The following is a 115,343-nucleotide window of genomic DNA, read 5'->3' as shown; positions in this document are numbered from 1 at the left end:
TCAGGATGTCCGCGGCCATCAGCACCGGGTAGCTGTACAGGCCCATGGTGATGCCGGCGTCCGGGTCTTCACCGGTCTCGACGTTTTTGTCCACCGAAGCCTTGTAGGCGTGGGCGCGATTGAGCAGGCCCTTGGCGGCAACGCAGGTCAGCAGCCAGGTCAGTTCGGGGATTTCCGGGATGTCAGACTGGCGATAGAAGGTCACGCGGTCCACATCCAGGCCACCGGCCAGCCAGGTCGCGGCGATTTCCAGTCGGGAGCGCTGGATGCGCAGCGGGTCATCGCACTTGATCAGGGCGTGGTAGTCGGCCAGGAAGTAGAACGAATCGGCATTGCTGTCACGGCTGGCGACGATCGCCGGGCGGATGGCGCCGGCGTAGTTGCCCAGGTGCGGCGTGCCGGTGGTGGTGATGCCGGTGAGGATACGGGTACGAGTCGTCATGGGTAATCGCTTGTCAGACTGCAATCAATTCGAGAGACGCGGCAGGATCAGATCCTTGAGATCGGTCAGCTTGCCATGAAAAAAGTGTCCGCATTCTGCCACTTTCAGCAGCTCATGGGGGCGTTCGAGCTTGTCGGACCATTCGTAAACCAGCTGCGGATCGATCACTTCGTCGGTTTCCGGCTGGATCAGGGTCAGTTCGCCCTGTTGCGGCAGCTGATCCTGATCGCCGAGGCGCATGACCGCCGGCGCGACCATGAACAGGTGCTTGAGCTGTTCGCCCTTCGCTTCCAGACGTCCACCGAGACTTGCTGCAACAAATCCGCCGAAGGAGAAACCGAACAGGGTCAGTGGCAACTCCGGGTGTTTGGCCCTGAACCAATCAGCCACAGCCTGGGCATCATCGACTTCGCCGGTGCCCATGTCGTGGGTGCCTTCGCTGGCGCCGACACCACGGTAGTTGAAACGCAGGGTGATCAAACCGGCATCACGCGCAGTGCGCTGCAGGGTCGAGACCACTTTGTTGAGCATGGTGCCGCCCTGCACCGGGTTCGGATGGCAGATCAGTGCCAGGCCGCGAGGCTGCTCGTTGTCCAGGTACAGTGCTTCCAGTTGACCCACCGGGCCATCAATCACTACAGGGGTTTCACGCATAAGCAAGGAAGGAACTCCGTGACCTCGGATCAGGTCGACTCGTCTAGCAAATTGTCTGTGGCTGTCTATTGCGAGTGAATCGCGGTATACAGCGCAGGTTCGAGCCGTTAACGTAAAGCAAAGCCGTTTATAGAGGAAGGACTCGTGGAACACTCGCTCTTAGTTTGGTTGTTACCGACTCTTGCCCTGGTTGTGGGTGTCGCCATTGGGTTCCTGATCGCTCGCGTTGCACCGAACGCCGCGCCCAGCCGCACGCAGCGTCAGCTGGACGATATTCAGGAACGTTTCGACAGTTATCAGAACGAGGTGGTGACCCACTTCAACAGCACCGCGACACTGGTCAAGAAACTGACTCAGAGCTATCAGGAAGTGCAGGACCATCTCGCCGAGGGCGCCAACCGCCTGGCCCTGGACGAACAGACCCGCCAACGCCTGCTGGCCTCCCTGCACGCCGATGCGACGCAGGCACCCCGTGAGCGCCTGACGCCACCGCGCGATCAGGAGCCGCCGCGCGACTACGCACCGAAAGCCCCGAACTCGCCGGGCATGCTTGATGAGCATTATGGCCTGAAGAAGTAAGCAGGTTTCGCGCGATACAAAAAGCCCCCGGACGTGATTGCCCGGGGGCTTTTTTGTTTTGGACGACTCAATTGAGGCAGGTAGGAGCTGTCGAGTGCAACGAGGCTACGATCCTTTGATTCTAAGAAGCAAGATCAAAAGATCGCAGCCTGCGGCAGCTCCTACAGGTGACCGTTATGGCGGGGGTTAGCCAAGCACCTCACTGGCCACCTGATCAATCGCATCCTTGGTGATACCAACAATCAGCTCCGCTTCAGCCTCCGTCAGTACCAGCGGCGGGGCAAAGCCGAGAATATCGCCATGGGGCATCGCCCGGGCGATCATGCCGCGTTCCAGGCAGGCCGCCGAGACTTTCGGGCCGACCTTCAGTGCCGCATCGAACGGTGTGCGTTGTTCGCGATCAGCCATGAACTCAACCGCTGCGAGCATCCCGTCGCCGCGCACCTCGCCCACCAGTGGATGCCCTTCCAGGGTTTCACGCAGCCGACGATTGAGATAGCCGCCGACCTTCTCGGCATTGGCCGTGAGGTTTTCCCGCTCCAGGATATCGAGGTTGGCCAGCGCCGCAGCAGCACAGATCGGGTGTCCGGAATAAGTCCAGCCATGGCCCATGGCACCTTGGGATTCGGAGGCCTTTTCGATGACATCCCAAACCTTTTCGCCGACGATCACTGCCGACAATGGTGCATAGGCACTGGTCAGGCCTTTGGCGGTGGTAATCAGGTCCGGGCGCATGCCGTAGCGTTGGCTGCCCATCTTCGAGCCGAGGCGACCAAAAGCGCAGACCACTTCGTCGGCGATCAGCAACACATCGTATTTATTCAGCACGGCTTGAATCGCAGCCCAGTAACCCGCTGGCGGCACGATGATGCCGCCCGTCCCCATCAACGGCTCGCCAATAAACGCCGCCACGGTGTCGGGGCCTTCGGCGAGGATCATTTTCTCCAACTCGTCGGCGCAGTAGCGCACGAACGCGGCCTCATCCATGCCGGTCGGCGCCTTGCGGTACCAGTGGGGGCACACAGTGTGCTTGATGCCTTCGGCCGGCAGGTCGAAATGTTGATGGAAACTTGGCAGGCCGGTCAGGCTACCGGTCATGATGCCCGAGCCGTGATAACCGCGATCGCGGGAGATGATTTTCTTTTTCTGTGGACGACCCAGTACGTTGTTGTAGTAGCGAACCAGTTTGATCTGGGTTTCGTTGGCGTCGGAGCCTGAGAGGCCGTAGTAGACCTTCTTCATGCCTTGCGGCGCCCAGTCGATTATGCGGCTCGATAGCTCGATGATCGCTTCGGTCGAATGCCCCATGTAGGTATGGTAATAAGCCAGTTCCTTGGCCTGCTTATAGATGGCATCGGCGACTTCGGTGCGTCCATAGCCGATGTTCACGCAGTACAGGCCAGCGAAGGCGTCGATGAATTCGCGGCCTTCGTGGTCGCGAATGCGGATGCCCGATGCGCCCTTGATGATGCGCCCCTTGAGTGCCCCGCTGGCGTGGTCATGGGCATGGGTCGAAGGGTGCATGAAATGCGCACGGTCTTGCTCGAACAGGGTATCGAATTCTTGGCTCATGGTAGATCTCCTCAGAACTGGCCTTGATGGTGCAGGCAGAAGTATTTGGTTTCGACAAAGGCTTCGAAGCCCTCGGTGCCGCCTTCACGGCCCAGCCCCGAGGCCTTCATGCCACCGAACGGGATCGGATGGCCGGTGAACTTGACGCCGTTGACCGCGACCATCGCGTGGTCGAGACGACGAATCAGCGGGTAGATCAGGTCCAGGCGATTGGAACAAATGTAGGCGGCCAGACCGTATTCGGTGTCGTTGGCCATTTCGACGGCATGATCGAGGCTGTCGAACGGCATCACCCCGGCAATCGGCGCGAAGTTCTCTTCGCGGTAGATGCGCATTTGCGGCGTGACGTCGGCCAGCACCGTCGGCTGATAGAACAGACCGCCGAGCGCATGGGCTTCGCCCCCCACCAGTCGTTGCGCCCCTTGTTGCAAGGCATCGGCCACACGCTCGGCGGTGACATCGAAGGCGGCCTGATGCATCAACGGGCCGATATCGACGTTCTGCTCACGATCGCCCAGCATTGCCGGGCCGACCCGCAGTTCACGCACCGCCGAAGCAAAACCCTTGAGAAATTCCGGGTAGATCGAACGGTCGACCATGATGCGGTTGGCCGCGCAGCAATCCTGGCCGGAGGTCTGAAACTTGGCGGCGACCGCGACCTTTACCGCCAGCCCGAGATCGGCATCGGCGCAGACAATGAACGGTGCGTTGCCACCCAGTTCCAGCGAGACCTTCTTCACATCCGCAGCCGCCGCTTGCAGCACCAACTTACCCACGCGGGTCGAGCCGGTGAAACTCACCGAGCGCACGCGACTGTCCTGCACCAGGGTTTGCATGGCCATTTGCGGCTCGCCCAGCACCACGTTGAACACGCCGGCCGGGAAACCCGCTTCCTCCGCCAGTTGCGCCAGGGCAAACGCCGAGTACGGTGTTTCATGGGCGGGCTTGATCACCACGGTACAACCGGCCGCCAAGGCGGCCGCCGCTTTGCGGGTGATCATGGCCGAGGGGAAATTCCACGGGGTCAGCAGCGCACAGACACCCACCGGTTCCTTGAGCGTGCCCAGGTGCGCACCGGGTATGTGGCTGGGAATGTTCTGCCCGTAAAGGCGCCGCGCCTCCTCGGCGAACCAGGGAATGAAGCTGGCCGCATAGGCGATTTCACCGCGGGACTCGGCCAGGGACTTGCCCTGCTCCAGGCTGAGAATCCTCGCCAGGTCTTCCTGATGCTCAAGAATCAGTGCCGCCCAGCGTCGCAGAATCAACCCGCGTGCCTCCAGGCTTTGTTCGCGCCAGCCGGTAAACGCGCGGTGGGCGGCATCGATGGCCGCGACAATTTGCGGCTGATCGAGCATCGGCACATGGCCGATGAGTTTTTGATCGGCCGGGTTATGCACGGCGATACTGTGACCGCTGTCGCTGTGGACCCAATGGCCATCAACGTAGCAAAGTGCCTTGAACAGCAGTGGATGTTTGTAGGTCATGGCGTTCACTCCAATCCGTGTGCGTGGAACCATGCTAGGGCAGCAAGACCTCGGGGATTTGGCGTTTGAACGGGGTGCGGCAGGTGGTTTTTTCTGATTGAGCGGGGGTAAATCGGGGATTTTTGCGGTGTGAATACTGCTCACGATGGTGGGACATCAGTCAGTGCAGGGTTGAATGCAAGGATGCTATCGCGAGCAGGCTCGCTCCCACAGGGAATAGCGGTGTTTTCAAAGCTCCTGCGCCACTTCAGCGGGCAAGGCGCCGCCGGTCTTGATGGTCTTGGTGACGATGTAGGTGAAGTAGCGTTCGATGCCCAGGTCGTCGAGCAACAACTGGTCGATGAAGCGCTGGTAATGGTCAATGTCCGGTGCCTGGATCATCGCCATGTAATCGACGCCACCACCGGTGGCGTAACAGAAAGCCACTTCGGCAGCCTCGTTCATGCGCTGTTCGAAACGCCGCATGTCCTGCGCGGTGTGTCGGGCCAAGGTGATTTCCACCAGCACCTGTTGGCTTTTGAACACCGCGTTCCAGTCGATCTGTGCCCGGTAGCCCTTGATCAAGCCCAGGCTTTCGAGTTTGCGCACCCGCTCCCACGCAGGTGTTACCGACAGGTTGATCGCCTCGGCCAGGCTCGATTTGGTGATACGCCCGTCTTCAGCGAGGATTCTCAGGATTTTCAGGTCATAGCGATCGAGTTTGTGCATGGGTGACGATCTCGTGAATATTTAGGAGACCCTGTGGGAGCGGACTTGCTCGCTCCCACAGGGATTGATGTCAGGTCAACACATCCGCGATCACTGCCACAGTGTCACCACACCGCACCAGTCCCGGAAAATGCCGCGCCGCCAGCAGACCGCTGCGAGCCGCACGGTATTCCATCGGGGCAACGCCGCTGCGGGTGACATCGTAGACACGGGCAATCACTTCACCTTGCTCCACGCTGTCCCCCAGATCACGGCACATTTCCAGCAGACCGTCGTGCTCGCTGGCGATGAAGCAATCGCCGTCGGGCATGTCGAGCATGATCGACGGTGCGAGCCGCACCTCACCGCCAAGGATCCCGGCATGCACCAGCAGATTGCGCACCCCACGCTCGGCAATCGCCACGCTGCGCGCCGTGGAAGAGCCACCGCCGCCCAGTTCGGTGGTGACGAAGACTTTGCCCTGGCGTTCAGCGGCGGTGTCGTACATCGCCCCGGCGTCGAGTTCCAGCATGCGCATGCTGTACGGCGCATTGAAGGCACGCATCCCGGCCTCGCATTGCGCCTGCTGCTGTTTATCCGGCAGCACATGACAAGCAGCGAACGGCAGGAAATCCAGGGTGCGACCGCCGGAGTGAATATCCAGCACGATGTCGGCCAATGGCAGCAAGGTACCCGTGAAGTAATCGGCGATTTTCTCAGTCACCGTGCCGTCCGGTTTGCCGGGAAAACTGCGATTGAGATTGCCCTTGTCGATCGGAGACGTGCGCCGTCCGGCATGGAACGCCGGGGTGTTCATGAACGGTACGATGATTACCCGCCCACTGACCTCGTCGGCACTCAGCCCCTGGGCCAGTTTGCTCAGCGCTACCGGCCCTTCGTATTCGTCGCCATGGTTGCCACCGGTGAGCAGCGCGGTCGGCCCCTCACCGCGTTGAATCACCGTAAGCGGAATCATCACCGCCCCCCAGGCCGAGTCGTCCCGGGAATACGGCAGTTTGAGAAAACCGTGCTGCACGCCTTCACGGGTGAAATCCACCGTGGCGCTGATCGGGTTGTCCGGCAATTCGCTCATGGTTCAATCCTTCACGAACAGTTGGCGTGGCACGTTGCACAGGGTTTCGACGCCGGTTTCGGTGATCAGAATGCTCTCGGTGATCTCCAGCCCCCAATCGTCCATCCACAGGCCCGGCATGAAGTGGAAGGTCATGCCCGGTTGCAACACGCTGGTGTCGCCGGGACGCAGGCTCATGGTGCGCTCGCCCCAATCCGGTGGATAACTGATGCCGATCGGGTAGCCGCAACGGCTGTCCTTGTGGATGCCGAATTTCTCCAGCACCTTGAAGAACGCCACCGCGATGTCGCCGGTGGTGTTGCCCGGTTTGGCCGCTTCAAGCCCGGCGGCGATGCCTTCGACCACGGCTTTTTCACCGTCGAGAAAATGCTGCGGCGGCTTGCCCAGGTAAATGGTGCGCGACAACGGGCAGTGGTAACGCTTGTAGCAACCGGCGATTTCAAAGAAGGTGCCGGCGCCCTTTTCGAACGGCGTATCGTCCCAGGTCAGGTGCGGCGCGCTGGCATCGGCACCGGTCGGCAACAGAGGCACGATGGCCGGGTAATCACCGCCATGACCGTCGGCGCCGAGGATGCCGCTGCTATAGATCTCGGCCACCAATTCATTCTTGCGCATGCCCGGTTCGATCCGTTCGAGGATGCGCCCGTGCATCTTTTCGACGATGCGCGCGGCGATGCGCATGTAGGCGATTTCCTGGGGCGACTTGATCGCCCGCTGCCAGTTCACCAGGCCGACCGCGTCCACCAAAGTGGCGTTCGGCAAGTTGTTTTTCAGCGACAGGTAAGCGGCGGCGCTGAAGTAATAGTTGTCCATTTCCACGCCGATGATCAGCGCGTCCCAACCGCGGGCGCTGATAACTTCCCGCGACAGGTAATCCATCGGGTGCCGCTCCCGGGACTGCACGTAGATGTCCGGATAACCGACGATATTTTCCTGCTGCATGAACACCGTGCGCCTGGCGCCGTTGGCATCCTGCCCGCGACCGAACCACACGGGCTCGCCGTCGAGCGCCAGCAGCACGCATTGATGGACGTAAAACGACCAACCGTCATAGCCGGTCAGCCAGGCCATGTTCGACGGATCGGTGACCAGCAACAGCTCGATGCCCTGCGTCTGCATGGCCGCTCGAACCTTGGCCAGACGTTGGGCATATTCCCCCCGTTCGAACGGGAGATTGACGACTATCTGAGACATGCACCTGCCCTCTGATAAATGACACGCGGATGAAAAAACCGGTTAACTGCCGAACTGAAACCCCTTGCCTGCCGAACGCGCGCGCTCGAATGCCAGGTTGGCCATGGCCGTGTCCTGGGCACCGGTGCCGGTGAGGTCGCACAGGGTGATTTGCTTTTCATCTGTGCGACCGGGACGCTGCCCGGCCAGCACCTGCCCCAACTCTGCGAAGTCGGTCTCATCGCTGACGACGCCAGCTACAAGGGCGTGATGCAATTCGCCGAGGATGCGGGTCTGGCTCAAGCGATCCGCCACGTAGCAATGGACCTGTGCCAGCGCACTGGGGGCAATTTCGTTTTTGTGCTCGGCATCCGAACCCATGGCCGTGATGTGCAGGCCGGGCTGCAAATGCCGCGCGTCAATCAACGGCTCACGGCTCGGCGTGCAGGTGATGGCGATGTCCACGCCATCCATGGCCTCGTCGATACTTGCGCACGGCCTGACCGCCAGCCCGCTGTCACGCGCCAGCTCGACACTGAAGGCTTCGGCCTTGGCATAGTCCCGGGCCCAAACCCGTACGCTGTCGACCGGCCGTACCAGCCGCAAGGCCTGAAGTTGCAACGCCGCCTGCTCGCCGGCGCCGATCAGCGCCACACTGCGGCTGTCGACCCGCGACAATGCTCGCGCGGCCACCGCACCGGCCGCGGCCGTGCGCACGGCCGTCAGGTAGCCGTTATCCAGCAGCAAGGCATCGAGCAAACCGGTGCGTGCCGACAGCAGCATCATCATGCCGTTGAGGCTTGGCAGGCCCAGTTTCGGGTTGTCGAAAAATCCCGGGCTGACCTTGATCGCGAAGCGCTCCAATCCGGGCAGATACGCCGTCTTCACGTCCACTTCGCCATTATGCTCGGGGATGTCCAGACGCAGGATCGGCGGCATGGCCACGGCGGCGGTGGCCAGCAGCACGAAGGCTTGCTCGATGGCTTCGATACTCGGCAGATCAAGGGCCACGCAGGCTCGCAGATCCGCTTCGCTCAACAGGGTGATTTCACTCATCAACGCGGCACTCCAGTCTGATTTTTGATTGAGTTCACGCATCCGCACCAGCCAGCACACGCAGATGCTGATCGACGTCGACATTGCGACCGCTGACCACCACCACGATCGGTCCACGCGGTTCGATCAAGCCATCAAGCAAAGCGCCAATCCCCACCGCCGCCGCGCCTTCGAGCACCAGGCGCTCTTCGCGATAGGCATGGCGCAAGGCATGGGCAATGGAGGCTTCGCTGAGCAGATGCAGGTGGTCACAGGTGTCGCGGGTCATGTTGAAGGTGTAACGGTTATCCAGGCCGATGCCGCCGCCGAGGGAATCGGCGAGGGTCGGCAGCTCTTCGACTTCCACTGGACGTCCGGCGGCCAGGCTGGCATGCATGGCCGCACCGCGCTGCATGCTGATGCCATGAGTGACGATCTGCGCATTGGCGCTTTTGAGTGCCAGCGCCACGCCGGCAAACAGACCGCCGCCGGACAACGGCACCAGCACTTGGGCGACATCCGGCAGTTGTTCAAGGATCTCCAGCCCCAGCGTGCCCTGCCCGGCGATGATCGCCGGATGATCGAACGGCGGCAGCAGCATCGCGCCATGTTCATAGGCAATCCGCTCGGCCTCACGCTGGGCATCATCCTGGGACTGGCCGACGATGCGGACTTCGGCGCCAAGATCGCGAATGGCCTGCACCTTGTTGCCCGGCACCAGATGCGACAGGCAAATCGTCGCCTTCACGCCTTGCCGGGACGCGGCATGGGCCAGCGCCCGCCCATGATTGCCGGTCGACGCGGCGACGACGCCACACGCCTTTTGCTCGGCATTGAGTTGTGCCACGGCATTGCTCGCGCCGCGCAACTTGAAGCTGCCGGTGATTTGCTGGGATTCGAGCTTGAGGTAAACCGGTACGCCCAATTGCCGGGACAGGCTGGGCGAATGCTCCATGGGCGTGCACCGGACCAGCGATTGAATACGTTGGCGGGCGAGGTAGATATCGTTTAGCAGCAGCACTGACATGACCGCGTCCCAAGTGAGGTGTTGGGCGCAGTCTAAAAGGGCTGGATTGTCGCAATGAATGTACTAGGGCAATTTAATCGACAAACTTTCTGGCACCGATCGCCCGCTCAAAAATCATGGATCTGCGGGTACTGACCGAAGATTTCACGCATGCCCATCAGCGCATCGCGCATTTCCTCGTCGCTGCATTCGGCACCGACACACACCCGGACTGCCCGGGGCCTGGGCGTGCCACGCACCGTAAACGGGTCGGGCGAAGTGACCGCAATGTGCTTGTGGCGCAGCGCCCGCACCAGGCTGTCGACTTCCCAATGAGGGGGAATGCCGATCCAGGCATTCAATGCATAGGGATGCTGGCCGAGCAGGTACTCGTCCAGGTACTCGCTGACCATCGCCTGCCGACCGGACAAGAGTCTGCGTTGCAAATCCACCAGGGTGTCGGCGCGCCCATCGCGAATCCAGCGCGTGGCAATCTCCGCGACCATGGGCGTTGCCATCCAGCTGTTGACCCGCAAAATACTTTCGGTACGCAACGCCAGCCGCTTTGGCATCACCAGATATCCGACGCGCAAACCGGTGAGCACCGATTTGGTCATGCTGGTGCAATAGAACGACAATTCCGGCAAATAGTGGCTGATCGGCGGCGCCCGGCGCTCGTCCAGCAGAGGGCCGTACACATCGTCTTCGATAATGTGCACGCCAAAACGCCTGGCGATCTCGGCAATTTCCCGTCGACGGCTGTCCGGCATCAGGCTGGTGGTCGGGTTGTTCAGGTTTGGCGTACAGACCAGCGCGGTGATGCGCTCGTTGCTGCACATGTCCTCGAAATGCTCGGGGTCGATGCCATGCCGGTCCATCTCCAGACCCTTGAGGGTAAACCCGAGCACCTGGGAATTACCGATGACGCCGTGGTCGGTCAACCCTTCGCAAAGCACCACATCATCCGGGCCGGCAAGGGATGCCAAGGCCAGAAAAATGGCGTGGGCAGCACCGTTGGTGATCAGGATGTCGTCGCGCTCGACCCGCAGGCCTTGCCGCGCGATCCAGTGCATCGCCGCCTCACGGTGCGACTCGAAACCGGCAATCGGGCGAAACGCATGAATCCAGGGCTGATCCTCTTCGGTGCTGAGTTCGCGACAGGTTTCGCGCCAGAACTGGTCATGCTCACGGGTGTGCATGATCCGTGTGATGGAAAAATCCACCAGCGCCCGTTCGGGGCTGTCGAGAATATAAGTGGCTACCCGATCGCTCATTCTTCGCGAGACAAAACTGCCGCGCCCGACCTCGCACCGCACCAGGCCCTGGCGCTCGAGCTCCTTGTAGGCATTGGTGACGGTTTGCACACTGATGCCCATGGCATCGGCGACATTACGTTGCGGTGGCAACCGCTGATCATTGGCCAGCACACCCTGCTCGATATCGTCGGCAATCGCCTGGACCAGGATCTTGTATTTCGACTCGCCGCTGCGGGCGATTTCCAGTGCTGCCTTCCACTTGTCCATCGGCGCCGAACCCACGTGTTTGCCAGTGCCGACAGCATCCCGCGAGAATCCATGCAAAGCAATTGTCCTAGTGCAATGCAATCCTGCGCAGTGCTTTTGTATGCTCGGTACAAGGTCGATGCCCAGGCTGCTGAACCAGCCACCAACAACAATCAATCGATCTGTACCGGAACTGTCTCCCCGCGCTTCGGCTCAACAGGTGGACCAGCCCTCGTACGCTTTGCTCTTGTCACACTGCCTCCTACCACAGAGCCGTCAAAGACGGGTCCACAAGAAACAGGAGATTTTATCGATGAGCAATTCCATTTCCCGCACTCCCCATGTCTTGCGCCACCTGTTCGTCGCTTGCGCGATATTCGGCCTGGCCACCAGCGCCTACGCCACAACACTGGAAACCATCACCAAGAACAGCAGCATCCGCATCGGTTATGCGAACGAAACCCCGTTCGCCTTCACTGAAACCGACGGCAGGGTCACCGGTGAATCACCGGAAATCGCCAAGGTCATCTTCGAAAAAATGGGCATCAAGCAAGTCGACGGTGTGCTGACCGAATGGGGCTCGTTGATCCCCGGCCTGCGCGCCGGACGTTTCGACGTGATTGCCGCGGGCATGTACATCACCCCCGAGCGCTGCAAGCAGGTCATCTTCACCGACCCGCAGTACCAGTTGCCCGACGCACTCCTGACCGCCAAAGGCAATCCGAAGAGTCTGCACAGCTATGAAGACATCGCCAAAAACCCGGATGTGAAACTGGCGATCATGGCCGGCACGGTCAACCTGAAATACGCGCGGGATTCTGGCGTGAAGGATGCGCAGATCCTCCAGGTACCGGACACCACCGCGCAGTTGCAAGCCGTGCGCGCCGGGCGTGCCGATGCGGCCGTCGGCACCCAGCTGACCATGAAAGGCCTGGCCAGCAAAGGTGGTGACAAGGTCGAAGCGGTCACCGAGTTCAAGGATGACCCTTCGCACACCGGTTATGGCGCCCTCGCCTTCCGCCCGGAAGACAAGGACCTGCGTGACGCCGTCAATGCCGAACTGAAAAAGTGGCTGGGCTCCGAAGAACATCTCAAGACGGTTGCCCCTTTCGGCTTCGACAAATCCAACGTGACAAGCAAAACGGCTGCCGAGCTCTGCGCTCAATAGTCGAAACGGGCATGGCGCCCTGGCGCGATGCCTATTTCCCTGCTGACTCCGGATGTTGAACCACGCAGGTGTGAACAATGGGTGAATTACTTCCGCTTTTGATACAAGGCGCCTGGGTGACGCTCCAGGTGACCTTCTTCGGCTCGCTGCTGGCGATCGTCGCCGCCATTCTGGCAGCACTCGGGCGCATGTCGCCGTGGCGAGCGGTGAGTTGGTTTTCCGTCGCCTACATTGAAGTGTTCCGCGGCACGTCGTTGCTGGTGCAATTGTTCTGGCTGTTTTTCGTCTTGCCGCTGCCACCGTTCAATCTCGAACTGAGCCCCTACAGCGTGGCCATTGTCGGCCTCGGCTTGCACATCGGTGCTTACGGCGCGGAGGTGATGCGTGGTGCGATCAGCTCCGTTGCCAAAGGGCAGTACGAAGCGGCGACTGCATTGAACTTCAGCGGCTACAAGCGCTTTCGGCGAATCATTTTGCCCCAGGCGTTGCTGGCGGCCATTCCACCGGGCACCAACCTGTTGATCGAATTGCTGAAAAATACTTCGCTGGTCTCGCTGATCACCCTGTCGGACCTCAGCTTCCGGGCCCGGCAACTGGATCAGGCCACTTTCCAGACCCTGGAAATATTCAGCCTGGCGCTGGTGATGTACTTCGTTCTGGCTCAAGCGATCAACCTCGGCATGCGCAGCGTTGAGCGACGCTTGGCTCGCGGCCGGATGCGTGGAGGTCTGTCATGACCCTGTTCGACTGGACATATGCCTGGCAGATCCTGCCCGATTTGCTCCGGGCATCGCTGAACACCGTGGGCATTACCCTGCTCGGTTTCCTGATCGCCATTGTGCTGGGATTGTTTCTGGCCATCGGCCGACGCAGTCGCCTGCTCTGGTTATCGTGGCCGACCGCCGGGGTGATCGAATTCATTCGCAGCACGCCGCTGCTGATCCAGGTGTATTTCCTCTACTACGTGCTGCCCAATTACGGCGTGAGCATGACGGCCATGCAGGTGGGGGTGATCGGCATCGGCGTGCATTATGCCTGCTACATCGCCGAGGTTTACCGCGGTGGCCTCGACGCCGTGCCACGGGCGCAGTGGGAGGCCGTTACGGCGCTGAACATCGCGCCGTACAGCGCCTACCGCAACATCATCCTGCCCCAGGCCCTGCGGCCGATCCTGCCGCCACTGGGCAACTACCTGGTGGCCATGCTCAAGGACACGCCGGTGCTGTCGGCCATCACCGTGGTCGAGATCATGCAGCAAGCCAAGAACATTGGTTCCGAGAACTTCCGTTATCTGGAGCCGATCACCATGGTCGGTCTGTTTTTCCTCGCCCTGAGCATCGCCTTGGCTTATCTGGTACGGCGCCTTGAACTGCGTCTGGAGCTACGCTAATGACTTCTCCCATCTCGACCTCCAACGACCTTTCCCGGTGCGGCAACCTGACATCGCTGCGTCCGCAAGAGGCCCATGCCATGCCTGAATCGAAACCGCTCAAGCCGATTGTCAGCTTTCAGGACGTCACCAAGAGCTACGGCAACTTCACGGTGCTCGACCACTTGAACCTGGATGTCACTCCAGGCGAAAAAGTCGCGATCATCGGCCCCAGCGGCTCGGGGAAATCCACGCTACTGAGAGTGTTGATGACGCTTGAGGGCATTGATGACGGACTGATCCGCATCGAGGATGATTTGTTGACGCACATGCCCAATCGCAACGGCGTGCTGGTGCCTGCCAACGACAGGCATATCCGTCGCGTTCGCGGCAAGATCGGCATGGTGTTCCAGAGCTTCAACCTGTTTCCGCACATGACGGCCTTGCAAAACGTCATTGAGGCGCCAGTGCAAGTGCTGGGCATGAAGCCGGCCGAAGCACGCGAACGAGCAGCGGACCTTTTGGAACTGGTGGGTCTGGGCAGCAAGCTGGGGCATTACCCTTCGCAGCTGTCCGGTGGGCAGCAACAACGGGTTGCCATTGCCCGGGCGTTGGCCATGCGCCCCAAAGTCATGCTCTTTGACGAAGTGACCTCTGCGCTCGATCCGGAACTGTGCGGCGAAGTGCTCAACGTCATCCGCAAGCTCGGCGCCGAACACAACCTGACCATGCTGATGGTCACGCACCAGATGGGGTTTGCCCGGGAGTTCGCCGATCGTGTGTGTTTTTTCTACAAGGGTCAGATTCACGAGCAGGGCACACCGGCGCAGATTTTCGAACATCCACAGCAGGAACGGACCTGCGCGTTTCTCAGCGCAGTGAAAGAAGCCAACTAAAAAACAATGTGGGAGCGGCACCGCCGCTCCCACAGTTTTGTTTTGCGGTGTTATGGGTATTGCTGAACGGTACCCTGCTGTTGCTGACCACCATACTGCTGGCCTGGAATCGCCTTGAGGTTGACCTCTACACGGCGGTTCTGTGCACGGCCATTGACGTCAGCGTTGCTCGCAACCGGACTATCCGGGCCGGCGCCGCGAGCGCTCAGGTTGGCACCGCTGACACCTTGCGAGGTCAGGTAGGTTGCCACGCTCTGGGCACGACGCTGGGACAGGTCCATGTTGTGCTGGCGGCTGCCAGTGCTGTCGGTATAGCCGACGATCTCGATCTGGTTCTGGTTGAACTCTTTCAGTGAGCCCGCCAGATTGTTCAGCGGCTGATAGAAGCCTGGAGCAATGTTCGCCGAATCGGTTGCGAACGTGATGTTGCCCGGCATGATCAGCTTGATCTGGTCGCCCTGGCGCTGCACTTCAACACCGGTGTTGGCCATGCTGGCGCGCAGCTTTTTCTCTTGCTGATCGGCGTAGTAGCCGTAGCCGGCGGCGGAAGCACCAACCACCGCAGCACCGATCAGTGCACCCTTGCCACGGTTATCGTGGTTGATCGCAGCACCGGCCAGCGCGCCGGCCAGAGCACCGAGGCCACCGTATTTCGCAGTCTTGCTCATGCCTTCGGAGCCGCTATCCGTCTGGCCCTGAGCCTGGCCCTGACCGCCGTATGGGTTAGGCGAGGCACAACCGGACAAAACGGCCACAGCCGTAGCGAGAATAATCAAACGACGCGTGGTGAACATGTAAAGCTCCTACTTTTTTTGCATTCTGTGGTGCAACGGACCAAGGCATCAGCCTTTGCGGGCGTTGGATCACTTCCTGGAATAAAAATTCCGCTCGTTACAAATCAGGCCCGTACAAACGGGTTTTCGCGCATTTCATCGCCCAGACGGGTATCCGGACCATGCCCGGCCACCACTATCGCCTCCTCGTCGAGGGTGTACAAACGCTGCTTGATCGAACGCACGATGGTGGCCTGGTCGCCGCCCCACAAATCCGTGCGCCCTACCCCACGCTTGAACAACGTATCACCGGCAATCAGCAGCTTGGCCTCGGAAAACCAGAAGCTCATGGAGCCCGGCGTATGACCTGGCGTGTGCAGCGCCACGCCACAACCGCAGGCCAGTTCTTCATCATCGGCCAGCCAGCGATCCGGGGACGGCACCGGGGTATAAGGAACGCCGAACATCTGGCACTGCATTTCCAGGTTGTCCCACAGAAACTGGTCTTCCTTGTGCAGATGCAGGGTCGCGCCGGTTTTCTCCTTGAGTTGGCCGGAAGCCAGGAAATGATCGAGGTGCGCATGGGTGTGAATGATGCTGACCACTTTCAGCCCCAGGGCATCGAGACGCGCCAGGATCAGTTCATGATTGCCACCCGGATCGACGACGATGGCCTTTTTCGTTACCGGATCGCCGATGATCGTGCAGTTGCACTGCAAAGGCCCGACGGGGAAGGTTTCGCGGATGAGCGCAGGTTTGACAGCGTCCATGGGTGTTCCTGAAAAAAATGGATGGCCTATTTTGGCACAGCCCGCCGACATCGCCGATGCCGTCCGCCGCTTATCACCTGCCTGATTGCAGAATCCACCTACATCATTGAAGGAAACGTCTGATTTAACTCCCGTACCGCCTAGCCTAGCGTCCTCGCCCCTGCAATCAACACAAGGGCTGAATCATGGGAAGAGGAACAGCTAACGGGTTAGGTCAAGGATTGCACGGCGACCTGACCACAACAGGAGCCATGTGTATCAGTAGCTTGCCCTGTGCGACGCATGGAGGGCGCGCTGTGCTAAGACTCGGGGACAAGACCACTGCGTGTAAGAAATGCGGAAAAGACGGCGTTATTGTTGACAGCCTACCCGCTATGAAATGGCATGGGGTTCCAACTGTACTCGACGGTGCAGAAGTTCACTGCGGCTGCCCACCAGGTACCAATCGACTGATTGCTCCTGCACCTTCGACTCGCACTACACGCACCGGACACGTTCAAGGTATTGCTCATCCTACAAGGCATTCAGACCAGCCATCGACGACAGAATCTCTACAAAGTGATCAGATACTAGCTAAGAGGAAAACACGACCTGTCGTTTGCAACGACCCTGACATGATGGAAGAGGTAGCGAGCTACATTGCCGAGGAAATGAACCGCAATATTACTCATCCGTCCGTGGTGAAGATGAAGAGCCTCAACAATTTTGACGCTGATGCTGAACAAAAGAGGTTCAGAAAACTACCTTGGTACGCACGCCTTTCCCCACCCAACTTCAAAGCAATTGAGTCAGGAAACAAGGTGGCGGCTATGGCTCTTTGGGCAGAGCGTGTAGGTCAGAACAGACCCTGGGATCACAAGGTCACGATAGGGCTACAGTTTGGCGGACCTTGGCAGAAGCAAGGCATGTTCGACTACTTCTACGACATATGGTCAAACGTGCACTATGGGTACGTAGGGATGGCGGGAGGACTTTCCGAAAGTCTCCTTTTGGATGGAGCTGGAGTCGAACAAATTGCCTCAGATTCCATCCGTAAAATACAAAAATGGGATAAAAGACCGGGTCCACGTCGGTCGGAGGACATCGAAGGGATGCGAGCGTGGGACGACATCGGAGACAGGGTATCTATCAGCATTGGCATCAAACTTTACAGACTTCAACCGAACGGCGGGATAACCGTGAAGATGCTGATGGATGAAATCTTAGGCTTACCACGCAGAAGCTGGGGGGATGGTATTCGTGAGCATATCTGTAAGTAAGCCCCATTCCAGGAATACATGGTGCGGCTTGGTCATTCTACTGCTCGCACCCATCCTCTTTTGGTACTTCGCCGCACCTCAGGTGAACTTCTACTTTTCTGAAAAAGGCCAAGGGCGCCTAGGCTACATCCTGAATGTTCAGCACGAGATCTCAAAGGGTGAACTTTACCCCGGTGAAGTGACTGGAGGCCCTGGTCATATCTTCCTTGACGCGAAATTTTTTATGGAATTTTACTGGAGAAACGGAGGTAAATCACACTGCATACGGATCAAACCGAAATGGCCAAACACAGATATCTACATTGGGCCAGACGGAGAAATTGAGAGTCGCACCGAGAGTGGCCGCATTGAACAGTGCGGGGCGCTCCCGGGCTGATTGCAGCCAATGTTTTCAAACCTGGCCCGTTTTTTTTTCACAACTCCCCTCCTGCAACACAGAACCACTGATACCAGCCCCCCCACAATAGAAGATCTGCAGCACGCTACACCAACACCCCCAATTCCTTGGCCCGTGCCACGGCCTGTGTACGCCGCTCGACCCCGAGCTTGCTGTTGATGTGACTGGCGTGGGTCTTGACCGTGTGCAGGGAAATAAACAGTTGATCGCTGATTTCCTGGTTCGAACAGCCTTGGGCGATCAATCGCAGGACCGCCATTTCCCGGGTGCTGAGTTGTTCCGCGGTCGCGCAGGATTCCGGCCCGGAACGGGCAGCCAATGCCGGCAGTTTCTCACTGAGGCTCAGGGAAACTGGGGTTTGTGGACAGTTTTGAAGCTGCCCACGCAGCCAGTCCGGGTGCTCGGCCAACAAGCCCTCAAAGGGTTGCAGCCCCCCTCCGCCGGCAGCGTCCAGCGCCTGGGCCAGCGCCCTGCGTGCTTCCGGTTCCCGGCCGCTGCCCAGCAACAACGCCACTTTCTGGGTGAGCGCCATGGCACTGAGCATCTGACGACCGCTTTGCTGGCCATGTTCAAGCAGCGCATTCAAACGCCCTTCGGCCAGCATCGGCTGGCCCTGGATGACGTCGAGCAAGGCTTGTTGCAATTCGATATGCAACGGCAGTTGCGGGTGGAACTCCGGTGGTGCCGCCCCGTTTTCGCCGTTATAGGTCTGCCCCAGGCGCGCTAGCCAGGCTTCGGCCAGATCGGTGCGCCCCTGGGCCAGCCAGAGTTCACATTTGACCAGGGTGATCATGGCCAGGTAGTAGATCGGTGGTACGTCCCAGATGTGCATGAGGCGTTCGGCTTCGGCAAGTTCGGCAAAGGCCTTGGCGAACTCGCCGCTGCTGCCTTCCAGCCTGGCAATCACGCAGTGACCGATCAGCACGCTGATATCACGGCAGGCCCGCGCCTCGCTCAAACCGGCCTGCAATCGCAAGCGCGCCACTTGCGGCTGCATGCGCAGTGCCAGTAAAAAGCCTTCGTACAAGGTCAGCCGGGCGCGAACCGCATACAGCCGTTGCGCAGGCAAGCTCTGCAGGCGCTGCATTCCCTGACGGACCTCCTCCAGCGCCCGACAGATTTCCCCGCGCGCTTGCAGCACCCGGGCGCGGTCGTAGTGCGCCAGTGCTTCGAACAGGGGGTTGCCGACCCGTTGCGCCAGCTCCAGCGATTCGCGGTTAAGCCCTCGTGCCCGCCACAAATCACCGTCGGCAATGGCCAGGTTGGACAGGGTCGAGAGGCACATCAGGCGCTGACCGTAACGCTTGGGTGGAAGGCTTTCCAACGCTTCGCCGCAGTACCGCAGCGTCAGTTCGCGGTTGCCGCGCCCACGGGCAATAATGCCGCTCAATGCCAGCCATTGGGCCAGCATGGACTTCTGGGCGGTGGCCGACGGAGCGGGCAGGAAGCGGCTCAAATGGCTGGCCAGTTCTTCCGCGGCATCCAGTTGGCATGCCATCCCCAGCGCCCAGCTATAGAGCACAATCAGTCGCGGCGTGCTGATCAGCAAGCTGTCAGGCAAGTCCATTTTCCAGCGCAGCAACATGCCGACATTCTGCTCGGCCAGCAGTTGCTCTTCGGAGAGGTTCTGTACCAGGTTCGCCGCGACGTCCAGGTGACCGGCGCGCAAGGCCTGCTCCACGGCCTCATCGAGCAGCCCCTGGGCATTGAACCAGCGGCAGGCACGCAGGTGCAGGCTGGCGGCCGGCACCATCGACTGGGAAGTCGGGCGCGTGCGCAACAGATCGGAAAACAGGTGGTGGTAACGATACCAGTGGCCGTGCTCGTCCAGCGGCACCAGGAACACTTGGTGGGCGAGCAGGAAACGCAGGATCTCTGCGCTGTCATGTGCGTCGCGAACGGCGTCGCACAGTTCGCTGCAAAAACGTTCCTGGGGCGCCGTGTCATAGAGGAACGACTGGACTTCGGCGGGCAGGCAATCGATGACCTCTTCGAGCAGGTAATCGCGGATCAGCCCTTCCCCGCCGTGCAACGATTGCGGCAGCGCGCCATCGGTGCCCGCCTCCGAGGCGGCCAGCAGCCAGAAACGCAACCCCGCGACCCAACCTTCACTGCGCTCGATCAGGTTCTCCAGTGCCTCACCGCGCAGGGAACTGCTGTGCCGGTCGAGCAGGCTCAAGGCCTCGTCGTGGGTCAGGCGCAGATCCTGTTCATGCAACTCAAGCAGTTGCCGCGATAGCCGCAGCCGCGCCAGATGCCAGTCGGGACGCTGGCGACTGGTGACCATCACCAGCAAACCATCGGGTAGATGATTGAGGAAAAATTGCAGGCAACGGTCGAGTACCGGCCCTTGGGCCAGATGGTAATCATCCAGCACCAACAGCAATGGCGTCGCGGTGGACAGGTGCTCGGCCAATTCGTCGAGCAGGCCGTCCAGCCATTCTTCGAATGCGAAAGGCTGATGGCGCTGGCGCATTTTCAACAACCCGAGCGATTGCCTGCCCAGGTGCGGGAAGTAGTCCTGGAGACCTTCCAGCAGGCGCTCGAGAAAACGCCCCGGGTCACTGTCTCGCGGGCTCAAGCCCAGCCAGAGACTTTGCCAGTGCGCCGGCAACCCCTGACAAAACTCCACCGCCAACGAACTCTTGCCGAACCCTGCCGGTGCGCTGACGAGCAATAACCTGCCACCGAGCCCGGCACTCAGGCGCTCGCACAAGCGTGGACGCAGCACATGACCGTCGGGCAACGGCGGGCGGAAGAAGCGCCCGTCGAGTGTCGCGACAGCAACGTTTGCAGAACCTGGGAGTGTAGACAAATCAGTCATAGCCGGCTCTTGTTTGAATTGCGGGTGGCGGCGTTGCAGATGTCCGCAGACTAGCCGTAAACGGATAGGGAATGAAGGTAATTGCTACAAATGGCTACAAAAAGTCTGCACGCAAAAAAAAACGCCCCGAACCAGTCGGGGCGTTTCAGAGGGTGCGGCCTCTACTCAGTTCACCTTAGCGAACACCATCCTGGCGCAAGGCGGCCGGGGTGAAATCGCTGGTGGTGGCAGTGAAGCCGAAGTCATAAGCCGACTTCTCTTCGTTTTTCATGCCCAGCGCCAGGTAACGACCCGATTGCAGGTCGTACAGGGCTTCAAGGGCATACCACGGCACTTGCTTGTCGTAGTAGTTCTCGGCATGGGCCTCACCTACACGCCACAGCTGGCCACGACCGTCGTAATGGTCGATCACCGCTGCTTGCCAGGTATCTTCGTCGATGTAGAAATCACGCTTGGCGTAGATGTGACGCTGACCTTCCTTCAGGGTTGCAACCACATGCCACACACGACGCAACTCGTAACGCGCCAGGTCCTGGTTGATGTGACCGGCCTTGATGATGTCGGTGTACTTGAGCTTCGGATCGTCGAGCTTGTAGGCATCGGAGCCGATGTACATCTCTTTCTTGCCTTCAAGCTTCCAGTCGTAACGATCCGGTGCACCGTTGAACATGTCCAGGTTGTCGGAAGTACGCAGGCCGTCGGCCGCAGTACCCGGGCCGTCATAGGACACTTGCGGCGCACGGCGCACACGACGCTGACCGGCGTTGTAGACCCACGCCGAGCGCGGTTCCTTCACCTGGTCGAGGGTCTCGTGCACCAGCAGCACACCACCGGCCAGTCGTGCCGGGGCAGTCACTTTCTGTTTGAAGTAGAACAGGATGTTGCCCGGGTTCGCCGGATCGTAGTCCTTCATCTTGTCGCGGAACACGAACTGGTCCTGGAAGTACACCAGGCTGAACGAGCCGTTCGGTTGTGGCGTGGCCTGGGTTACCAGGCGGGTCACGCTACCACCGCGATAACGGGTGATGTGGTTCCAGATGACTTCAACGCCGCTTTTCGGAATCGGGAACGGAATGGCGGTTTCAAAGTTCTCCAGGCCGTTACCGCCGGACACCAGTTTGGTGTTGGTGGCGTTCTTCTTGATGGCGGCGAACACCTCATCCGGCACGGTGGCACCGCGATGGGACGGATAGACCGGCATCTTGAAGGTTTCCGGGTAGCGCTTGAACATCGCGTACTGGCCCGGGGCGAGCTTGTCCTTGTACTGGTCGACGTTCTGCGCCGTGATGGTGAACAGCGGTTTTTCGCTGGCGAACGGATTGGACAGGAAACCTTTGCTGTCGACCGTACCGGCGTTCTTCGCCATCGGCTTCCAGGCCGGGATCGAACCGTCGGCGTTACCCGCCATTTCGGCACCCATCGGGGTCAGGCTCTTGCCCAGTTTGTCGGCCTCGGCCTGGGGAACCGCTGCGATGACGCTGGTCGCCAGCAGCGAAAGACCCAGAACACCGGCGTGGAACAGACTTTTTGTTATTTTCATTTATGCGTTCGTCCTGAAAATACTGTGCTTAGAAGTTCACGCCGAGGCTGAGCGCAACGAAGTCGCGGTCATCCACGGTGGTGTACCTGCCGTCGAAGAAGTTGGTGTAAGCCAGGCTCGCGGTGTAGGTGTTCTGGTACTCGGCATCGACACCCAGGCTCACCGCCTTGCGGCCTTCCTCGAAGTTGCCGCCAGGGCCAGGGGAGTAACCGCTCACGTCATGGGACCAGGCAACGTTCGGCTTGAGGTTCACACCGGCAAACACGTCGTTGTATTCCCAGATGGCACGACCGCGATAGCCCCACGAAGTCGCCGTGGTGAAGCCTTCGTCGGTGCAGTTGCGGCTGCGGTTGTTGGTCGGCGTACCCGCGCCGGCACCGTTGATGGTGCTGGTGTTGAGCGCCACGCAGGTATCAAGCGCGCCAGAGGCAGGCAACTCACCCGGACCGTAGACCGGATCGCGGCCATAACGAACGTCGGAAGTGCTTTCCAGGCCGCCAACGTGGGTCACGCCCACTTCGCCCACCAGGGTCAGACGGCTGGCGCCCATGACCTGGTCGAAGAAGTGCGTCAGGGTGGTCTGGAACTGGGTGATTTCCTTGCGACGATACCCGTGCAGGTCCTGACCTGGCACGCCGGTAAGCAGCGATGCATTGGTCAACGGGTTGTTCGGGTTGTTATTGCCTATAGGACGGACACCGGAGAACAGGATGTCGGTGGAGTTGAGCTGCACCGGAGCGTTCGGACGATAGCTGATCTCACCGCTCCACGCCGTACCGGTAGGCAGGGTGGTGGAGAAGCTCAGGCCATACAGGCGAATGTCTTCCGGGTATTCGATGAAGTACTGCGAATTACCCGCTACCAACAATGGCGCCAGCGCGGCGAACGGGCCCGGGAGCCCCGCTGCCGTGTTGTAGACCGACTGCGGCGCACCGGTGGCGCTGAAGATCGGCGCACGGCTGTGGTAGTTCATGAAGTAGGCGCCGAACTCGGTGTCCAGCGGGTCGAACATGTATTTGAAGGACGCGCCCCACTGACCGCTGTCACGGGCATCGCGATCAGGGCCACGACGCACCAGAACACCCTCGTTGTTGACGTCGACGCCGTTGGCGGCCAACGGCCCCAAGGCAATGGCCGGAATTTGCGAGCGCTTGGCCAGTACGCGCAGGTTGTCGTTGCAGCCGTCGGCAACGATGTCCGGCTGAGAGAAGAACGTGCCGCAGTTGTCGACGACGGTCTGGTCCCATTCAATTTGGTAGAACGCTTCGGCCGAGAGGTTTTCGGTCAGGCTCTGGGACACATAGAACATGTTGACCGGGATCAGGCCTTCCTTGATCTCGGCACCCGGACGACGGAACGCGGACACGTCGATCGGGTTGATCGAGTTGATGCCACCGCCGATGAAGGTACTTTCACCCCAGCTCACGACCTGCTTGCCCAGACGCACGGAGCCTGGTTGATCGGCAATGGCGTAGTTGTGGTAGACGAAGGCGTCGAGGATCTGGCCGCCGGCAGACTTGGCGCCTTCCTTGCGGCCCTCGTCGCTGATGTCCTTGAACGGACGGCTTTCGTCCTTCAGTTCAAAGTCGTACCAGTATTTGCCACGGACGAAAACACCGGTATCGCCGTATTTCAGTTCAAGGTCATGGATGCCCTTGAAGATCTTCGAGAAGGTTTCCCCGCTCTTGAAGTTCAGGTGACCGTCATCAGAAGTCTGGGACAGACCCTTGCCGCCATTGTTGACACCGATGAGGTTCTTGTTGGCACTTTCGGTAGACCAACTGGCACCGATCGACAGGGATGAGTCGAATTGACCTTCGATTTCACCGACGTTGAAACTGACGCCGAATGCTGGCCCGGCGAGCGTAGAGGCAAGACTGACAGCCAGGGGCAGTTTCGCCCGGCGCCAGAACTGGTTAACTGATGTCATCGACGCTACTCCATGTGCATTTTATTTTTATGGCAAGAGCACTTCTAAAAACGTTGTGGATAACCGGGAGCCATGGCATCCCAAAGTCATTCCAAAGTTGCATCGCCCCTGTTCGTGCGGTTGCCCCGTTCTTAAAAATCCTTGAGCGGACTATAGCCAGCAGGTAGTAGCGCTTGATCCCTCTAAAGTGTGATTTGCAGTTGCCAGCCACTCTGGAACAGTCCTTTCGCCAGTCCGACACCCGTCGGCACGGCAAGGATGGCTGAAAATTTCGATTTGACAAGCCAAGCGCTTGCTTGGTGGGGCTGGCGTGCCCTTTCGGGCACGCCGGGAGACGCTTAAAGCGTCGAGAGGAAGGTGCTGTTGGTGGCCTGCCATTCGCTGATATCGACGCGAATGCGCTTCTTGTCGAGTTTGCCGACGCTGGTCTTGGGAATTTCAGTAACAAGGGCGATCTGGCTCGGAATCGCCCACTTGCTCAAGTGTCCCAGCTCCACAAACGGCTTGAGGTGTTCCTTGAGTTCCCGTGCCCCGATTGCATGCCCTTCACGCAGCACCAGCAGGGCAAACGGCCGCTCGCCCCACTGCGGATCGGGGATCCCCACCACTGCTACTTCACGTACCGCCGCATGACGACTGATCAGGTCTTCCAGGTCCAGGGAGGAGACCCATTCGCCACCGGTCTTGATCACGTCCTTGATCCGGTCACGAATGTCGATCACACCCATGCTGTCCAGGGTCGCCACGTCACCGGTGTGCAGCCAGCCTCCGGCCCAGAGCTCGGCGCCCTTCTGCGGCTCATTGAAATAACCCTCGGTCAGCCATGGCGCGCGTAGTACCAGTTCGCCCTGGGTCTCGCCATCTGCGGGCAGGAAGTTGCCCTCGGTGTCGACGATCGCCGCCTCCACCAGTGGCCCCGGCACGCCGGCCTTGATCCGGTAAGTGGTGCGTTCGTCTTCGGTACCGGCCATCAATTCGTCGTTGAGGTGCGCGCACGACACCAGCGGCCCGGTTTCCGACATGCCATAGGCGGCGGTCAACTGAATGCCTTTGGCCTTGGCAGCCTCGTACAAGGTGCGATTCAGGGCGCTGCCGCCGATGACGATTTTCCAGCCGCCGAAGTCGACGTCCTGCGCGGCCTTGGCATTGAGGACCATCTGCAAAATGGTCGGTACGCAATGGGAGAACGTGACTTTCTCCTTGCGCCACAACTCCACCAGGTACTCCGGGTCATAGCGGCCGGGATACACCTGCTTGAGCCCGAGCATGGTCGCCACATACGGCAAGCCCCAGGCGTGCACGTGGAACATCGGGGTGATCGGCATGTACACGTCGTTGGTGCCCAGCAGGCGCACGCTATCGATCGCGCCCATGATGGTTGACACGCCCATGGTGTGCAGCACCAGTTGCCGGTGGGTGAAGTACACGCCCTTGGGATTGCCGGTGGTACCAGTGGTATAGAACGTGGTCGCGACCGAGTTTTCGTCGAAATCCTGGAAGTCGTACTGCGGGCTCGCCGCGGCCAGCAGCTGTTCGTATTCGCCGACGAGGTTCGGCAGGTCTGCGGTTTTTTCCGGCAGGTCAGTCAGCAGCAGGGTTTTGTCGACCGTGGTCAGTTGCCCCTCGATGGCCTTGTAGAGGCCGACGAACTCGCTGTTGACCAGCACAAAGCGGTCCTCGGCGTGGTTCATGGTGTAGAGGATCTGTTCCGGCGACAGGCGCACGTTGATGGTGTGGATCACCGCACCGATCATCGGGATGGCGAACATGCATTCCAGGTAGCGATGGCTGTCCCAGTCCATCACACCCACGGCATCCCCGGGCTTGACCCCGGCCGCTGTCAGCACGTTGGCCAGGCGGGCCACCCGTTCGATCAGGGTCGGGTAGCTATAGCGCAACTTGTCGCGGTAAATGATCTCGCGGGTTTTCTCATAACGGGCACCGGACATCAGCAGCCGTTTGATCAACAGCGGGTACTGGTAAGCGCCTTCGGCCGGGGGGATAACGCGAGTCTGCAACATAATAATCCCTTTAATCTGACTGCACGGTCGTGACTGAAAGTACGCACTGTAGTGCCCTTGAAGGTCAGCCAAATCAGCCAAAGGAATGATTTGCAGAACCGCATGAATACTAGCGTTGCGCCAGCTCTCACAGAAGTTTGGTGATTGCAGTTGGATCCGGTGTAGGAGCTGCCGCAGGCTGCGATCTTTAGGCGATTCCAATAATGCTGAAGATCAAAAGATCGCAGCCTGCGGCAGCTCCTACGGAATCAATGCATCTCGGTAAAAGCCAGCTTCACGCCAATTGCAATCAGCACCGCGCCCATGGTCCGGTCAAACCAGTGACCCATGCGGGCGAAACCGGCGCGTACGCGCTGCTGGCTGAACAGCATCGCCACCAGGCAGAACCAGATCGCTGTCGCCACCGCCAGGTAAACCCCGTAACCGGCCTGCACGGCCAGTGGCGTTTGCGGATTGATGACCACAGTGAACAGCGACAGGAAGAACAGGGTGGCTTTCGGGTTGAGACCATTGGTGACGAAACCCGAAGTGAAGGCACCACGGGCGGTGCGCTCCCCGGCTTCCTTGTGCAGATCGTCCGCCACAGGCTTGGCCGGCTGCGCGCGCAACGCCTTGTAACCGATGTACAGCAGGTAAGCGGCGGCCGCCCATTTCAAGGCATTGAACAGCACGATCGACTGGGACACGATCAGGCCGATCCCCAACAGTGAGTAACCCACGTGCAGGAAAATCGCCGTCCCCACACCCAGCGCGGTCCAGGTGCCAGCGCGGCGACCGTGGGTAACACTTTCGCGCACCACCACGGCAAAGTCCGGGCCGGGGCTGGCCACGGCCAGCAGGTGAATCAGGGCAACGGTCAAGAACTCGGTCCAGTACATGGGGGCTCCTTCAGGCCAAGCGTAACTATTTATTTCATCTGGTAGGCTCGGCAGATTACGCCTTCAGTTCAATGCACAAAAGGTACAGTTGATGACGAACACTCGCCGCGCCGTTTTCCTCGACCACCCGTCCCTGGACCTTGGCGACCTTGACCTCAACCCACTGCGCAGTTGTTTCAGCGAATTGCAGCTGTTCGCCCAGACCTTGCCCGATCAAGTCATCGAACACCTCAAGGGCGCCACCGTCGCCATCAGCAACAAGATCCTGATCGATGCCGCCGCCATGGCGGCCAGCCCTGATCTCAAGCTGATCCTGATCACCGCCACCGGCACCAACAATGTCGACCTCGCCGCCGCCCGCTCTCACGGGATCACCGTGTGCAACTGCCAGGGTTACGGCACGCCATCGGTGGCGCAGCACACGATCATGCTGCTGCTCAACCTGGCCACGCGCCTGGCCGATTATCAAAAAGCCGTCGGCGAAGGCCGCTGGCAGCAGGCCAGACAGTTCTGTTTGCTGGATTACCCGATCGTCGAACTCGAAGGCAAAACCCTTGGCCTGCTGGGTCATGGCGAATTGGGCGGCGCGGTCGCACGACTGGCTGAAGCCTTCGGCATGCGCGTTCTGCTGGGGCAAATTCCCGGACGCCCTGCCCGGCCGGACCGCTTGCCACTGGATGAACTGTTACCGCAAATCGACGCACTGACTCTGCACTGCCCGCTCAACGAGCACACCCGCCACTTCATCGGCGCCCGCGAACTGGCCTCAATGAAAGCCGGCGCGTTCGTGGTCAACACCGCACGCGGCGGATTGATTGATGAACAGGCGCTGGCCGACGCCTTGCGCAACGGCCATCTGGGGGGCGCCGCCACTGACGTGCTGAGCGTGGAGCCTCCCGTCACTGGCAATCCACTGCTGGCCCATGACATCCCGCGCCTGATCGTCACTCCTCACAACGCCTGGGGCAGCCGCGAAGCGCGCCAGAGAATCGTTGGTCAAGTCACCGAAAACGCACTGGGATACTTCAGCGGTAAGGCGCTGCGGGTCGTCAGTTGATAAACTGCGGCACTTTTTTCCACGGGAGCAGTTATGGATCCGCGCAGTGAAGTACTGCTTCGTCAGGCCGAGTTATTCCAGGGTTCGGTGTTGTTGGCCGGGTTGCCCGCCGACGACTTGCTGGGCCGTCTGCCCAAAGCGCATGGCTGGTGCTGGCACGCCGGCGATCAGGCCGCGCTGGACGCCCGCTTCGCCGAGCGCAGCCATTTTGGCGTGAATGCACCCGAGCGCGAGTTCGATACAGCGGTGGTGTTTCTGCCCAAGGCCAAGGACTTGACCGACTACATCCTCAACGCCCTCGCCTCGCGGCTGGCCGGCCGCGAGCTGTACCTGGTCGGCGAGAAAAAAAGCGGCATCGAAGGTGCCGCCAAACAACTCAACCCGTTCGGCAAGCCACGTAAGCTCGACAGCGCGCGCCACTGCCAGCTCTGGCTGGTCACCGTGGCCAACGCGCCTGAAGCCAAACCGTTGGAAAGCCTGGCGCAGACCTACGAACTGCCGCTGGCCGAAGGCCCGTTGAAAGTCATCAGCCTGCCGGGGGTGTTCAGCCATGGTCGCCTCGATCGCGGCAGCGCGCTGCTGCTGGAGCATCTGGACAAACTGCCCGGCGGTCACTTGCTCGATTTCGGTTGCGGCGCCGGGGTTCTGGGGGCGGCGGTGAAGCGTCGTTACCCGCATAACCAGGTCACGTTGCTGGACGTGGATGCCTTTGCCGCTGCCAGCAGTCGCTTGACCCTGGCTGCCAATGGTCTGGAAGCCGAAGTGATTACCGGCGACGGAATCGATGCCGCACCGATGGGGTTGAGTGCGATCCTGAGCAATCCGCCGTTCCATGTCGGCGTGCACACCGATTATTTCGCAACGGAAAACCTGCTGCGAAAAGCAGCCAAACATCTGAAAAACGGCGGCGAACTGCGCTTGGTGGCGAACAGTTTCCTGAAGTATCAACCGCTGATCGAAGAGCATCTTGGCGTGTGTGCGATCAAGGCCGAAGGACAGGGCTTCCGGATCTATCGAGCCAAACGCGGTTGAAATTCTTTTGATAATGAAGGCTTGCCGAATGGTTTTTGCCTAGGCAGAATCCGCTCCGTCCTAGGGGAGTAGTCTCCCACGAGCGCCACGCTCGTCCGGCATGCGTCAACATACTTGGTCCTCAGACCATGGCGCATGCGACCCAAGCATCCACTTCAGATGGATTGCAGGGTTTGACAAGACCTATGACACGAACACCTTACCCGGGGCGGGAAGGCTGTACGTGTCATAGCCGTGTCGACCCGCCCCTTAGGAAAACCCCTGATGCTGGATTCACTACTCGTACCTACCGCAATCGTTGCCTTGGCCGAAATCGGCGACAAGACGCAACTGCTCGCGCTCATTCTCGCTGCCCGTTTCCGCAAGCCCTGGCCGATCATTGCCGGTATCGTCGCCGCGACCCTGGCCAACCACGCGGCCGCCGGTGCGGTAGGCGCCTGGGTCGGCAGTTTCTTCTCGGATACGATGCTGCACTGGATCCTCGCCGCGAGCTTCGCCGCCACGGCGCTATGGACCCTGGTTCCGGACAAGATGGATGACGACGAGGCCAGCACCGCCCGCAAGTTCGGGCCGTTCCTGACCACGCTGATCGCGTTCTTCCTGGCGGAAATCGGCGACAAGACGCAGATCGCGACCGTGATGCTGGCTGCGCAATATCCGGAGTTGTGGCTGGTGATCATCGGCACCACCCTTGGCATGCTGATTGCCAACGTGCCCGTGGTATTGGCCGGTAACTTTGCCGCTGACAAGCTGCCATTGACCCTGATCCGTCGACTGGCGGCGTCGGCGTTCTTCATCCTGGCGATTGTCGCGGTGTACAAGGCGATGCAGAGCAGCGGGTGGGTTTGACGCGATAGAGTCTATAGACCGCGTTATCGTTCTTCGTCGGAACGCTGCCCGGAGCAAGCCCGCTCCCACATTGGGTCTCCAGTGCACACAAAGTTTGCAGTCAATGGAGGTTTATTGTGGGAGCGGGCTTGCTCGCGAAGAGGCCAGCAGCCTCACCACATGACTATCAGGACTTCCTGGCTTGCTCGTAAAGCGGCATGACCTTCGGAATCGCCGCCTGCAACGCCGCAATACGGCTCGACGATGCCGGGTGAGTGCTCATGAACTCAGGTGGCGAACCTTCCGAGACTTTGCTCATCTTGTTCCACAGGGTGATCGCGGCATTCGGGTTGTAACCGGCGCGGGCGGCCAGTTCCAGGCCGATCAGGTCCGCCTCGTTTTCATTGGCGCGGCTGTTGGGCAGGGTCATGCCGTAGTTGGCCACGGTATCGGCCAGGGCCAGGCTGTCCTGCCCCAATCCCAACAAGGCACCGGCGCCCTGCTTGGCCATTTCCATGCCGTACGCCTTGGACATCGCTTCACGACCGTGCTCGCGCAGGGCGTGGGCGATTTCATGGCCCATGATCGCGGCGATTTCATCGTCGGTCAGTTTCAGTTTATCGATCAGGCCGGTGTAAAAGATGATCTTGCCGCCAGGACCGCAGTTGGCGTTGAGTTCATCGCTCTTGATCAGGTTGACTTCCCACTTCCACTGGGCCGCGTCCGGACGGAAGTTCGGCGCCTGGGCAATCAGCCGGTCGGCAATCGCCTGAACCCGCCGGGCTTCATTGCTGGTCTTGTCCAGCACACCTTTGCTGGACGCCTCGCCCACTGTCTTCTGATAGGACTGGGCGTACATCTGGTCGACTTCTTGCGCAGACAACATGCTGAACATGTACTGCTTGCGCTCCACCCCCACGGCACCGCCACTGGTGGTATTGACCGACTGGCAACCGCTGAGCAAAAGCGCTGCGCCCAGTGCACTGACAACCAAAATCTTGTTCATCAAAAAACTCCCTGAAAACATGCCGAGTATCCTAGGCGTGGAAATGTATCGACGCCAGATACAATGGACGTAAGACGCGCAATTCGGACAAAGCTCTCATCGCCGTAGAAAAAATTCACATACGGCGACAACCCGCAGCCCATCACGCCACGCCTTGATTCAATTAAGACATCCAGCACGCAAAAACAGTCATTTCAACTGCCCACGCTCATACCCGCCCGCTCAAGCAGGTGGCCGAGATCGATCAGGTGGCCAATGAAGTGGGCGGTGATGCGGATGAGTCGAGCGCGGCCGGTAGCGGCGCCTGACTAACCGGGAGTGAGGCACTCCGGCCCATTGAGCTTCGGATCATTCACCATGTTGGCCAGCACCCGCTCGCGCAATGCGGCGGGTTCACTGGCCAGCAAGGCTTGCAGTGCATGCAACGGCGTCTCGGGATCCAGCCACGCAGCCTGCCCCGCCTCATCAAGAATCAACGGTCGCCGCTGGCTTGCCGCCGGCTGGGTAATCACGGCGGTACTCAGCCACACCTGCTCCTGTACCGGATACGCCTCCCAGATTGCCGCAAAAAATAATGACGAGCCCTCCCCCGGTGTCAGCCAGTACGGGCGCTTTCGCGTTGTGCCGCGCCATTCGTAAAAACCATTGGCCGGCAACAGGCAGCGGCGCTCGCGCAAGGCCTGGCGAAACATGGGCTGTTCGGCAACCGTTTCGGCACGGGCGTGGGCCGGGGTGCGGGACAGATCGGTCAACCAGGGTGGCGTCAGGCCCCAGCGGGCGCGGGCCAGCGAGCGCTGGCCGTCAGGCTCGGCCCGCAGCATCAACACCGAATCATTGGGGGAAATGTTCCACTGCGCCTGCTGGTCGGCGGGAAAACCGGGCAGTGCCGCGAAGGCAGGGTTCCAGCGAAACAGGGCATAACGTCCACACATGGGGCAACACGACTCTTGATCAAACGAACGCCAGCCTAACAGACCAGCGTGCCGGGAAAGCTGTCCGGTTCATCGCCAGACAGCGGCAGCGCGGCATTGTACGCGGTGATCAGCTCGCGGGCGTATTCGGCCTGGTCGTTCTCGACCGACAGCCCGAGCAGGCCATAGATCGGCAACTCGCCGCTGCCCCCGAGCAAATCACGGCCCATCAGATGCGCTTCGATGCCCTCGCTGGCGAGCATGCCTTGCAGCAATTCGCCTTCCATCAGGTTTTCCGGGTCGTAGATGCGCTGCATACACGCTCCTCACTCGTTTTCGCTGAACACTTCGAGATGCCATTCCCCTTCATGAACCTGCAACACGAAGGTTATCGGCCGGCAGCACACCTGACAGTCTTCAATATAGGTCTGATCACCACCGGACAAGTCCAGCGTCGTCTCGACTTCCTCACCACAATACGGACATTCATATCGCGTAGTTTCCAGCATCGCGGTCTCCCAGGTGACTTGTGCGTATAATCGCCGGTCTATTTGCAGGGCTATTTTTGTCTGGCTACTTTTTCAGACCGTACCCCGCCGGTTTTCGATCAAAACCTTTACTTACCCTAGCCGTTTCTAACAAGAGAGCATGATGGGCGAATTCGATGCCATCCGACCTTACGACGACAGCGAAGTCCCGGCAGTGCTGGCACGACTGCTAGGCGACAAGGCGTTTCTAGATATCCTCACCCACTTCCGCTTCCCGCGTTTCGCCGGCGCTTTAGGCTGGGCACTCAAACCTCTTATAGCCCATCGGCTGCGCCGTGAGTTTGCCGGCATAACCTCCGTGGCCACGTTACAGGACAAAGTCGAGCATTACGTCGACCATACCATCGAGCGCGCCACCGACGGTGTTACCTATACCGGGGTGGAGCAATTCAAGTCCGGCAGCGCCTACCTGTTCATCGCCAACCACCGCGACATCGTGATGGACCCGGCCTTCGTCAACTACGCCGTGTACCATGCCGGCCTGCCGACCCCGCGCATCGCCATTGGCGACAACCTGCTGCAAAAGCCTTTCGTCAGCGACCTGATGCGTCTGAACAAGAGCTTCATCGTGCACCGCTCGATCAGCGGACGCCGGGAGAAAATGGCGGCTTATCAACTATTGTCGGCATACATCAACCATTCGATCCGCAACGATTGCGCCTCGATCTGGATTGCCCAGGCCGAAGGCCGCGCCAAGGACGGTGACGACCGTACCGAATCGGCGATCCTCAAGATGTTCCACATGAGCCGCAAGGACGAGCCGTTCGGTGAAGTCATCCAGTCGCTGAACCTGACCCCGGTGTCGATCAGCTACGAGTACGACCCGTGCGACCAGGCCAAGGCCCGCGAGCTTTTCATCCGCGCCAGCACCGGCAGCTACACCAAGGTGCCGGGCGAGGATGACGTGAGCATCGCCAAGGGCATCACCGGCTACAAGGGCCGGGTGCATGTGAACTTTGCCGCGCCGATCACCGAACTGTTCGAAGACACCAAGCAATTGGCGGTCGAGATGGACAGGCAAATCCTCAGCGGATACCGCTTGTTCCCGGTGCACTACCTGGCTTATGCACAGTGGAAGGACGCCGATCCGCAGTTGCAGGTACCGAAAGCCGCTGAAGTGTTCCCGACCGAGGAACTGACCAAGGCCCAGGAAGAATGGCAACGCCGCCTGGACGCCTGCCCTGAAGAGCATCGTCCATTCCTGGTGCTTCAATATGCAATGCCGGTACGCAATCAGTACCGGGTGAAGGCCGGATTGCCGCTGTAAGCGGTATCGGCTGGATGTGAAAACGGCGCCCTCGAGGCGCCGCTTTTGTATCTGTTCACCACAGTTTTGCGGTTACTCAAACCTGAGTGCTGATCCACGACACCAGCAGCGCCATCCCCATGCAGGCAAAACCGAAGATGTAGAAAAACCGGTTCATGCGCAAGGTCGCCCAGTCCAGCGTGGGCTCTGCGTTGGGACTGCTCTGGCGCTGCGCCTGCAAACTGGCCATCGCACGCAGTTCGCGACGACGGGTGGCGTGCAGCAACCAGCCACCCGGGAAGGCAAAGAGCAAGGCCAGCAGATTGATCAATTTGGCGGGATGGGCGGTAAACAGCGTCATCAAGTGCAGCGACATCACGAACCTCAAGTAAAACAGGTGGCAGGTGCCGGGCCGGCGACCGCGGCGCGGATTCTACCGAAAGCCTGCGCAGCTGCCCTCGTTTTCCGACAAATAACGAAGCTTTTGATCAATGGCTGTCCTGAGTCACGGCTTCGTCATCTGTATCGGCGAACATGCGCACCTCGAAACCGACACGGATCACGTCATGCTCCACGCCGAAAACCAGGATCGTCTTTACCTCATCACCCCCAGCGAAGAACAGCAAGCCCTCGTCGGCAGCCTCGCCTTCAATGTTCAAGACCGCCATTGGCTGGTGTATTGCGCACTCGGTGGCCACCAGCATGCCGATTTACCGGAGGCGGATTTGCTGACGGGCGTGAGCGTGCTGGACTTTTACTCGCAAGCGGCCTGACGATCTCTTCCTGTAGGAGCTGCCGCAGGCTGCGATCTTTTGATTTTGATCTTCGGCGGCTCCAAACCTTAAAAACAAGATCAAAAGATCGCAGCCTGCGGCAGCTCCTACATGGCTCGCATTACTCGCCGAGAACCTGACCCACGGTCGGGTCCTTGAACAGGCGGGTCAACGCATCACTGAGCACATCGCTGACCAGCTTGGTGTTGGTTTCCTGGTTAGGCGCCATACCGAAGCGCTGGTCCAGGGACGCACCGTAACGGCCGCTGTAGCGACGGTTGGCGTTTTGCACATCGGAGCGGAAAGTCGCGCCGATGGTCGCTTCGGTCACGTACATGCCTTCTTTAGGCGACTGATACTTCAGCTCGGCGAGGGTCACGGTGATTTGCGGTGCATTCGCCGCATTGGCGGTCGGGGTGAAGCCCAACAGGCGCACGGCAGCTTCGGCCTGAGCCTGCAGTTTCGGCAGGATCTGCGCGCCCTGCACGGTGATCGCGCTGGTCTCCGGGTACAGGCCACCACGGGTGCCGAGGGTTGGCGACGGACGTCCGTCCACCACACGCACCACAACAGGCTGACCGTGGCCGACGGGCGCCAGTTGAGCCGTCAACTTGGGTTCCGGGTTCAGTTGTTGCGGGCTGTGGGCGCAGCCAACCAGGGTCAAACTGGTCACAGTGATCAAACCGAACAACAGGCGTTGCAACATGCTCTTCTCTCCAGAATCAGGCACAAACAGGCCGGCAGTATAGCGGTGCGCCACTGCGGGGAACCAGCACCGCACAGTGTTTGATGATATCTCTGACAAACCCTTGCTCATGCGGTTCCTGTCACACAGATGTCACCCCCCATACACTTGCACGTAATGGCCTGCAGGCAACCTTCTCGGCAGTCACCCAAACGGTATTTTGCCATGCGCCATCTGATCTCTCTGTTCGCGCCACGCCCACTGCATCGCTGCTTCGCCCTGCTCGACCGCAACGGCCGCTGCCAGGCCTTCAGGCAGTGCAGCCTCCAGCCCATGGGCGATGGCTGGGTTGAAATCGAAGAGATCCGCCTGAACTGGCTGAATCAGCCACTGCCTGCCGGTGCCCGCGTCGTTTCCCGGCAGCACCGGCCACGCTCGCGTGCACAACATCTGATGACGACCTGACCAAACACCTAATAAAAGTCATTAAACACGACCATTTCCCTGCGTTTCTTAGATACAATCTCCCCCCGATTATAAGGACGTCTCCTGATCGGGCCTCGCAGCATCGTCAATGCGCTTGTATTGACACCCCGAACCGCCCACAGAGAGCCGCCCACACAGATCGAGTGAAGCTGGCGCGCTTGCTGTTTTGTTGAGCAAAACCTCCACTTTTCGCGAATCTGCAGAGCTGTCATTACGCTCGGTCACTGAGCTGTTTGCCCGTTTTGCCTGCCCTGTATCCCATGGCGGCAATCCATCCGGGCACGGTGCCAGGCTGGGACAGCCCTTTTTTGAGGTTCACGTCTTCAAAAGAGCGTGAAAAAAACGGGTTTTCACAACTTCACAAGAGTGTGGCGAGCAAATGAATAGTTTTGCGTCTGAACATGCACCATTAGCGTCTACAACAGCCCAACGACACAGGACCGAGTATTCCTCGAACACCGGAGCCTGAAGCCTGTCCGCTACGGATTTGGTTGCACAAACGGATGTATCGACCATAAGTCGAATTGCCTCCCGCGCGCCGAAATGAGTTCATATGGCTCATAGGCCCGGCAGGTAGCGTCCGTCGAAGTTGCGATAAATTGCGAAGATTCGGACATGGCGATACTGCCATGAGATCCAGGGGCATCACTGACTCGCCCCGGAACGCCTGGCAGCCATGCCGACAATTTGGTGCTGCAGATTTTGGAGACGCGTTAAATGGCGCATAACGAAGCAGTCGACGTAGTACTGGTTGGGGCCGGCATCATGAGTGCCACCCTTGCAGTACTGCTCAAAGAGCTCGACCCCGCGATCAAGCTGGAAGTCGTCGAGCTGATGGATTCCGGTGCCGCGGAGAGTTCCAACCCGTGGAACAACGCCGGTACCGGTCACGCCGGGCTGTGTGAGCTCAACTACACGCCGCAGGCCGCCGATGGCACCGTCGACATCAAGAAAGCCGTGCACATCAACACCCAGTTCGAGGTGTCGAAGCAGTTCTGGTCGTACCTGACCAAAAAAGGCACGTTCGGCTCGTGCAAATCGTTTATCAGCCCGGTGCCTCACCTGAGTTTCGTGCAGGGCGACAGCGGCGTGTCCTTCCTCAAGGAGCGCTTCAAGGTGCTGAGCAAGCACCACGCCTTTTCGGACATGGAGTACACCGAAGACAAGGCCAAGATGGCCGAGTGGATGCCGCTGATGATGCCTGGCCGCGATCCTGGCGAAACCCTCGCCGCGACCCGCGTGATCAATGGCACCGACGTCAACTTCGGCGCCCTGACCAACCAGTTGCTCAAGCACCTGACCAGCGCACCCGATGCCCAGGTCAAGTACTGCAAGCGCGTGACCGGCCTCAAGCGCAGCAACGGCGGCTGGACCGTGAGCATCAAGGACGTCAACAGCGGCAACACCCGTGAAGTCGATGCCAAATTCGTCTTCCTCGGCGCGGGCGGTGCGGCACTGCCGCTGCTGCAAGCCTCGGGCATCGAAGAGAGCAAAGGCTTCGGCGGCTTCCCGATCAGCGGCCAGTGGCTGCGTTGCGACAACCCGGAAGTGGTCAAGCACCACCAGGCCAAGGTCTACAGCCAGGCTGCCGTAGGTTCGCCGCCAATGTCCGTGCCGCACCTGGACACCCGCGTGGTCGAAGGCAAAAAGTCCCTGCTGTTCGGACCTTATGCCGGTTTCACCACCAAGTTCCTCAAGCACGGCTCCTTCATGGACCTGCCGATGTCGGTTCGCGCCGGCAACATCGGGCCGATGCTTTCCGTGGCAAAAAACAACATGGACCTGACCAAGTACCTGGTCAGCGAAGTGATGCAGTCGATGGAGCAGCGCCTGGAGTCCCTGCGCCGCTTCTACCCTGAGGCGAAAGCTGAAGACTGGCGCCTGGAAGTGGCCGGCCAACGAGTGCAGATCATCAAGAAAGACCCGAAAAAAGGCGGCATCCTGCAATTCGGTACCGAACTGGTCGCGGCCAAGGACGGTTCCCTGGCGGCACTGCTCGGCGCTTCGCCAGGTGCCTCGGTGACCGTTTCGATCATGCTTGAGCTGATCGAAAAATGCTTCCCGGGCAAAGCCAAGGGCGAATGGGCCAGCAAACTGGCAGAAATCTTCCCGGCCCGGGAAAAGGTCCTGGAAACCGACGCTGCGCTGTATCGAAAGATCAATACGCAGAACAACGTGGCCCTGGAACTGGTTGAAGCCAGCAGCGAGACCGAAAGCTACGCTTGATTCGGCCTTATAAAAAACGCCCCGTTCTCACTGAGAGCGGGGCGTTTTTTTATGCCTTTATAAGATCGCAGCCTTCGGCAGCTCCTACAGGAGGTACGCCGTTCCAAAGTAGGAGCTGCCGAAGGCTGCGATCTTTTGATCTTTAACCGCGAGCTTTTTCGATCAGCTCGATGTAATCCGGCGCGTTGCGCTGATCCTTGATCAGGGCAACGAAGTCATTTCCGTGCTCATCCTTGCCATTCACGTCGTAACCCGCTTCGACGAAGAACGTCAGGAAACGCGCGAAATCGTCGATGCGCAGGCCACGGTAAGCCTTGACCAGTTTGTGCAGGGACGGAGAAGTCGCGTCGACCGGTTCGAAATCGAGAAACAATTTGATCTGCTCATCGCCGATCTCGTCACCAATCACTTGTTTTTTATCTTTACGCATTGCCGACTCCAGCTCGCAGACATTTCACGGGGCGGGCAGTTTACCCCTGCGCAGGCACAAGGCTCAACGCGGACGAGTACTGCCGGTGTGCAGATCGGCCCAGACATGGCCATTGGCATAGCTGAGAAACTGGCAATACACCGTGTCGTTGCGCAACAAGTCGATCACCACCCGGTATTGCGCCAGCGGGTAATAGAGGGTCAGGGTCTTGCTCGCCTCGTCGTAAACCGGCTTCTTCAGGCTTTTGCTTTCACCATCGAAGTTGATCAGCACCTGACTGATGGTGGCACCCTTGTTGAGGGATTTGCCCTTGAGACGAATCATTAATGGGGACGTGACCGGAATCGGCTGTTGATTGGATTGACGCTGAGCACCGACCACCACCGAATAATCGGTGACCTGCATCAGTTGCTGCTGTTCGGGATCACTGTCACGCAGGGTCAAGTCATCGGGCGGCAGGAACTGCGCATGCATGGGCGCCGGCGCGGCGGCCAGGGGCAGGCTGAGGGTCAGCAACAGGGCTGTGCAGCAGCGGATCGAACGGCTCATGGCAGGCTCCGGAATCGGGGCCGAGCACTCTAGCATGGGCTGAAGGAAGTGGTTCAAGTGCACAGAAACCCCTGTGGGAGCGGGCTTGCTCGCGAAAGCGGTGTGTCAGCTAATTTGATGTCGGCTGACACGCCCTCTTCGCGAGCAAGCCCGCTCCCACAGGGGCAAAGATCAGTCGAACTGCGCGCGCATCCAGGCCTGATACTCGGCAACACCAGGCTCGCCTTCGCGTGGCGCCCAATGCGCCAGCTCACCCTCACCGACCGGGCGATAAGGTCCGGCCTTGCATTCGAACATCAGGCTGTCGGCCTCGAGCACCACCAAACCGTGGAACACACCGGTTGGCAGGTCCACGCCAACACAGTCGCCACCGGCCTGGAGCACGGTCTTGCTGAGCACCGCGCCGGTCTCGTCAAAGATCAACACACCCAGCCGCCCCTTGAGAACCAACAGGGTTTCGGCCTTGTTGGCGCCCAAATGCCGGTGAGGCGGGATATACGTGGACGGCTGCAACCCCACCGCCATGCGATGGCAGGCGTCTTCCATCTGATGGAAGTTGTGATGCTGGCGCCCACGAGGACTGGCCGCGGCTTTCCCGGCCAGCTCGGCGAACAGGGTCTGATCCAGAAAGCGAGGCGTATCCATGTCTTACATTCCTTTAACGGCGAAAATCCCGTTGGCGTTACGCCAGTAGCCTTTGTAGTCCATGCCGTAACCGAAGATGTAGCGATCGATGCACGGCAGGCCGACGAAGTCGGCCTTGAGGTCCGGACGGGCCTTGCGGTCGTGGTCTTTGTCGATCAGCACGGCGGTGTGCACTTTGCGGGCACCGGCGTGTTTGCAGAAGTCGATGATCGCGCCCAGGGTGTGACCTTCGTCGAGGATGTCGTCGATGATCAGCACGTCACGGTCGATGAAGGAAACTTCCGGCTTGGCTTTCCAGAACAGGTCGCCGCCGCTGGTTTCGTTGCGATAGCGGGTGGCGTGCAGGTAGGACGCTTCCAGCGGGAAGTGCAGGTAGGTCAGCAGCTTGCCGGAGAAAATCAGCCCGCCGTTCATCACGCAGAACACCACCGGGTTGCTGTCCGCCAGTTGATCGTTGATTTGCGCACCGACGCGGGCGATGGCCGCCTCGACTTCAGCTTCGGTGTACAGGCAGTCAGCCTCTCGCATGATTTGACGGATATGCTCGAGATCAGCGGACATGGCGCTCTCCAAGGTTTTGGGGGGAGGGACGGATTCGGAAAAGCGGGCAAAGGTACGCATCAAGCGAGGCCAGATCAAGCGTTTGTGGACTAACGTACTGTATGTCTATAGGACAACACCCTCGGATAGATTAATCTAGGCCGGTTTTTTTGCCCGCCGCCGGAGCCTTTCCCCATGCCCATCCATGAGATCCGCCACCCGCTGATCCGTCATAAACTTGGCCTGATGCGCCGCGCAGACATCAGCACCAAGAATTTCCGTGAGCTCGCTCAGGAAGTCGGCGCCTTGCTGACCTATGAAGCCACCAAAGACCTGCCGCTGGAGTCCTACGATATCGAAGGCTGGTGCGGCACGGTGTCGGTCGAGAAAATCGCCGGCAAGAAGATTACTGTCGTGCCGATCCTGCGTGCCGGCATCGGCATGCTTGAGGGCGTGCTCAGCCTGATCCCGGGGGCCAAGGTCAGCGCCGTCGGCGTTGCCCGCAACGAAGAAACCCTGCAGGCCCACACCTACCTGGAAAAGCTGGTTCCGGAAATCAACGAACGCCTGGCGATGATCATCGACCCGATGCTCGCCACCGGCAGCTCCATGGTTGCCACCATCGACTTGCTGAAAAAGGCCGGCTGCCGCGACATCCGCGCCATGGTGCTGGTTGCCGCCCCGGAAGGCATCGCCGCCGTAGAGAAAGCTCACCCGGACGTGATCATCTACACCGCTTCCATTGATCAGAAACTGAACGAACACGGTTACATCATCCCTGGACTGGGCGATGCCGGTGACAAGATCTTCGGCACCAAGCAGAAGGACGCGTGACCATGCAGCAAGAGTTCAACGATCCGCTCTGGCGCACGGTGCTGTCGGGTGCACAGATGCTGTTCGTGGCCTTCGGCGCCCTGGTGTTGATGCCGCTGATTACCGGACTCGACCCGAACGTGGCGCTGTTCACGGCCGGCCTGGGGACGATCCTGTTCCAGATCGTCACCGGGCGTCAGGTGCCAGTGTTCCTGGCATCGAGCTTTGCCTTCATCACCCCGATCATTCTCGCCAAGGGCCAATTCGGCCTGGCCGCGACCATGGGCGGCGTGATGGCGGCAGGTTTCGTCTACACCTTCCTCGGCCTCGCGGTGAAGATCAAAGGCACCGGTTTCATCGACCGCTTGCTGCCGCCGGTGGTAATCGGTCCGGTGATTATTTCGATCGGCCTGGCCATGGCGCCGATTGCCGCCAACATGGCCATGGGCAAGGCCGGCGATGGCAGTGAATTGATTCATTACCAGACGGCAATGATGATTTCGATGCCCGCACTGCTGACCACACTGATCGTCGCGGTATTCGGCAAGGGCATCTTCCGCCTGGTGCCGATCATCTCCGGCGTACTGGTGGGCTTTGGCATGGCGTTCTACTTCGGTGTGGTCGATACCGCGAAGATTGCGGCGGCACCCTGGTTCGCCATCCCGCACTTCACCGCGCCGGAGTTCAACTGGCAGGCGATTCTGTTCATCGTTCCCGTGGCCCTGGCCCCGGCCATCGAACACATCGGCGGCGTGATTGCCGTGGGTAGCGTGACCGGTCGCGATTACCTGAAGAAGCCCGGCCTGCACCGCACCCTGCTCGGCGATGGCATTGCCACCACGGCGGCCGGTCTGTTCGGCGGTCCGCCCAACACCACCTACGCCGAAGTGACCGGCGCGGTGATGCTGACCAAGAACTACAACCCGAAAATCATGACCTGGGCGGCGATCTTCGCCATCAGCCTGGCGTTCATCGGCAAGTTCGGCGCACTGCTGCAAAGCATTCCGGTGCCGGTGATGGGCGGGATTCTGTGCCTGTTGTTCGGTTCGATCGCGGCGGTGGGGATGAACACGCTGATCCGCCACAAGATCGATCTGGGCGAGGCGCGCAATCTGGTGATTGTGTCGGTGACCCTGGTTTTCGGGATCGGCGGCGTGCTGATCGGCACCGGCACCGGGCCGGACGATTTCGGCCTCAAGGGCATCGCGCTGTGCGCGGTGGTGGCGATTGGCTTGAACCTGATCCTGCCGGGCAATGACAGCTGGAAGCACAAGAAAGCGGATGAGCCGCTGATCTAAGCAGGTTCGGATTCTTCGCTGACTGAAAGACCCTCTTCGCGAGCAAGCCCGCTCCCACATTTGGAATGCATTCCACCTGTGGGAGCGGGCTTGCTCGCGAAGCTTTTAAAGCGCCAACGGCGCTCGCTCGCACAATGTACTCAATGCCCGAGCCCAATGCGGGTCATCGTTGAGGCACGGCACCAGCACCAGGTCCTCTCCCCCCGCTGCGCGGAATTGCTCCTTGCCGCGATCACCGATTTCTTCCAGGGTCTCGATGCAATCGGCAACGAACGCCGGGCACATCACCAGAATCTTTTTCACGCCGCTTTTGGCCAACTCATCCAGGCGCGCCTCGGTATAGGGTTCAATCCATTTGGCGCGTCCCAGGCGCGACTGGAACGACACCGACCACTTGCCCTCAGGCAACCCCATGCGCTTGGCAAACTCTGCCGCCGTACGCAGGCACTGGGCGCGATAACAGGTGGCGACCACCGCCGGCGACGCTCTGGCGCAGCAATCACCGCCACCCTCGAAGCAGTGACCGGGGTTGAGTTTCTTCAGATGCCGTTCCGGCAAGCCGTGAAAGCTCATCAGCAAGTGATCGAAATCCTGCTCCAGATAGGGCCGGGTCGTGGCCACCAACGCATCGAGGTATTCCGGTTGGTCGTAGAACGGCTGGAGCACCGACAACTGCACGTCGAGATTTTTCTCGCGCACCACGCGCCTGGCCTCCTCGATGACCGTCGTCGTGGTGCTGTCGGCGAACTGTGGATAAAGCGGGGCCAGGGTGATTCGCTTGTGTCCCGCCGCGGCCAGGCGCACCAGCGTCGATTCAATCGACGGCTCGCCGTAACGCATCGCCAATTCGACCGGACCGTGCTGCCATTGACTGATCATCGCTTGTTGCAGGCGACGGCTGAGCACCACCAGCGGCGAGCCCTCGTCCCACCAGATCGAGGCATAGGCATGGGCCGACTGCTCGGGACGCTTGATCAGGATCAGCGACACCAACAGCCGTCGAACCGGCCATGGCAGGTCGATCACGTACGGGTCCATCAGAAATTGATTGAGGTAGCTGCGCACATCCGCCACCGAGGTGGAGGCAGGTGAACCCAGGTTGACCAGAAGCAACGCGTGATCGGTCATGCAACGTCCTATTTCAAAGGCGACTGGACAGGTCGTCCAAAGCCGCGCGCAAATCCGTGAACTTAAAAGTGAAACCAGCCTGTAACAAACGCACCGGAGTGGCGCGCTGGCCACCCAGCAATAACAGCGACAACTCGCCCAACCCCACCTTCAATACGAAGGCCGGCATCGGCATGAACGTCGGGCGATGCAATACGCTGCCCAGCGCCTCGGCAAACTCGCGGTTGCGCACCGGTTTGGGCGCGCACGCATTATAGGGACCGCTGGCCTCGTTGCGATGCAGAAGAAAATCAATCAGGGCGATTTGATCGTCGATATGAATCCACGGCATCCACTGCCGGCCGTTGCCTATCGGCCCTCCCAGGCCCAGTTTGAACGGCAGTAACAGCCGCGACAAAAAGCCGCCCTGCGCCGACAGCACCAACCCGGTTCGAATGAGGATGACGCGAATGCCCAACGCCTCAGCCCGCTGTGCGGTCTCTTCCCAGGCGATGCATAACTGGCTGGCGAAATCATCGATGACCGGTGGCGACTCTTCGGTCAACTCACGTTCGCCACCATCGCCATACCAACCAACAGCGGAACCGGAGATCAGCACCCGAGGTTTCTGTTCGCGGCTTTCCAGCCAGGCCAGCAGGGTTTCGGTCAGCGAGATGCGACTGCTCCACAACAGGGCTTTGCGTTTGTGCGTCCAGGGCCGGGCGGCAATCGGCGCACCGGCAAGATTGATAATCCCATCGACAGGTTCCTGCCCGAGATCCTCCAAACGGGCAATTCCACGCACTTGGGCACCACATATTTTCGCGACATTTTCAGGTTGGCGACTCCAGACTGTCAGGCGATGACCTTGGCCCAACCAGTGCCGGCAGAGCTGACGTCCTATCAAACCAGTACCGCCGGTCAGCAATATGTGCATGACTTCTTCCTCGCGTGGCGTTTTACCTTGTCCATTAGTCTATTTTTATAAGCAGGGATCTTTGGTATCGAGCAGGCTCTATGTTTAACAATAGGCCAAGCTGTCAGATCGAGAACGCTAAAAGTTATACCAAAAAACAATATTGTACAGGTTTGAACCCCAGCGTAGTCTGTACAGAAAGGTAAACGAGGCCCCTATGACTGTACCTATCGCAATCATCGGCACCGGCATTGCCGGACTCTCCGCCGCCCAGGCCCTGACGGACCTCGGGTACGTGGTTCAACTATTCGATAAAAGCCGCGGCAGCGGCGGGCGCATGTCGAGCAAGCGCAGCGATGCGGGTGCCCTGGACATGGGCGCGCAGTATTTCACTGCCCGCGACCGGCGTTTTGTCAACGAAGTCCAGCGCTGGCAAGCCAAAGGCTGGGTCGCCGAGTGGACGCCGCAGCTGTATACCTACCATGGCGGCCAGCTCAACCTGTCGCCGGACGAGCAGACCCGCTGGGTCGGCACACCCCGCATGAGCGCCATCACCCGCGCGCTGCTCGGTGACCTGGAAGTGCATTTCGCCTGCCGGATCACCGAGGTCTATCGCGGTGAAGAACACTGGCACCTGCAGGACGCCGAAGGCTTCACCCACGGACCGTTCAGCCACGTGGTCATCGCCACGCCGGCCCCTCAGGCCACAGCTTTGCTGGCATCGGCGCCGAAACTGGCCGGGGCCGCCGCCGGGGTGAAAATGGACCCGACCTGGGCCATCGCCCTGGCCTTCGAAACGCCGCTGGAAACGCCCATGGAAGGCTGCTTCGTACAGGACAGCCCACTCGACTGGCTGGCCCGAAACCGCAGCAAACCCGGACGCGACAACACACTCGACACCTGGGTGCTGCACGCCACCAGCGCCTGGAGTCGCCAGCACATCGACCTGTCCAAGGAAGCGGTGATCGAGCAGTTGCACGGTGCCTTCGCCGAACTGCTGCACGACTCCATGCCCGCGCCGAGCTTCAGCCTCGCCCACCGCTGGCTCTACGCCCGCCCCGCCAGCAGTCACGAATGGGGTACCCTGGCCGATGCCGACCTGGGGCTGTATGCCTGTGGCGATTGGTGCCTGTCCGGACGCGTCGAAGGAGCCTGGCTCAGCGGTCAGGAAGCCGCCCGCCGCCTGCATGAGCACCTGCAATGATCGTAGGAGCTGCCGAAGGCTGCGATCTTTTGATCTGACCTTCACATAAAGATCGCAGCCTTCGGCAGCTCCTACGGGGCCATTGCACCGCCAAAAACCTATACAAAAAATTTGACTTGTATAACTTCGAATCTATGATGAAGTTATCTTGTACAGACACGAATGTTTGTACAGGTTCAGATTCGAGGTGCTCCGATGCTCCACTCCCCCGCCAAACCGAAAATCGCCATCAGCGCCTGCCTGATGGGCCTCGATGTGCGCTACAACGGCGGGCACAAAGAGTCGCGGCTGTGCAGCCGCACCCTCACTGACTACTTCGATTTCATCCCGGTCTGCCCGGAAGTGGCCATCGGCCTGGGTGTACCGCGCCAACCGATTCGACTGGTGGGCAGTGCGGATCAACCCGAAGCCGTGGGCACCCTCGATCACAAGCTTAACGTGACGCAACCACTGGACACCTACGGCCGGGACATGGCAGCGCAGTTGGGGGATATCTGCGGCTATATTTTCATGCAAAATTCCCCGTCCTGCGGGCTGGAGCGGGTCAAGGTCTACCACGCCAACGGCGCACGGGCGGACAGAGACGGGCGCGGGATCTATGCCCGGGCCTTCTGTCTGCGGCACCCGGACTTGCCGGTGGAGGAAGACGGCCGGCTCAACGATCCGGTGCTACGGGAAAACTTCCTCACCCGGGTTTTCGCCTACAGCGCCTGGCAGCAACTGCGCCAGGAGGGCATGACCCGGCGTGGTCTCACGGACTTTCACTCGCGCTACAAATACCTGCTGATGGCCCACAACCCGGTGCAGTACAAAACCCTGGGCCACCTGCTGGGCAACATGGGCAAAAGCGATCCGCAGGAACTGGCCCCCCGCTATTTCAGCGAACTGATGGCGGCACTGAAAAAATGCGCCACGCGCCGCACTCACACCAACGTCCTGCAACACCTCAGTGGCTACCTGAAACAGGCCATCAGCGGCGAAGACAAGCAGGAAGTGCAGCACGTGATCAACCAGTACCGCTTGGGTATCGTGCCGCTGGTGGTGCCGCTGACGCTGCTCAAGCATCACTTTCGCCAACACCCCGATCCGTACATCGCACAGCAGGTTTACCTGCAACCGCACCCGGAAAACCTCAGCCTGCGAAACGCCATCTGATGAAAAAAGGACTCGACACCAGCGCCCGCGAAGACCTCGGCGATGACTTTAAAAAGGCGCTGGACGCAGGCTGGCTGCCGATCCGTGAAGTGGCGCGGCAAACCGGGGTCAATGCCGTGACCTTGCGCGCCTGGGAGCGGCGCTACGGTCTGATCGTGCCGCTGCGCACGCCCAAGGGCCATCGGTTGTTCTCGGCCGACCACGTACAACGCATCCAGACCATCCTCACCTGGCTCAACCGTGGCGTTGCCGTCAGCCAGGTCAAGCCATTGCTCGACACGCCTCAAGCCTTCAGCGAGTCCGTCGACAACGATTGGCACGCCTTGCTGCAAACGTTACTGCTGGCGATCAGCCGATTGCAGGAGCGTGCCCTGGACGACAGCGTCAATCAGGCGATGGCGCTGTATCCGCCGCGAACCCTGTGCGAGCAATTGCTGATGCCCTTGCTGGCCGCTCTGGAGCAACGCTGGCAAGGCCAGTTCGGGGCGCAGATGGAGCGGGGCTTTTTTTGTGCCTGGCTGCGCAGCAAGTTCGGTGCGCGCATCTACCATAACAACCGTCAGTTACGCACCGCGCCGTTGCTGCTGGTCAACCATTCGGACCTGCCCATGGAACCGCACCTGTGGCTCACGGCTTGGCTGGTCAGCAGTGCGGATTGCCCGGTGGAGGTCTTCGACTGGCCGCTGCCTGTCGGCGAACTGGCATTGGCGGTCGGACTACTGCAACCCCGTGGGGTTCTGCTGTACTCAAGCAAAGCCCTGAATCCGGCGCAACTGCCGAAACTTTTCAAAGGCGTCAGTTGCCCAAAAATGATTGCCGGACCAACGGTATGCATCCACCACGCCGAGTTGTCTGCAAGTACTGCCGAGATCGCTGATTTGTACCTGGCCGAAGATCCGTTGTCGGCACATCAGGCACTCGTTCAGCGAGGACTGATTTAAATGGATCCCGTGGATAACAAAATGCAATTGATCTGGCTGCGCAGCGACTTGCGCCTGCATGACAACACCGCCCTCTCGGCCGCCGCGGCTCGCGGCCCGTGCGTGGCGGTGTATCTGCTGAGTCCGGAACAATGGCTGGTACACGATGATGCGCCCTGCAAAGTGGACTTCTGGCTGCGTAACCTGCGCGAAATGAGCCGCGAGCTGGGTCAACTGAACATTCCCCTGCTGATCCGCCAGGCTCCCCGCTGGGATGACGTGCCCAGCGTATTGCTGAACCTGTGCCGAGAGTGGCAGGTCGACGCGTTGCACCTCAACGAGGAATACGGCATCCACGAGTCCCGTCGCGATGCAGCGGTCGCCCGGACGCTACAGGCCGAAGGCATCGAAGTTCACCGCTACCTCGATCAATTGCTGTTCAGGCCCGGGAGCGTGCTGACCCGCACCGGCACTTACTTCCAGGTCTTCAGCCAGTTCCGCAAAGTCTGCTACGAGCGCCTGCACCACTCGCTGCCCAGCCTGGTAGGGGCGCCGCACAAACAAGCGCCGCTGAACATTGCCAGCGATGCGATCCCCTTGAGGGTCGACGGTTTCGCAACACCTGCTGATAACCTGCGCAACCTGTGGCCGGCGGGAGAAGCCGCAGCCCGGCATCGCCTCGACAGCTTTAGCGATGCACAAATCGAGCACTATCAAAGCGAACGGGATTTCCCGGCGAAGCCCGGTACCAGTCAGCTCTCGGCCTATCTCGCCGCCGGGGTGATTTCTGTACGCCAATGCCTGCACGCGGCCTTGAACAGCAATCAAGGTGAATTCGAAAGCGGCAAGACCGGCGCCGTCACCTGGATCAACGAACTGCTGTGGCGCGAGTTTTACAAACACATCCTGGTGGGTTACCCACGGGTTTCCCGGCACCGCGCGTTTCGTCCGGAAACCGAAGCCCTGGCCTGGCGCAACGCCCCAGAAGAATTGGCCGCCTGGCAACAGGCGCGTACCGGCTTGCCGATCATCGATGCCGCCATGCGCCAACTGCTGGCAACCGGCTGGATGCACAACCGCCTGCGCATGGTGGTGGCGATGTTCCTGACCAAAAACCTGCTGATCGACTGGCGCGAAGGCGAACGCTTTTTCATGCGTCACCTGATTGACGGCGACCTGGCGGCGAACAATGGTGGCTGGCAGTGGAGTTCGTCCACCGGCACCGACTCGGCGCCTTACTTCCGGATTTTCAACCCGTTGAGCCAGTCGGAAAAATTCGACCCCGAAGGCGTGTTCATCAAGCAGTGGTTGCCGGAACTGGCCGGGCTGAACAAAAAGGACGTGCACAACCCCGCCAATCTCGGCGGCCTTTTCGGTGTTGTGGATTACCCCCCACCGATCGTCGACTTGAGCGCTTCCCGTACGCGTGCGTTGACGGTATTCAAAAACCTGCCCTTGCGGCAGTATGCCGCCGTTGGATCATGAATTATCGCCTCCGGGATGACTTCGATGCCGGGGCTTTGCATGATGGACATTTACCCGTATTGGGCCGGGCAATTGCCCGGCTGAAAAGGAGATTGGGATGAGTCGTACGCTCGCACGACGATACTGGCTGACCGGTGCCAGCAGTGGCATTGGTGCCGCCCTGGCCGAAGAAATCCTCAAAACCGGTGCGCACCTGGCCGTCAGTTCGCGCACCGTGGCACCACTGAAAGACTTGTCGCTCCGTTACCCGGGGCAGGTGCTGGTGGTCGCCGGAGACCTGACCAACAGCCAGACCGTGCGCGAGATCGGCGAGCAGATTGCCGAAGACTGGGGCTCGCTGGACACCGTGATACTCAACGCCGGTACCTGCGAGTACGTGGATGCCAAGCAGTTCGATGCGTCGATTGTCGAGCACGTGGTGCGTACCAACCTGTTGGCCAGCAGTTATTGCATCGAGGCCGCCCTGCCTTTGCTGCGGGCCGGTACCGCACCGCATATGATCGCCATGGCCAGCACGGTGACTTACCTGCCACTGCCCAAGGCAGAAGCCTGCGGCACCTCAAAGGCCGGGCTGCGTTACCTGTTCGAGTCCCTGCGCATCGACCTGGCCCCGGAAGGCATAGAACTCACGGTGATCAGCCCCGGGTTTGTCGAGACGCCGCTGACAGCGAAAAACGACTCCTCCATGGCTTTGAGCTGGCCGGTGGAGAAAGCCGCGCGGCACATCTTCGAAAAACTCAAGGACCGCCCGCTGGAAATCGCTTTCCCGGCGGCGTTCATGGGCGCCCTCTGGCCACTCGCCAAACGGCCGGACCAAGTGAAACTGGAAATCGGCAAGCGCATGATACGCAGCCAGCCGCCGATCAAGGATCAACCCTGAAAATCGCCATTATCGGCATCGGTATCCCGGACGTTCCGATACTTGAGCGTCCGTCCGACCTTTCACACAGCACCCGGTGACTGCCTTACACTGCGCACCATGAAAACCATCCCCCATACGCAAATCGCGGAACCCGCAGTCACCTGCTCGACCTGCGCGGCCTGCTGCTGCCAGCTCGAAGTCATGCTGATCACCGATACGGGCGTGCCTGAACGGTTCATCGATACCGATGACTGGGGTGGGGAAGTGATGCTGCGCCTGGATGACGGCTGGTGTGCCGCGCTGGATCGCAACACGATGATGTGCACTATCTACGAAAAACGCCCGCTGATCTGCCGGGAGTTCGAGATGGGCGCACCGGAGTGCATCGAAGAGCGCCAGGGGATTTCGACGGCGTATCGCTAGTTTGAAGTTGTCCCAATACCAATGTGGGAGCGGGCTTGCCCGGAGCAAGCCCGCTCCTACATTTAGTACAGCGTTGCGCCTTACAACGGCATCGTGTAATGCAATGCGTAACTTTCTACACCATCGTTCGGAGTGGTGATCCCGGCATTGGAATAGTGCGTCGCGCGGACCCCGACTTCATGCCCGCCGGCAAAGCGCAAACCGAAACCAAAGCGGTCTTCAAACTGGAAGGCGCTGCCCAGATCGTTGTTTTCGACTTCGGTGCTGGCAAAGGCTGCCACGCCAACCCCAAACTCGATGTAGGGTTTGACGTTCTGGCCGGAAAATTCATAAACAAGCACAGGCGAGAACGACAGGCTGTGGTTACTGGATGTCTTGTCACCTTCCCAATAGGTGTAGGCGCCGTCCCAATAACCGGTCAGACGACCCACGTCACTCTGACACCAGCTCTGGTCCCAATCGAATTGCATCCCCAATCGATAGGTCATGGTCGACTCGCCGGTTTGCCCCACGGCAAACTCCACACCTGCCGCCTGCGCGGTAAAAGTGTGCCCCAAAAGTGCGGCCGCAATCGCGGCCAAGCAGAATAGTCGCTTCACTTGAAACTTCCTTTTGCGAACGATTTCGTATGGTTTTTTTGTTGCCAAGCCCTGCAAAACTATAGAAGTCAGCGATTTATCAGAAGTTCACCCGACTCTTCGTATTCCCCCCGGACAGCCTTCTACCTGCTGAAGCTTCGCACAACGCCAGCCGTATTCCACAATATCGGCAAGATATTTCTGAAATGTAGCGGATCGGCGCTGGTCCAGAACTGTGCCTCACGGGCCGGCCCATCGGCGAGCAGCTCGCCTTCGGCCAGCAGACGCTGAAGTTGCCGCGCGACGGCGGCGCCGGTGTCGATCAGGCTGATGTCCTCGGGGATCATCTGCCGCAGCATCGGCTTGAGAAAGGGGTAGTGGGTGCAGCCGAGAATCAGGGTGTCCGCGCCGGCAGCCAACAGTGGCCGAACATATCCAGCCAACAGCTGACGCAACTCCGGGCTGCGCAGGTCGCCGTTTTCAATCAGCTCCACCAGCCCGGGGCAGGGCTGGGTGATCACTTTCACGTCCGTGGCGAAGCGGTCGAGCAACGCGGCGAACTTGGCGCTCTGCAAGGTACCGGTGGTGGCCAGCACCCCCACCACGCCGGAGCGGGTTGCGGCGGCGGCCGGCTTGACTGCCGGCTCCATGCCGACGATGGGCCATTCTGGATAGTCGCGACGCAAGTCGGCGACACCGGCAACCGTCGCCGTGTTACACGCCAGCACCAAGGCCTTGGCGCCCTGTTGCCGAAAGAAGTCGGCCATCACGCTGCAACGCTGCCGGATAAATTCCGGGGTTTTCTCGCCGTAGGGAACATTCCCGCAGTCGGCGACGTACAGCAGAGATTCATTAGGCAGCAAACGCTGGATCTCGGCCAGTACCGAGAGCCCGCCGACACCGGAGTCGAACACGCCAATCGGCGCTTCACGCATGTTTCGACCCACAGACACTGCAGCCCGGATCGCGCTTGACCCGCAATTCACGGAAGCGCGTGCCCAAGGCATCGATCAACAGCAGGCGCCCCACTAGCGGCTCGCCGAATCCGGCCAGCAACTTCAGCGCTTCAAGCGCTTGCAGACTGCCGACCAGCCCCACCAGCGGACCGACCACGCCGGCCTCGCTACAGGTTAATTCGGCTTCGCTGCCGTGCCCGTATAAACAGTGGTAGCACGGACTCTCCGGTCGACGCGGATCGAACACCGACAGTTGCCCTTCGAGGCGAATCGCCGCACCGCTGACCAGCGGTTTGCCGGCCGCCACGCAAGCGGCATTGACCGCTTCACGGGTGGAAAAATTGTCGGAACAATCGAGGACCAGATCCACCCCACCCACCACGGCGGCCAGGGAGTCCTCATCCAGCGCAGCGCGATGGGCGATCAGTTGAATCTCGGGATTGATCGCGCCCAGGCGCTTGAGCGCCGAATCGACCTTGGTCATGCCGACGCTGTCGGTGTCGTGAATGATCTGGCGTTGCAGGTTGGTCAGGTCGACCGTGTCGAAGTCCGCCAGGTGCAACTCGCCCACCCCGGCGGCCGCCAGATACAGCGCCACGGGCGCGCCAAGGCCGCCAAGGCCGACGATCAATACGCGGCTTTGCTTGAGCCGCAACTGGCCGTCGATATCGATGTGTTGCAGCAGAATCTGCCGGCTGTAACGCAGCAACTCCTGATCATTCAGCACGGCAGGCGCCCCAGACTGATGCGTTGGTGACCGCCCAGATCGGTGCGGCTGTGGACTTCTTCAAAACCCCGGGTCAGCAGCAAATCGCGGACCGCCTCGGCCTGATCATAGCCGTGTTCGAGCATCAGCCAACCGCCGGCATCCAGATGGTCCGGTGCCTGGGCGACGATCAGGCGCAGATCGTCGAGCCCGTCGATACCCGCCACCAGGGCGCTGGCCGGTTCGAAGCGCACATCGCCCTCGACCAGATGCGGATCGGCCGCTGAGATGTAGGGCGGATTGCTGATGATCAGTTGAAAGCGCTGACCGTCCAGAGCGCTGAACCAATGGCTGCTCAGCACGGTGGCGTTACCCAGATGCAGGCGCTGGCGATTGCGTTCGGCCAGGGCCACGGCCTCCAGCACGCGATCCACGGCGGTGACATTCCATGCCGGGCGTTCGCTGGCCAGGGCCAGGGCGATGGCGCCGCTGCCGGTGCCGAGGTCGAGTACCCTGGCCGGTGTGGCCGGCAACAGTTCCAGCGCGGCTTCCACCAACAACTCGGTGTCGGGGCGTGGGATCAGCGTGTGCGGTGCCACTTCCAGGTCCAGTTTCCAGAAACCCTGCTGGCCAAGAATATAGGCCACCGGCTCACCGCTGCGGCGGCGTTGCAAGTATTCGGCAAACGTCAGCGCCGCTTCGCTCGGTACGATGCGCTCCGGCCAGGTGTGCAAAAAACTGCGGGACTTGCCCAACGCCGCCGCCAGTAGCAGTTCGGCATCCAGACGCGCCGTCGGCGAGTCGGGTAAATCGGCGGCGCGCAACAAACTGGCAATGATCGTCATTTACTCACCTATCGCTGCCAGTTGATCGGCCTGGTACTCGGCCAGCAACGGCTCGATCACCGCCTCGACACCGCCGGCGAGGATCTCGTCGAGGGAATACAAGGTCAGGTTGACCCGGTGGTCGGTGACCCGGCCCTGGGCAAAATTGTAGGTGCGGATGCGCTCGGAGCGATCACCGGAGCCGACCAGCAACTTGCGCTCGCTGGCGATGGCGTTGGCCGCAGCGGAGGTCTGCTGATCGTTCAGCTTGGCCGACAACCAGGACATCGCCCGGGCGCGGTTCTTGTGCTGTGAACGTTCCTCCTGGCACTCGACGACGATGCCGGACGGCAAGTGCGTGATACGGATCGCCGAGTCGGTCTTGTTGACGTGCTGGCCACCGGCGCCGGAGGAGCGATAGGTATCGACGCGCAGGTCGGCCGGGTTGATCTCGATGGCCTCCTGTTCGTCCGGCTCGGGCAATACCGCCACGGTGCAGGCCGACGTGTGGATGCGGCCCTGGGATTCCGTCGCCGGAACCCGCTGCACGCGGTGCGCGCCGGATTCGAACTTCAGCTTGCCGTAGACGTTGTCGCCCTCGACCCGGGCAATCACCTCTTTATAGCCGCCGTGTTCACCCTCGTTTTCCGAGAGGATCTCCACCCGCCAGCCACGACGCTCGGCGTAACGCGAATACATGCGGAACAGGTCGCCGGAGAAAATCGCCGCCTCGTCACCGCCGGTACCGGCACGGATCTCGAGGAACACATTGCGCCCGTCGTTCGGGTCCTTGGGCAGCAGCATGCGTTGCAGGTCGGCTTCGAGCGTGACCAGGCGTTCCTTGGCCTCGCGGACTTCTTCCACGGCCATTTCACGCATGTCCGGGTCGCTGTCCTTGAGCAGTGCCTGGGCGCCTTCGAGGTCGTCCTGCACTTTCAGCAGCTGTTTATAGGCGCCCACGATCGGTTCAACTTCCGCGTACTCCTTGGAATAGGTGCGGAACTTGTTTTGATCGGAAATGACCTCGCCGTCGCCCAGCAGGGCAGTCAATTCCTCGAAACGGTCCTGGAGGATATCCAGCTTATTGAGCAGTGACGCTTTCATTGCGGTTTTTTATCCGAAAAGCTATCCGATGAGCCCTCACCGAGGGCAAAGAGTTCCTGGGCCATCGCCAGCGCATCCAGGCGACCTTCGGCAGAGAGCTTTTTCAACTGCACGCTCGGTGCATGCAACAGTTTGTTGGTCAGCCCGCGAGCCAGTTGCACCAGCACCTCTTCGGCACTGCTGCCGTTGGCCAGCATGCGCTGGGCCTTTTGCAATTCTTCGTCGCGCAGGCGTTCGCTCTGTTGACGATAGGCCTTGAGCACGTCCACCGCCGCCAACTCACGCAGGCGGACCATGAAGTCTTCGGCGCCGATCGAGACCATCTCTTCGGCGGCCTGGGCTGCGCCCTGACGACTCTTGAGGTTCTCGGCAACCACTTCGTGGAGATCGTCGACGCTATACAGGTAAACGTCGTCCAGCTCGCCGACTTCTGGCTCGATGTCGCGGGGAACAGCGATATCCACCATGAAGATCGGTTTGTGCTTGCGCAGTTTCAAGGCGCTTTCCACTGCACCCTTGCCCAGGATCGGCAACTGGCTGGCGGTGGAACTGATGACGATGTCGCTGCGCACCAGCTCTGCCGGAATATCCGACAACAACACCGCATGAGCACCGAACTGTTCGGCCAGGATGCTTGCGCGCTCCAGGGTACGGTTGGCGACCACAATGCGCTTTACACCCAGGTCATGCAGATGGCGGGCGACCAGGGTGATGGTCTCGCCGGCACCGATCAGCAAGGCCTGGCTGCGTTGCAGGTCGCTGAAAATCTGCTTGGCCAGGCTCACCGCGGCAAACGCCACCGATACCGGGTTCTCGCCGATAGCCGTGTCGGTGCGCACCTGCTTGGCCGCATTGAACGTGGCCTGGAACAGCCTCCCGAGCAACGGCCCGATGGTCCCGGCCTCGCGAGCCACGGCATAGGCCGACTTCATCTGGCCGAGAATCTGCGGTTCGCCCAACACCAGCGAGTCGAGCCCGGAAGCGACCCGCATCATGTGACGAACTGCCGCATCATCTTCATGCACATAGGCGCTTTCGCGCAGCTCGTCGTAGCTCAAATGATGATATTCGGCCAGCCAGCGCAGCACGACGTCTGCCGACAGGTGATCCTGTTCTATATAGAGTTCACTGCGATTGCAGGTGGAGAGGATCGCAGCTTCGCGGCTGTCGGTGAGTCGGCAGAGCTGCTGCAAGGCCTCAACCAGCTGCTCAGGGGTAAAAGCCACGCGCTCGCGGACGTCTACTGAAGCAGTCTTGTGGTTAATACCGAGTGCAAGGAAGGCCATTCAAAGTCGCTGATTGTGACGTGAAGCCGACAATTGTCCTACTTCGACGGAATCAGAACAACTACTCGATATCTATCGTGCCAGTAGACGACGCCGACGTTGCGAGCGGTTCTCGTTTAAAGGATCCCCAGGAGTCTTCTATCGGGCTGGCAGGTAAATTGCCGGGCCGGTTATGTTTGGCCGAAAGCTTGTGTCATGATGATCCGACCGCAGGTTAGTCGTCCTCCTCCTATATGAATAGATCTTCCGCGTTGCTCCTCGCTCTTGCCTTCCTCAGCGGCTGCCAGGCCTTGGCCCCCGTGTCGTCGGACGGTGCGCCACCGGTTGAAGACAGCACCCCGGCCCCTGAAAAGCCCAAGGTCTACAGCTCATTCAGCGAGGAAACCATTTTCAGCCTGTTGAGTGCCGAACTGGCGGGCCAGCGCAATCGTTTCGACATTGCCTTGGACAACTATGTGACCCAGGCCATCAACACCCAGGATCCGGGCATCTCCGAGCGCGCATTTCGTATCGCCGAATATCTGGGCGCCGATCAGGCAGCCCTGGACACTGCGCTGATCTGGGCCAGGAACGCCCCCGACGACCTCGAAGCGCAACGCGCCGCTGCCGTGCAGCTGGCACGCACCGGTCGTTATGACGACTCCATGGTCTATATGGAGAAAGTCCTGCAAGGCAAGGGCGACACCCATTTCGACTTCCTTGCGCTGTCCGCGGCCGACACCGACCAGGACACCCGCAACGGCTTGATGAAAAGTTTCGACCGTTTGTTGCAACGTCATCCGGACAACAGCCAGCTGATTTTCGGCAAGGCCTTGCTGATGCAACAGGACGGCGACACCAAAGGCGCGTTGAAGTTGCTGGAAGACAATCCGCCGGACGACGGTGAAATCGCGCCGATCCTGCTGCGCGCACGCCTGCTGCAAACCCTCGATCGCGGTGACGAGGCCTTGCCGCTGCTGCAAAAAAGCATCAAGAAGTACCCGGACGACAAACGCCTGCGCCTGACTTACGCGCGGATGCTGGTTGAACAGGACCGCATGGACGACGCCAAGGCCGAGTTCTCGAGCCTGGTCCAGCAATACCCGGAAGACGACGAACTGCGTTACTCCCTGGCACTGGTCTGCCTGGAAGCCAAGGCCTGGAACGAGGCCAAGGGTTATCTTGAAGACCTGATCGCCCGGGAAAGCCATGTCGACTCGGCACACCTGAACCTCGGCCGCATCGCCGAAGAACAGAACGACCCGCAAGGCGCGCTGATCGAATACGCCAAGGTTGGTCCGGGCAGCGACTACCTGCCGGCGCAATTGCGCCAGGCCGACATTCTGATCGACAACGGCAAGACCGCCGAAGCCCAACGCAAACTGGCGGCCGAGCGCGACGAGCAGCCCGATTACGCGATCCAGTTGTACCTGATCGAAGTCGAAACCCTGTCCGCCAACAATCAGGGCGACAAGGCCTGGAACGTTCTGCAACAAGCCTTGCAGCAATATCCGGACGATTTGAACCTGCTCTACACCCGCGCCATGCAGGCGGAAAAACGCAATGACCTGGCGCAGATGGAAAAAGACCTGCGCACGATCATCAAGCGCGACCCGGACAATGCCATGGCGTTGAACGCCCTCGGCTACACCCTGTCCGACCGCACCACGCGCTACGCCGAAGCCAAGGCCCTGATCGAACAGGCGCACCGGATCAGCCCGGAAGACCCGGCGGTGCTCGACAGCCTTGGCTGGGTGAATTACCGCATGGGCAATCTCGACGAAGCCGAGCGCCTGCTGCGCCAGGCCCTGGAACGCTTCCCCGACCAGGAAGTCGCTGCGCACCTGGGCGAAGTCCTGTGGGCCAATGGCAAACAGCGTGAAGCGAAACAAGTCTGGGGCAAGTTCCTCAAGGAACAACCCGACAGCCCGACCCTGCGCGGCACCATCAAACGCCTGACCGGATCAGAGACTCTTTAAGATTATGTTTTTGCGCCATTTCATCGTTTTCAGTTTTATCGCCCTGCTCGCCGGCTGCGCAGGCCTGGGTCCCCGCGAATCGGTCGAGGGTCATGGCAACGCCGCCCAATGGCGCGAGCACAAACAGCAACTGACCGGCCTCGATGGCTGGCAGATCGACGGCAAGATCGGCATCCGCGCCCCGAAAGACTCGGGCAGTGGCACGCTGTTCTGGTTGCAGCGCCAGGATTACTACGACATTCGCCTGTCCGGACCACTGGGCCGCGGTGCCGCTCGCCTGACCGGACGTCCGGGCAAGGTGTCGCTGGAAGTCGCCAACCAGGGACGCTACGACGCGCCGAACCCGGAAGTGCTGCTCGAAGAACAGCTGGGCTGGAAATTGCCGGTGTCCAACCTGGCCTGGTGGGTGCGCGGGCTCCCGGCTCCCGACAGCAAAAGTCGCCTGACCCTGGACGGCGACAGCCGCCTGGCCAGCCTGGAACAGGATGGCTGGAAGGTCGACTACACCGCCTACACCGAGCAAAACGGTTACTGGTTGCCCGAGCGTATCAAGCTCAGCGGCACCGACCTTGATGTCACGCTGGTGATCAAGGTCTGGCAACCGCGCAAACTGGGGCAATGACATGCCGGACAATCGCCTGACGCTGCCCTCGCCGGCCAAACTCAATCTGATGCTGCACATTCTGGGTCGCCGCGAAGACGGCTACCACGAACTGCAGACAATGTTTCAGTTTCTCGATTACGGCGACGAAATCACCTATGCCCTGCGCGATGACGGTGTCATTCAATTGCACACCGAATTCCCGGGCGTCCCCCACGACAGCAACCTGATCGTGAAGGCTGCCAGAAAACTTCAGGAGCAATCCGCTTGCCCGCTGGGCGTCGATATCTGGATCGACAAGATCCTTCCAATGGGCGGCGGCATCGGTGGCGGCAGCTCGAATGCCGCAACGACTTTGCTTGGTTTGAATCATCTGTGGCAATTGGGCTGGGATGAAGATCGCCTTGCCGGGCTGGGGTTGACGCTGGGCGCCGACGTCCCGGTTTTCGTACGTGGCCACGCGGCTTTCGCCGAGGGCGTGGGGGAGAAACTGACCCCTGTCGACCCGGAAGAACCGTGGTATCTGGTGCTGGTGCCGCAAGTCTCTGTAAGTACGGCAGAAATTTTTTCAGATCCGTTGTTGACACGTAACACTCCTCCCATTAAAGTGCGCCCCGTTCCCAAGGGAAACAGTCGTAATGACTGCTTGCCGGTGGTAACAAGGCGTTATCCAGAGGTACGTAACGCTTTGAATTTGTTAGGTAAATTTACCGAAGCAAAACTCACCGGAACTGGAAGTTGTGTGTTTGGGGGCTTCCCAAGCAAAGCTGAAGCTGATAAAGTCTCGGCCCTTCTTACAGAGACCCTTACAGGGTTTGTAGCAAAAGGAAGCAACGTTTCGATGTTGCATCGCAAGCTGCAAAGTCTGCTCTAAAGGAACCGATTACTGGGTAATCGTTGCAACAGATACAGGGGCGTCGCCAAGCGGTAAGGCAGCAGGTTTTGATCCTGCCATGCGTTGGTTCGAATCCAGCCGCCCCTGCCATTTTCCTATACTCATCCAGGTTACCCTCAGCCTTCAGGTACTGCGCGTGTCCAAGATGATGGTCTTTACGGGGAACGCTAACCCCGATCTGGCTCGGCGTGTTGTACGTCAGCTGCATATCCCTCTCGGTGACATCTCTGTCGGTAAATTCTCCGACGGCGAAATTACAGCCGAGATCAATGAAAACGTTCGCGGTAAAGACGTCTTCATTATTCAGCCGACTTGCGCTCCGACCAACGATAACCTGATGGAACTGGTAGTGATGGCTGATGCCTTCCGCCGCTCCTCGGCTACTCGTATCACTGCTGTTATTCCTTACTTTGGTTATGCCCGACAGGATCGCCGTCCGCGTTCCGCACGTGTGGCTATCAGCGCGAAAGTCGTGGCTGACATGCTTACCGTAGTCGGCATCGACCGTGTTCTCACGGTTGATCTGCATGCTGACCAAATCCAGGGTTTCTTCGATATTCCGGTAGATAACATCTACGGCTCCCCGGTTCTGGTGGATGACATCGAAGATCAGCGCTTCGAAAACCTGATGATCGTGTCCCCGGACATTGGCGGCGTCGTGCGTGCACGTGCCGTTGCCAAATCCCTGGGCGTGGATCTCGGGATCATCGACAAACGCCGTGAGAAAGCCAATCACTCTGAAGTGATGCATATCATCGGTGATGTCGAAGGGCGTACCTGTATTCTGGTCGATGACATGGTCGATACCGCCGGCACCCTGTGCCACGCGGCCAAGGCCCTGAAAGAGCATGGCGCAGCCAAGGTTTTCGCCTACTGCACGCACCCTGTGCTGTCGGGTCGGGCGATCGAAAACATTGAAAATTCCGTGCTGGACGAGCTGGTGGTGACTAACACCATCCCGCTGTCCGCTGCAGCACAAGCCTGTGCGCGTATCCGCCAACTGGATATCGCACCGGTAGTTGCCGAGGCGGTCCGCCGCATCAGCAATGAAGAATCGATCAGCGCGATGTTCCGCTAAGGGCCCTGCCCTTCTCGAAATGTCTCGTTGACGAAAAGCGCCCCGCCCCGGCATTCCTGTCGGGGCGGGGCTTTTTTGCCCATATCGCCTTTAGCGCTGGTCGCAAACGCTGGGGCGAGTGTGGTTATTTTGGAGATACAACATGAACGATTTTACCCTGAATGCTGAAGTGCGTTCCGACCTGGGGAAAGGTGCGAGCCGCCGCCTGCGTCGTCTCGCCGCCCTGGTTCCAGCTGTAGTTTACGGTGGCGAAAAAGCCCCTGAATCCATCAGCATGCTGGCCAAAGAAGTTGCCAAACTGCTCGAAAACGAAGCGGCTTACAGCCACATCATCGAGCTGAACGTTGGTGGCACCAAGCAGAACGTCGTGATCAAAGCCCTGCAGCGTCACCCGGCCAAAGGCCACGTGATGCACGCTGACTTCGTACGCGTAGTAGCTGGCCAGAAACTGACCGCTATCGTTCCAGTGCACTTCATCAACGAAGAAGCACCGACCAAGAAAGGCGGCGAAATCTCGCACGTTGTTGCCGAGATCGAAGTTTCCTGCCTGCCGAAAGATCTGCCTGAGTTCATCGAAGTCGACCTGGCTAACGCTGAAATCGGTTCGATCATTCACCTGTCGGACCTCAAGGCTCCTAAAGGCGTTGAGTTCGTTGCCCTGGCACACGGTGATGACAAGGCTGTTGCCAACGTCCACGCTCCACGTGTTGCTCCAGAAGCTGCAGAAGGCGCTGCAGAGTAATTTTACTCTGTACGCCGGAGTGACCGGAAACATCGCGGACTAGAGCATAGCGAGAAAGCGGGCGAGAACGCGGAGTTTACATCATGGTAAATGAGCAATTTTCGTCCACTTTCGCCGCTTTCCCTGATTGCGGCGATGTTATCCACCACTCCAAGGAAGGGCCCCTATCGTGACTGCCATCAAACTGATCGTTGGCCTGGGAAATCCAGGCGCTGAATACGAACAGACCCGGCATAACGCAGGGGCCCTTTTTGTTGAGCGCATCGCGAACGCACAAGGTGTGAACCTTGTGGCGGACCGCAAATATTTCGGCCTGACCGGGCGCTATTCGCATCAGGGTCAGGATGTTCGTCTGCTGATTCCCACCACGTACATGAACCGCAGCGGCCAGGCCGTGGCGGCACTCGCCGGTTTCTTCCGCATCAAGCCTGAAGAAATCCTCGTGGCGCACGACGAACTCGACCTGCCACCCGGCGTTGCCAAACTCAAGCAGGGCGGCGGCCATGGCGGTCACAACGGGTTGCGCGACATCATTGCGCAACTGGGCAATCAGAATACGTTCTACCGTCTGCGGCTTGGCATTGGCCACCCGGGCGTCGCCAGTATGGTTTCAAATTTCGTCCTGGGTCGTGCGCCACGCGCCGAACAGGAAAAACTCGATGCCAGCATCGACTTTGCCCTCGGCGTGCTGCCGGATATCCTCGCCGGGGAATGGAACCGCGCGATGAAAAACCTGCACAGCCAGAAGGCCTGACTCTAACTCCTCGGGGAAACACCATGGGATTCAATTGCGGCATCGTCGGCCTGCCTAACGTCGGTAAGTCCACCCTGTTCAACGCCCTGACCAAATCCGGGATCGCGGCCGAGAACTTCCCCTTCTGCACCATCGAACCCAACAGCGGTATCGTGCCGATGCCGGATCCGCGCCTGGATGCCCTGGCAGCCATCGTCAATCCAAAGCGCATCCTGCCAACCACCATGGAGTTCGTCGACATCGCTGGCCTGGTTGCCGGTGCGTCGAAAGGTGAAGGCCTGGGTAACAAGTTTTTGGCCAATATCCGTGAAACCGATGCCATCGCCCACGTGGTCCGCTGCTTCGAAGACGAGAACGTGATTCACGTCTCCAACAGCGTCGACCCGAAACGCGACATCGAAATCATCGACCTGGAACTGATCTTCGCCGACCTCGACAGCTGCGAGAAGCAACTGCAGAAAGTCGCTCGCAACGCCAAGGGCGGCGACAAGGACGCAGTGGTCCAGAAAGGACTGCTGGAGCAACTGATCGCCCACTTCACCGAAGGCAAGCCGGCGCGCAGCCTGATGAAGAACATGGGCACCGACGAAAAAGCGGTGATCAAGGGCTTCCACCTGCTGACCACCAAGCCGGTCATGTACATCGCCAACGTCGCTGAAGACGGTTTCGAGAACAACCCGCACCTGGACGTTGTTCGCGCCATCGCCGAAGAAGAAGGCGCCATGGTTGTACCGGTGTGCAACAAGATCGAAGCGGAAATCGCCGAGCTCGATGACGGCGAAGAGAAGGACATGTTCCTCGAAGCCCTGGGCCTCGAAGAGCCTGGCCTGAACCGCGTGATCCGCGCCGGCTACGAAATGCTGCACCTGCAGACCTACTTCACCGCCGGTGTCGAAGAAGTCCGCGCCTGGACCGTCCGCGTCGGTGCCACCGCACCACAAGCCGCTGGCGTGATCCACACCGACTTCGAAAAAGGCTTCATCCGCGCCGAAGTGATCGCCTACAACGACTTCATCCAGTACAAGGGCGAAGCCGGTACCAAGGAAGCCGGCAAATGGCGCCTGGAAGGCAAGGACTACATCGTCAAGGACGGCGACGTGATGCACTTCCGCTTTAACGTATAGTTTGCAGGTATTGACAACCACCCATCGTGAGCCAAGCTATGGACATACAGGTGGTTGTCTGAGCCTCGTACGGCCTTAGGAGTGCACGCCCTAGCGCTGTCGACGGCAGGGAGGTGTGAATGGCGTACCTTGAGTACGTGGACTTTCAACCTTGGCGCGAAATCCAGCCTGCTGGATTCTCTAACTGGGAACATGACCAGCTAGGGCTTCGCATTCCTGAATTACCGCAAATTTTCTGGGAAAGCGGCGAAAGCTGGACTGAGGCTAACCTTTGGGCCTTAGAGAAGCTTGTTAACCAACGCCGTGACATCGAGACCGCAAAGGGCTTGATGAAACATCTGCACCGCTATGCATGTTTCCTTGAAGACGCCAAATTAGACTGGCGCCATTTCCCAATGCGAAAATCCGAACGGGCGATTGTACGGTTTCGCGGTGATTTGATACGCCAAATCAAGATGGGTAGTCTAGCGGCAAGTACTGGCCAAGCGCGGATTAACGCGATTGTTCAATTTTATCGATTTACCGCTGCTCAAGACCTCATCACTCCCACCACACCGATGTGGCGTGAACACTCGATCGTAGTGCCCTATTACGATTCGCTTGGATTCAAGCGCTGCCTTCAGCGCACTTCTACTGACCTAGCGATTCCCAATCGCCCCGTTCCCGGCATTCGACTCGAAGACGGATTAACACCGCTCAGTGATTCACATATGACCGAGCTACTGCAATTCACCGCACGACATGAGACCAGAGTACTGCATCTCATGCTGACAATTGGCTTTCTCATTGGGGCTCGACTTCAAACAATCGCTACTCTTCGAATCGAGAATTTGGAAACCGCGAGACCTGATAATTATCTCGATAATTTCTATCTGATAAGAGTCGGTCCTGGCACCGGCGTCTCGACAAAGCTCGACGTTCAAGGTGATCTGTTAGTACCGACCTCGCTATATAATGGAATGAAAGATTATGCTTATTCAGTCGAACGCCTAAAGCGTGAAGCTAAAGCAGAGAACAGCAACAAATCAATTCTATTTTTAACTATAAGAGGGAAACCCTACCGCAATAGCACTATAGGAACATTGATGACAGGACTACGAAAAAAGTCTGCATCGACTGGCTTAAAATTCATGACCTCCTTCAAATTCCACCAGACACGAGCCACTTATGGAACCTGGCTAATGAAATTAGCTCTTTCCGTGACATCACCCGGCGCAGCAATAGAATTTGTAAAGAACGCCATGCTCCATAAACATGAAGCGACGACGTTTCGTTATATAAAATTTATTGAGACCTCTAAAGGAAAGCAGCGCGCAGCACAAGAATTCAACGAAGTATTTACCGGATTAAAAAACAGAAACTGGGATAATTATAATGCGTAAGCCCAGCCCGCTCCCAGATCTAACATTTGCAAGCCTAGAGTTCGCATTTCAACAGACGGAGTGGGATCTTTCATGCTTAGTTTACTTAGGTGCTGCTAAAGTCAAACCAAAAACCGCCAAGACAATGATCTATTTTGGTAAATGTGGATCTGCCCAACCCGATAGATTGGAACTGGTATCAAAAATCCATGAAGTAATCAACGATAAAATTATATCAGGCGCTAGTAATTTCACTACCCAAAGCTCAATTGCCCACTTCAGAAGGTTTTTTTCGTGGGCGGATGACAATAAGCTACCTCTAAATCCACATACAGTTCAGAACACATATCTGAGCTGGACTGATTTCTTAGTGTATCGAAATAAAATATTAAAAAATATCGCAGAAACAACGGCTTATTCTTTGGCCTCTGGAGTATCACGCATTCTTGATGATGTTCTGGACAGGAACTCACCTCTGATATCGCTAACGCGCCTGCGATCACCTAACTCGAAAAAGAGAGCTCAAGAGGTAAAAGTAGAAAAGCAAAACCTAGAAGACATGATTAAATTTGGGCATTTCCTACAAGATGTCTGCGATGCACTCTCCACTGAAACCGTTCTGAGGGGTTCAATTCCTATTCGCATACCATTACGTCACGGCGGAGAAATGATCGAGTGGTCGGGGTGGCATACAAAAAATCGCACTTTAAAAGAATATCTGCTTAATGACTCGTTATACCTGCCCCGCAACCTCCCCCCTGTAGAATTCGAAAGATCTATTACCACATTCAAAAACTGGGAAGCCGAAGGTACTCTGCGAACCCGCTCCCCCTTGGCGCGTAGAAGGGTTGAAGCAGAACTTCTAATGTTCATCAGCCAAACCGGCATGAACTTCACTCAGACACATCAACTGAAACTTCAAAAATTTTCTTACTCCAGTTATATCGATGGCTATCAAGTATATGATAGAAAACCACGAAGAGGAGGTAATGTACTGTTTCAAATTTTCAAAGATTACAAGCCGCATTTCGAGCGCTACTTAGATTGGCGAAGCACCTTATTCCCTGACACTGATTTAATTTTTCCACTAAGCCAACGACAAAATTACGACTCTGTGTTGCGCCCAACATTGGTTCTCCCACTAATATGTAAAAATCTTGGAGTGAAATTCTTCTCTCCCCAAAATATAAGAAACACGCGAGTCAACTGGATTTTGCGTAGAAGTGGCGATATCGATTTGACAGCTGAGATGGCTCAGCATCACGTAGAGACGTTGGTAAAAATTTATGAGCGCCCTAGCCAACAACGTGCGATTGGTGAAATCATGCGTTTTTGGTCTGAACATGATCCCAGCGAGGCAAGCACAGATCCGGTTGCACCTGGTAAATGTAATGGCAAACCCGTCAAAATAAAATCTATACCAACTGACACCCCGAAGCCAGACTGCCTTAGAGCCTCTGGCTGCATGCTGTGCGAACATCATCGCGATATTGACTGCTTAGACTATCTTTGGGCACTTGCTTGTTTCCGCCATCTTAAGATCATCGAATTATCAAAGTGGACAGCTTCGCAGCGCGAAGCTAAATCGAATCATGTCGAATATATTATTAATCGAATTTCTGAAAAACTCCGATGGTTTGGTGAATCGAACTCCACACGCCGAGCTTGGCTTGAAGAGTCTCTCAATAGAGTTGATGAAGGATACTACCATCCTGAATGGGCTCGAAGAATCTCAATGCTGGAAGGTGCTTCATGACTCAATCACTGGAAATTTTTGGGTTACGACGAACCAGCGATTGGTTGACACCAGCGCACCGCTCCTTTCGCCCACCTAGCTGGCCGCCACCGCGTGACTGGATTGTCAGTGAAGACCAAAGAGGTAATGTGTTGTCTCTATGGGGTGATTTTGTGTGGGATATCACGCCATGGGCTGGCGTATCAATGATTCTAAACTTTGGCGATGGCCCTAATCCAGGACGCTCAGAACGAATCGATTCAACAAACGCTGACTTACTGCGCCTCATCACAACCTGGCGTATGTGGGGAATTAAGTCATGCAGAAGCGCAAATGGAATGAAATCAGTTTTTCACATGTTCCGACGAATTATAGCACTCTGCAGTCAGAAAAAAATTCCCGCGTCAAAACTTTCGAAATCCCCAAAAGTCCTAGAAGAAATTTCAAAACGCATACCACCAAGTGAATACTCAACCACTATTCTAGAGCTACATAGACTGTGGGATGCCCGTACCCATCTTGGCTTCATACTTGTTGATTTAGCAGCTATTAAGCGCCTTGCCGCCGCCACCCCATTACATGACATAGAACAAACAGCATATATCCCTCCTCGAATCTGGTCCTACCAAGTTGCTCGCCTTAAACTTTGTCTTGACGAGTATCTACAAAACCAGAAATCCATAGAGGATTGCTTTGATTTTTGTACCGCTGCTTATACTCACAATTACGGGTCATTGAAATCCGCACTGACAAAAAAAATCAGGCACCTTTTACCGTTTGGCCAACACAAATACAAAAATAAGGGAAAGCGAACTGGAGCACGATATTATGGAAAGTTCCAGATCACAACAGATAGATACCACATTAGCGACCTTATCAAGCGATGGGTTGACACCCCTACAAAAGGAATCGAAATTAGAAACTTTTCTAACTATTTATCTTTAATTCAATATACAGGAATCGCTTATATAGCGAATTTCACATTACAAAGAATAACTGAGGTTTCCTCTCTCCGATCAGATTGCTTAATCTGGGAAAAAGATGAAAAGCTAGGTTGTATCCCGATAATTGTAGGCGAAACAACAAAAACCATATCGGATAGTGATGCTAGATGGCCGACCAGTCCAAGCGTTGAAGCAGCAGTAAAAGCGATGCATTCGGTTGCTCGAATGCGCATGATCTGTTCAGTGGAGGATCCAAAAATACAAGCTACCGAAAATGAAATAAACAACCCATATCTTTATGGATGCGCATCAGAACCTTGGAGTAGTAGAAACAATAGAACGAACACCTTTGGTGGTCGTGTCAACGTTAACGCATACAAAAACGCATCACGACAATTCAACCTTTTATTCGACGATGACAAACTCAGAATAACCGAAGAAGATTTGCGTATTGCAAGAATGCTCACTCCGAACCTGAGAGTTGACTTTAAGATTGGAGCGGTATGGCCTCTGTCATGGCACCAACTAAGGCGCACTGGTGCAGTTAATATGTTTGCTAGTGGCCTCATCTCAGACTCCAGTATGCAGTTTCTGATGAAACACACATCGAAAATTATGCCCCTTTACTATGGCCGAGGCTACACTAAACTCCTGCTAAACGAGGAGGTAGAAAAAGTCATTATCAGGGCAATGTATGAAACCATGCCCCTAAAGATATCAAATGCAATTGGTGAACGCTTTGTATCACCACTTGGAAAAGAACGTAAAGATGCTGTTTTGGTCAATCTGGTGAGTGATAAGGACGCGAAGCAATTGGTTTCAGCAGCACGGCGCGGCCTCATCCACTTTCGGGAAATACGTGTAGGTGTCTGCACTCATCGTGGTTCGTGCCCGTATGGAGGAATTGAATCGATCTCTCGATGCACTGGCGGTGATGGAGATGGTCCATGTGCTGATGCCCTATACGATCGCGAAAAGGCATCAGATTTTATGATTGAACTATCGATAATTGACAGTGAACTAGAAAAAAACCCAGTTGATAGCCCTCGACACAAAGCGTTGCTGGCTGAACGCCAAGGTATGGAGAACTTCTTAAATGTCGTCAGTGAATGAAAACCTTAGCGCTGAACAACGGTTTCGCCAGGCGTTTGAACGACTGAAAGCGGATAGCCCTAAGATCCTGATGCCCGGAACACCTGTATCTCAGAACAATGTAGCCAAAGAAGCCGCCTGTGATCCCAGCGCTCTGCGAAAATCCAGGTTTCCCTCCCTAGTTCGCGAGATTAAAGTCTATGTAGATATTAACAAGCGAAAGACCATCTCAAAAAGGAGAGACCAACTTCGAAAGCGTACCCTTCGGTCCGATCTCAAAAAACGACTGGACGTGGTGAAAGCCCAACGTGATTTCGCTCAATCCCAGCTAATCAGCGCCCAACAAAGAGTTATGGAGCTTGCATCAGAGCTATTTGAAATTAAAGAGTATCTCGCTACCTTAAAGCCGGTCCCGCTCATAAAATGATAATGGGCCCACTCAAACAGCGAAAAGTAAATGGTTCTTCCATCTTTCATTAATATGTTTACAAATGCCCGGAGATTAATCGCGACGCGATAGACCTCTGAAGAATTTTCATCTTAAGAACGTCCGCTTGGATAGCCTGCACTATCTATAGATCATACTGCATCGCCATTCCTTCTCGTTGCTAAATAGAGTGTTTCTTTCCCTCTTCCTTCATCACCGATCACGCCTTCATCGCCGTAAATATATGTGATGCCACCCTCGACTCCGTATACGAAAGTAAATCCGTTTGGATACGCATAGCGGTACACATATTCGAGTTGCTCCATTACCCATCGACCTTGCTGGTTAATGTGATGAGGGGTGACCAATAAGATGTTTGTGATGTGAGCACCGGCTGCCTCGTTAAGTAGAGATATCAGAACACTTTCGTTACTGATCATCGTCATGGTGCAGATATCGAAATCATCTTGGGGAGACGTCGTAGCTACATAGAACCAAGGTCGGTGAATCGTATGCTCCACATAACTCCAGGCGGATGGATCGGGTCCAAACAGCCCGAATTGGTCAATTTTTGCTTCCTGAAATGTCAAAAACATAAAATACACCCAAATTATACTGTGCACAGTATAGAACAATTTTGCTGCGACCGGCTTTATCGTTCCTTTTGCGAGTAGCGTGCATGCGATCGGAACTAAAACGGGCACTGGGCGCCTCGATGAAATTGTATCGTCTGAAAAAAAATATCCCGCAGGAATGCCTTGGGCCCAGTCAGCCATACATCAGCACTCTCGAAGCAGGTAGGGGCAGTGCGTCAATTGATAAAATCGAACAGATGGCGGGAGTCCTCGGCGTACACCCTGTCAGCATCATCTTGGCTGGCTATTTGTCGTCCGGCGACGACGTCACAACTGATCAATTGCTAGAGAGAATTCGTAATGAACTCCTTCAAATTGGTTTGTGAATGCTCCATCGAACGTCTGAAGCAGCCAATCTCGCTGGTCAAAAACTGGGCATAGGTTTGCATTTCTCGCGGACTTGCTGCAACCGCCCGGCTGTTTTGCCCCCGTAGGACTGCATGTCTTTTTCGCTGACCGAAAGAATGTGCTGCATCGATCCCATCCGATAGCGATTCAGTGCGGCACTAGCGGAACCCAACGCGCGGACTAGCTTTAGCCAGTTGTCCTTGATTTGGATCGACTGATCTTGAACCTCATCAATCTGCCCAGCGCGAATACCCCTAAAGCAACGATCAAGGCGGCAATAATGAAGAACCCGAGAACCATTCGACTGGCGATTCGGAGTTGTCTTGGCAGCATGAGCAATGTCCCTTTAACGAAATACTGCGATCCGGGGCTTGGCGGGATGCATGCACCGATGTTTAGTGAAAATCAGAGAGAGAACGTCAGCTCGTTGGTGAAATGACTCACCGACAGAACGTGACCAGCACCTTATATGTCGAAGGCTTCGCACATGGCTCCATGTCGACACTATTTCGCCGGCCCGCAACGTCACACCCCGTTCGGCTGCGTGCTGATACAGGGCCGATTACGAGCTCAGAGGGTCTGTAGCACTGTCACCAGACAGGCCTTTTGCATGGGTACACCATCCAAATTAACGACGGCAGTTTCGGCCAGCTCGCGCATAACTTGCAGGTCAACGCCTTCACAAATTGATTTGCCCACGACCAGCGCTTCAAAACCCACGTTGTCTGCAGCAAAGCTCGGCCACCCGACTGTTTTGCGGTTTGTGAAGCGTAAACGCACTATTTCGAAAGTCAGACATGTTGATCGAATGTCCTTTATGTCGACCGCTCGCCCTATCATCGGAGGGAGGTCTCGATCCACCACGAAAGCTATTCGCACTCGACAGTCACCGTGGTAGCAGCAGGTAATTGCAGGTGAACACCGCATTTATGCAGACGGGCTCTTTCGAGCTGTCCTACCGCCGGTCGCGACAGACTCGCTGTGCGCTGCACTTGGGCTATGGGATCTCCGCGGCTGAAATCGGACGGGCTTCACTGGTGGGTCAACGAGTTCATTACTCAGCCTTCTTGTGGACTCTACCTACCTGCTCTGTTGCCTGGCTGGTGTGGAGCTCAGTGACCACCAGAAATACACCATGAAATGGGCGTTCGCGCTGAGCTGTCTCATCTTGCTCGTTTGCTTGCTGCTGGCTTGTTCCCTCTGGTAGTAGGTGTTTGAGGTAACAACGAGAAGCGCTAATGAAACTGTTTCAAACAATGAAAAAGCCCGGAAATCGAAATGTTTCCTGGATTTTTTGCTCGTTAATTTAAGGTTGATTAACGATCGCTTCTCCACCAGAGCTCGAATGTCCGTTGTGAGTAATTTCCTACCGAACACGAAGGGCAGCAATCTGCCGATAGCCGAAGGTAAAGAAATGTTGTCTTTACGGCTATTTTCAGCACTTAAAGGAAACATTTCTTTTCTTTGCTGCTGGCTTTTTGGACAACGATGAAGCGCAGGACAACAATCGCACGTGCGGCCATGAACCGTCACCCTTCAGCTTTGACCAACGCGTCTCGTATTCTGACCCGCAGGAAACGACGACCCCAAGGCCTAGAATTATCAGGGACGGTTTTACTCCCCTTATTTCACCAGCCTCCTACACGCTTGGCTTTTCGTCGCCAAGCCATGTCTGCAGACAAATTATGTTTTTTTCATAATTGCGTATAAAGCCAAGCACCAAGGTTTTTCTACCAACCACGACCAGAAAAATTGCAATAGAAATCTAGAACATCTAACCATTCAACTGTTTTGGCATCTTCATTTTTACTCTTGCTTCGTGTATTTCAACTTTTGCTCTGGCTATAGCTTTGCCCCGTGTCGTGGGAGCGCCGAAGGTAAACCGCTGTTGGGGGACGACTATCAAGTGCTTCATGTTGCAGAATCGGGCGATTCAAATTGCGATTATTTATTGGCAAGTTTATGGCTTAGAAAACGTCATCGTTGACCAATCTGCACTGTTGGAAATCTAGTAAGATGTGGGCCACGAAGCTTGGTCGAAACTGGACAGCCCCATCACGTCACACATGGACTTCTATGTCGCTTAGTTAGAAAGAGATAACCGAGGTGCGATTTTTGGGGGGAAGTGACGGGACACATCCTCACGGGGAATGCTTGGTGTTGGGTTGTGGACCCTAACGATGGAACGAGTGACTTTCTGAACGGTTTGAAGGGATCTGCAATATCAGTGGGGCTACTGCATAAGACCATCCCAGTACTCGGGATTGTATTTGCCCCCGTGACTCCTGAGGGGCCACCTGACTGCATTGGATGGGCGGAAGGCATGCCCCAACTGATTCGTAATGGTCAACCAGTAAGCTCCGGCCTTGCTAATAAAAAGCTGTCGAGCGACATTACTATAATGGTCAGCGCTACGGCTCTAAATAAACCGGACCTCAATCGAGAGATGTGTGCCCCAGGGTGTTTTCATGCAATGCCATCCATCGCATACAGACTTGCTAGAGTAGCCGCCGGCGACGGTGTATGCGGCGTCTCGCTGTACGCTGTTTCAGCACATGATGTTGTCGCTGGGCATGCACTGTTGAGAGGCGCCGGTGGTGTGCTGCTAAACGAAAATGGAATCGCCATCAGCTACGCCGCGGAGGTCAATATGGAGACCGTATCGCAACGCTGCTTCGGTGGATCAGCAACCATATGCCTCGAACTGACAACTCGTAAATGGGATCGAGTCCTCCGAGCTTAAACGGGGCGAGGCCACTATTGAGACATCTTCGAGACAACGAATGCCTACAACTAACTGAAGAAGAAATGCGCCGAGCGTTGTTTGGCGGAGCCCAGGCCTCTGCGCCTGTGGAAATGCACTTACAAACTGTCAGCGACGGCATTCCAAACGTGGCGATCGTGGTGCCTGTTCAGGAATACCGTCAGCGACTCAGCGCCGATCTCTTCACCCGCCTGGTTCGCCATATTGCCCAGTTGCCCACGTTGGTCACCTCGTGAGCAATGATCAGATGGTGCTTGTCGTCGGCGGCCTTTTGTACGTTATAGCCAACCGTTCCGGTGCCTCGTCCGCTCGTGGCCATTGAGCGTGCATCTGGATCGGTAAGAGAGATTTGTTGGTCTGGACTGTCGTGAAGCTGCGCCTTGATGTCCTTCAGTTTTTGCATCTGCTGTTTCAGCGTTTCGATTTTTCTTTCAGCCGCTCGGCCTTGGCCTCAGCCACTTCGGGCGTTGCCCGATCCGTCGACATTGACACCTCTTAGGGCATTGATTTCATTGGCCATGACCGGATTGCGCTCAAACAAGGTTGACAGTCAATCAGACTCCTCTTGATTGACAGAAAAATAGGCCGTTGGTGGGTAGGATTGACAGATAGCGCCATCGATTTATCCGGAGGGTCGTTGTGGAGATTGACACTTTGCACAGTCGTGTCGTCAAGCACGATGCCAGTGCCCATTGCCCTCAAAGCCGAAACCAAGGGGAGAAGAGTTAAGGGAGGCAGACTTAAACCTCGTGTATTTAAATCGATTTTTGCATACCCCCGGCTGCCCATAAACAACTAACGCAAGTACAAAAAAAATAATAGATCTATGGTCAGACTTTAAATACTGACTCTTTAAAACAAACTAAAAATATTCGAACCCAATAAAGCTACAGAAATTAAAGCATGCAACGTAAATCACCCACAGCCGCTTCACCGACTCCACCAAGAAATAAATCAAATATTTTCCACTCATGTAATTACACCAAATAGCCCAGTGCAGATTTACATACCTGACTAAAAATCAACTCGTCACAAATATTACTTAGATCAAGTTACTATTCAGAACCCAGTAAAAATTACCGAACTATTTATTGCACCTGCATGGCCAATATTTTAGCCAAGACGCCGACTTTCCCAGGGCATACCGAAGATGATCAACGCTGCTGGCTCGCGCAGCCGGATCAAACGCTAGCGCCGTTCGCAGAGCTGGCCAGCAGTGATTTGGCAGGTTCTTGGGGGCGTGCAACTCTCGCTCCAAATGCTCGGCACGTGCCTGAATCGAGGGCAAGCGACGGAACGGATGTTTGCCGGTCGCCAACTCGTACAGCACGCAGGCCACCCCATAGACATCGGCGCTGGCCGTCAGCGGTTGGCCTTCCAGTAACTCCGGGGCGGCGTAGCCGGGGGTCCAGGCATTGAAGCGGTCGCGGCTCAAGTGTGGCAGACCGGGCAGGATGCCCTCTTCCGATTGGCCGAGGCCGAAGTCGAACAAGCGCAGGCCGTCTTCGCTAAGCATCACATTGCTCGGTTTCATATCACCGTGCAGCACGCCATTAGCGTGGGCATAGGCCAGCGCATCAAGCAGCGGTAGCGCGATGTCGCGCAGTTCTTTCCACGGCAAGCCCAGCGGGCGCTCGCAGAGCAATTGGTCCAGCGTCAGCCCACGCATAAGTTCCATGGTGATGAAGGCGCGCTGGCAATCGGTGTCCACTTCAAAGCTGTGCATACGCAGCACGTTGTCGTGCCGCAGGCGTCGGGTCAGGGCGAACTCGCTGTAGAGCAAGGCGCTGGCATCCGGCGATTCGGCAAATTCTTCACTGAGAATTTTCAGCGCGATGTAAGGGTCGGGATCGCCGAACTGTTCACTCAGCAAGTCCCGTGCACGGTAAACCGCGCCCATGCCGCCGGCACCCAGCAGGCGCTCGATGCGGTAACGGCCTGCCAGCACGTCGGGCATTTCGCCGAGACGGGCCTTGGTTGGCGCCGTTGCCGGTTCGGCCTTGTGCGGCTTTCCGTTCAGAGGCGTGGCGAACGCAAAGTAAGTCAGTTTACTGGCTGGGGTCATTGGCAGATCACCACGGCAGTCAGGTTGTCCCGGGCCGCGCCACGCAGAGCGCCGTCGAACAGACGCTCCAGCGCAACGTGCGGCGCGGTCAGGCTCAGGGCGTTGCCCAAGGCATCGCTGCTCAACCCGTTGTACAAACCATCGCTGCACAACAAAAACGCATCGCCGGGATAAACCTCGAGCTCGAGCACGTCCAGGGCCAGTTGCTCGGCCGCCCCGACCGCACGGGTCAGGGCATTGGCGCCAGGATGAGCCTTGGCGTCTTCGACGCTCATGTTTTGCTCGTCGATGAGTTGCTGTTGCAGCGAGTGGTCCTTGGACAGTTGATACAAACGCTGGCCGCGCCACAGGTAGCAACGGCTGTCGCCGGCCCAGATGCAGGCCGCGCGATTGCCGTCCACCAGCAGCGCCACAACGGTGCTGCCCATGATGCTGTCGTGGCGCCAGGTGGTGACGGTCAACTCCTGACCCAAGCGGCGGTTGAGCCAGTGCAGGCACTGGCGGATGCCTTTGAGGCGTTCGTCGAAATCGTCCTGTGCCGGCAATTCCGCCAGGCTGGCGACGATCAACTGGCTGGCGACATCGCCACCCTGATGACCGCCCATGCCGTCCGCGACCACCCACAGCCCCTGCTGTGGACAGTCCAGGAAAGCATCTTCGTTGCGCGCCCGAACCTTGCCAGCGTCGGTACGCGCAGCGCTGCGCCAGGGGCTGGCCACCAGCATCAGAGCTGCACCGGCATACGGAAAGTACGCAGCACGCCCATGTCGAACGGGTTCGGTGTGCGCTGGCTGGTCAGCAAGTAGTTGGCACGCAGGCCGCCCACATCCGCCTTCAGCACCAGCACGTCGCGACCACTCAGGTACTCGGTCTGCATCAGGTCGAACAGGCGGAACAACGACCATGGGCCAGTGTTTTTCTCGATGCCGATCGGGCGGCCCGCCATCTTGTCCAACACCAGGCTGGTGCGCCCGTCTTCAGCGTCGGTCGGCCATTTGAACGACACCGGCACAATCGGACCGTGGCGGTATTCGATGGTCTTGTCGCCAAACTTGAACTCGGAACGGCTGACGGCGGGGTCGAGGGTGTACGGCTCCAGTTTGAACTGCACTTGCGGCTCGGCCGGGTTGATCGAGAAGAAGCTCTGGCGAATCACTTGTGCCGCCGCCATCTGGTCGAGGTAGACCTTGGAAATCGGCAGGCTGTGACCGTCAATGACGCGCAGGCGGAAGTTACCCGGATCACCGCTCACGAACGGACGCATGTAGGTGTCGAAGAAGCGGTCGTTGATGCCCTGGGCCTTGAAGAACTCGCGGAAATCGCTGATCGCCACGTCGCTGGTGCTGTGGGCGCTGAACGGATAACGCTGGTTGATCGCCTTACTGTAAAAGCTATACAACTCGCTCTGATAGCGCTGGTTCAGGTACTGGTAGGCATCGTTGAGCACCAGGCGCCAGGTGTCTTCGGCCAGCACGTTGAACCACACGCTGACCGGACGCGGCAAGCGGTTGGAAGCATTGCGCAACGCGCTCAGCGCATCGCGCTGGCCGCTCATGCGGGTCTTGGCCATTTCGGACGCGGCCTGCTCCGGCGCGCTGGCACGAGCCAGGCTTGCCAGTTGCAGTTGCAAGTCGTTGAGCGCCGTCAGGGCCGGAGTCAAATCAGCGGCCGGGCCGTTGTTGTCATCCAGCAGACGGTGCAGCGGTTCGAAGCGACGTTGCAGGGATTTCTTCGCGGTGTCCGGCAGGTTCTTCGCCATGTCCGCGGCTTTGTCCGCCGCTGCCGCGGCCAGTTTCCCGAGCTTGCCGCCCTTCTCCGCGAGTTTTTCGGCCGCCGCTGCAGCGTCATCGGCGCTCTCGGCGATCACCGGGAAACGGGTGTTCTCACGCACTTCCACTAGCAGTTGCAGCACCGGCGAGTTGGCCGAGCTCAGGCCCGCCAGTTGCTCGGCGCCCTCACTGAAGTCGCTGATCGCCGGCAGTGCCACCTGGCCGACCGCTTCACTCCAGAAGTTGGCGTAGTCGCGGAAGTACAGCTGCTCCAGTTCGACCATCAGGCGGCGCAAGTCCATGCCGCTGATGCCCGAACCCTCGCCCAGCACCCAGTTGTCACGCAGGATATCGGTGACCAGCGTAGAACCCTGGACCGAGAAATACTGTTGATAACCTTGCTGCGTGTAGAAGCCCGGGATCACGTAATCGGTGCCGACAAACAGCGAACCCTGTGGGCCCAGGTGTTGGCTGAGACGGTACTCCGGCAGGTTGCGGGCCTGCTCGCGCAGCATCCGGTAAACCACGTTGGCCAGCGATTCGCTGCGCAATACCTGACGCGCCTGCGCCACCAGTTGCTCGTTCAGCGGGTAGTTAAACGACTGCTGCAGTAAACGTTCGAAGTGCGAGTTCAAGCCGTTCTGCACGGCGGTGTTGCCGGCATAACGCTGAGACCATTCGGTGGCCACCCAATCCCTGAGCCGCGGGCCGTCGCGACGGTCTTTCATGTTCAGCATCAGGTACGCGCGCAGGCTGTTGAGCAGGCGTTCGCGGTCGCGCATGTTGGCGCGGATCTGCCCTTCCAGCAGCGTCGCGACCTTCGGCAGCAGTTGCGCTTCGAGCTCGCGTTCGTAGGCGTTCTTGACCACTGGATTGACGTCTTCGCCTCGGTACAGGCCGCCACGCTCGTGGTAACTCACGTCGCCTTTTTTCGGGAACACCTGAGTCGCCGCGTAGGCCGTATCGAGCGGTTTGAGCACCGTCATGGAGTCATCGCGCGCGGTCAGGGCCGAGCGCTGTTGCGTCCAGTGGGTGGCGAGGTTACGCAGGTTTTCCAGACGCTCGTAGTTGGCCGAGAAACCGCCCGCCCACAGCATGCCGAACAACGCCAAGGCCGCCAGCGCGCCCACGTACAGCGCGCGTTGGCCCCAATGGATGCGGCTGCGTTCACGCTTGTCCAGCCCGGCCAGGTCGGCCTCGGGGAAAATCACCCGGCTAAGCAAGTGGTGAATGAACCGCGAACGACCGCTACGCAACGTCGGTAGCACGCCGGCATTCAGGCCTAGGCTGGCGCCGATGCCGGCGGTGGTCTGGTCCATCTCTTGAGTCAGGTGCGGCGCGCTGGTCAGGTAGAAACCGCGCAACTGACTGACACGCTGGTAGCGGTTGCCGGTGAACGCCATGTCGACGAACAGGCACAGGCGTTCGCCGATCTGCCCCAGTTGATGCGGGAAGTCGAGGATGCGGCCACGGCGCTGGGTGTCGCGCTCCTGGTGCATGCGCATGATCACTTGGCTATTCAAGCGACGCAGCAGCTCTTCGAACTCGGCGCGCAGCACGGCCACGTCGGTGCCGCTCTGCTCTTTGCGGAAGCTGGTGCCAAGCACCTGATCGCTTTCTTCGCGAGTCAGTTGATCGAAAAACTCGTCAAAACCGAGCAGCTTGTCGGCCTTGCTCAACACCAGGTAAATCGGCACATCGACGTGCAGTTTTTGATGCACATCTTGCAGGCGCGCACGCACCTGGCGGGCCAGGGTGTCGAGGTCTTGTTCGCTGCCGCCCAGCAGGGTTTCCACCGGAATGGTCACCAGCACGCCGTTCAACGGACGATTACGACGACGCTTGCGCAGCAGGTCGAGCAAGGTGTTCCAGGCGCTGCCATCGACTTCCGCATCCGGCTGGGTCAGGTAGCGCCCGGCGGTGTCGATCAGCACACCGTGGTCGGCGAAATACCAGTCGCAATGACGGGTGCCGAGGGTGTCGCGGGTCAGTTTGCGGTCGATCTTGTTGATCGGAAACTCAAGGCCCGAGAAGTCCAGCAGGCTGGTCTTGCCACTGCCCTGTGGGCCGATCAGCAGGTACCACGGTAAATCACTGCGCCAGCGCTCGCTACGACCACGATACAGGCTCGACGTCTTGAGGGTTTTCAGGGCGTCCTTGAAACGCACCTTCAACTCTTTCTCTTCTTCGTCGATCAGCTCTTCGCGGCGGATGCGCTCCTGGCCGTCTTCGGTGTCTTCGATCGCTTTTTTACGCACACCGGCGCGCCAACTGACGAAGACCATGGTCAGGCCCCAGATCAGGAACAGCACGCTGATGGTCAGCAAGCGGGAGGTCGAACCTTTCCAGAACTTGTAGTCATCCACCGCAAGCAGCGGCCCGACGAACCACACCAGCAGTGCGACAAACAGCACCACCAGCAAGGTCCAGACCCAGGTCTTGCGCAAGAATGCGCCGACTTTCTTGAAAAATTTTTTCATGACACGTCCCTGTTTACGGCTGTGACTGCGGCTGGACCGCGGCCGGATCTAGCGGCTGGAAAGGTTGCAGAACGGTGTCGCGCTGCTCGCCGAGCACCCAGGCGAAACCGGAATACATCACCACCAGGCAGACGAAGGTGAACAGCACCACCATCCACGCCGGCACGATGCGCACCAGGCTGTGGCGCTGATCGTTCAGGCCTTCCCAGTGCGGCGACAGCTCACGCGGCACGTCGCCACGCAGTTGGCGGATCTGCCGGTACAAGGCATCGCGGATGCCTTCGAGTTCAAGCATGCCGCGCGCTTGTACGCGGTACTTGCCTTCGAAACCGAGGGACAGGCACAGGTACATCAGCTCCAGCATCGGCAGGTGCTTGACCGGGTTTTTCGACAGGCGATCCAGCAGCTGGAAGAACTTCTCGCCACCGAAGGTTTCGTTGTGGAAGCTGCTGAGCAGGCTCATCTGCGACCATTCGCTTTCGTTACCCCACGGCGTGGTCACGACGGCTTCGTCGACCACGGTGCAGAGCACGTAACGCGCGGCCATCACCTGGCTGCTTTCGGCGCCATTGTGCAGTGCGCGCACTTCAAACAGCTTGAGCCCGGCGGTCAGTCGCTCGTTGAGCGCATACATGTCTTTGCGGGTGTCGCTGTGCTTGAGTCGCACCACTTCCGAGAGCAGCTCGGAGGCGGCAGCCACCAGCGAATTGAGGCTGATGTTGAACGCTTCGGCCGGACGCAAACGCGCGGCGTAGATCATGCGTTCTTCTAGTTGTTCGAAACGCGGTGGCGCGGCGAAATCGGTCAGCGGGCTTTGTTCTGGGGCATGGCCCTGGCGGTCGAGCAAGACGGTTTTATCGTCCTGAGGGTATTCCCTGTCCTTGATCATGTCGGTCAGTTCCTGATGGCCCAGAATTTCAATTCAAGCTCGGCAAACTCACCGGAGACGTGGAACGCGAAGCCGCCGGAGCGCTCCAGTTGTGCTCGATCGGCGGAACTGAGTTCGAGGATGAAATAGGTTTTGTTAGCGTGGAACGCGATCTGCCGTGGGGCCACCGGTAACGGTTTAACCTTGATGCCCGGCAAGTGCAGGTTGACCAGTTCACGAATGCGCTCCACCGGGCCGACCTTGAGGTGCGCCGGCAAGCGGTGGCGTACCTCTTCTGAGTCGCAGTTGGCGCTGGCCGCCAGCACAAACGAGGCCGAACCCAGTAACGTGTGATCGTGCAACGGCGAGACGATGATCCCGTACTGACGCTCTTGCAGGATCAGTTCGATGGCGTGCTGTTCGAGCACCATCGACAGCACCTGACGGATCGCGTCCATCAGTTGGCGAAAGCTCGCGCCCTGATCGCTGTGCTGGTAACGGCTGTCCAGGCGCGGGCGTTTGCTCTCACTGGAGAAGGTCGCCAAGTCACCGAGCAGGGTCAACAGCGTGCGATACAACTCTTCCGGATGCACCTGCTCCAATCCCAGGTAGTGACGCAGCAGCAGCTCGGTGCGGTTGATCAGCTGCAGCATCATGAAGTCGCCGACTTCCGCGCCGCCGACCTTGCCGTTGGAACGAATCCGGTCGGCGATGGTATCGCCGCGGTGACCGAGCATGCTGATCACTTCTTTGAGACATGACAGCAGGTAGCTGGAGGCATGCGCCTGAATATAGGTCGGTACGAAATCCGGATCGAGGCTGATCACGCCGTCAGGTGTGGTGTCGAGCACCTCGCAGATTTTCAGCTTCACGTAGGCCTGATCGCTCTGCCGCTCGCCGAGCAGCAACGTGAACTCCGGACGACCGCACTGCACCTGGCTGGCGGAATCATCACCGGCGTTGGAGTCGGCGACTTCGGCTTCGTACGCGGTGTAGCGCGCCAGCACATCGGATTGCTCCGGGCGGCGCGACTCGATGTGGTTACCGGTGACCAGCGGCAGCGCCAGGGAGATCGGCATGTTGCCGGTGTTCGGCGGCACGTCCAGCGCCAGCGGTTCGGTGTTGCCACCGAGTTCGAACAGGCTGCCGTCCGGCAGAATCCCCGAGGCCTGGCTAACCACCAGTTTGCCCATGTTGAGGAACTGCAAGTCGATGTCCAGCTTGAGGAAGCCCCAGGTATAACCACCCAGCAATTGGGTGCGGGTCTTCATCTGGTGGTCGTAGTAACGATCGTTGTGCTGGAAGTGCTGCGGACGCAGCAGCATGCCTTCCTGCCAAATGACTTTATGGGAATTCATGATCAATCATCCGCCTTGGCGAGCGTTTCGAGGCTGTTGCGGATACCGGCCTGATCGAGCGTCAGGAGAGCGTCGGTGACTTCCAGCGGGGTGATTTGCACGGTGTAGCGCCATTTGGTTTCCGGCAGGTCGCGGTAGGCGGCGAGCACACCAACGTAGCGGCTGCTCTCTTCCACGCTGAGTTTCAACTCGACGGTTTCACCCGGACGCAACTCGAGTTCTTCGCTGGCCACCAGGTCTGGGGCCAGGGATTCTTTGGCGCGGTCATACAGGCTGAAGAAGTCGGCGTTTTCGAAGGTCACCGGGTGCTTGAGCTCGAACAGACGCACGACAATCGGCGACGGACGCCCATTGAGGTCCGGGTTCAGCTGATCGCTGGCGGTCAGTTTCAGGTTGAGTTTGGTGACTTTCGAGTACGGCGACAGCGACGAGCAACCGGCCAACAGCACCAAGGTCATGAGTGCTGTCAGCGTTTTGAGAAAAGCGGTCGAGCAGCGAGACATGCGCATCATCCTTGGTGGTCGGTGTGGAGAGTGGAAATCAGGCGGATCTGTTCTTCGTAGGCCTGAGCGAAGTCACGGGCCAGCAGGCGTTCGCTCCAGTCATCGTCCTGTCGCAGGGCTTGGTGATAACGACCGTAGGCTCTCCAGCGGCTGCCGGAGGTAGCGAGCAACGGCTTGTTGTCGCGCTCGAAACGCAGGGTCAGTTGCTGCGGCGAGAAATGCTCCAGGGTGCCGCGTACGGCGGCGCGGCTGGCGGTGAGCAAGGCCACTTGGTGGGCCTGCAAATCGCGGAACGCGCGGGAGATGGCTTGCTCAGTCGGCAATTGGCCCGGCTTGTTCGGCTGCAACAAAATGCCCAGTGCTTCACCGGCATCGACGGCGAATTTCAGCGGGTTTTTCTGAGTGCCCTGCACGGTGGTCTGGGCCAGGCGCAGTTCGTTTTTCAGTTCGCTGCGGGTGCGCAGGCTCTGCTGCAAACCGCCGACGCTTTGCTTGAGCAAGCGTGCCGCGTTCAGCGCCAAGGCTTCGCGGGCGTCGTGGTCGAGGCCTTTGAGGTCCACGCCCAAGGCGGCGCCGAAATGCTCCCAGAAGCCTTCGCTCTGACGCTCGACCGCTTTCGGGGCCGGAGCCGGTGCGGGTTCTGCCGGGGCCTTGATCAGCTCCGGGACCATCAGGCTTTCCATGTCGATGCGCGCGTAAGCGGCGCGCTGACGGCTGTCCTCGATGGTGGTGCTCGGGGAGATCAATTGCTCGATTTCCGAGTACACGCGTTCTTGCTGATCCAGCGCATTGAGCGGATCGAGGTCGAAAAAGGCATCATCCGGAATGATGCTACCGGCCGCCCGCGGGCGACCAACCTCCGCGTTGGTCGCCAAATCGCGCACCAACTGCGCACGGATCTCGTAATCACCCAGCACATAGACACTGCCGTGCTCGATCCGCACCGCGTCGCCTTTGCGCAGGCGTGCACCACTTTTGCCGTCCTGGACGCCATTGCTGCTGGTGTCAATCAGGAAAAACGTGCCATCGCGATAGCTGATCAACGCGTGGTGATTGGACAGATGCCGCTTGTGGTCGGGGATGACCCAGTCGCAGTCTTCGCCCCGCCCGATGATGCCTCCGGCCTGTTTAAAGGTTTTCTGGCATAAATCGTTGGGCACGAACTGTTTGGCATTCAGCATTTTGAAAACCAGTTCCATGGTGCTTCTCCTTGCGGTCACTTGCCGCGATTGACCGCCTGCGGATCACCCAAGGGGCGATAGGTGTTGTCGTTATATTTGTAATTGCCGCTACAGCCGCCGAGGCTGTATAGAACGATGAGGGTCAGCACGACGGCTTGCCAGTGACGAACAGGCATCAGCGGGTCTCCAGAGGTAAGCAAAATGCAAAGCGCCAACCCGGTTGGGTGGTGCCATCAGAAGTGGATGAGGTGAATTCGACGATCTTTGACCTAACCATCGAAATCACTCAGGTTGATGTTCAGACGCCCAAGGCGGTACAGCAGCGTGCGCCGAGGCAGGCCAAGTTCGCGCGCGGCGAGGGTTTGGTTGCCGTCGTTTTTGCGCAGGCAATCGAGCAGCCAGCTGCGCTCGACCTGCTCCAGGCGTTCACGCAAGTTCAAGCTACTGCCTTGCGGCAGGATTTCCGGGCGTTCGTGCAGGTTCGGTTGACGGTCTTCCGGTTCGGCGTCCAAACACAGGGAAAAATGTTCAGCGAGCAGCTCACCGCCCTCGCACAACAGAACGGCGCGCTCGACCAGGCCTTTGAGTTCGCGCACGTTGCCGGGGAAGGCATAACCGGACAGGTGATCCAGCGCCGCGTCGGACCAACGCACTGCGTCCCGTTGCAAGAACGAACAGGCCTTTTCGGCGAAGTGCCGGGCCAGGTCGAGGATGTCGCCGTCGCGCTGACGCAGGGCCGGCAACTCGATCGGGAATTGCGCGAGGCGGTAGTACAAGTCCTCGCGGAACTTGCCTTCGCTGACCAGCACCGACAAATCCCGGTGCGTCGCGGCGATGATGCGCACGTCGATCTTGTGGGTGTCGTTGGAACCCAGTGGGCGGATCTCGCCTTCCTGCAACACGCGTAGCAACTTGGCTTGCAGCGACAACGGCATGTCGCCGATTTCATCGAGCAACAAGGTACCGCCGTTGGCCGCTTCGAACAGCCCGGCGCGGTCGCGGTCAGCGCCGGTGAAGGCGCCTTTGCGGTAGCCGAAGAGTTCGCTTTCCAGCAGGTTCTCGGGGAACGCCGCGCAGTTCTGCACAATGAACGCCTGCGAGCGACGCGGCCCGCACTCGTGAATCGCCCGCGCAATCACTTCCTTGCCGGTGCCGGTTTCGCCGCGTAACAACACGGTGTAGGGGCTGTGCAGGACTTTACTGATCAGCGAATAGGTCTGGCGCATGGCCGAACTCTTGCCGATCAAGCCATAACCGCTGGCGCTCGGCACACTGACCGGCGCTGGACGCGAAACACCGGTCGGCTGACGCAAACGTTGCAGCAGGTGCAGTTGGCCGAGCACGAACGAGCCCAACTGACCGAGGGAATCGGCAAAGCCTTGCAGGTCGATGTGCCGGCGACTGGCGCACAGCAGCAGGCCTTCAACCGACTTCTGCTGATTGACCAATGGCACGCACAACAGCGACTGCCAAGGCATGGCCTGAGGTGGCAAGAAGCTGGTTTCGTGCAGGCTGCCGCTCAGTTCGCTGAGGCTGACCATACGGTTCTGGCACAGGGCGAATTGCAGCAGTTGCTCACCGTTGTAATCCGCCGGCAGGCTCGCCGCTTCCCGGGGTTGCAGGATGCCGTTCAGGCACTCGGCGTTCATCCCCAGGCAGGTGTGGGTCGCGTCCAGCAAGTACAGCTGCGTCAGTTCGCAACCGCTGAGCTCGGCCAGACCGCGCACGAAGTCACCCAGCAGCGCAGCACCATCCGCCGCGCGCGACAGGCTGGCGAACTGCGCCAGCAAGGCTTCGGCATAGACCAGCGGTTGCGGCACTTGAGTGAACATCACACCCACCTCAGGCGAACTCGCAGATCACGCTGGCGTCACCGTCGAGCGTGGCATGCACACGCTTGAGGCTTTCACCGGTGGCCATCGCGTCGAGCAAGCGGTCGGCCACCAGCGGCAGCACGTGCAGGTCGAGCAAATGGTCGATCAGGCGCGCACCGCTGTCGCTTTGAGTGCAGCGTTCGGCCAGGTGATCGACGAGGTCCTGGGAGTAAGTGAAATCCAGTTGACGACGGTTCAGGCGTTCGCCCAAACGGCCGAGTTTGATTTCGATCAGTTCGCGCAGCACCGGGCCGCCGACCGGGTAATAAGGCACTACACGCATGCGCGCCAACAGCGCCGGTTTGAAGTGTTTGCTGAGCACCGGGTGAATGGTTTCTTCGAGCACTTCGGCGGTCGGCCGTGCACCGTTTTCACAGAGCGCGCTGATGCGCTCGCTGCCCAGGTTCGAGGTCATCAGGATCAACGTATTGCGGAAATCGATCTCGCGCCCTTCGCCATCGTTGGCCACGCCTTTGTCGAAGATTTGGTAGAACAGGTTGAGCACATCCGGGTCGGCTTTTTCGACTTCATCGAGCAGCACGACGGAATACGGCTTCTGCCGCACGGCTTCGGTGAGCATGCCGCCCTCGCCATACCCGACGTAGCCCGGTGGCGCACCGATCAGGCGCGAGACGGTGTGCTTCTCCTGGAACTCGGACATGTTGATGGTGGTAATGAAACGATCACCGCCGTAGAGCAAATCCGCCAGGGCCAGCGCGGTTTCGGTTTTGCCGACGCCGCTCGGGCCGACCAGCAGGAATACGCCAACCGGCGCGTCCGGTTTGTTGAGGCCGGCAGCGGTGGCGCGCATCGAGCGGTCCAGGGCGTGAACGGCTTGTTCCTGACCACGGATGCGTGTGCGCAGGTCGGTGGCGAAGCTTGCGACCTTAGCGTTGTGCTCGCGGGCCAATTGCGCCAAGGGCACGCCGGTCCAGGCGCTGATCACTTCGGCGACCAGACGCGGGCAGACTTCGAAGCTCACCAGACGTTCTTTGACTTGCAACTCGGTCAGGGCTTTGTGAGTGTCGTTCAGCGTGGCTTCCAGTGACGCGACGCTTTGCGCTTCGTCGACCGGCAGGGTTTCGATCACGGTGCCTTCAGCGTCTTCGTCAACCGTGACGGTCGGTTCGACGGCAGCGGCTTCACGTGCCTTGGCCAGCTGCTGTCGCAGGTCCAGCAGGCGTTCGGCGAGTGCTTTCTGTTCGGTCCACAGGGTTTCCAGCGCCGCCCTTTCGTCTTCGGCTTCTTCCAGCCGCGCTTCCAATGCGTCCAGCGCTTCGTGATCGATCAGCAAACCGGCTTCGGCATCGCGGCGCAGGGCCTGACGCTGACGACCGCCTTCAGCCAGTTCGCCACGCAGGCGTTCAAGGCTTTCCGGAGCGGCGGCGAGACTGATGCGAACGCGGGCGCACGCAGTGTCGAGTACGTCGACGGCTTTGTCCGGTAGTTGGCGACCGGCGAGGTAACGGGCGGACAGTTCAGCAGCTGAGACGACGGCGTCATCGCGCAGGTAGATGCCGTGGCTCTTCTCGTACACTTGAGCCAGACCGCGGAGGATGGTCACTGCTTCGCTGACGGTCGGTTCGTGCAGTTGCACCGGTTGGAAACGACGGGCCAGCGCCGGGTCTTTCTCGAAGTATTTTTTGTACTCCGCCCAGGTGGTCGCAGCGATGGTGCGCAGTTCGCCACGGGCCAGCGCTGGTTTCAGCAGGTTCGCCGCGTCGGAACCACCGGCATTGCCGCCGGCGCCGATCAGCGTGTGAGCTTCATCGATGAACAGGATGATCGGTTTCGGCGAGGCTTTGACTTCGTCGATCACGCCCTTGAGGCGACGTTCGAATTCACCTTTGACGCTGGCGCCGGCCTGCAACAGGCCCATGTCCAGCGACAACAACTCGACGCCTTTCAACACTTGCGGCACTTCACCCGCGGCGATGCGCGAGGCCAGGCCTTCAACGATCGCGGTTTTACCCACACCGGCTTCACCAACCACGATCGGATTGTTCTTGCGCCGACGGGCAAGGATGTCGACCATCTGCCGGATCGCACCATCACGGCACAGCACCGGGTCGAGTTTACCGTCGCGGGCCTGTTGGGTCAGGTTGTGGGTGAAGCGCTGCAGCAGCGATTCGCCTGGCACGACAGGCTTACCGGTGGCCGGTTGTTCTTTCTGCGACAGGGCAAATTCTTTCAGGCGATCAATGTTCAATTTGGCCAGCAACGCCTGGTAACGGCTGCCGGCGTAGCGCATCGGGTTGCGCAGCAGGGCGAGGATCAGCGCGGCCTGTTCGACCTGGGTCTGGCCCAGTTCGAGGTTGGCCACCAGCAGCGCATCTTGCAGCCACTGCACCAGCTCCGGGGCAAACACCGGGTTGCGCGAAGCGCTGTGTTCGACCCGCGATTGCAGGGCTGCGCTCAGTTCACCGGCATCCACTTCGGCATCTTGCAGCGCGCGTGCGAGCAGGCCTTGCGGGCGCTCCAGCAGGCCCAGCAGCAAGTCTTCGACGAGGATCTTGCTGCCGCCACGGGCGACGCAGCGTTCGGCAGAACTTTCCAGGTCACGACGGGTTTCGGCATCCAGCGCCTGGATAAGTTGTTGCAGGTCTACGTTGATCATTGGTCATCTGTCCTTAATGAATTTTGCTGCCCAGGGTGACCACGCCGTCCGCTTTTTCGCGGCCCAGCCAACTGGTCCAACCCAAGCGACAGGCGTTCTGCTCACCGATGCGCAGTTCCGGGATTTCTTCGTGACGCAACACCAGGCGAATGTCGTAATCGAGCGGGTCACGCAGGGTGAAACGCACCAGCGCGCACAACGGCTGGTAGCCGAAACCGATGGGCAGGAATTCGTGAAAGCGCTGCCAGTCGAGTTCGCGGATGTGAATGCGGAATTTGCCGCTGCGGTCGCGCACGTGTTCGCCCAGCACCAGGTCTTCGCCGAGCAGGCTGTTGGCGCGGCCCAAACGATTGCGCTGCTCGTCGAGAATTTCCACGCGGCGCTCGATGCATTGCTCGATGGTCAGCTCGGCGTGCTTGAAGTAGTAACGCAGCACGGCTTCGATCAACGCTGCCGAGTGCGCGCGCAAGCTGAGTAAGCCGAGGTACGGCAGCAGGCGTTTCCAGTTCAGTTCGCCGGCCTTGCGGATCTCTTCGCCACCCAGGCCAATCAACGCAAACAATTGCGAGGAGAACGGGTCGAGCGCACCACTCTCGAAGCTTGCGCGGTAGCGGTATTTGCGCCAGATCGGCAGCATCAGCCGTTGCAGACGATGGTGGAACAAGTCGAGGAAGTTGCGGGTCGGGTTACCGTCTTCGCTGTCGCCCAGGGCCTGTTCGCCGTAGAACGCCGGCAGCGGCGAACCGGAACCGACCAGGCCGATCAAGTTGAAACGCAGGCGCGCGCGCATCTGCCCGTGCTCGTGAAAAAACTCCACGCGATCGACATCGCTGCCAGGGAAACCCAGGCTCGGGTTGGCCTGGAATTCCAGTTGGTCGTACAGATCGTCCTGACTCAGGTGCGGGTGGGCCTCGCGCAGCCGGTCAACCACCAGCAGCACGGCCTGAAACAGCGAGTACTCGCGTATTCCTCGGGTCAGTCCGCTTAAAGCAGCGGCTGAAGGCCCATACGTGGTGTCCATTGGTACACCTCTCCCTGTGTGCTTTTTACCCGCAGCTCGTGGTACGAATTGAGACTGGCGTAAAGCGCGAAAAACTCGTTAAGAACCGAAGCGAACACGAACAGGTCGCCTTCGCCGATGTAGCCTTCCGGGTCGATGGTCAGCTCGGTGCGCAACCCGCGCACCGGCAAGCCGCGATGCAGGCGGTCGACGTGTTGGTGTTTGATCGACTTGAGCCCGCCGAGCAGGCGTTTGCTGACCTTCTCCGCGTGCTGGTCGTAGTAGCGCGGCAGGTCGTAGGTTTCGAGAATCACCTTCAACGCATTGACGTCGGCCAACGACAGGTAGTTAAGCGACATGTTGCTGATCAGCTTCCACAAGAAGTCGCGATTCAGCGGCGGCGCATAACTCGGGGTCGCCGGGGTGATGTTGCGGAAACTGAGGAACTCCGGTGTTTCTTCACAGGCCTGGCTGATGTCGCCGAGCTTGAGTTTTTTCGGCAGGTTCTGGTTGGTGCACGTCAGCTCGATCGACAGGGTTTCGTGGGCTTCGGTGTGGCGGATGCCGAAGCTCAAGTAAGTATCGAGGCCGTCGTGCAGCAAGGAAGAGCGCTGACGAATGCTGTAGTGCGGACGGCTGGTGGGCACGTCGAAACTCGGGTCGTGCTCGAAGGATTCGAACGGCACGTATTCCTGATAGCCGAGACCACCGGGCTTCCAGCCGGTGACGCTTTCCACCGAAAACACGCCGCAGTTTTCAAGGTCGTATTCGGCGGGCAGCAACAGGTATTCGTCCTGCTTGCCGTCGAGGCGAATCGGCAGCGCATCGTGCTTGAACAAGTTGACGATGGGCGTGCAGTACAGCTTCACGTTGTCCAGGGTCGGACGCATGCGCAGGATGCCGCTCTTGCGAATATCGAAGCGCAACTCCAGGCCGTGCATCTGCTTCAGCGTGTCTTCCGGCAGCGCCTTGAGAATGTCCAGACCGTTGACGTCGACGAACAGGAACTTGTCCTGGAAGGCGAAATACTCCTGCAGGTAGCGATAGCCACGGAAGGTGTTCAGCGGATACGGGATCAGCGCTTCTTCTTCGGCAAAACCCACCGGCTGCACACGGTCACCGGGCATCTTGAACGCCATCGGTGTGCCGTTAACGCCATTGATTGGCTTACCGGCGCCATCCAGCGGGATCAACTCGATGCCTTCCAGATTGCGCAACAGGCTCAGGTACAGCATCTGGCTGATGTAACGCTCGCCAGCGAAGTGCAGACGCAAACGGCTCAACTCCAGCTCACCGAGATGCCCGTCGGCGCTCATCTCCAGGCGCAGGCTCAGCAGCGATCCGTCGCCCTTCACCGAGTACGTCAGCGCGGCCAGATCCAGCGCCTGGACTTCGGTTGGGTAGCACGTGCGGAAACGGCAACGCACGTCTTCAATCGGAACGCTTTCAATCGGCGTATCACGATCGACCTTCAGCGCCGGCCCGGCACGTGTCAGCGGATAGAACTGCAACATGCTGAACGACGGCAGCGGGCGCATGTAGTTCGGCCACAGTAACTGCATCAATGAGTGGCTAACCTCCGGCAATTCGTCGTCGAGTTTCTGACGCAGACGACCGGTCAGAAACGCAAAGCCTTCCAGCAACCGCTCCACGTCAGGATCACGTCCGGCTTGCCCGAGGAAAGGCGCTAACGCCGGGTTACGCTCGGCGAACCGGCGGCCCAATTGGCGCAGTGCTGTGAGTTCGCTTTGGTAGTAGTGGTTAAATGACACGATCAGCTCCCTGCTTTTTTGGTTGGCAAAAGGTGTGAATCAGTGGTGGGCAGCCACCCCCTCCTAAACAGCCATGCCTCTCAATCCATACATAGAAATGTTCGCGAAGTCCGACGCTCAGCATCAGAGGCTCCGATCACGGGCAACCCCTTGGCTGACAGCACGGGCTCATGAGCTGATGTTGACCTGGCCACTGCCATCGAGGCGCGCAACGAAACTGACCTGGCGTTTGAAACCCTCCACTTTCAGTAGACCTTCAATGCTGAAGGTCAGGCGAAGCTGATCGTGGTCACGCGGCAGGGAGATGACACGCACATGGCTCAGGCGTGGCTCGTAGGCTTCGATAAATTTTTCGATGGCCAGACGGGCCTGACTCAGCGAGTCGTGCAGGCTCAGGCGCATGTCATTGAGATCGGGTAGCCCGTAATCGGACAGCGTTTGCACGCTGCCCGCCCGGGTGCTGAGCATCTTGCCCAGATGGGCCGCCACGGACGCCATGGCACAAGCCTCGCGGCTCCAGCCAACGCGTTGGCCCGCGTCGCCCCCCAGGCGTTCGAACAGGCTGCCGTATCCGGTCATGGGTGAGCTCCGCTTACTCTTTGTCCAACTTTCCCACCAGCGACAGGGTGAAATCAGCCCCCATATACTTGAAGTGCGGGCGCACGTTAAGGCTGACGCGGTACCAGCCCGGCTCGCCATCGACATCGCTGACGATGATCTGGGCGGCGCGCAGCGGGCGACGGCCACGTACTTCGGCGCTCGGGTTTTCCTGGTCGGCTACGTACTGGCGGATCCACTTGTTGAGTTCCAGTTCGAGGTCGGTGCGTTCTTTCCACGAACCGAGTTGCTCGCGCTGCAGCACTTTCATGTAGTGAGCCAGGCGGTTGACGATCATCATGTACGGCAGTTGGGTACCGAGCTTGTAGTTCAGCTCTGCGGCCTTGCCTTCTGCGCTGATGCCGAAGAACTTCGGCTTTTGCACCGAGTTGGCGGAGAAAAACGCTGCGTTGTCCGAGCCTTTGCGCATGGTCAGGGAGATGAAGCCTTCCTCGGCCAGTTCGTATTCGCGACGGTCGGAAACCAGTACTTCGGTCGGAATCTTGGTTTCGATTTCACCCATGCTTTCGAAATGGTGCAATGGCAGGTCTTCCACCGCGCCACCGCTCTGCGGGCCGATGATGTTCGGGCACCAGCGGAACTTGGCGAAGCTGTCGGTCAGCTTGGTGCCGAACGCGTAGGCGGTATTGCCCCACAGGTAGTGCTCGTGGCTGTTGACCACGGTTTCTTTGTACACAAAGGATTTGACCGGGTTATCCAGCGGGTCGTACGGGTTACGCAGCAGGAAACGTGGCACGGTCAAGCCCACGTAACGGGCGTCTTCCGACTGGCGGAAGCTCTGCCATTTGGCGAATTGTGGGCCTTCGAAGTGATCTTTCAGATCTTTCAGGTCCGGCAGACCGGTGAAGCTTTCCAGTCCGAAGAAATTCGGGCCAGCCGCGGCAATGAACGGCGCGTGCGACATGCAGGCCACGCTGGACACGTACTGCATCAGTTTCACGTCTGGCGAGCTGGGGGACATGAAGTAGTTGGCAATGATCGCGCCGACCGGCTGCCCACCGAACTGGCCGTATTCAGCGGTGTAGACGTGCTTGTACAGGCCTGCCTGCATCACTTCCGGTGAATCTTCGAAATCGTCCAGCAGGTCTTCTTTGGAGACGTTGAGGATTTCAATCTTGATGTTTTCGCGAAAGTTGGTGCGCTCGACCAGCAATTGCAAGCCACGCCAGGACGACTCCATGGACTGGAAGTCCGGGTGGTGGAGGATTTCATCCATCTGACGGCTGAGCTTGGCATCGATCTCGGCGATCATGCGGTCAACCATAGCTTTCTTGACCGGCTCACCGTTATTCTGCGGCTTGAGCAGCTCTTCGATGAAGGCCGATACACCGCGCTTGGCGATGTCATAGGCTTCGTCGTCCGGGGTCAGGCGGGTTTCCGCGATGATGCTGTCGAGAATGCTGTAGTCGCTGTTCTCGTGGCTCTTTTGCTGCGCTTTACTCGTGCTCATGGTCTGGCTTCCTTGGCTGATGGGGACTCAGGCGTTTTGGGCGGCGGCGCTCAAGCCCAGCTCACCCAGTACGCGACCGCGAGATTCGTCGTCGGCGAGCACGCCTTCGATGGCCTTGCGGAACGCCGGTGCGTTACCCAGCGGACCTTTGAGCGCTACCAACGCGTCGCGCAGTTCCATTAGTTTTTTCAGCTCCGGCACTTGCTCGACCAGGCTGGCCGGATTGAAGTCCTTCATCGCATTGACGCGCAGTTGCACCGCCAGTTCCTCCGTGTCACTGCCTTCCTGAAGACGGTTCGGTACGCTCAGTGTCAGGCTCAGCTCTTGCTTGGCCAGTACCTCGTCGAAGGTCATCTTGTCGATGCTGATCGGCTTGCGATCTTCGACTTTGCGTTCGTCCTTGCGGTGGGTGTAATCACCGATTGCCAGTAGTTTCAACGGCAGTTCGATCTCTTCCTGTGCACCACCGGTGGCAGGTTTGAAGGTGACGTTGATGCGTTCCTTGGGGGCTACCGAGCCTTCTTTGGCCATGGCTTTTCTCCTTGCGGTTGTGGCCCTGGGGCCTATTCGAGTACCACTTCGAGATCGAGGTGGCACAGCCTGCGATAAATCTCTTCCTTGCGTTCACGTATGGCATGGTTCTGCGGTAACAACTCGCAGCAGCTATGCAGCAAATGCAGCACTTCCAGCGCAAGATCGGGCTCCCAGGTGCTCAAGCCTGAGTCCTGTAAGGTTTGGTCGAGTGTTTCGAGTTGGGTCTTGGCCAGTTCGTACTTCTTGGCCGTGAAGCACAGCTGCGCGAGGGCGAACTGCCAGAAGAATCGAACACGCCCACCCTGGGCGCTTTGCAGGCCCTGCTTGAGGATCTGCACGGCGGCCTTGAGGCCGTCCTTGCGCAGAATCGGCAGGACTTCTTCCAGGGCCAGTTCCCAGGCTGGCTGGGTATCGACGACTTCGACCTTGCGCGGCGCGCTGGCGGTTTGCAGGTGCGGCATGACGTGAGCGGCGATCCATGCCCGGGTGGCCGGATCGGCAAACGGGGCGCCGTCATGGAAACGCAATTCGACGATGCCGGGCAGGCGCTGCAGCAACAACGCGAAGTGAATCTCCACTTCGCGCATCGCCAGCTCGGCGTTCAGACCCTGAAGGCATTCCCAAACCATGCGTTGACCATCGAACCAGAACGGGGCCTTCGCCAGGCTCGTCTCCAGTTCTACCAACAAATCGGCATATTTACCTTGGTCGTAACGGTCCTGATAGGCCTTGAGCTTATCCGCCGGCAATCCACGCAACGCGGTAATATGCTCGGCATTACGCTCAGGTACGGCGTCGATGGGCAGCCACAGCAACGTGCGGTTGAGGCGCAAGGCGCGCAGGTCGGTGGCTTTCTGTTTGAGCCACCAAGCACACAAAGGCCGCGCGCTTTCTTGCTGAGCGCGCAAAGCCTTATGGGCTTCTTTTTCGTTGTCGATCGGGACGTCGGGGGAGAACAGCTGTGTGGCAGCTTGTTTGACCTGGGCCACTGCGGCACCCACTAACCCTGGCTGCGGCTGATCATCCGCGGCACGCAGGACCATACTGTTCAAGCGTCGGGTAATGGGCAGCAGTAGTGGCGCATCGTCACCCAAGTGCTCAGTGCACACCGCATCGAGCCCTTCCAGATGTTCCACCAAGCGGCGGAACAGCGGTAACTGCTCCTTGATGGCCACGTTTTCGTTCAACACGTGCTCAAGACGCGGCACTAGCCAGCCGATGGCTGCCGCGCGGGTACGCAGTTTGGCGGGGTGCAGGTGCGCCCAATGGTGTTCGCACAGGTGCTGCAAGAGCGCGCAGCCGGCCAACAAGCCCGGAAAGGATTCGCGTTGATACAGCGCCCAAGTTAACCAGGCTGCGACCCGCAAATCCTTGGATTGTGTACGTAGCAAGGTCTCACCGACTTCCTGCATTTTCAGCCAGTCGGTCTGTCCACTTTCATGCATTGATTGAGCTTTGGACAACTCGCTTTCCAACGCCTCGAACTCGCTGGAAAATCGAACGTCCTCGCCGGCGAACTGCTGCGGGCAAATAGCAGAGGTCGCGAGCTCAAGATAGTGAGTGGATAGCTTGCTTGAATAGGACATCTACCGACGCTCGATCAGCACCGATCCGCTCAGGCGAATCATTAGTCGCCCTGAAAATGACCTCGTCCCGAAATGATCTGCCGCCATATTCATTCCATCCATGAAAGTTTAATTTTTTAACGGCCCAGATATGGTGTCGAGGACGCGGTCGCTCTGCTTGAGTTGATATCGTCATAACGAGCTCGGGCGAGTATGTGGAGCTGCAACATGAATAGCTGTAGGAATTGTCTGAAAATGGCTCGGAAAACTCCTGCATTAACTCCGGCAGATAACGCGATGCCTGCCGAAGCAATTCAACCTCCCAGCGCAACGCACGGTTGCGCGTCTCGCATTCTTCGCGATCGAAGCCGAAACCAGACTGCAGCACTAACCAGCAATCAGCCATTAAAAAACAATCAAAAGCTATCATTCACAACGAGAGTCGCCCGCACGCGGTATCCGCTCAACACCGTCGATCAAACCAGGGGGGGGTGCTCATTCAGGCCAGCCATATGACAGCAGACACAAGGGACAGCATCGACTGGTAGTTCCTGGCCAGTCGTTTGTACCGTGTTGCTATCCAGCGGAATTGCTTCAGCGTCTGGAAAAAAGCGCTCTACCCAGTTGCGAGCCTTGTAGAGGTGTCGATCAAGGCTGCGAGGGGCAGGCGGTTCTTTTTCGAGGGGATAATCGCCTCAGCGCCACGACGCTGGAAGACCTCAACAAAAGCGTCTGAGTCAGAACTCTTGTCAGCCAATACAGCCTGGAAGGTGACGGTTTTCGCGGGCAGTGACGAGTGGCATGGTGAAGACAGTTGCTCCCATTGATCATCATGAAGAAGCCTATGGCGGCTCATCCGCTACTCCAAATCGACTGGAGGTTACGGACATCACCTGCTCAGTTCAAATGAGAATGCTCCCTGGCTGCCTATAAAGATATCGCCGTGGCTATGGCGTGCGAAAGTCAGAGAAACTTTGCCGTACGGCTCAATCTGGCCAACGACCACTTCATGATACTAATCAACCAGACCGGTGCAGTATCCGGTAATAGGCAATGAAGAGCGCTGGGCATGCGGCCTTCTACAACCGGTCACGAACAACGTGATAATTGCGTTACTCACGACCGTAGACTTTAGATGAATGTATCGACATCCAGACTGATAGGAGCCCCTACGACGTGACCACCCGTAATTGCCGCAATGGCCCGGTCATGGGTGTCAGCGGGTGGCGGAATCATTGCCCATTGCTCCTGCTTAATGTTCTCCGGGTGGGTTTTCCAGCGCGGCAGCGTTTCTACCTGGAACTCGGACTTGCTGGCGAGAAGACCGTACACCTCGCTTTCGGCGACAGATGATTCGCGCAAGGTGATTAGTCGTTCACGGGTCATTTTCATCTGAGCTAGCTCTTCAATAATGAGGGCCCGCTCATGGTCGTTTCGGTGGTAGTGGGCGTCGCCATGCGCCCCCATGCTTGACCTGCTTTCTAGTTGTCGTAATTGCATCGTCATACGTTCTAATGCGGCATTAATCCCGTTAAACTCGCGATCAGTGACCAGTGGCCGCTTCAACTCCTGTGACTCTTGCCAGCGGCGCAGAGTGGCCCAGCAGTTGGGAATATAGCTGGCAACCATCATGTGATTGGCACTACTCAGGATTTGACGGAAGAAGTTTCCGCGCACAGGTAATCCATCGGTTTCGCTCAACGCTTTAGCGCACCCCTGGTCGGTAATGGAGTTGCACATCGGGGTCCACAGCACGGAAGACTGATGGCCATCCTCAAATTTCACCGGCATGAAATGGTGTAATGTGCCGTGATGTTCGTACGGCTGCCCGGCAAAATTGATTAGCCCGGTCGCAACTGCAGCCGCTCCCAAGGCCGGATTGATAAGCATCACGGCCGCCTTCCCCGCGAGAATTGGTGGCTTGTCGGTGTTCATCCACGTTGCCGGAACGCTCGGCACCGGATCGTTATGGTTGACCGTACGGTGATGGAAGAGGCTGGCAGCCCCCTCGACAAACGTTTTATCGGCAGCTCGCGGACTGCCGTAGGTGTAGAGCAGAATGTCATACCGCTCAGGCCTACGTCTCAACATCTCCGACAGCAATAAGGCAATCGCGCCGCCCAGACTGTGCCCGGTAATGACGATTTTTTGCCCGCTATAGAATTTATCCAGGTAACCGGTAACGAAATCCCGCATGCCCTTCGCAGCGCCGTAAAAACCATTATGTACCTTGCCCACGCCCTCGACAAAAGGTACCTGCTCGGCATCTATATCGCGAAGAATATCCGCTCTCCCGGCCGTGCCCCGTACGGCAATTAAAATCAGCTCATCGTGATGCGTGATATAGGCTTGGGTGTTCGTACCAGCTGCCTGCTGACTGTCGTCGAAGAAGTGAATGTTGGCCGGATTTTCCTGCTTCTCACCCAATGCTGGATCATTGACGAACGGATACAACTCTGGATCAAACGGTACAATCTCCAACCGTTTGGAGTAAGGCACTTCCTCATACAGCGGGTAATAGGTCGACCCTTTTGCTTGAGCGGCATCCACTTGCCAAAGTTCAGCAAAGCAAGGCAGGGCCTCGCCAAACCAGTTACCACTTGAGGGCTGCAACGGGAAACCGACGCTTCCGGTCGTCACTGGCTGTGTATTTGGTTTCTGACCAAAGTCGCTGTAACTCAAGGTCGCCAACAGTGCCAATTGGTATAGGTTAAGCGCGCAAAACTCATTATCCGTGGAGAGCGCCGGGCGTAACGCGCGCAATGGGCGCACTTCCAATACATGGTGTCGATTTGACTGCAGGGCAATCCCCCTCGGTCTTGGCGGCGGCGGGCCAAAACCTAATTCCGCCATGCTCGTCTCCGTCGAGGTAATGGTCGCACCACCCCCTCCATCAATGCCTGTCTGTTTCCATACCCGGGACTCCGGTCGAAACTGCCTGATTACATTGGGGCTGGGTGGAAAACGACGCTCGACCATCGGCGGCAAATGCGCGTGAAACACCACCAGCTCACTGACCTCCACCTGATAAAAGACGTCGTCAGCGTTCTTTTTTCCATTGCTCTGCGTACGCGCACCTGACTTATGACGAAACCTAGTTTTCTCGGCGCGCATCTGGAGTTCAGTGATCGGCAGTGGGTAGTGCGGCCTTTTTCTTAAATCCTTATAGAGTTCCTCCGTCCCTTGGTAGAGCTCGGTTAGCGTCAGCACTATCGGACCATTGAAATGATGCTCCACCTTGCCGATGCCGGAAGCATCCAGCTTGCCGGTGTAGACCATGTCTTCGTAATCGGTGGCCTCAAAGGTCAAGCCGGCGTAGGGTTGACCATCCCCAAACTCATCCACCAGTTGAAAACTGGTCCAATGCTCGCGCAGTGGGCAAGCATGGATCTTGCCGCCCATGAACGGTTTATGTTGTTCTTTCAGTTTGGGCAAGCTCATGGGGTTACGTCCTTGTTCTCGGTGCAACCGGGGTAAATGGTGCAGTTGCGGCCATCCGGCATGCGGAAAGTGCTGAAGTCTGTGTAATTCCCGTTGCAGTAGGCGTGTTGATCTTCGAACCCTTCACCCATACAGCGCTTCCAGCCATCAGGCACCTTGACCCACGTGTCTCCCCAGCCGGGCTTTTCCTCATCGGCCAGCTTGATCTTCAGTCGCACAGTTTTACCCGGCAGTTGATCCAGGGTGAATGCCGTAAACGGGTGGCCTTTGGTGATGTTGCCCTGGGTATCGGTGTTTTTGCAGGTGAGGATTTTTCTCAGAATACGAGTCTTGCCGGAGGTGCGGAATAGCCACTGGCACTCACCGAAAAACGCACTGTCACCGACTGAATTGAAGGAGCCCTTCGACTGCTCTAACAACTTATCGCGCACTGCAATTCGGGCGAAGTCGTAGCTACGATCACTCCAATCGTTTCCATAGACTCCCGTGACCTTGATCTCCACGAGATACAACGCCAGCGGGCAGCCACTCACCGTTCGGTGCAGCACGATGTCAGCGGTGGATTTGTATTCTTGACCCTCCATATTAAAACCCAGCTGCGTATTTTTGCCGCCAGGTACGGTGCAGGCTTCCCCTGTAGCGGGAACATATGTAGCCAAGACCGAGTATTTGAAATTCGGTGGAAAATCGGGGGCAAAGGTAAAACTGTCGGACTTACCTGTGGCGGCACAACCCACGGTCAGGACTAAACAACTGGTGAGGATCAGGCTTTGGGCTGTATGTTTCATACGCTGGCGTCTCCCTGCCAATACAGCACGTCCTGATAGACCCGCTCAAAGTGCGTCGTCGGCGTTTCGTTGGATTGAGGTGCCCAAGACTTGGGCTGAATGTATTCCGCTGTCTGCAGGTTGTGCATCAGCAAAAAATGGAGTTGCTCAGGCTCCTGCCATCCCCAGGCGCGGGCCAAGTCGAGCTGAGCGCGTAGCCAGGTATCAATGTCTCGCTGCTCGGCTAAATTGACCATGGCGTCGGAGTGTTCAGATACCAGGTAACGACGAGCATTGTCGAACTGCACCCCCGCATAGGCAGCATCTGACGTGGGGGTCTTCAGCCACGCCGGATCGCGCGGTAGCGGGTAGACGTCGGGCGACGGATTGTCGGTAATGGCCCACTGTTCTGCCTGCCAGAAACAGACGCTGTACATCGGCCCCAGGTAGTCCGGGCGCTGCTCCGGTTGCAGATACGCCAAGGCTCGGCCCAATACACGATTATCGTGAAAGCGATAAAGCGTCTGATTCGGTCGTTCTCCGGTCACCAGGCGCTCGCGCCAGTGCGTCGTTAATATATCGAGGTCACCGTCGTGAGCACTGGCCAGCCAACCCCAATGACGCTCAGGCGTCTTGAGCAGAGCCTCAATCGCGGGATGGGAGAGCGACTCCAACCGAAATAGGTATGGCCCTGCATTTGCCATAGGCTCAGCAGGCGTACCAATGTAAAGATTGCAGAACTGGTTGAGCTCCACCCCCTCCATCAGCGCATTGCGTTCATCCAGTTGGCCTACAGAGTCCAACACCAAGTACAGGCTTCGCCCCAGCTGAATCTGTTCCTGTTGCCATTGTTCAGGCGTATTCATGCGCTTTCTCCGATCGTGCATTGCCCATTGAGACACACCTCGCAAAGAGGGCAGTAGTCCGCGGCTTGTTGTTTGCTGGCACCCACGAGGGACAACAGATCGGCGATGATCGCCTGCGGTGCGGTTGCCAGTGCCTGTGCTGCCTGTAGCGGGGGAGTTCCCACCAGCGGTGCGCCACCCTGAACGATGGGCACACTGCTGAAAATGCCGCCGGCACTGATCAAGATATGCTGCCCGCCGGCCTGCAGTGTCAGGCTCATGCCCGCCTGGATCACCACGTTGGTCGCGGTGACATGAGCCTGCGACCCAGCCTGAATCACCAGGGTGCCGCCCGCGGTGGTGCTGCTGTTACCCGTGATGCTGATCATCTCGTCGCCACCGATCAGCGTGCTGCGCTGACCATGGGTGGTGTGCAATTCGTCGCCATTGATCAGGCTGGAGCTGTTGTTATCGACCTGTTCAAAGCGGTCACGCCCGATCAGACTGTGACTGTCCTGACTGATCTGCTCGCGGCGGTCGTTACCGATCTTGGCGCCGCTGTCGTTGAGGATCAGTTGTTCGAGGTCACGCTGCGCCCGCAGGTAGACTCTCTCCTGTCCCGCGCGGTCTTCAATCGACAGTTCGTTGTAGCCGCCGTTGTGGGGGGAGCTGTGACTGCGCAGCACGGTTTGGGTCTTGTTCGCCGGCAAGGGGTACGGTACAACGGTCTGCGTATTGGGCACGCAGCCGGTGATCAACGGCTGGTCAGGATTGCCTTCCAGGTAGGTCACCACCACTTCCATGCCGATGCGTGGGATCGTCACCGCGCCAAAGGTTTCTCCCGCCCAACTAGAGGATACGCGCAGCCAGCAGCTGCTCTTGTCACTGCCCAACTCCGCACGGTCCCAGTGAAACTCGACCTTTACCCGGCCATGTTCATCGCAGAAAATCTCCTCGCCGACAGGCCCCGTCACGCGGGCGGTCTGGCTTACGAGCAGCGACGGGCGCGTGACCAGTGGCGGACGGTAGAACACATCCCAGGGAATGGCGTAGAAGCTGTTGCGGTAACCTTGGGTGAAGTCGTCTTCTGGCTTCACGTCGCTGGCAATCGATTCCTCCAACACCTGCGGCTGCTTGCCTTGGTGCTCCACACTGAGCAGTAACCACAGAGCATTACACGACGGACGCGGGTGCGAGCTCAGCGTGAAAAAATGCCCGCTGCGCAGGTTCGGCTGATCGCTGTTGCCTTCGGCCAATTGGTAGTCAGCGCGGTGCCGCTCCAGGGCCTGACGGGCCAACTGGCGACCGCGCCGTTCACTGTCGATTAGCAGTGGCGAACGGTAGTCCTCCAGCGCCGGGCTGAACTCGGCGCTGAACTGACCTTCCAGCAACAGGCTGGGGCGGGTGAAGTCGTAATCGCGGCGGGTGACCTGGCTGGTCCGGGTGCTGAAACGCTGACTGAAACGCCGGACCACCGGCTGATCGGCCACTTGGCCACTGCCCTGCTGGTAAGGCGTGGTCCCAAGGGTAGGAAAGAAGGTCTGATCGTCAGTGAAGACCAGATAATGCCCCTGCGGGCTGTGCTGGTGGTGCCAGGCGATGCCCTCCTCACTGCACAGACGCTGGACGAACTGGAAATCGCTTTCGCCGTACTGGGTACAGTATTCACGCGGGAGGCTGCTGCTGACATGAAAGGTGTAGGCATCGGCCAGGATGCCGTGGCCCTTGAGGACCTGGGCGATGATTTGCGCGACCGTCAGCTGCTGAAAGATCCGTTGCTGGTGACTGAACTGCAAGTAATGCAGGGCCGGAACCAATGTCAGGTGATAACGGGTCAGGCGCGGACCGGCGTCGCCCACCCACACATCTTCGATGCAGCCATGCAGGCCTTCGCCATTGAGGCCAAACTGAAGAAATGCCGGTTGACTGAGCAAACTCTCCAGATCGATATCGGGGCGCTCGCTGACCAACTCCAGTTGCAGCGCATACAGGCTGCTGAGGGTTTCACGGCCGTGAAACGCCACCACTTTAAAGTCGTGGCACACCGTGGGGATCAGCAGATCGAACTGCGCGGTATTGGCCGGAGCGAACATAAGCGTGTCCTTGGGCGAAAGAAACCGTTGAAAATAAGGCCACGCCCTGCACCACCGACCGGTTTACAGGGCATAACCGCACGCGACTGAACGGCTCAGCCACGCGCAGCGCCCGAGTCTGTCGCAACAGGCCGAGCGGAGACGGATCGCTCAGGTTTAGCCGGCGACAGGGGTACGCCAGTCATCGGAACCGGAAGTGCCACAGACTTCGTGGGTCCAGGTGATCTTGCGGTAGGTGAAGTGCACGTCTTCCAGGTGAGTGAAATGCGCGTTGGCCGGGTCCTGGCAGTTGAGCATGTAGTCCTTGATGTCGACGATGATCGCGTCTTCCAGCTTGGTGGTGTAATAGTGCTCCTGGGTGCCTGCGGCCGAGGTGCGGTACCACTTGATTTCGATCGAAGTCAGACGCTCGCCCGAAGTCAGGGCGGCCAGCAGCAATGGCGAGGCCTTGTCGAATACTTTGGTAATCACCACTGGCTTGTGCACACGCTGACCGGTCGGCTGACCCGACTGCGGATCGCGTGGGATGATCACTTCATGCTGGAAGCCTTGGACCATGACCTGGTCTTCGTGACCTTCCTGGTAGGTATTGCCGACGGAATCGGCGGTGAACGCGCCAGCGGTAATCAGGCCCTGTTTGGTGCCAGTGATGGACATGTAAGCGGGTGTAGCCATGGCGATGCTCCTTGCTGAAAAAGAGGCCTTGAACGGCCGAATTGCCGGCCAAGGCCTGACTTAACAAGTCAAGGTTCGTGCCACTTTTAAAATATCATTACTTAACAAGTGGTTACCGAAGAGAACCAGCCAAAACTTAGTTTTTTGTCTAAAACAACGGGGAAAGTGCGCAACTTCTTGCGCAGTACTGCGCAAGAAGTTGCGCACTTGGCTATGGAGCATAGACGACGTGGCCTGCAGGAGTTTTAGGCGAAAAAAATCAGAAATAAGTGCGCAAATTCTTGCGCATAATGGCCATACGCCTTCTACTGAGAGGAGTCGGTCAAAATCAAGCATTTCGATTACGAAAAATTCGCCATTTCATCCCAACACAGATCGGCAGACACTCCATGTGTTTTGCCTCCTGAATAGCCTATAGCCTGACGGAGGCTGATCTGTAGGAGCACAGAACATGGGATTATCTTTTCGATGCGATATTGCACCCCACTTGACCCGTTTGCACTCGACCTGACAGACACTTGCATACGTTCTGACCGCCAATTGCATCGGTTTTTACCAACAGGCATTGGACCATAACTGGCAGAGAACGGCCAAAGGGGGCAGTGGGCGAACTCCCGATAGCGAGTCCAAGTAAGGGTCGGCAAACACACCTTCTGAATCCAAGCATTAAAGGCGCAGGTAGGGGTACTTGTGCCAACGGATACAACACTGTCGCAGACGACTTCGTAACGTGGCTGTGGCTCAAGACAATATCAGCAAGGTGTGCATACCGCCGATTTGCTCCAGGTAATCCTCCCCGATCAACTGTGGGTGATACTGTATATCGGCGGGCATGTCATTCGGATGCAGGAAACACATGCGCCCAATGACGCTGGGCGTTTGAGTCAACACTCCGTACGTCGTACCGAACGTCATATCGATTACCTCATGGCTTGGCAGCGTGAGCCACGCATGCAAATTCAGCGCAGGGGAGGAAACGCCCTTTGCAGCATCGCCTTAAGCTCGCGGGTATCGCTATAAAAGACATTGCGGCCGTTGTATGCAACGTAACCTAAGGTGAACGCGAGCGGCACCCCCAGCGCCCTTTCTAATGGAGCTTTGAGCATCGCAGTTACCGCAAAACACTGCTGCGAAACATCTTCAGCCTGGAGATGGGATAGAAACGAGGACACCACCTGCTGAAAGACCTGGAGATTGTGCTCGCTGACAACGCGCTCTTGGGAGCGACGGAAGCCCGAGTGCACCAAACCCCAGGCTTTGCTGCGTTTCAATGCTTGGTCAAATCGCTGTTCGTAGTTACGGGCTTGTTGGCCCATCAACCGCCTGATCGACGAAAGCAAAGGAAGCTCCTCGCACATTTACAAAGCGGGAAGCTTCGGGCTAGGGGGCGGAGAAATCAAGGGAGATGCCCTTTGAGCGTCGCCGCCGAGACGCCAGCACAGCTTTGGCTCCGTTTGGGGAGGCCATTATTCTCCTCCCTAGATTTGCTCTTCTCTTTAGGAATGGCACTACGCTATCGTAAACTAGACCTACATCCGTAGGTTGCAAAGGGACTGACCAATGGAAGCATTACGATATGTCTAGATGCACAGCACCAGTACGCGGACATAGTTCAGCAGCAGCGACCGCAGCCTGCCCTGCATGCCGCTACCGCAGCAGTTCTCGCTCCTATTCCTCATCATCGGGCAGCAGCGGGAGTAGCTATGGCAGCAGTGGCGGTGGCAGATCTAGCGGCAGTTCAAGGCCCCGCTGGTCGAAAGCGGGTTCGACCGTGCCGTACACGTTCGCCCAAGTGCAATCACTCACGCCAATCCGCCAAACCGTTGAGACGAGAGCAGCGACGCAGCCTGATCTTCGTGACGTATTCCTATGCCACGCGTGGGACGACCGGCAAGGGTCAGCCAAAGAACTGCACGAATTGCTCGTGGCGGTGGGTGTCAAAGTTTGGTTCAGCGAGAAGGACCTTGGCCTCGGCGTTCCGATGATGCGCGCCATCGACAAGGGATTGGCAAATTCACGAATTGGGCTCGTGTTGGTGACCCCTGCGCTGCTGACCCGCCTTCCCAAAGAGAGCGTCGCCGACAAAGAGCTTTCGGTGCTCCTAGCGGGTAACCAGCTCATTCCCATCGTGCACAACACGACATATGAAGCTCTCCGCAATGTCAGCCCCTTGCTCGCCTCCCGAAGCGGCCTGGATACTGGAGAAGACTCAATGGCGGTGATAGCGGCAAAAATCGCCGAGTTGATCGCGCTCTAATTGTATAGCCCCACACCGTTCGTCATTCTGATGCACCACTTGGGAAAAGTGTGTGCCTCCCCTTCGGCTTCGGGTCAACCGGACCGATCACCGAAAGCCTGGTTAACTAAAAGTTAGAGTCTGTATTTGGCCCCTATGCCCCTGGCAAAAGGCATCTACAAAGCGTCGTTTTCCGCCAGCCACGGCCACGAAGATTGGTGGTCAAATACGATGGGTAATCTGGTCAGGCCGAAAGCAAATGGGCGGGCACGTCTGTACAATAACCCTTTTGAGATATACCAACCTCAACATGCCCAGACCAACGGCAGGGAATGTCTGGACATGAGTGCGGCTGGCATACAAACGCCTGATCTGGCCACGTCGCCAGCCAAGCAGATTATCCAATTCAGGAGTGCAAAGTAGCCAGTGGTTTGCACATTACTATCTGACATGAGCTGCCGGCAGAACTGTCAAATCTTCATCCCAAGCCCTTGGTCTGTTAAGATTTGTCGCGAACGGCTTGATTGAAGATCCTGCTCTTTTCGAAAGACTCATCGACCAACATATCCAACTACAAGACACTCCAAAAAAACCAAAATACAAGTCTGTGCATCAGAGTACTCAAACTCTCTCGCACTCTATCAATCACACAGACAAAATCAGAATCAAGTAACTACCATAAATCAGTTTTCTAAACTTACTTGATAGCATCTCAATTTATTTTCCAATTCCCTCACACGTTCAACCAACTGCAAATTTTGCGACAGCACTTGGTATAGCTGGTCACGAGCTTGCTCAAGCTCAGCCACCGCCTTTCCTGCCTTATTCTGCGCACTTTTAATCTGCAGCGCCTTTGAGTTACTTGTCGTCCTGCATTCGGCGCGACAAGCTTCAATCCTGGCAATTAAAGACATGTGCGACTTGCGAGACTTCTTCAGATAGCCACGGTCAAAACCTGCTTCTACACTTACAATACCTGCCGTGATTTTTGATCCATCAATACCGACATGCGCTGGAGTCACTGAGAGTCCTGCCTTCAGTCGTTCAAACGCACTCTCGCAGATTTTTACACCATCAGCGACTTTACCAGGCATGATCATTCAACCTCCACAACGTCCACCAAACGACGCCGGTACCGAAGCAATCTCTCTATATCACCGCTGACTAACTGGTATTCACCAGTGCCTTCTTCATACATTGTCAATTCTTTTTGAGTGTCGGCAATCGCTTCATCCAATTTTTGCGGTTTTATAATCGAGCCCTCACAGGTCAAGCAGCTCGTAAAGTCACCGAGCAGAAAGGCGTCACACTCACCTACCTTCGTACAGCCACCCAAGAGGGTTGGCCGATATCTGAGATGGCCATTAGCGACGCGTTTCATCGTTTCGTTACGCACATCCGCAATGATAACGTCACCGTCTTGAAGACGTTGGCGTTGCTTGGCAATATAACTTCCAGCACCTCCAAAGAGCGGCGTATTTTCACCAAGGACCTCTGTTAGAATGTCGTAGGCCACACTCATTGGCATACCCATCTGAAACTCATATGCCACGTGGTTCCGAGGTAAATCGAACTCCTTTTTTCCGGATCATAATAGCCAAAAATCGTCTTGAGGTTTTCAAAATTGTTGGCGTAGTAGCGCGCCATCTGCAAAGTCATGTGTTTGTACTGTTTTTTCAAGCTCGGCAACGAAATAAAGCCACTGCTACTGCCATAAAATGCCAAAGAGCGTCGAAACTGATGACTCGTCAGATTCCAAGGCTGGCCAACTGCAAAAGATTCTTTTGCGGCGAAGTCCAATTCCGGACTTGTTGCCGCCAGCTCTATCAAGTCCTGCGAATCAATCAAAATTGATGTGGCCAGTGACTCCGGCTTTGCCTCGACTCTCCAAAGTGTCACGCCTGCTTCCATGGCCCCTTTCCGGACAATAACTGCTGGATTGAGCAGAAGCGGCATTTCATTAAAATCGGTGTTGTAGAGCTTTGAGAGACCGCGACAAATTGCTTGAGCAACTTTCACGGCTTTGATTACATCTTCCGTGGCAAGCCAAGCTTCGACTTGTCGGTACCCTTAAAATTTTTTAGTAGTAGATATTAGATCTACCATCTTTACTCGGTCTCGAACGACACCCTGTTCATCCGTCGTTTCTGGAACAACTACAGACTGTGAAAGACAATTATACGGAAGTCTCGCAACCTCTTGGTCACGCATACCAGTATAAGTGTGAATGATATTTTTTATCACATACTGGATTCTAGCGAGTGATAACGACAACCCCATTCGTTCTTTGCAAAAAAAATCACCCATAAAAATGCATTCCAAACTGTGTTTCGCTATGGCCTCTTCGAATATAGGTCGCACGTCGCGCTTAGAAACCTTCATCGTACAGCGTTGAAAACTGATACTGGTTCCATAAACTCTATCCTCAAAACAGGCAATGAAGCCCTCTAGATTATTTATGCCGGCGTGAACCTGATCGATCCTATCAGCCAGAATATTTATTATTTCAAGGTATATCCGAGTGGGGATAACTGGATGCTGCATCACCTCCCGATGCTCCTTCAATCCAAAATCCAAATCTAAAGTACCTTGAATCCTATACCCTAAGCGCTTTTCCCCAACAGAAACCAAATGCCTCAGCAGTGCACGAAGCTTCTTAACCTTGCTTTGGCACATTTTACTATCCCTAAGGAAGGCAGCCAAATACACCGGAATTGTGAACAGTTGCTGCAATGATATAACCCCAACCACTTCTTTATCTTTTTGTGCATAGCAATACTGAGCAGCGGTACGCAGCATCGCATAATATTGCAACAAAGAGGCGGGACTGAGGCGGCCAATATGCCCAGAGCTAACATAGTGCATCAGACAGAAGAAGATATATTTCATCTCATTTATTAAGCGACGCTGCTCAACTCCCTGAACAGGGAACACACCGTCAAACCGAAATAATTTTATCCTACTCGCGCTCAGACGATACGGGTTAAAATCCCACACATCACATCCATAGACCGCCGTAGCATTCCCATCCTTATCGCGACACAACACAAACCCATCAGAAGGTGTACTGCCGTCTTCGTCATGTTGGTCCGGAGGAACAACCCCTACGCCTGCTAAGCCGGCAAACAAATCGCTGAAGAACTTAGAACTCAAAATACCACCCCCACTTTTTCGTAGCGTTGCAGGCGTTTTTCCCAAAAAGGCGTTAGCTCGCCCAGTTGTTGTACTTGGACCTTCATTTCAGCAACAAGAATAAAACTTCCCTCTGAGCGCTGGGAAACGGCATCCAGGATAAACTCGATACGGATAGAAAGATCTTTGAAAAGCCGCTCAGCATGCTGTAAATCCCCGGACTTCCCCCTCACGGCGTTAACAACATACTGAAGACTGAGGAGTTTATGAACATCCTCTTTATCTGCATGACACATATAATTTTCACAATAAAGACACCCATACTGCGTCTGACAGTTTGGTTGTATCGGTACCTCCTCATGAGTTTTCACAGGGTGATTGAGGTCCTCGCAATGCCCTACAACGGTGGCAGAGCCAGGCCGAGAACCTCGCTCCCGAACGACCTCAGCGGCCTTACGAACGGCCTCCCAGTAAGTACCAAATTCCTGCTCTTGCCGCTCCGGAGTAGTTTCTGAGTAATACATAGCATTTGTGCGTTCCGAATGGTTCAGCGTATCGGCCACCAATGATGGCGACACTCTCAATTCATGCAGAACCAAACTCTTAAATTTCCTTACCGAAGATGCCGGAATATTTTTGGCATCCGACGGCAAATACATGCCTCTAAGCCGCCTAAAAAATGCACTCGAAAAATTTTCGTTCAACTGGCTAAATTCACCAGAGTAGACACCTTCTTTACGCATCCGAAAAAAAAGATACTTGCAATCTTTTCCATCAAGCATCCATTGCCTAAGTTTCAAATAAGCCTTCAGCAATTGAAGTCCTTTTCTGCCGATTGGATAACGAGTCGTTTTTCCCCTCGCCCTAAATTTAACTGCCGTCAACTCCTTTTTTATTGACGACTGCTCAACCTCAAGAGCTTCCGCAAACTCAAACTGCACAAACTCACTCGGATTTGCGCCTGTAATTAAAATAAACAGGCACGCATACGCACTTGCAGCCATGGAGGCTAAGCGCATCCGCTGCTCATGCCGAAGACTTGCGTTCGCTTCATCCATAGTACCTTGTGTTTCAGCGAGCGAGCGGCGAATTATATCTAGCTTACTGACTCGCGCCCCACTAGCCATATACTCCTCAGGTGTCGAAACTCTTCCTTCCGACAGATTAAGACAATGGAGCTTCTTACCCTGAGAGTAGGGAGTAATTGTTGCACCGCAAATAGGAAAAACTACAGCTTCCAAACCTACAAACTTAACCCGACAGGGAAACGGCTCGCCATCCATAACAAAAGAACGAAACCGAGATGCGATATCCATGCAGACGTTTATATAATTTTTAACATCAAGTTCTTTCGGAGGCTCCGGGCTTTTCCGATTCGCGCTAATAACAGATACGCCTCTGGTAATGTAGTGAGCATCATGTTTAAACTGCAACCCAATTAATAGCTTGAAGGCTCTCTGCCTACCAAAGCATGTGATCGGCTTTAGTTTCCCTTGGGCCAATATCTGATGCAGAGGAAAGCCACTAAACCCTTTGTATGCTGCCCGAGCAGACTTCACGTCATCGAATGCATCCCTATGGCCATTGGAGTCACACCAATCCAGCACAAACTTAAAGCTTTTGAATTCACCAAGGACGCTTTTATCTCGCAGCCCGCCCGTATTAAAATAATCTGCAATTGTTCGTACCAGCATTCTCCGAACACGCACAAAAGAGTCTATCGCGACGGGAATCCCGTCCTTACATGCCTTGACTCCTATATAGCGAGAAGCATAGGCAAATGCGCCGATATCAATCGGGCTTTTGATGCCGCGCGGATCCAGCTTTAAACGCAAGCGCTCAGGGTACAGAAAATCCTGCCCTAATTGAGATAGACTAACAACATCCGTTTCACGAACAACCATTAGCCCAAAATCACTCATTAACATCCTCCAGCATCAAATCGCTGTAACCTCGAAATCCGAAAATCTCATCCTCGTAAAGCTCTTGTGCCGCCAACTTATCAGAATGCAAACGAAACAGCTTTAGATCATTCTCAGTTGTTACCCGACTTGAGTGATGCAGGCGCTTCTGCACAAGCGAGATCTCTTCACCATGCTGCAAGCGCCCTGAAGCTAACAGTGGAGATAGATACTGATATAACTGAAACGCAAAGGTCGCTCTCAACCAGTGATAGGTAAAGCTCATAGGAAACGCCGTTGACGCATGCTTAATAAACTTTCGCTTTAGGGTTTCGGTCACTTGCCCGGTAGGCCTTGACTTAACCTCTAAATAACGAGGATCGTCTTCCGCCATATAATAGCAATTACCTTGATCTGATAAAAATACGTACATATCTTCATCATTTAATGATTCAAGGTGGCTGTAATTTTTCTCGAACCTTTCACGCAGCAAAGATCTCCTTTTGACTGCCACCGCACAACTGGCAAAGACCTTAATATCATCAGCCAATTGCTTCGGCACATAAAGCGTTTGAGGCTTGTCGCGTTTAGTATCAACCCCCGTCCCAGGACCGACATGCAGGTGATATGTCTTATCCCGATGCAGCTTATCCTCAGTGAAATTTTTAAGATGCTTTATTCGCAACGTCAGAACTGTCTGTTTTCGTGCACCGATCATCAACGCGAATAGCAATATCAGTCGTTCCTGCTGCGACCAAATGTTGTCGTCACCGATTACCGCCAACAACTCGGACAACTGCGCATTGGTGAGAGGCCTGAGATCCTCTCCTTCGTCACGCACAAAGCCAATGGATGCATTGTTTTCTTTGTGCACTGGACGCGTCTGACTGCGCTTTTCCACCTCAATCATCCGAGTACCACTACCACTTTCTAATAAAAATCGAACCTTTTTTACAGTATCAACACGCGCCATATCAATTTCATGATGCCAATTCATCGATACAAACTTAATAAAGTCATATACGATCCCGGTGTACTGATTAATAACAGCGGAAGACCTCCCCCCCTGTCAATTAGACGTCGAAAATAGCGGTATGTTGGTCTTAGCGGTGGTCGTTTACCAGAAAAGTCCTTCCAATCTATTTCTTCTTCCTCACAAAACATCAGGTAGTCTAAAAGCTTACTTGCTGTACGCCGGGCCTTGTCGGTGGGCCAATTCTGTGCGTGCTTATTCTTCACGAGACTTAGAATATACGAGTTCGCTTCAATCCACGGCACACCGTTACGATGAAACAACACTGGAAAGTTGTACACGTCACGCTCACTGGAACTACTACCAAACTCATTTACCTGGCATAACTCTATAGGTGGTTCAGTGCCTTTTAAGAGAGTTTGAATTACGCCACGCGGTTTTAAGGACACGCACAGTTCAGCGAAAGCATCCTGCACGCGAGGGATAATGACCAACCTGCCAAAATGGGCAGAATTCTCGTATGACGACATATATGCACCATTTCCCTGAACGCAAATCCGTCAATCTACGTCGTTACGAGATATTTTTTCAATCCTTTTTTGTCAATCCTTGATTGTTAAGTGATTCAACCCAGGGGTCTAACTTATGGAATAACCCATCGCCGCCAGTTAACGATCGATGCTCTGCTCGAACTGTTGCATGCGCGCCTTTACTTTGCCCTGAGTGAAGTTGCGGTCGCGGTTGTTGACGGCTTTGAATTTGCTGCCGTTGATGGCGATGATCGATTGAGAGAAGAGATTGAGGTTGCGACAAAGGCCGAATGTCGATCCAGACCTCCAGTGCGTTTGGCGTGATCCACCAAATCACAACCTGGATGAAAAATAGGCCAACCGTGATCCGACCGCCCACGGCCGTCCCGAAGATGCGCATCCCGATAAAGGCGGCGGCACGCTCGCCAACGTCCCGTACCGCTGTGCCCATCACCGCTTGACCGGTCGGGCGACCAATAAGCGGTGCGGAGTAAGTGAAACTGACTATGACAGACAAAAAACCCGCACCAAAGCCGACTCCACTTTTAAAGTAAAGGAACGACAAAGGCAATATGCCATTAACCACAGGGCACGGCGAGACCAATTTTCGAGTGTCTTAAATATTTGCTCATGGGCGGATGCTAATTTTAAGTTTTTGAAAAACCGAGTTCGCCTTGAAGGCTCAACTTGAAGCACGAAAGCTATTCAAGGGTGAATGCAAGATCTGTAGGTTTTTTCGCAAAGTTGTAGACCGGTGTAAAATTTCAACTGAAATACAGAAAAAAACATTAATTTCAGGGAAAACCTCATCCGCTTCGGCACCATCGCCGAAGTCCAGATAGGAGTTCGTCCAAGCCAGAAGCAAATCCCCCGGTTAAGGCTGCCAAGTAAGCCTGGCTGGACGAACTATCAAAGCGTAACTGGAATCCAAATCTCAATCTGTAGGAATTGTCTGAAAACGCACAAACAAAACAGCCTACCGGTAGCAGCGGCGAGAGTTCTATTGCCGTGAGCATCTACAAACGATACTTCCGGGCCACATTAGGAGACTTGGTAGCTAGGTTTTGTACGAAATCCCTTGAAACGCCAATTTATGTAGCAATTGCCGCCATCAGAGCCAGGAGGCCACGATGGCAAAACGGTATCAACTCTCGGACGCAGCCTAGGATTTAGTTGCAGACATCTTCAATGTAACCCGCCGTGGCGGACGCCCACGGGCAGATGATCGCCTCATGTTCAACGGCGAGCTGTGGGTGCTCTGCTCAGGTGCAGCCTGGCGAGACATGCCGGAGCGCTTCGGCCCTTGGCCAACGGTCTATCAACGTTTTCGCGACAGGCGTATTCGCGGGGGCTTTCGACCAGATGCTCAAGCGCCTGCACATCCGATTGAACGAGCAAGGGGTGATCGACCTGGATACCTGGATGATCGACTCCACCGCCGGGCCTGCAACCCGAGCCTCTTCCGGTGCTGGGAAAAAAAGGGAGCCTGAAGAACCTCAAGACCATGCTCTCGGACGTAACTGCGGCGGCCTGACGACCAAGATCCATATGCTGTGCGATGCCAATGGCGAGCCTTTGCGCTTCCTGCTCTCAGGCGGGCAAGCTAGTGACATTGCCTATACGCAACCGCTGCTGGATGAGGCATCTATTCCAAGTCTGCGCGGTCGCCCAGGCAAACGCTGCTGATGGATTTTGGCCGATAAAGAGCTATGACAACGATACCTTACGGCGCGACTGCGACCGCTATCGGATGCAACCGGTAATTTCACTGTTCAACATGAAACGCAAGCCAAAGCCGGCTTATCCAGACTGTTTGATCGCCGAAAATACCGTCAGCGCAACATCATTGAGCGCATGTTCGAATGGTTGAAGGAGAACCGCCGCATCACTACTCGCCACGACAAACTCGCGAAAAATTTTGCGACAATGGTTTCATTGGCTTGTGCCAAGCTGTGTTTGCGACAGTACTTTTCGTACAGAGCCTAGTTATGTTAATCGCCACCGTTGACCAAGGTCAGATCATCCCAGTCTTTATTTCGTTACCAATGTTTTTCACCTAGGAGCCTTCATCGCACCGGGCCCTATTCCTGCCCCCAATTGTCATTTCTCATAAGCTAATCAGTGACTAGATTTTTCACTACACTTGGGACTGTAGACCTAAGAATTTCATCGTAATGTCTATAGTTCGCCCTTGATTCGTTTGGTTCGCACGCATTTTCATTTATATAAAATTCTGGACAAACACTCACTCAACAAACACTCATCGGGCCGTTCCTTGCAGCGTAGTTTGATGTACAACACTAATAATAGCACTCCTTTCGAAGGCTATTTTTCTATAGAAAGCAATATTGACAGCTGTATATCTACTACCTATACCATATAACTAGATTTGCTCTATGTCCGCTGTGGATGCGTACGCAAAGTTCGTGGTTGATGATTCAGGATTCCGAAGCGAATTCCTGTCCTTCTAATCGAGGTAGAGATGCTCCGCCCTTCGTTGATTTTTGCTGCTCGGTTACTGGGTTGGTTTGAGGTTTTAGAATTTCGGGGTTCATCGGTGTTCACATAAAAAACTCCCAGCCGCAGCTTATGCATGCCTATCCAGGCTCCCCATCGAAGCCAAGGACATTCAACTGCGTAACGCCTGGCTGGAAGTTCGAAAAGCCCTCGGGAACTTGCATCCACCGCCGGGGACCAACAAATCGGAGCTGAGGGATACTGATTCCTAGGTGCCGTTGCTTGACAGAGAATTATTCGAACTGAATTGTAATTTGGGTCCGGCGATTAGGCGCAAGGCACGAAACTACCTGCGGCGATTTTGGTCCTGGACAAACCACCAGAGGTTCAGCGGAACCACGGCCATCCACCTCAATCTGGGAGCCTTTCACACCACGTTCCATCAAATAGCTGCGCACGGAATTAGCGCGCTGCAGCGAAAGGTTATTGTTGTAGGTCGGGCTACCGAAGCGATCGGTGTAGCCAATAATGCTGATACTAATCAACTTCGCCTCATTCAGTTCGCTGATCAGTTGATCCAACTTAACGCGGCCCTCCGAGCGCAATAGTGCGCTATTGAAGCCGAAGGTGGCGTCGGCAGCCAGGTTAATCTTTTTGACGTTGGTAGCTGCGGTAGTCATCTGCTGCGCCGGAGCTGGCGGCTGCATGCAATCTGCGGGCAGGAAGAAGAAGGACTGCGCAACCATGTTTTTGTCGAACAAGACTTTGTATTGGCAGATCTTGTCAGGCTGACCATTTGGCTGACGGAACTTGAAGATATAGTCCCACTCGCGAACTCCGAACATACCCTCGCTGAACTGCGGATGACTAACCAACTCCATCACCTGCTTCTTGCTCATTCCTGGGCGCATCTTGCCCAGGTTCTCCAGGTTGACGTAATAGCCTTCTGGCATGGACGCATCCTTAATCGCCGGGTAAATCGGCTGTGCACTCTGTCCTGCATCATCGACCTTGCTAACAGTACCGCACGCCGTCAATGCCGCCATGGTAGTTACTGCTATAGCCAAACGCAGGCCACCTACGGAAAACTGCTTGTACATATTAAATACCTCGAAGCTTTTGGTTAGGGAGCCGGTTCAAGCCGGCTCCCGTCTCTAAATTAGAGTCGGATTACCACTGGTAGCCCACACCGACTGAAACACCGAATTCACCTTGGGAATCCGTAGTACCAGCCAGCTTGGTGACCCATTTGCCGTTGTCAGAAATTCGCGACACACCCACTGCCAAGGCTTGCTGACCGCGATAGTTGCCCATACCTACGGAGGCCATGCTGGCACCCGGGCTGTAGGGTTGCGGCAGAGCTGCTGCAGCCATGGCCCCAGCGATACCAGCGCTGAGGATGTCATCCTGCTCTTTCAGATCGCGCTTCAAGTCCGAGTAGACGTTATTGATGCTGTTGTTGATGTCACCCGTAGCCTTGCTCAACTGACGCAGGTTTACTGCATCGGTGTCCGCCGTACCATCAGCCACATTTGTGACCTGACGCTCAGCGCCGGCACTACCCATCGAGACACTATTGACGCGGTCAGCCACCGAGTTGTTACCCAGCGCCACCGAGTTGGTGGCGGTCGCCCGAGCATTGCTTCCGAGAGCGGTGCTGTTGTCAGCCGAAGCCACCGCACCGGCGCCGCCAGCGGTAGAGTCCTTACCGGTAGGCTTAGGCTTGGGCAGGTTGCTGGTGTTGTTCGTCTGGAACATGCCGTCGGTGCCATTCCGAATCTTGGTTACATCGCCCTCGACCTTGGTGACGCGATTGTCAACGTTCGTAACCGTGTCATTGATCTGCTTGACCTTGTTGTCGGTGTAGTTCTTCGACTCTGCGACCGCGCCATCCAGCTGACGCAGATTCACCGCATCAGTCGCTTCCTTGCCGTCAGCGACATTGCTGATAGTGCGAGTCTCACCCGTGGCGGCATTGCCCACAGAGACCGTGCCGGCGCTGTTATTGGTCACATTGGAGTACTTTCCTGTGTAGCTTTCCGCGCCACGGCCATTGTCACTGGAGCCTTGGCCCAATGCCACGCTACCGTCAGCTCTGGCAGTCGCACCGTCCCCCATGGCCACAGAACCCTTGCCGCTAGCCTTTGCATCCGGACCAACCGCTACCGAATTCTCACCGCTGGCTACCGAGTCGGCCTTGATGGAGTTGGTGTGGAAGTACTTGATGCCACCACCATTGCTGATGTTGGTGATGCTGCCTTCGATAGTGGTGACGCGATTATCGATATTGGTGACCTTCTCATTGGTCTCATTGAGCTGCGACATGTTCACCGCATCGCTGTCATCCACACCACGGGCAATGTTGGTGATCTTGGTGCCACCGGTTTTGGACACGCTGTTATAGGTATTACCACCCAGGGTGATGTTGTTGTAGTTGACGCTGCCGTCGACGTTCAGGTCGTACTTCACCGAGCCCTTGTCCAGGTTATCGACATTGGTGTTCAGGCCATCGATTGCCGAATTGGTGGCA

General features: G+C 57.5%; 99 protein-coding genes, 1 tRNA gene, 7 pseudogenes and 1 riboswitch (1 of these 108 running past the window's edge). Of the genes and pseudogenes, 39 read left to right on the top strand and 68 right to left on the bottom strand.

Features of this window, described 5'->3' with window-relative positions:
- Together ACM6G4_RS21225 and ACM6G4_RS21220 are read right to left on the bottom strand one after the other, a co-directional pair.
- Nucleotides 1–442 carry the 5' portion of a tryptophan--tRNA ligase gene (locus ACM6G4_RS21225; protein ID WP_414914564.1) on the bottom strand. The gene continues 914 nt to the left of window position 1, outside the view, so 442 of the gene's 1,356 nt are visible here — the first part of the coding sequence; it begins with the start codon at nt 440–442; its stop codon lies beyond the left edge, outside the window.
- Nucleotides 443–466: 24 nt separating this feature from the next.
- Nucleotides 467–1,096 (bottom strand): alpha/beta hydrolase, encoded by a 630-nt coding sequence (locus tag ACM6G4_RS21220; RefSeq protein ID WP_414914563.1) that lies wholly within the window; start codon nt 1,094–1,096, stop codon nt 467–469.
- Between the two features lie 144 nt (nt 1,097–1,240).
- Here ACM6G4_RS21220 and ACM6G4_RS21215 point away from each other — a divergent pair, with 144 nt between their 5' ends.
- Nucleotides 1,241–1,675 carry a YhcB family protein gene (locus ACM6G4_RS21215; protein ID WP_056726239.1) on the top strand — a complete coding sequence of 145 codons (435 nt, stop codon included), beginning with the start codon at nt 1,241–1,243 and terminating at the stop codon, nt 1,673–1,675.
- Between the two features lie 186 nt (nt 1,676–1,861).
- Here the strand turns inward: ACM6G4_RS21215 and ACM6G4_RS21210 are convergent, their stop codons facing one another.
- The 8 genes from ACM6G4_RS21210 to ACM6G4_RS21175 form a co-directional block, all read right to left on the bottom strand.
- A complete protein-coding gene (locus ACM6G4_RS21210; protein WP_414914562.1) occupies nt 1,862–3,247 on the bottom strand; it encodes an aspartate aminotransferase family protein in 1,386 nt (461 codons plus the stop codon).
- 11 nt (nt 3,248–3,258) lie between these two features.
- Complete coding sequence (locus tag ACM6G4_RS21205; protein WP_414914561.1) at nt 3,259–4,731, bottom strand: NAD-dependent succinate-semialdehyde dehydrogenase; 1,473 nt, start codon at nt 4,729–4,731, stop codon at nt 3,259–3,261.
- Between the two features lie 228 nt (nt 4,732–4,959).
- A complete protein-coding gene (locus tag ACM6G4_RS21200) occupies nt 4,960–5,439 on the bottom strand; it encodes an Lrp/AsnC family transcriptional regulator (protein WP_095059942.1) in 480 nt (159 codons plus the stop codon).
- A 70-nt stretch (nt 5,440–5,509) separates the two neighbouring features.
- Nucleotides 5,510–6,511, bottom strand: coding sequence for a N(2)-acetyl-L-2,4-diaminobutanoate deacetylase DoeB (gene doeB / locus ACM6G4_RS21195; protein ID WP_414914560.1), 1,002 nt, complete (start codon nt 6,509–6,511; stop codon nt 5,510–5,512).
- A 3-nt stretch (nt 6,512–6,514) separates the two neighbouring features.
- The gene (doeA, locus tag ACM6G4_RS21190; protein WP_414914559.1) at nt 6,515–7,705 is read right to left on the bottom strand and encodes an ectoine hydrolase DoeA; all 1,191 of its coding nucleotides are present in this window, start codon (nt 7,703–7,705) and stop codon (nt 6,515–6,517) included.
- Between the two features lie 42 nt (nt 7,706–7,747).
- Nucleotides 7,748–8,740 (bottom strand): ectoine utilization protein EutC, encoded by a 993-nt coding sequence (gene eutC, locus ACM6G4_RS21185; RefSeq protein ID WP_414914558.1) that lies wholly within the window; start codon nt 8,738–8,740, stop codon nt 7,748–7,750.
- A 34-nt stretch (nt 8,741–8,774) separates the two neighbouring features.
- Nucleotides 8,775–9,746 (bottom strand): hydroxyectoine utilization dehydratase EutB, encoded by a 972-nt coding sequence (gene eutB, locus ACM6G4_RS21180; RefSeq protein WP_414914557.1) that lies wholly within the window; start codon nt 9,744–9,746, stop codon nt 8,775–8,777.
- 107 nt (nt 9,747–9,853) lie between these two features.
- Nucleotides 9,854–11,248: a PLP-dependent aminotransferase family protein gene (locus tag ACM6G4_RS21175; RefSeq protein ID WP_414914556.1), complete on the bottom strand. Its 1,395-nt coding sequence runs from the start codon at nt 11,246–11,248 to the stop codon at nt 9,854–9,856.
- A 292-nt stretch (nt 11,249–11,540) separates the two neighbouring features.
- Here ACM6G4_RS21175 and ehuB point away from each other — a divergent pair, with 292 nt between their 5' ends.
- The 4 genes from ehuB (at nt 11,541) to ehuA (ending at nt 14,660) form a co-directional block, all read left to right on the top strand.
- On the top strand, nt 11,541–12,395 hold the full coding sequence (ehuB, locus tag ACM6G4_RS21170; protein WP_414914555.1) for an ectoine/hydroxyectoine ABC transporter substrate-binding protein EhuB: 855 nt from the start codon (nt 11,541–11,543) through the stop codon (nt 12,393–12,395).
- 77 nt (nt 12,396–12,472) lie between these two features.
- Nucleotides 12,473–13,132: an ectoine/hydroxyectoine ABC transporter permease subunit EhuC gene (gene ehuC / locus ACM6G4_RS21165; protein ID WP_414914554.1), complete on the top strand. Its 660-nt coding sequence runs from the start codon at nt 12,473–12,475 to the stop codon at nt 13,130–13,132.
- A complete protein-coding gene (gene ehuD, locus ACM6G4_RS21160) occupies nt 13,129–13,785 on the top strand; it encodes an ectoine/hydroxyectoine ABC transporter permease subunit EhuD (protein WP_414914553.1) in 657 nt (218 codons plus the stop codon). The genes ehuC and ehuD overlap by 4 nt, the downstream gene beginning before the upstream one ends.
- 80 nt (nt 13,786–13,865) lie before the next feature.
- Nucleotides 13,866–14,660 (top strand): ectoine/hydroxyectoine ABC transporter ATP-binding protein EhuA, encoded by a 795-nt coding sequence (gene ehuA, locus ACM6G4_RS21155; protein ID WP_414914653.1) that lies wholly within the window; start codon nt 13,866–13,868, stop codon nt 14,658–14,660.
- A 50-nt stretch (nt 14,661–14,710) separates the two neighbouring features.
- On the opposite strand, the gene ACM6G4_RS21150 is transcribed toward ehuA, so the two are convergent.
- Together ACM6G4_RS21150 and ACM6G4_RS21145 are read right to left on the bottom strand one after the other, a co-directional pair.
- On the bottom strand, nt 14,711–15,454 hold the full coding sequence (locus tag ACM6G4_RS21150; protein WP_414914552.1) for an OmpA family protein: 744 nt from the start codon (nt 15,452–15,454) through the stop codon (nt 14,711–14,713).
- Nucleotides 15,455–15,558: 104 nt separating this feature from the next.
- Nucleotides 15,559–16,203 carry an MBL fold metallo-hydrolase gene (locus tag ACM6G4_RS21145; protein ID WP_414914551.1) on the bottom strand — a complete coding sequence of 215 codons (645 nt, stop codon included), beginning with the start codon at nt 16,201–16,203 and terminating at the stop codon, nt 15,559–15,561.
- 614 nt (nt 16,204–16,817) lie between these two features.
- On the opposite strand from ACM6G4_RS21145, the gene ACM6G4_RS21140 reads away from it, so the two are divergent.
- On the top strand, nt 16,818–17,462 hold the full coding sequence (locus tag ACM6G4_RS21140) for a polymorphic toxin type 44 domain-containing protein (RefSeq protein ID WP_414914550.1): 645 nt from the start codon (nt 16,818–16,820) through the stop codon (nt 17,460–17,462).
- A 482-nt stretch (nt 17,463–17,944) separates the two neighbouring features.
- Here ACM6G4_RS21140 and ACM6G4_RS21135 read toward each other — a convergent pair whose 3' ends face one another.
- The 5 genes from ACM6G4_RS21135 to ACM6G4_RS21115 form a co-directional block, all read right to left on the bottom strand.
- On the bottom strand, nt 17,945–20,683 hold the full coding sequence (locus ACM6G4_RS21135; protein ID WP_223540967.1) for a LuxR C-terminal-related transcriptional regulator: 2,739 nt from the start codon (nt 20,681–20,683) through the stop codon (nt 17,945–17,947).
- A 175-nt stretch (nt 20,684–20,858) separates the two neighbouring features.
- Entirely contained in the window at nt 20,859–22,223 is a 1,365-nt protein-coding gene (locus tag ACM6G4_RS21130) for a DUF1329 domain-containing protein (RefSeq protein WP_056726243.1), read from the bottom strand.
- A 28-nt stretch (nt 22,224–22,251) separates the two neighbouring features.
- On the bottom strand, nt 22,252–24,153 hold the full coding sequence (locus tag ACM6G4_RS21125; protein WP_056726244.1) for a DUF1302 domain-containing protein: 1,902 nt from the start codon (nt 24,151–24,153) through the stop codon (nt 22,252–22,254).
- Nucleotides 24,154–24,491: 338 nt separating this feature from the next.
- On the bottom strand, nt 24,492–26,174 hold the full coding sequence (locus ACM6G4_RS21120) for a fatty acid--CoA ligase (protein WP_056726245.1): 1,683 nt from the start codon (nt 26,172–26,174) through the stop codon (nt 24,492–24,494).
- Nucleotides 26,175–26,422: 248 nt separating this feature from the next.
- On the bottom strand, nt 26,423–27,052 hold the full coding sequence (locus ACM6G4_RS21115) for a LysE family translocator (protein WP_056726246.1): 630 nt from the start codon (nt 27,050–27,052) through the stop codon (nt 26,423–26,425).
- Between the two features lie 91 nt (nt 27,053–27,143).
- Here ACM6G4_RS21115 and ACM6G4_RS21110 point away from each other — a divergent pair, with 91 nt between their 5' ends.
- The 3 genes from ACM6G4_RS21110 to ACM6G4_RS21100 all read left to right on the top strand — a co-directional run bounded on the left by ACM6G4_RS21110 (nt 27,144) and on the right by ACM6G4_RS21100 (nt 29,990).
- A complete protein-coding gene (locus ACM6G4_RS21110; protein WP_414914549.1) occupies nt 27,144–28,109 on the top strand; it encodes a 2-hydroxyacid dehydrogenase in 966 nt (321 codons plus the stop codon).
- Between the two features lie 33 nt (nt 28,110–28,142).
- Nucleotides 28,143–29,141, top strand: coding sequence for a class I SAM-dependent methyltransferase (locus tag ACM6G4_RS21105; RefSeq protein WP_056726248.1), 999 nt, complete (start codon nt 28,143–28,145; stop codon nt 29,139–29,141).
- A gap of 51 nt (nt 29,142–29,192) precedes the next feature.
- Nucleotides 29,193–29,315, top strand: a riboswitch (yybP-ykoY riboswitch).
- Between the two features lie 90 nt (nt 29,316–29,405).
- Complete coding sequence (locus ACM6G4_RS21100; protein ID WP_008016665.1) at nt 29,406–29,990, top strand: TMEM165/GDT1 family protein; 585 nt, start codon at nt 29,406–29,408, stop codon at nt 29,988–29,990.
- Nucleotides 29,991–30,156: 166 nt separating this feature from the next.
- Here the strand turns inward: ACM6G4_RS21100 and ACM6G4_RS21095 are convergent, their stop codons facing one another.
- From ACM6G4_RS21095 to ACM6G4_RS21080, 4 genes are all read right to left on the bottom strand, one after another.
- Nucleotides 30,157–30,975 carry a M48 family metallopeptidase gene (locus tag ACM6G4_RS21095; protein ID WP_056726249.1) on the bottom strand — a complete coding sequence of 273 codons (819 nt, stop codon included), beginning with the start codon at nt 30,973–30,975 and terminating at the stop codon, nt 30,157–30,159.
- A gap of 308 nt (nt 30,976–31,283) precedes the next feature.
- The gene (locus ACM6G4_RS21090; protein ID WP_160390401.1) at nt 31,284–31,907 is read right to left on the bottom strand and encodes an SOS response-associated peptidase; all 624 of its coding nucleotides are present in this window, start codon (nt 31,905–31,907) and stop codon (nt 31,284–31,286) included.
- A 35-nt stretch (nt 31,908–31,942) separates the two neighbouring features.
- On the bottom strand, nt 31,943–32,203 hold the full coding sequence (locus ACM6G4_RS21085) for a putative signal transducing protein (protein WP_056726251.1): 261 nt from the start codon (nt 32,201–32,203) through the stop codon (nt 31,943–31,945).
- 9 nt (nt 32,204–32,212) lie between these two features.
- Entirely contained in the window at nt 32,213–32,395 is a 183-nt protein-coding gene (locus ACM6G4_RS21080) for a CPXCG motif-containing cysteine-rich protein (protein ID WP_056726252.1), read from the bottom strand.
- 139 nt (nt 32,396–32,534) lie between these two features.
- On the opposite strand from ACM6G4_RS21080, the gene ACM6G4_RS21075 reads away from it, so the two are divergent.
- Entirely contained in the window at nt 32,535–33,701 is a 1,167-nt protein-coding gene (locus ACM6G4_RS21075; protein ID WP_056726253.1) for a 1-acyl-sn-glycerol-3-phosphate acyltransferase, read from the top strand.
- Between the two features lie 76 nt (nt 33,702–33,777).
- On the opposite strand, the gene ACM6G4_RS21070 is transcribed toward ACM6G4_RS21075, so the two are convergent.
- Complete coding sequence (locus ACM6G4_RS21070; protein ID WP_056726254.1) at nt 33,778–34,056, bottom strand: hypothetical protein; 279 nt, start codon at nt 34,054–34,056, stop codon at nt 33,778–33,780.
- Nucleotides 34,057–34,246: 190 nt separating this feature from the next.
- On the opposite strand from ACM6G4_RS21070, the gene ACM6G4_RS21065 reads away from it, so the two are divergent.
- Nucleotides 34,247–34,453: a hypothetical protein gene (locus tag ACM6G4_RS21065; protein ID WP_033052291.1), complete on the top strand. Its 207-nt coding sequence runs from the start codon at nt 34,247–34,249 to the stop codon at nt 34,451–34,453.
- 121 nt (nt 34,454–34,574) lie between these two features.
- Here the strand turns inward: ACM6G4_RS21065 and ACM6G4_RS21060 are convergent, their stop codons facing one another.
- Entirely contained in the window at nt 34,575–35,159 is a 585-nt protein-coding gene (locus ACM6G4_RS21060) for a YajG family lipoprotein (RefSeq protein ID WP_056726255.1), read from the bottom strand.
- A gap of 204 nt (nt 35,160–35,363) precedes the next feature.
- Between ACM6G4_RS21060 and ACM6G4_RS21055 the strand changes: the two genes are divergently transcribed.
- Nucleotides 35,364–35,603: a hypothetical protein gene (locus ACM6G4_RS21055; protein ID WP_056726256.1), complete on the top strand. Its 240-nt coding sequence runs from the start codon at nt 35,364–35,366 to the stop codon at nt 35,601–35,603.
- A 738-nt stretch (nt 35,604–36,341) separates the two neighbouring features.
- Complete coding sequence (gene mqo, locus ACM6G4_RS21050) at nt 36,342–37,850, top strand: malate dehydrogenase (quinone) (RefSeq protein ID WP_056726257.1); 1,509 nt, start codon at nt 36,342–36,344, stop codon at nt 37,848–37,850.
- 142 nt (nt 37,851–37,992) lie between these two features.
- Here the strand turns inward: mqo and ACM6G4_RS21045 are convergent, their stop codons facing one another.
- From ACM6G4_RS21045 to ACM6G4_RS21030, 4 genes are all read right to left on the bottom strand, one after another.
- A complete protein-coding gene (locus ACM6G4_RS21045) occupies nt 37,993–38,280 on the bottom strand; it encodes a PA4642 family protein (RefSeq protein WP_046041883.1) in 288 nt (95 codons plus the stop codon).
- Nucleotides 38,281–38,343: 63 nt separating this feature from the next.
- Nucleotides 38,344–38,829, bottom strand: a complete 486-nt coding sequence (locus ACM6G4_RS21040) for a hypothetical protein (protein WP_056726258.1) — start codon at nt 38,827–38,829, stop codon at nt 38,344–38,346.
- A 171-nt stretch (nt 38,830–39,000) separates the two neighbouring features.
- Nucleotides 39,001–39,474, bottom strand: coding sequence for a WbuC family cupin fold metalloprotein (locus tag ACM6G4_RS21035; protein ID WP_414914548.1), 474 nt, complete (start codon nt 39,472–39,474; stop codon nt 39,001–39,003).
- Nucleotides 39,475–39,477: 3 nt separating this feature from the next.
- Entirely contained in the window at nt 39,478–40,035 is a 558-nt protein-coding gene (locus tag ACM6G4_RS21030; RefSeq protein WP_008045996.1) for a hypoxanthine-guanine phosphoribosyltransferase, read from the bottom strand.
- Nucleotides 40,036–40,209: 174 nt separating this feature from the next.
- Between ACM6G4_RS21030 and upp the strand changes: the two genes are divergently transcribed.
- Together upp and ACM6G4_RS21020 are read left to right on the top strand one after the other, a co-directional pair.
- Entirely contained in the window at nt 40,210–40,848 is a 639-nt protein-coding gene (gene upp / locus ACM6G4_RS21025; RefSeq protein ID WP_056726260.1) for a uracil phosphoribosyltransferase, read from the top strand.
- A 2-nt stretch (nt 40,849–40,850) separates the two neighbouring features.
- A complete protein-coding gene (locus tag ACM6G4_RS21020; protein ID WP_046041878.1) occupies nt 40,851–42,125 on the top strand; it encodes a uracil-xanthine permease family protein in 1,275 nt (424 codons plus the stop codon).
- Between the two features lie 105 nt (nt 42,126–42,230).
- Here ACM6G4_RS21020 and hemH read toward each other — a convergent pair whose 3' ends face one another.
- Both hemH and ACM6G4_RS21010 read right to left on the bottom strand, forming a co-directional pair.
- Nucleotides 42,231–43,253, bottom strand: a complete 1,023-nt coding sequence (gene hemH, locus ACM6G4_RS21015; RefSeq protein ID WP_414914547.1) for a ferrochelatase — start codon at nt 43,251–43,253, stop codon at nt 42,231–42,233.
- Between the two features lie 13 nt (nt 43,254–43,266).
- On the bottom strand, nt 43,267–44,169 hold the full coding sequence (locus tag ACM6G4_RS21010) for a TIGR01777 family oxidoreductase (RefSeq protein ID WP_056726262.1): 903 nt from the start codon (nt 44,167–44,169) through the stop codon (nt 43,267–43,269).
- 196 nt (nt 44,170–44,365) lie between these two features.
- On the opposite strand from ACM6G4_RS21010, the gene ACM6G4_RS21005 reads away from it, so the two are divergent.
- From ACM6G4_RS21005 to ACM6G4_RS20975, 7 genes and pseudogenes are all read left to right on the top strand, one after another.
- The gene (locus tag ACM6G4_RS21005) at nt 44,366–45,352 is read left to right on the top strand and encodes an NAD(P)/FAD-dependent oxidoreductase (RefSeq protein ID WP_056726263.1); all 987 of its coding nucleotides are present in this window, start codon (nt 44,366–44,368) and stop codon (nt 45,350–45,352) included.
- Between the two features lie 195 nt (nt 45,353–45,547).
- Complete coding sequence (locus ACM6G4_RS21000) at nt 45,548–46,507, top strand: YbgA family protein (protein ID WP_414914546.1); 960 nt, start codon at nt 45,548–45,550, stop codon at nt 46,505–46,507.
- Nucleotides 46,507–47,448, top strand: a complete 942-nt coding sequence (locus ACM6G4_RS20995) for a MerR family transcriptional regulator (protein ID WP_414914545.1) — start codon at nt 46,507–46,509, stop codon at nt 47,446–47,448. The genes ACM6G4_RS21000 and ACM6G4_RS20995 overlap by 1 nt, the downstream gene beginning before the upstream one ends.
- 21 nt (nt 47,449–47,469) lie before the next feature.
- Nucleotides 47,470–48,912 carry a deoxyribodipyrimidine photo-lyase gene (gene phrB, locus ACM6G4_RS20990; RefSeq protein ID WP_414914544.1) on the top strand — a complete coding sequence of 481 codons (1,443 nt, stop codon included), beginning with the start codon at nt 47,470–47,472 and terminating at the stop codon, nt 48,910–48,912.
- 2 nt (nt 48,913–48,914) lie between these two features.
- Nucleotides 48,915–49,013, top strand: a pseudogene (locus ACM6G4_RS20985) (nuclear transport factor 2 family protein); the annotation flags it as partial.
- Nucleotides 49,010–49,792: an SDR family NAD(P)-dependent oxidoreductase gene (locus ACM6G4_RS20980; protein WP_056726266.1), complete on the top strand. Its 783-nt coding sequence runs from the start codon at nt 49,010–49,012 to the stop codon at nt 49,790–49,792. The pseudogene ACM6G4_RS20985 and the gene ACM6G4_RS20980, both read left to right, overlap by 4 nt.
- Nucleotides 49,793–49,891: 99 nt before the next feature.
- Nucleotides 49,892–50,197 (top strand): YkgJ family cysteine cluster protein, encoded by a 306-nt coding sequence (locus ACM6G4_RS20975; RefSeq protein WP_056726267.1) that lies wholly within the window; start codon nt 49,892–49,894, stop codon nt 50,195–50,197.
- Between the two features lie 80 nt (nt 50,198–50,277).
- Here the strand turns inward: ACM6G4_RS20975 and ACM6G4_RS20970 are convergent, their stop codons facing one another.
- The 6 genes from ACM6G4_RS20970 to hemA form a co-directional block, all read right to left on the bottom strand.
- A complete protein-coding gene (locus ACM6G4_RS20970) occupies nt 50,278–50,796 on the bottom strand; it encodes an acyloxyacyl hydrolase (RefSeq protein ID WP_056726268.1) in 519 nt (172 codons plus the stop codon).
- A 122-nt stretch (nt 50,797–50,918) separates the two neighbouring features.
- Nucleotides 50,919–51,710: a glutamate racemase gene (gene murI, locus ACM6G4_RS20965; protein ID WP_056726269.1), complete on the bottom strand. Its 792-nt coding sequence runs from the start codon at nt 51,708–51,710 to the stop codon at nt 50,919–50,921.
- Nucleotides 51,703–52,458 carry a molybdopterin-synthase adenylyltransferase MoeB gene (locus ACM6G4_RS20960; protein ID WP_056726270.1) on the bottom strand — a complete coding sequence of 252 codons (756 nt, stop codon included), beginning with the start codon at nt 52,456–52,458 and terminating at the stop codon, nt 51,703–51,705. Before ACM6G4_RS20960 ends, murI begins: the two co-directional genes overlap by 8 nt.
- A complete protein-coding gene (gene prmC, locus ACM6G4_RS20955; protein ID WP_414914543.1) occupies nt 52,452–53,282 on the bottom strand; it encodes a peptide chain release factor N(5)-glutamine methyltransferase in 831 nt (276 codons plus the stop codon). The genes ACM6G4_RS20960 and prmC overlap by 7 nt, the downstream gene beginning before the upstream one ends.
- Entirely contained in the window at nt 53,283–54,365 is a 1,083-nt protein-coding gene (gene prfA, locus ACM6G4_RS20950; RefSeq protein WP_056726272.1) for a peptide chain release factor 1, read from the bottom strand. It abuts the gene before it with no gap.
- A complete protein-coding gene (gene hemA, locus ACM6G4_RS20945) occupies nt 54,362–55,651 on the bottom strand; it encodes a glutamyl-tRNA reductase (protein WP_056726273.1) in 1,290 nt (429 codons plus the stop codon). Before hemA ends, prfA begins: the two co-directional genes overlap by 4 nt.
- Nucleotides 55,652–55,884: 233 nt before the next feature.
- Here hemA and ACM6G4_RS20940 point away from each other — a divergent pair, with 233 nt between their 5' ends.
- From ACM6G4_RS20940 to ACM6G4_RS20885, 12 genes are all read left to right on the top strand, one after another.
- A complete protein-coding gene (locus ACM6G4_RS20940) occupies nt 55,885–57,609 on the top strand; it encodes a tetratricopeptide repeat protein (protein ID WP_056726274.1) in 1,725 nt (574 codons plus the stop codon).
- Between the two features lie 4 nt (nt 57,610–57,613).
- Nucleotides 57,614–58,231 carry a lipoprotein insertase outer membrane protein LolB gene (gene lolB, locus ACM6G4_RS20935; RefSeq protein ID WP_414914542.1) on the top strand — a complete coding sequence of 206 codons (618 nt, stop codon included), beginning with the start codon at nt 57,614–57,616 and terminating at the stop codon, nt 58,229–58,231.
- A 1-nt stretch (nt 58,232) separates the two neighbouring features.
- A complete protein-coding gene (ispE, locus tag ACM6G4_RS20930) occupies nt 58,233–59,084 on the top strand; it encodes a 4-(cytidine 5'-diphospho)-2-C-methyl-D-erythritol kinase (RefSeq protein ID WP_223540960.1) in 852 nt (283 codons plus the stop codon).
- Nucleotides 59,085–59,120: 36 nt separating this feature from the next.
- Nucleotides 59,121–59,195, top strand: a tRNA-Gln gene (locus ACM6G4_RS20925).
- Between the two features lie 46 nt (nt 59,196–59,241).
- Nucleotides 59,242–60,183, top strand: coding sequence for a ribose-phosphate pyrophosphokinase (locus tag ACM6G4_RS20920; protein WP_003171603.1), 942 nt, complete (start codon nt 59,242–59,244; stop codon nt 60,181–60,183).
- Between the two features lie 142 nt (nt 60,184–60,325).
- A complete protein-coding gene (locus ACM6G4_RS20915; protein ID WP_056726277.1) occupies nt 60,326–60,925 on the top strand; it encodes a 50S ribosomal protein L25/general stress protein Ctc in 600 nt (199 codons plus the stop codon).
- A gap of 169 nt (nt 60,926–61,094) precedes the next feature.
- Nucleotides 61,095–61,679, top strand: coding sequence for an aminoacyl-tRNA hydrolase (gene pth / locus ACM6G4_RS20910; RefSeq protein WP_008037207.1), 585 nt, complete (start codon nt 61,095–61,097; stop codon nt 61,677–61,679).
- Nucleotides 61,680–61,702: 23 nt separating this feature from the next.
- Nucleotides 61,703–62,803 carry a redox-regulated ATPase YchF gene (gene ychF, locus ACM6G4_RS20905; protein WP_056726278.1) on the top strand — a complete coding sequence of 367 codons (1,101 nt, stop codon included), beginning with the start codon at nt 61,703–61,705 and terminating at the stop codon, nt 62,801–62,803.
- A gap of 119 nt (nt 62,804–62,922) precedes the next feature.
- Nucleotides 62,923–64,185, top strand: coding sequence for a tyrosine-type recombinase/integrase (locus ACM6G4_RS20900; protein WP_414914541.1), 1,263 nt, complete (start codon nt 62,923–62,925; stop codon nt 64,183–64,185).
- Nucleotides 64,178–65,920, top strand: coding sequence for a hypothetical protein (locus ACM6G4_RS20895; RefSeq protein ID WP_414914540.1), 1,743 nt, complete (start codon nt 64,178–64,180; stop codon nt 65,918–65,920). Before ACM6G4_RS20900 ends, ACM6G4_RS20895 begins: the two co-directional genes overlap by 8 nt.
- On the top strand, nt 65,917–67,956 hold the full coding sequence (locus ACM6G4_RS20890; RefSeq protein ID WP_414914539.1) for a hypothetical protein: 2,040 nt from the start codon (nt 65,917–65,919) through the stop codon (nt 67,954–67,956). Before ACM6G4_RS20895 ends, ACM6G4_RS20890 begins: the two co-directional genes overlap by 4 nt.
- The gene (locus ACM6G4_RS20885) at nt 67,940–68,362 is read left to right on the top strand and encodes a hypothetical protein (protein ID WP_414914538.1); all 423 of its coding nucleotides are present in this window, start codon (nt 67,940–67,942) and stop codon (nt 68,360–68,362) included. The genes ACM6G4_RS20890 and ACM6G4_RS20885 overlap by 17 nt, the downstream gene beginning before the upstream one ends.
- 152 nt (nt 68,363–68,514) lie before the next feature.
- Here the strand turns inward: ACM6G4_RS20885 and ACM6G4_RS20880 are convergent, their stop codons facing one another.
- Entirely contained in the window at nt 68,515–69,138 is a 624-nt protein-coding gene (locus tag ACM6G4_RS20880; protein WP_414914537.1) for a hypothetical protein, read from the bottom strand.
- A 427-nt stretch (nt 69,139–69,565) separates the two neighbouring features.
- Here ACM6G4_RS20880 and ACM6G4_RS20875 point away from each other — a divergent pair, with 427 nt between their 5' ends.
- The 3 genes and pseudogenes from ACM6G4_RS20875 to ACM6G4_RS20865 form a co-directional block, all read left to right on the top strand.
- Entirely contained in the window at nt 69,566–69,784 is a 219-nt protein-coding gene (locus tag ACM6G4_RS20875) for a hypothetical protein (RefSeq protein WP_414914536.1), read from the top strand.
- Nucleotides 69,785–70,343: 559 nt separating this feature from the next.
- Nucleotides 70,344–70,552 (top strand): annotated as a pseudogene (locus ACM6G4_RS20870) (citrate transporter); the annotation flags it as partial.
- A 900-nt stretch (nt 70,553–71,452) separates the two neighbouring features.
- Nucleotides 71,453–72,088 (top strand): annotated as a pseudogene (locus ACM6G4_RS20865) (inositol monophosphatase family protein); the annotation flags it as partial.
- A 164-nt stretch (nt 72,089–72,252) separates the two neighbouring features.
- On the opposite strand, the pseudogene ACM6G4_RS20860 reads toward ACM6G4_RS20865, so the two are convergent.
- The 23 genes and pseudogenes from ACM6G4_RS20860 to ACM6G4_RS20750 all read right to left on the bottom strand — a co-directional run.
- Nucleotides 72,253–72,592, bottom strand: a pseudogene (locus ACM6G4_RS20860) (IS5/IS1182 family transposase); the annotation flags it as partial.
- A gap of 601 nt (nt 72,593–73,193) precedes the next feature.
- On the bottom strand, nt 73,194–74,174 hold the full coding sequence (locus ACM6G4_RS20855; RefSeq protein WP_414914535.1) for a serine/threonine-protein kinase: 981 nt from the start codon (nt 74,172–74,174) through the stop codon (nt 73,194–73,196).
- Nucleotides 74,171–74,899: a PP2C family protein-serine/threonine phosphatase gene (locus ACM6G4_RS20850; RefSeq protein ID WP_414914534.1), complete on the bottom strand. Its 729-nt coding sequence runs from the start codon at nt 74,897–74,899 to the stop codon at nt 74,171–74,173. The genes ACM6G4_RS20855 and ACM6G4_RS20850 overlap by 4 nt, the downstream gene beginning before the upstream one ends.
- Nucleotides 74,899–78,423, bottom strand: coding sequence for a type VI secretion system membrane subunit TssM (tssM, locus tag ACM6G4_RS20845; protein ID WP_414914533.1), 3,525 nt, complete (start codon nt 78,421–78,423; stop codon nt 74,899–74,901). The genes ACM6G4_RS20850 and tssM overlap by 1 nt, the downstream gene beginning before the upstream one ends.
- Before the next feature lie 13 nt (nt 78,424–78,436).
- Nucleotides 78,437–79,312, bottom strand: coding sequence for a type IVB secretion system protein IcmH/DotU (icmH, locus tag ACM6G4_RS20840; RefSeq protein WP_414914532.1), 876 nt, complete (start codon nt 79,310–79,312; stop codon nt 78,437–78,439).
- A 5-nt stretch (nt 79,313–79,317) separates the two neighbouring features.
- Nucleotides 79,318–80,649 carry a type VI secretion system baseplate subunit TssK gene (tssK, locus tag ACM6G4_RS20835; protein ID WP_414914531.1) on the bottom strand — a complete coding sequence of 444 codons (1,332 nt, stop codon included), beginning with the start codon at nt 80,647–80,649 and terminating at the stop codon, nt 79,318–79,320.
- Nucleotides 80,650–80,651: 2 nt separating this feature from the next.
- Nucleotides 80,652–81,152, bottom strand: coding sequence for a type VI secretion system lipoprotein TssJ (gene tssJ, locus ACM6G4_RS20830; protein ID WP_414914530.1), 501 nt, complete (start codon nt 81,150–81,152; stop codon nt 80,652–80,654).
- Between the two features lie 5 nt (nt 81,153–81,157).
- The gene (gene tagH, locus ACM6G4_RS20825; RefSeq protein ID WP_414914529.1) at nt 81,158–82,351 is read right to left on the bottom strand and encodes a type VI secretion system-associated FHA domain protein TagH; all 1,194 of its coding nucleotides are present in this window, start codon (nt 82,349–82,351) and stop codon (nt 81,158–81,160) included.
- A gap of 17 nt (nt 82,352–82,368) precedes the next feature.
- Nucleotides 82,369–82,509 (bottom strand): type VI secretion protein, encoded by a 141-nt coding sequence (locus ACM6G4_RS20820; RefSeq protein WP_414914528.1) that lies wholly within the window; start codon nt 82,507–82,509, stop codon nt 82,369–82,371.
- A gap of 93 nt (nt 82,510–82,602) precedes the next feature.
- Nucleotides 82,603–84,165, bottom strand: coding sequence for a sigma-54 interaction domain-containing protein (locus ACM6G4_RS20815; RefSeq protein ID WP_414914527.1), 1,563 nt, complete (start codon nt 84,163–84,165; stop codon nt 82,603–82,605).
- Between the two features lie 10 nt (nt 84,166–84,175).
- Nucleotides 84,176–86,824 carry a type VI secretion system ATPase TssH gene (gene tssH / locus ACM6G4_RS20810; protein ID WP_414914526.1) on the bottom strand — a complete coding sequence of 883 codons (2,649 nt, stop codon included), beginning with the start codon at nt 86,822–86,824 and terminating at the stop codon, nt 84,176–84,178.
- A gap of 13 nt (nt 86,825–86,837) precedes the next feature.
- A complete protein-coding gene (gene tssG, locus ACM6G4_RS20805; RefSeq protein ID WP_027926318.1) occupies nt 86,838–87,845 on the bottom strand; it encodes a type VI secretion system baseplate subunit TssG in 1,008 nt (335 codons plus the stop codon).
- The gene (gene tssF / locus ACM6G4_RS20800; protein WP_414914525.1) at nt 87,809–89,596 is read right to left on the bottom strand and encodes a type VI secretion system baseplate subunit TssF; all 1,788 of its coding nucleotides are present in this window, start codon (nt 89,594–89,596) and stop codon (nt 87,809–87,811) included. The genes tssG and tssF overlap by 37 nt, the downstream gene beginning before the upstream one ends.
- A 168-nt stretch (nt 89,597–89,764) precedes the next feature.
- Entirely contained in the window at nt 89,765–90,175 is a 411-nt protein-coding gene (tssE, locus tag ACM6G4_RS20795; protein ID WP_414914524.1) for a type VI secretion system baseplate subunit TssE, read from the bottom strand.
- Nucleotides 90,176–90,188: 13 nt separating this feature from the next.
- Entirely contained in the window at nt 90,189–91,664 is a 1,476-nt protein-coding gene (gene tssC / locus ACM6G4_RS20790) for a type VI secretion system contractile sheath large subunit (RefSeq protein ID WP_414914523.1), read from the bottom strand.
- Nucleotides 91,665–91,691: 27 nt separating this feature from the next.
- A complete protein-coding gene (tssB, locus tag ACM6G4_RS20785; protein WP_414914522.1) occupies nt 91,692–92,195 on the bottom strand; it encodes a type VI secretion system contractile sheath small subunit in 504 nt (167 codons plus the stop codon).
- A 32-nt stretch (nt 92,196–92,227) separates the two neighbouring features.
- Nucleotides 92,228–93,784 (bottom strand): type VI secretion system protein TssA, encoded by a 1,557-nt coding sequence (tssA, locus tag ACM6G4_RS20780; RefSeq protein WP_414914521.1) that lies wholly within the window; start codon nt 93,782–93,784, stop codon nt 92,228–92,230.
- A gap of 1,110 nt (nt 93,785–94,894) precedes the next feature.
- Complete coding sequence (locus ACM6G4_RS20775; RefSeq protein ID WP_414914520.1) at nt 94,895–97,204, bottom strand: lipase family protein; 2,310 nt, start codon at nt 97,202–97,204, stop codon at nt 94,895–94,897.
- Complete coding sequence (locus tag ACM6G4_RS20770) at nt 97,201–97,992, bottom strand: hypothetical protein (RefSeq protein ID WP_414914519.1); 792 nt, start codon at nt 97,990–97,992, stop codon at nt 97,201–97,203. The genes ACM6G4_RS20775 and ACM6G4_RS20770 overlap by 4 nt, the downstream gene beginning before the upstream one ends.
- Nucleotides 97,989–98,837: a DUF4123 domain-containing protein gene (locus ACM6G4_RS20765; RefSeq protein WP_414914518.1), complete on the bottom strand. Its 849-nt coding sequence runs from the start codon at nt 98,835–98,837 to the stop codon at nt 97,989–97,991. The genes ACM6G4_RS20770 and ACM6G4_RS20765 overlap by 4 nt, the downstream gene beginning before the upstream one ends.
- A complete protein-coding gene (locus ACM6G4_RS20760; RefSeq protein WP_414914517.1) occupies nt 98,834–100,909 on the bottom strand; it encodes a type VI secretion system tip protein VgrG in 2,076 nt (691 codons plus the stop codon). The genes ACM6G4_RS20765 and ACM6G4_RS20760 overlap by 4 nt, the downstream gene beginning before the upstream one ends.
- A 156-nt stretch (nt 100,910–101,065) precedes the next feature.
- Nucleotides 101,066–101,584 (bottom strand): Hcp family type VI secretion system effector, encoded by a 519-nt coding sequence (locus ACM6G4_RS20755; protein ID WP_414914516.1) that lies wholly within the window; start codon nt 101,582–101,584, stop codon nt 101,066–101,068.
- A 959-nt stretch (nt 101,585–102,543) separates the two neighbouring features.
- Entirely contained in the window at nt 102,544–102,924 is a 381-nt protein-coding gene (locus ACM6G4_RS20750; RefSeq protein WP_414914515.1) for a hypothetical protein, read from the bottom strand.
- A gap of 431 nt (nt 102,925–103,355) precedes the next feature.
- Between ACM6G4_RS20750 and ACM6G4_RS20745 the strand changes: the two genes are divergently transcribed.
- Complete coding sequence (locus tag ACM6G4_RS20745) at nt 103,356–103,841, top strand: toll/interleukin-1 receptor domain-containing protein (protein WP_414914514.1); 486 nt, start codon at nt 103,356–103,358, stop codon at nt 103,839–103,841.
- A gap of 662 nt (nt 103,842–104,503) precedes the next feature.
- Here ACM6G4_RS20745 and ACM6G4_RS20740 read toward each other — a convergent pair.
- The 7 genes and pseudogenes from ACM6G4_RS20740 to ACM6G4_RS20710 all read right to left on the bottom strand — a co-directional run.
- Entirely contained in the window at nt 104,504–104,920 is a 417-nt protein-coding gene (locus ACM6G4_RS20740) for a hypothetical protein (RefSeq protein WP_414914513.1), read from the bottom strand.
- Nucleotides 104,917–105,354, bottom strand: coding sequence for a hypothetical protein (locus ACM6G4_RS20735; protein ID WP_414914512.1), 438 nt, complete (start codon nt 105,352–105,354; stop codon nt 104,917–104,919). The genes ACM6G4_RS20740 and ACM6G4_RS20735 overlap by 4 nt, the downstream gene beginning before the upstream one ends.
- On the bottom strand, nt 105,339–105,839 hold the full coding sequence (locus ACM6G4_RS20730) for a hypothetical protein (RefSeq protein WP_414914511.1): 501 nt from the start codon (nt 105,837–105,839) through the stop codon (nt 105,339–105,341). The genes ACM6G4_RS20735 and ACM6G4_RS20730 overlap by 16 nt, the downstream gene beginning before the upstream one ends.
- A gap of 51 nt (nt 105,840–105,890) precedes the next feature.
- Nucleotides 105,891–106,973 (bottom strand): hypothetical protein, encoded by a 1,083-nt coding sequence (locus tag ACM6G4_RS20725; RefSeq protein ID WP_414914510.1) that lies wholly within the window; start codon nt 106,971–106,973, stop codon nt 105,891–105,893.
- Nucleotides 106,970–108,874, bottom strand: a complete 1,905-nt coding sequence (locus tag ACM6G4_RS20720) for a hypothetical protein (RefSeq protein WP_414914509.1) — start codon at nt 108,872–108,874, stop codon at nt 106,970–106,972. The genes ACM6G4_RS20725 and ACM6G4_RS20720 overlap by 4 nt, the downstream gene beginning before the upstream one ends.
- Nucleotides 108,867–110,356, bottom strand: a pseudogene (locus ACM6G4_RS20715) (site-specific integrase). The gene ACM6G4_RS20720 and the pseudogene ACM6G4_RS20715 overlap by 8 nt, the downstream one beginning before the upstream one ends.
- 141 nt (nt 110,357–110,497) lie before the next feature.
- Nucleotides 110,498–110,641, bottom strand: a pseudogene (locus ACM6G4_RS20710) (IS5/IS1182 family transposase); the annotation flags it as partial.
- Nucleotides 110,642–111,537: 896 nt separating this feature from the next.
- Between ACM6G4_RS20710 and ACM6G4_RS20705 the strand changes: the two are divergent.
- Nucleotides 111,538–112,342: pseudogene (locus ACM6G4_RS20705) on the top strand (IS5 family transposase).
- Nucleotides 112,343–113,106: 764 nt separating this feature from the next.
- Here ACM6G4_RS20705 and ACM6G4_RS20700 read toward each other — a convergent pair.
- Both ACM6G4_RS20700 and ACM6G4_RS20695 read right to left on the bottom strand, forming a co-directional pair.
- Nucleotides 113,107–113,913, bottom strand: coding sequence for an OmpA family protein (locus tag ACM6G4_RS20700; RefSeq protein ID WP_414914508.1), 807 nt, complete (start codon nt 113,911–113,913; stop codon nt 113,107–113,109).
- A gap of 70 nt (nt 113,914–113,983) precedes the next feature.
- A partial coding sequence (locus tag ACM6G4_RS20695) for a YadA family autotransporter adhesin (RefSeq protein WP_414914507.1) occupies nt 113,984–115,343 on the bottom strand: 1,360 nt, incomplete at its 5' end.

The organism is Pseudomonas sp. IT-P258 (assembly GCF_949767825.1).
GTDB lineage: Bacteria > Pseudomonadota > Gammaproteobacteria > Pseudomonadales > Pseudomonadaceae > Aquipseudomonas > Aquipseudomonas monachiensis.
Note: the sequence above shows the minus strand (reverse complement) of the source record. Positions and strands in the feature narration are given on the sequence as shown.

Coding starts and splice junctions, on each gene's coding strand:
- ACM6G4_RS20755 (WP_414914516.1), bottom strand. CDS start 101,584: ATGGCTACACCCGCTTACATGTCCATCACTGGCACCAAACAGGGCCTG.
- phrB (WP_414914544.1), top strand. CDS start 47,470: ATGCAATTGATCTGGCTGCGCAGCGACTTGCGCCTGCATGACAACACC.
- ACM6G4_RS21145 (WP_414914551.1), bottom strand. CDS start 16,203: ATGGACGCTGTCAAACCTGCGCTCATCCGCGAAACCTTCCCCGTCGGG.
- ACM6G4_RS21005 (WP_056726263.1), top strand. CDS start 44,366: ATGACTGTACCTATCGCAATCATCGGCACCGGCATTGCCGGACTCTCC.
- ACM6G4_RS21045 (WP_046041883.1), bottom strand. CDS start 38,280: ATGCGTAAAGATAAAAAACAAGTGATTGGTGACGAGATCGGCGATGAG.
- ACM6G4_RS21135 (WP_223540967.1), bottom strand. CDS start 20,683: ATGACTGATTTGTCTACACTCCCAGGTTCTGCAAACGTTGCTGTCGCG.
- ehuC (WP_414914554.1), top strand. CDS start 12,473: ATGGGTGAATTACTTCCGCTTTTGATACAAGGCGCCTGGGTGACGCTC.
- ACM6G4_RS20735 (WP_414914512.1), bottom strand. CDS start 105,354: ATGGGTATGCCAATGAGTGTGGCCTACGACATTCTAACAGAGGTCCTT.
- ehuA (WP_414914653.1), top strand. CDS start 13,866: ATGCCTGAATCGAAACCGCTCAAGCCGATTGTCAGCTTTCAGGACGTC.
- ACM6G4_RS21080 (WP_056726252.1), bottom strand. CDS start 32,395: ATGCTGGAAACTACGCGATATGAATGTCCGTATTGTGGTGAGGAAGTC.
- hemA (WP_056726273.1), bottom strand. CDS start 55,651: ATGGCCTTCCTTGCACTCGGTATTAACCACAAGACTGCTTCAGTAGAC.
- ACM6G4_RS20880 (WP_414914537.1), bottom strand. CDS start 69,138: ATGGCTGACTGGGCCCAAGGCATTCCTGCGGGATATTTTTTTTCAGAC.
- ACM6G4_RS20975 (WP_056726267.1), top strand. CDS start 49,892: ATGAAAACCATCCCCCATACGCAAATCGCGGAACCCGCAGTCACCTGC.
- ACM6G4_RS21115 (WP_056726246.1), bottom strand. CDS start 27,052: ATGTACTGGACCGAGTTCTTGACCGTTGCCCTGATTCACCTGCTGGCC.
- ACM6G4_RS21060 (WP_056726255.1), bottom strand. CDS start 35,159: ATGTTGCAACGCCTGTTGTTCGGTTTGATCACTGTGACCAGTTTGACC.
- doeB (WP_414914560.1), bottom strand. CDS start 6,511: ATGAGCGAATTGCCGGACAACCCGATCAGCGCCACGGTGGATTTCACC.
- ACM6G4_RS21095 (WP_056726249.1), bottom strand. CDS start 30,975: ATGAACAAGATTTTGGTTGTCAGTGCACTGGGCGCAGCGCTTTTGCTC.
- ACM6G4_RS20940 (WP_056726274.1), top strand. CDS start 55,885: ATGAATAGATCTTCCGCGTTGCTCCTCGCTCTTGCCTTCCTCAGCGGC.
- ACM6G4_RS21110 (WP_414914549.1), top strand. CDS start 27,144: ATGACGAACACTCGCCGCGCCGTTTTCCTCGACCACCCGTCCCTGGAC.
- ACM6G4_RS21085 (WP_056726251.1), bottom strand. CDS start 32,203: ATGCAGCGCATCTACGACCCGGAAAACCTGATGGAAGGCGAATTGCTG.
- ACM6G4_RS21120 (WP_056726245.1), bottom strand. CDS start 26,174: ATGTTGCAGACTCGCGTTATCCCCCCGGCCGAAGGCGCTTACCAGTAC.
- ACM6G4_RS20700 (WP_414914508.1), bottom strand. CDS start 113,913: ATGTACAAGCAGTTTTCCGTAGGTGGCCTGCGTTTGGCTATAGCAGTA.
- ACM6G4_RS21000 (WP_414914546.1), top strand. CDS start 45,548: ATGCTCCACTCCCCCGCCAAACCGAAAATCGCCATCAGCGCCTGCCTG.
- ACM6G4_RS21210 (WP_414914562.1), bottom strand. CDS start 3,247: ATGAGCCAAGAATTCGATACCCTGTTCGAGCAAGACCGTGCGCATTTC.
- ACM6G4_RS21030 (WP_008045996.1), bottom strand. CDS start 40,035: ATGTCCGCTGATCTCGAGCATATCCGTCAAATCATGCGAGAGGCTGAC.
- eutC (WP_414914558.1), bottom strand. CDS start 8,740: ATGAGTGAAATCACCCTGTTGAGCGAAGCGGATCTGCGAGCCTGCGTG.
- prmC (WP_414914543.1), bottom strand. CDS start 53,282: ATGACGATCATTGCCAGTTTGTTGCGCGCCGCCGATTTACCCGACTCG.
- tagH (WP_414914529.1), bottom strand. CDS start 82,351: ATGGAACTGGTTTTCAAAATGCTGAATGCCAAACAGTTCGTGCCCAAC.
- ACM6G4_RS20900 (WP_414914541.1), top strand. CDS start 62,923: ATGGCGTACCTTGAGTACGTGGACTTTCAACCTTGGCGCGAAATCCAG.
- ACM6G4_RS20890 (WP_414914539.1), top strand. CDS start 65,917: ATGACTCAATCACTGGAAATTTTTGGGTTACGACGAACCAGCGATTGG.
- ACM6G4_RS20760 (WP_414914517.1), bottom strand. CDS start 100,909: ATGTTCGCTCCGGCCAATACCGCGCAGTTCGATCTGCTGATCCCCACG.
- ACM6G4_RS21065 (WP_033052291.1), top strand. CDS start 34,247: ATGCTCCACGCCGAAAACCAGGATCGTCTTTACCTCATCACCCCCAGC.
- ACM6G4_RS20770 (WP_414914519.1), bottom strand. CDS start 97,992: ATGAAACATACAGCCCAAAGCCTGATCCTCACCAGTTGTTTAGTCCTG.
- ACM6G4_RS21220 (WP_414914563.1), bottom strand. CDS start 1,096: ATGCGTGAAACCCCTGTAGTGATTGATGGCCCGGTGGGTCAACTGGAA.
- ACM6G4_RS21090 (WP_160390401.1), bottom strand. CDS start 31,907: ATGTGTGGACGTTATGCCCTGTTTCGCTGGAACCCTGCCTTCGCGGCA.
- tssK (WP_414914531.1), bottom strand. CDS start 80,649: ATGAATTCCCATAAAGTCATTTGGCAGGAAGGCATGCTGCTGCGTCCG.
- ACM6G4_RS20720 (WP_414914509.1), bottom strand. CDS start 108,874: ATGAGTGATTTTGGGCTAATGGTTGTTCGTGAAACGGATGTTGTTAGT.
- ehuB (WP_414914555.1), top strand. CDS start 11,541: ATGAGCAATTCCATTTCCCGCACTCCCCATGTCTTGCGCCACCTGTTC.
- ACM6G4_RS21150 (WP_414914552.1), bottom strand. CDS start 15,454: ATGTTCACCACGCGTCGTTTGATTATTCTCGCTACGGCTGTGGCCGTT.
- ACM6G4_RS21035 (WP_414914548.1), bottom strand. CDS start 39,474: ATGGATACGCCTCGCTTTCTGGATCAGACCCTGTTCGCCGAGCTGGCC.
- ACM6G4_RS21125 (WP_056726244.1), bottom strand. CDS start 24,153: ATGACATCAGTTAACCAGTTCTGGCGCCGGGCGAAACTGCCCCTGGCT.
- eutB (WP_414914557.1), bottom strand. CDS start 9,746: ATGTCAGTGCTGCTGCTAAACGATATCTACCTCGCCCGCCAACGTATT.
- doeA (WP_414914559.1), bottom strand. CDS start 7,705: ATGTCTCAGATAGTCGTCAATCTCCCGTTCGAACGGGGGGAATATGCC.
- ACM6G4_RS21105 (WP_056726248.1), top strand. CDS start 28,143: ATGGATCCGCGCAGTGAAGTACTGCTTCGTCAGGCCGAGTTATTCCAG.
- upp (WP_056726260.1), top strand. CDS start 40,210: ATGCCCATCCATGAGATCCGCCACCCGCTGATCCGTCATAAACTTGGC.
- ACM6G4_RS21010 (WP_056726262.1), bottom strand. CDS start 44,169: ATGCACATATTGCTGACCGGCGGTACTGGTTTGATAGGACGTCAGCTC.
- ACM6G4_RS21055 (WP_056726256.1), top strand. CDS start 35,364: ATGCGCCATCTGATCTCTCTGTTCGCGCCACGCCCACTGCATCGCTGC.
- ACM6G4_RS20980 (WP_056726266.1), top strand. CDS start 49,010: ATGAGTCGTACGCTCGCACGACGATACTGGCTGACCGGTGCCAGCAGT.
- tssG (WP_027926318.1), bottom strand. CDS start 87,845: ATGGACACCACGTATGGGCCTTCAGCCGCTGCTTTAAGCGGACTGACC.
- ACM6G4_RS20850 (WP_414914534.1), bottom strand. CDS start 74,899: ATGCTGGTGGCCAGCCCCTGGCGCAGCGCTGCGCGTACCGACGCTGGC.
- tssC (WP_414914523.1), bottom strand. CDS start 91,664: ATGAGCACGAGTAAAGCGCAGCAAAAGAGCCACGAGAACAGCGACTAC.
- murI (WP_056726269.1), bottom strand. CDS start 51,710: ATGCGTGAAGCGCCGATTGGCGTGTTCGACTCCGGTGTCGGCGGGCTC.
- ACM6G4_RS20815 (WP_414914527.1), bottom strand. CDS start 84,165: ATGTTCACTCAAGTGCCGCAACCGCTGGTCTATGCCGAAGCCTTGCTG.
- tssM (WP_414914533.1), bottom strand. CDS start 78,423: ATGAAAAAATTTTTCAAGAAAGTCGGCGCATTCTTGCGCAAGACCTGG.
- ispE (WP_223540960.1), top strand. CDS start 58,233: ATGCCGGACAATCGCCTGACGCTGCCCTCGCCGGCCAAACTCAATCTG.
- icmH (WP_414914532.1), bottom strand. CDS start 79,312: ATGATCAAGGACAGGGAATACCCTCAGGACGATAAAACCGTCTTGCTC.
- ACM6G4_RS20855 (WP_414914535.1), bottom strand. CDS start 74,174: ATGACCCCAGCCAGTAAACTGACTTACTTTGCGTTCGCCACGCCTCTG.
- ACM6G4_RS20820 (WP_414914528.1), bottom strand. CDS start 82,509: ATGCCTGTTCGTCACTGGCAAGCCGTCGTGCTGACCCTCATCGTTCTA.
- ACM6G4_RS21140 (WP_414914550.1), top strand. CDS start 16,818: ATGATGGAAGAGGTAGCGAGCTACATTGCCGAGGAAATGAACCGCAAT.
- hemH (WP_414914547.1), bottom strand. CDS start 43,253: ATGACCGATCACGCGTTGCTTCTGGTCAACCTGGGTTCACCTGCCTCC.
- ehuD (WP_414914553.1), top strand. CDS start 13,129: ATGACCCTGTTCGACTGGACATATGCCTGGCAGATCCTGCCCGATTTG.
- ACM6G4_RS21130 (WP_056726243.1), bottom strand. CDS start 22,223: ATGAAAATAACAAAAAGTCTGTTCCACGCCGGTGTTCTGGGTCTTTCG.
- ACM6G4_RS20775 (WP_414914520.1), bottom strand. CDS start 97,204: ATGAGCTTGCCCAAACTGAAAGAACAACATAAACCGTTCATGGGCGGC.
- ACM6G4_RS20995 (WP_414914545.1), top strand. CDS start 46,507: ATGAAAAAAGGACTCGACACCAGCGCCCGCGAAGACCTCGGCGATGAC.
- ACM6G4_RS20895 (WP_414914540.1), top strand. CDS start 64,178: ATGCGTAAGCCCAGCCCGCTCCCAGATCTAACATTTGCAAGCCTAGAG.
- ACM6G4_RS21175 (WP_414914556.1), bottom strand. CDS start 11,248: ATGGACAAGTGGAAGGCAGCACTGGAAATCGCCCGCAGCGGCGAGTCG.
- tssJ (WP_414914530.1), bottom strand. CDS start 81,152: ATGTCTCGCTGCTCGACCGCTTTTCTCAAAACGCTGACAGCACTCATG.
- ACM6G4_RS21205 (WP_414914561.1), bottom strand. CDS start 4,731: ATGACCTACAAACATCCACTGCTGTTCAAGGCACTTTGCTACGTTGAT.
- ychF (WP_056726278.1), top strand. CDS start 61,703: ATGGGATTCAATTGCGGCATCGTCGGCCTGCCTAACGTCGGTAAGTCC.
- ACM6G4_RS21070 (WP_056726254.1), bottom strand. CDS start 34,056: ATGTCGCTGCACTTGATGACGCTGTTTACCGCCCATCCCGCCAAATTG.
- prfA (WP_056726272.1), bottom strand. CDS start 54,365: ATGAAAGCGTCACTGCTCAATAAGCTGGATATCCTCCAGGACCGTTTC.
- ACM6G4_RS21020 (WP_046041878.1), top strand. CDS start 40,851: ATGCAGCAAGAGTTCAACGATCCGCTCTGGCGCACGGTGCTGTCGGGT.
- ACM6G4_RS20885 (WP_414914538.1), top strand. CDS start 67,940: ATGTCGTCAGTGAATGAAAACCTTAGCGCTGAACAACGGTTTCGCCAG.
- tssA (WP_414914521.1), bottom strand. CDS start 93,784: ATGTCCTATTCAAGCAAGCTATCCACTCACTATCTTGAGCTCGCGACC.
- tssH (WP_414914526.1), bottom strand. CDS start 86,824: ATGATCAACGTAGACCTGCAACAACTTATCCAGGCGCTGGATGCCGAA.
- ACM6G4_RS21040 (WP_056726258.1), bottom strand. CDS start 38,829: ATGAGCCGTTCGATCCGCTGCTGCACAGCCCTGTTGCTGACCCTCAGC.
- ACM6G4_RS20915 (WP_056726277.1), top strand. CDS start 60,326: ATGAACGATTTTACCCTGAATGCTGAAGTGCGTTCCGACCTGGGGAAA.
- ACM6G4_RS21100 (WP_008016665.1), top strand. CDS start 29,406: ATGCTGGATTCACTACTCGTACCTACCGCAATCGTTGCCTTGGCCGAA.
- ACM6G4_RS20765 (WP_414914518.1), bottom strand. CDS start 98,837: ATGAATACGCCTGAACAATGGCAACAGGAACAGATTCAGCTGGGGCGA.
- mqo (WP_056726257.1), top strand. CDS start 36,342: ATGGCGCATAACGAAGCAGTCGACGTAGTACTGGTTGGGGCCGGCATC.
- ACM6G4_RS21200 (WP_095059942.1), bottom strand. CDS start 5,439: ATGCACAAACTCGATCGCTATGACCTGAAAATCCTGAGAATCCTCGCT.
- ACM6G4_RS20740 (WP_414914513.1), bottom strand. CDS start 104,920: ATGATCATGCCTGGTAAAGTCGCTGATGGTGTAAAAATCTGCGAGAGT.
- tssE (WP_414914524.1), bottom strand. CDS start 90,175: ATGACCGGATACGGCAGCCTGTTCGAACGCCTGGGGGGCGACGCGGGC.
- ACM6G4_RS21075 (WP_056726253.1), top strand. CDS start 32,535: ATGATGGGCGAATTCGATGCCATCCGACCTTACGACGACAGCGAAGTC.
- tssB (WP_414914522.1), bottom strand. CDS start 92,195: ATGGCCAAAGAAGGCTCGGTAGCCCCCAAGGAACGCATCAACGTCACC.
- lolB (WP_414914542.1), top strand. CDS start 57,614: ATGTTTTTGCGCCATTTCATCGTTTTCAGTTTTATCGCCCTGCTCGCC.